Origin of the sequence: Xanthobacter albus (genome assembly GCF_043194895.2) — a bacterium.
Lineage (GTDB): Bacteria > Pseudomonadota > Alphaproteobacteria > Rhizobiales > Xanthobacteraceae > Xanthobacter.
Genome location: NZ_CM195532.1, coordinates 170149 through 282740, shown reverse-complemented (window position 1 = coordinate 282740; position 112592 = coordinate 170149). Strand labels below are relative to the sequence as shown.

Below are 112592 nucleotides of genomic sequence, written 5' to 3'. Positions count from 1 at the left end.
CCGGTGCTGCGCGCGCTCGCGGCCCGCTTCCGGCAGGCCGCGCTCGCCGCCTGAGGGCGCGCGTCCCGCCCTCGCCGCCCGTCCGCGCGGACTTTCTTCGCGCGGGCGGTGCTCCCGGCGCGCGAATATGCTCTAGCTTGGCGCGTGTCCAAACGGGAGGCCGCCGAACATGACGGGCAAAGACACCCCCGCCACCCTTCTCTCGCCGAGCACGAAGACGCTGCTCGCGCGCTACAGCGTCTTCATCGCCGTCAGCCTCGGCGCGGTGATCTGCGTGATCCTCTCCTTCACCTCGCACCAGGCGTGGCTGATCGGCTTCTGCGTGCTGTTCCCGCTGGTGCTGCTCGGCGTGTTCGACATCACCCAGCCGGACCATTCGCTGCTGCGCAACTATCCCGTCATCGGCTCCATGCGCTGGCTGTTCGAGGCCATCCGGCCCTACCTGCGCCAGTACCTGATGGAGGACGACCTCTCCGAGAAGCCCTACAACCGCGACGACCGCTCGCTGGTCTACGCCCGTTCCAAGAACGAGGAGGACCGCCAGCCCTTCGGCACCGAGCTCGACACCTACGCCGCCGAATACGAATGGATGACCCATTCCCTGGCGCCCACCCCGGTGAGCAAGGCGCCGTTCCGGGTGACGGTGGGCGGGCCGGCCTGCGCGCGGCCCTATTCGGCCTCGGTGCTCAATGTCTCGGCCATGAGCTTCGGCTCGCTGGGCGGCAACGCCATCGAGGCGCTGAACCTCGGCGCCCGGCGGGGCGGCTTTTACCACGATACGGGTGAGGGCAGCCTCTCCAAGTACCATCGCATCCATGGCGGCGACATCGTGTGGGAGATCGCCTCCGGCTATTTCGGCTGCCGCAACCCGGATGGAACCTTCTCGCCGGAGCGGTTCCGCGAGCGGGCGGCGGACGACCAGGTGAAGATGATCGAGGTCAAGCTCTCCCAGGGCGCCAAGCCCGGCCACGGCGGCATGCTGCCCGGCGCCAAGGTGACGCCGGAGATCGCCGAGGCGCGCGGCATTCCGGTGGGGGTGGACTGCATCTCGCCCGCCCGCCACTCGGCCTTCTCCACGCCGGTGGAGATGATGGAGTTCGTGGGCCGCCTGCGCGAGCTTTCCGGCGGCAAGCCGGTGGGGCTCAAGCTATGCGTCGGCCATCCTACCGAGGTGTTCGCCATGGCCAAGGCCATGCTGAAGACCGGCATCCGGCCCGACTTCATCGTCGTGGACGGATCGGAGGGCGGCACCGGCGCCGCGCCCCACGAGCTGGCCGACCACGTGGGCATGCCGCTGCGCGAGGGGCTGATGATCGTGCGCAATGCGCTGGTGGGCACGGGGCTGCGGCCCGAGGTGCGGCTCGCCGCCGCCGGCAAGGTCACCTCCGGCTTCTCCATGGCGGCCAACATGGCCATCGGCGCCGACTGGTGCAACGCCGCCCGCGCCTTCATGTTCTCGCTCGGCTGCGTGATGAGCATGCGCTGCCACACCGGCCAGTGCCCCACCGGCGTCACCACCTCCGATCCCCATCTCCAGCGCGGGCTGGTGGTGACGGAGAAGGCGGATCGGGTGGAGAGCTTCCACCGCCACACGGTGGCCGCGCTGGCGGAGCTGGTGGCGGCGGCGGGCCTGCACCATCCGAGCGAGCTGCTGCCCCACCACATATGGCACCGGGTGAGCCCTATCGAGGTGAAGGCGCTGGACCGCATCTATCCCTTCCTGCCCGCCGGCATCCTGCTCGATGCGCCCGACGACACCCATTACGCGGCCGACTGGGCGGCCGCCGATGCGGACAGCTTCGCGCCCCGCCAGGTGGTGGGCCCCCGGCGCGTCGCCTGAGCCGTCGCCGCGCTTCGGAGCGGCACCACGGGAGACAGGGCCCGGCGCCGCCACGACATCTTGCGGCGGCGCCGGGCCCTTCCCATATCCGCTGAGGCCGGGATGCCGCAGAGGGTCCCGGCGGGCGCGGCCGGATAGGCGCGCGCCCGGCAAGCCGGATCGCTTGACCAAGTCGCTTGATGAGGACTTGAGGCATGTCGCGAGTATCTTCGTTGTCGAGCCCTTTTCTCCTGGGGTTCGACGAGGTCGAGCGGGTGCTCGACCGGGTGACCAAGGGCGCCGACGGGTATCCTCCCTACAATGTGGAGAGGATCGAGGCGGCGGCGGGGGAGCCGCTCTGCCTGCGCATTACGCTGGCGGTGGCGGGTTTTTCTTCCGATGAGCTTGAGATCACCCTCGAAGAGCGGGAGCTGACCATCCGCGGACGGCAGGTGGACGACGGGCAGAACCGCGTCTTCCTGCATCGGGGCATCGCGGCGCGGCAGTTCCAGCGCACCTTCGTCCTCGCGGAAGGCATGAACGTGCTCGGCGCAGAGCTGCGCAACGGCCTGCTTTCCGTGGATCTGGTCCGCCCCGAGCCGGAGCGGCAGGTCAAGCGGATCGATATCGTCTCGCGGCCCTGAGGGCGTGGGCGGTGGCGCGCCGGAGTGAGGAGTAGAAATGATGATGACAGAGAATTCGACACACGAGATGACGCCCGAGGCGCTGGCGGGGCTGGGTGGCGGCGAGATCGCCTATGTCCGCACCATCCGCTCGGAGGACGTGAAGGCCCTGTTCCCGCAGGCGCCGCAGATCGCGCCGGGCATGACGCTGTTCACCCTTCATGCGGCCGATGGCACGCCCATCATGCTGACCGACAGCCGCGAGGCCGCGCTGGCCAACGCCATGGAGCACGAACTGGTGACGGTGAGCGTGCACTGATGCGCCGTAGCGAGGCGCGCCGCCCGGCGGGGGCGTGAGCCCCCGTGGGCCTATTTACCCTGGGCCTGTCTATCCGTGGCGCCACGATGGCCTGAGAGGCTGGTAGGTGCGGCCGCGGGGGCGCTGTGCTTGGGATTTTTCGCGGCTGGCAGCGGCGATGCATCGAGCCGTTTCCGACGATGCCACCGCGTTCAGGACGATTCGTCTCCGGAAAATGCGGCAGCGCCGTTCAGCGCATTGGCGCCATTGTGGGCCGCTTGCCGCGCGCGTGATGAATGAACAGCCTCGAGCCTTCCACCGCGAGGCCGAACGCGGCGGACCGGCACGGCCTGCGATACCTTTCACCCTTTCTGGCGAACATGGAGACTCGCAGTCCGCGAGTGTGGCGGCGCGGTCCAACCCGGCCGTCTCCGGCATCGCGCGGGCGAAGGCCCTCTTGCCCTTGATCGCCGCAGGCGGCTCCTCGCCGCCCGCCACTTGGCGCCTTGGCGGCCCCGCCTGCCGCCGTCAGGCGGCGTTGGAGGCCGTGGTGGCGGTGAGGAGGTTGTACATGAGGGTGGCGTCGCGGGTGGCGCGGAGCTTTTCCACCACATCCGGGTCGCGCAGCATGCGGGCCACGCGCGCCAGCGCCTTCAGATGATCGGCGCCCGCCGCTTCCGGGGCCAGCAGCAGGAACACGAGGTCCACCGGCTCGCCGTCCAGCGATTCGAAGTCGATGGGCTTCTCCAGCCGCGCGAACAGGCCCACCAGCTTGTCGAGGTTGGGCAGCTTGCCGTGGGGAATGGCGATGCCGTTGCCCACGCCGGTAGAGCCGAGACGCTCCCGCTGCAGGAGCGTCTCGAAGATTTCCCGCTGGTCCTTGTTCACCAGCAGGGCGGCCTGCTGGGACAGTTCCTGGAGAACCTGCTTCTTGCTGCTCGCCCGCAACATCGGGAAGACCGCGTTCGGAACGAGGAGGTCGGCAAGGGGCATAGGTCGGTTCCCTGCGGCGTACGGCCCGGCGATTGAGAAGGCGCGGACGCCTAGCTCATGCCGGGGCGAGGGTCAATGGACTTCCTCGGCGGACGGATCGATCCACCCGACGTGTCCATCCGGCCGACGGTATACCACGCTTACGCGCCCGTGGCCTCCATGGCGGAAGACGACCACCGGCGCGCCGGTGATGTCGAGCTCCACGACCGCATCGGCCACCGACATGGTGCGCAGGCGGGTCATCTGCTCCGCCACCACGGTGGGGCTCCAGCTGTCGAGCGCCTCGTCTCCGGCCTCGTCGGCGCCCGAATCGGGAATGCCGCTGAGGATGTAGCTCTGCGCCTTGAGGCTCTGGTCCGCCACCGAGGCCGCCGAGAGACGGTCCTTCAGCCGCTGCTTGCGGTGCTTGTAGCGACGCAGGCGCTTCTCGATCTTCTCCACGGCGGCATCGGCGCAGGCATTGGCTTCCTGCGCGTTGCCCTGGGCCTGGAGGTTCACGCCCGAATCAAGATGCAGCAAGCATTCCGAGCGATAACCGGAGCCTTCGCGGGACACGGTGACGTGCCCCGACCATCCGCCGTCGAAATATTTCGCGAGAACTTCGGAGACCCGCTCCGTGAGCCGAGCCCGGAGGGCTTCCCCGACGTCGATGTTCTTTCCCGACACGCGTAGGGCCATGCGATTTGATCCCCTTTGAGTGGGCCTTCTCGAGGCGGGCCCACTCTGTTTTGCAAACCGGCCGGCTTAACAGGAGTAGGAGTGGTTTGCCGGCGTGTCAACGGAGGGGAAGGCGGCGGGAACCGCCGCGCGCGCGCCGGCCGCGCCCCGTGCCCTTGTGCCGCGCCGTGCGCATCGCCATTTCTGAAGCGGGAACAAGAGTGTGGCCGGCCTGTGGATGTCTCGCGGCGGCCCGGCATGCGGGGTGTGGATCGTGTTCGCTGCGGATCAATTCGGCGTGGAGGGCGGCGGTGATGTCGCGGTTGCGCGGGCCATCGCCGAGCTGCGCGCCGGGCGGCCGGTGCGCCTGCTCGCGGATGGGGCCGGCGGGGCGGCGGCGCTGCTGGTGGGAGCCGAGGCGTTCGATGCGCGCCTCGCGGATGCGTTCGCGAGGGTGGGGCGCGCGCTGCGGCTGGTGCTGCCGGCGCCGAGGCTCGAGAAGCTCGGCCGTCCTTCGGACGTGGCGGGACACATCGCCCTCGCGTCGCCCGCCGCTAGCCGGGCAGGCGCCCTCGCGCTCGATCCGGAAGCGGTTCTGCCGCAGCGGGAGGAGGTGACGCCGGCGACCCCGCTCGACGGCGCCGCGCTCGACCTGCTCGGCCTCGCCCTGGTGCTGCCCGCCGCCGTGCTGGCGGATGTGGCGCCCGAGGCGGCGCCCGGCCTGCTGAAGGTGACGGCGGGCGACATCGCCGCCTATCGCCGGGCGCAGGTGGCCAGGCTCCATGTGGTGGGCCGCGCGCGGGTGCCGCTGGAGGGCGCGCCCGAGACCGAATTCGTGGTGTTCCGCGGCGGCGAGGGCCTGCGCGACCAGGTGGCGATCGTGGTGGGGCGGCCGGATCTTTCCGGCCCGGTGGCGGTGCGGCTGCATTCCGCCTGCCTCACCGGAGACCTCTTCGGCTCGCTCAAATGCGACTGCGGCGACCAGCTGCGCGACACCGCCCGCCTGATGGCGCAGGGCGAAGGCGGCATCCTGCTCTATCTGGACCAGGAGGGGCGCGGCAACGGCATCGCCAACAAGATGCGGGCCTATCACCTCCAGTCGGAGGGCTACGACACGTTCGACGCCGATGCGGCCCTGGGCTTCGGGCCGGACCAGCGGCGCTTCGACTTCGCGGCCGAGATGCTGCGCCAGCTCGGGGCGCGCCGGGTGCGGCTGCTCACCAACAATCCGCAGAAGATCGCGGCCCTGCGGACGGCGGGGCTCGATGTGGCCGGCGACGAGCGGGTGCTCGGCCGCCCCACGGCGCAGAATGCGGGCTACCTCGCCGCCAAGCGCGACCGCGCCGGCCACCTCATCGATATCGACGCCCTCGACGCGCTCGCGGTCCGCGCGCCCGAATGAGGGGCGGCTGTTCCAGGCGTCCTGTTTATCCACGCTCCGGCACTCGCGGTCCGCGCGCCCGAATGAGGGGCGGCCCTGGCCGTTCGCGCGCGAGCGGGGCGCAGTGAGGTTCCGCTCGCGAATCACCCCCTCGTCGCCCTTGCGCGGAGCGCCTCCGCGCGCCGATGCTGGGGCCTCGGGCGCATCACGCACCGCCACCGGAAGAACGGGCGGGCGCGACAACGGGAGGATGAAACCATGAGTCCCACGGCCAGCAGGAAGGTTGCCATCGTCACCGGCGCCGGTTCGGGCATCGGGCGGGCGGTGGCGGTGGCGCTCGCGGGCGCCGGCTACGGGGTCGCCATCGCCGGCCGGCGGGCCGACACGCTCGCGGAGACCGCCGACGCCATGGGCTCGCCCCACACCCTCGTCGTGCCCACGGACGTGAGCGACCCGGCCTCCGTCGCCGCCCTGTTCGCGGCGGTGGCGGACAAGTTCGGCCGCCTGGACCTGCTGTTCAACAATGCCGGCACCGGCGCCCCGCCCGTGCCGCTGGAGGACCTCACCTTCGGCCAGTGGCGGGCGGTGGTGGACACCAACCTCACCGGCCCCTTCCTGTGCACCCAGGAGGCGTTCCGCCTGATGAAGGCGCAGAACCCGCGCGGCGGGCGCATCATCAACAACGGCTCCATCTCCTCGGAGGTGCCGCGACCCTTCTCGGCGCCCTATACCGCCACCAAGCACGCCATCACCGGCCTCACCCGCGCCACCGCCCTCGACGGCCGCGCCTACGACATCGCCTGCGGGCAGATCGACATCGGCAATGCCGACACCGCCATGGCCGAGCGCATGAAGGCCGGCATCCTCCAGGCGGACGGATCGGTGAAGGCGGAGCCGGTGATGGATGTCGCCCATGTGGCGAGCGCGGTGCTCTACATGGCGAGCCTGCCGCTCGATGCCAACGTGCAGTTCATGACCGTGATGGCCACCAAGATGCCCTTCATCGGCCGGGGCTGAGGGCCGGCCTGTCACGGACGCCGCCGGTCAGCCCCACATGCCGCGCAGCCGGCCGCGCACGTCTACCATGGCGGGGGCGAGGGCGCCGGCCGCCGCCCGCGCCGCCGGCGGGGGCCAGGAATGGGCCTCGAACAGGTGCAGCATGGGCGAGGGGATGAAGCGGGTGCGGCTGGCATAGACGTGCCGGTCGCCCCGCGCATGCTGGCCGTGCACGAAGAAGCGCTGCGGCACCATCAGGTCGAGGTCGTCCTTCGCGCGCGTCATGGCCACATAGAGCAGGCGGCGCTCCTCCTCGATCTCCTCGCTCGATCCGGCCCCGAGATCGGACGGCAGGCAGCCGTCCACCACATTGAGCACGAACACCGATTTCCACTCCTGCCCCTTCGCGGAATGGATGGTGGAGAGGATGAGGTAATCCTCGTCCTTCAGCGGCGCGCCGGCCTCGGCGGAGGTAGCGTCGGGCGGGTCGAGGGTCAGCTCGGTGAGGAAGCGGGCGCGGCTGGGATAGGCGGCGGCGATGGCCTCCATTTGCACCAGGTCCGCCTTGCGCATGTCCGCGTCCTCGTGGATGCGCTCCAGGTGCGGCTCATACCAGCGGCGCGCGCGGCTGATTTCCGCCGGCCAGTGGGCATCCTCCGCGCGCAGGCTCCCCATGAGGATGGCGAAGGCGGCCCAGTCCGCTCCCGCGCGGGGCGGGGCCGGCATCCGCGCCAGTGCTTCGAGGGGCGCGGGGCTCGCGGCCATGGCGTCGAGCACCTTCTGCGCGGCGGCGGGGCCCACACCCGGCAGCAGGTTCAGCAGGCGGAAGCCGGCCACCCTGTCGCGCGGGTTCTGGGCGAAGCGCAGCACCGCCAGCAGGTCCTTCACATGGGCGCTGTCGAGGAACTTCAGCCCGCCGAATTTCACGAACGGGATGTTGCGGCGGGTCAGCTCCACCTCCAGCGTGCCGGAGTGGTGGGCGGCGCGGAACAGCACCGCCTGCTGCTTCAGCAGCGTTCCCCCCTCGCGCCGGGCGAGCACCTCGTCGGCCACGAAGCGCGCCTGGTCGGTCTCGTCGCGCACGGTGACGAGGCGCGGGCGGCGGGCGGAGGCGCGCTCCGACCACAGATTCTTGGTGAAGCGCTCCTTCGCCTCGCCGATCACGGCATTGGCGGCGGCGAGGATGGGCTGGGTGGAGCGGTAGTTGCGCTCCAGCGTCACTACCTGGGCCGGCGGGGTGAAGGCGCGGGGAAAGTCGAGGATGTTGCGCACGGTGGCGGCGCGGAAGGAATAGATGGACTGGGCATCGTCCCCCACCACCGTGAGGCCGCGCCCGTCGGGCTTGAGGGCCAGCAGGATGGCCGCCTGCAGGCGGTTGGTGTCCTGGTATTCGTCCACCATCACGTGATCGAAGCGCGCGCCCATGTGGGCGGCGAGCGCGGGCTCGCGCGCCGCCTCGGCCCAGTAGAGCAGGAGATCGTCGTAATCAAGCACGTTCTGGCGCTGCTTGGCCTCCACATAGGCGCCGAACAGCGCCTTCAGCTCGCCGGTCCAGGCCGCGCACCAGGGGAAGGCGCCGCGCAGCACCTCCGTGAGGTCGGCCTCGGCGTTGAGGGTGCGCGAATAGATGGCGAGGCAGGTGCCCTTGGCGGGAAAGCGCGATTTCGTGGCCGAGAAGCCGAGCTCGTGCCGCACCAGGTTCATCAGGTCGGCGGAATCCTCCCGGTCGTGGATGGTGAAGTCGGGCGTGATGCCCAGCTCACCCGCATATTCGCGCAGGAGCCGCGCGCCGATGGCGTGGAAGGTGCCGGCGAAGGTGAGCGCCTCCCCCACCGGGCCCGCCTTGGCGCCCAGCACCTTGGCGCAGATGCGCTCCACACGGCGCCGAAGCTCCTCCGCCGCGCGGCGGGAGAAGGTGAGCAGCAGGATGCGCGCGGGATCGGCGCCGTTGAGCACGAGGTGCGCCACCCGGTGGGCGAGGGTGTTGGTCTTGCCCGAGCCGGCGCCGGCGATCACCAGCAGCGGGCCGCCCGCGCCGCTCGCCGTGCCCTCGGCCGCGCCGTGCTCCACGGCCCGGCGCTGGCTGTCGTTCAGCGTGTCCAGATGCACCCGGCCGGCCTCCCATCATCCCCGCGCGAATCGTTCGGATGGGAACAAATATCGAACGGCGCGGCCCCGGCGGCAACCGTGCCGGGGTGGGCTCAGTCGGTCCGGCGGGATGCGAAATGGTACCAGGCCAGGGCCAGCATCATGGAGCCCAGCACCAGCGCCACCAGCGCCAGCACCAGCGCCGACTGGTCGAGCCACGCCACCGCCGGCACGCTCGCGCCCATCACCACCCCGTTGAGCGCCATGCGCCAGGAGGGGGCATGCACGCCCGCCACGAAGGTGCCGAGCGCGATGAGCAGCAGCACCACGAGATTGGTGGAATCCACATCGGCCACCGCCTGCACCGAGGGCGTGAACACCAGCCGCATGGCGATGAGGAAGGCGCCCCAGTGCAGGGCCTGGGTCCACACCAGCCGCCAGCGCTCGCGGTTGTTCTGCGCCCGCGGCCAGCCGCCGTGGATGGCGACGGCGGCGATGACCACCGCCACCACGTCCCAGTAATATTCCAGCGGCCGGCGCATCAGCGCGATGTAGGCCACGCCGCCGATGGTGAGGGCGAGGATGACGAGATGGGGAATCTCGCTGATCCAGAAGGTCTTCCAATAGCTTCCGGCCGAGGAGGGGGGGTCGAAAACGTTCGCCGGCGCCATGGAGGGTCCTTTCCCGGAGGGTGCGCGGCGCCGAAGCAGCCGCCGGGCGGCAGTTTTCCCGCGCGCGGCGGCATCCGGCAAGGGGCCTCTCGCCGCCGGCGGTGCTTTTTCGCGCGCCCGCCGGACTGGCCCTAGCGCCCCTCCCGCGTCCAGGTGGCGGTGAGCACGCCGAGCAGCAGCAGGAGCCCGGTGAGCCCGCCGAACACCGGGAACAGGCCGATGCCCCGCACCACCGAGACGTCGCGGGTCTTCAGCCCCATCCAGTCGTCGCCGGCCAGCCGGTCGCCGGAAGAGACCTGCACCACGCGCGGCACGTCGCCGTTGAGATCGGCGAGGCGCCACACCCGCCCGCCGGTGGCGGCGGCGATGGGGGCCAGCACCTCGCGGGTGCTGGTCACCTCGGCGAACTCCTTGGGGTTCAGCGGGCCGATGTTGGCGAGGGCGGTCAGCGTGCCGTTTGCGGCGCGCCACAGGCCCAGCTCGTCGGCGGGGGTGGAGGCGCGCCACAGGCCCGGTTCCGCCTCCTTCAGGGCGAGGGTGCGGGTGGCGCCGGACGGGGTGGTGACCACCGCCGGGGGCACGGCATCGCCCATGGTCTGGCGCTCCACGGTGAGCTCGCGCCCGGAGACGGAGAGCTTCAGGCGCTCCTCCTCCAGGTCCGGCTCCTTCATGAGCCAGTGGGAGAGGCGGCGGAGCAGGTCGATGTGGGGGCCGCCGCCCTCGTAGCCGCGCGCCCACAGCCAGATGTGGTCGGAAAGGAGCTGCGCCACGCGGCCCTCGCCCACCTTGTCCACCAGCAATATGGGCTTGTCGCCCGGCGCCGCCATCAGCTCGGTGCCGGAGCGGGCGGTGGTGTCGATCACGCGGAAGAAGCGGCTCCAGTGCGGCGGTTCCGCATTTGCGCCCGGCAGGCCGCGGGTCACGGGATGGCGCTTGCCCGGCGCGGTGAGGCGCGGGTGGAACGGCGCCTCGGTCACGTCGCCCGTGGGCATGGCGGGCAGGATCTCCTCCAGCGGCGTGTTGTAGAGCGAGCCGGGCTCCACGTAATCGAGGCCGGAGGCCACCAGCACCGCGCCGCCGCCGCGCACGTAGCGCACGATGTTGTCCAGATACACCTGCGGCAGCACGCCCTGCTGGGCGTAGCGGTCGAAGATGATGAGATCGAAATCCTTGATCTTGGTCTGGAACAGCTCGCGCGTGGGGAAGGCGATGAGCGAAAGTTCATTGATGGGCGTGCCATCCTGCTTCTCCGGCGGCCGCAGGATGGTGAAGTGCACGAGATCGACGTTGGCGTCGCTCTTCAGCAGGTTGCGCCAGGTGCGCTCGCCGGCGTTGGGCTCGCCGGAGACGAGCAGCACCTTCAGCTTGTCGCGCACGCCGTCGATGGCGACCGCGGTGCGGTTGTTGACCGTGGTCAGCTCGTCCGCGAGCGGCGGCACCTCGAATTCGACGATGTTAGGCCCGGCGTGGGTGATGTCCACGTCGATGGTCTCGGCCCGCCCGGCGGTGACGATGGGCCGGGCGATCTCCTCGCCGTCGCGGCGGATGGTCACCGGCACGCGCGCGCCCGGCGGCACCCCCTCGTCGGTGACGCGGAAGGTGACGGACTGCTTCTGCCCGACGATGCCGAAGCGGGGGGTCTTCTCCAGGGCGATGCGGCGGTCGCGCTCGCCCTCGTGGCCGGAGATCAGCGCGTGCACGGGCGCGGAGAAGCCCAGCGCCTGCGCGTTCTGCGGCACGTCGTGCACGCGCCCGTCGGTGATGAGCACGGCGCCGGCCACCCGTTCCGGCGGCACGTCCGCGAGGCCGGCGGACAGGGCCGAGAACAGGCGCGTGCCGTCGGTGTCGCCATTGGCGGCGTCGGCGGTGATGGTGCGCACCTCCACGCCGGGAAGCTGCGCGAGGCGCCCGGCGAGGGCGGCGCGGGCGGCTTCCGTCTGCGCGGCACGGTCGCCGAAGGACTGGCTGGCGCTCTTGTCCACCACCATCGCCACCACCGAGGGCAGGGGCTCGCGCTGCTCCTGGGTGAGGGAGGGGTTGGCGAGGGCGAGGAGGCCCACCGCCAGCGCCAGGGCGCGCAGCGGCGCGCCGCGCGTGCGGGTGGCGATGAGCAGCAGCGCCAGCACCGCGGCGGCGGCGGCGAGCGCCGCCAGCACCGGCCAGGAGACGAAGGGGGCGAAGGAGAGGCCGTAGCTCATGGCGTCAGGCACCCCCGTGGGCGGCGGCGGTCATTGGCCGAGCCTTTCCAGCAGCGCCGGCACGTGCACCTGGTCCGCCTTGTAGTTTCCGGTGAGCACGTACATGGCCATGTTGGCACCGGCGCGGAAGGCGAGCTCTCGCTGGCGCGGCTCGCCGGGGGTGAGCGGCAGCAGCGGCTCGCCCGAGGGGCTTACCGCCCAGGCGCCGGCGAGGTCGTTGGAGGTGATGATGACGGGCGAGACGCCGTCGCCCGCGCGGGCGGGGCGGTCGGCGTCGTCGGCGGGGGGCAGGGCCTCCACCCAGGTCGTGCCGCCGGTGAAGCGGCCGGGAAAATCCTTCAGCAGGTAGAACGCCTTGGTGAGCACATGGTCGCGCGGCACCGGGGCCAGCTCCGGAATGTCGAGGCCGGAGAGGATCTCCCTCAGCCGGGCGGCGGCCGGGGTCAGCGGCGCGCCCGCCACGCCCGAGGCGGCGAGCGCGTCGCGCGTGTCGAAGATCACGGTGCCGCCCTGCTTCATGTAGGCGTCGAGCCGCGCCAGCACGGCGGGCGGGGGCACCGGCGTATCCGGCAGGATGGGCCAGTAGATGAAGGGGAAGAACACCAGCTCGTCCTTGGCGAGGTCCACGCCCATGGCCTCCCCGGCCTGCAGGGCGGTGCGCTGGCCCACGAACTCGGCGAGCCCGCTCAGCCCGGCGCGGGAGATGTCGTCCACCTCCCGGTTGCCGGTGACCACATAGGCGAAGCGGGTCTGGCCGGCGGCCTGGAGGGCGAAGGCATCGTCGCTCGCGCGCGCCGGGCGCGGCGCGGCGGCGGCGCCGAGCACGGCGAGGCCCAGCAGCGCGGCCGCCGCCGCCCGCCGCCCGGTGAGCCGCGCGAGGCCGCCGGCGAGCAGGAACACCGCCAGCGCATCGAGCAGCATCAGCGCCACGGCGGCGATCAGCACCGGCCCGGTGAGGTCGCGCGGGGCGCTCTCCTGCAGGGGCTCGGCGCGGATGCCGAGGGCCGTGAAATCGATGGGCTTCGGCGCATCGGCCGGCAGCAGCACGTTCACGGCCACGAGGCCGTCCGGCGGGCCGTAGAAGCCGGGCGGATGGTCGGCGCCCGCGCGGCCGGCGAAATCGGCCGGAATGGCCCGCGCATTGGGGCCGGGCGGCCCGAAGGCGCCGAAGCCGTCCAGCACGCGGGAGGGGGCGAGGGCCGCCACATCGGGCCGGTCGGCGGCGTGGGCGCCGTCCGCCGGGGCGGTGTCGGGGGCGGGCGGGGTGTCGGAAAGCGCGATCACGCGGCGGAGCATGTCCACGAAGGTGCCCGAGAGCGGCAGGTTGGACCAGGAGGTGTCGGCCGTGACATGGAACAGCACCAGCGCGCCCTTGCCGATGCGGGTTCCGGTGACGAGAGGGGTGCCGTCCTTGAGCGCGGCCCAGGTGCGCTCGCCCAGGGCGCCGTCGGGCTCCGCCAGCACCTGGCGGTTCACGCTCACGTCGGAGGGCACCTTCATGTCGCGGAACGGCCCCTCGGGGGTGAGCGCGCCCAGCGGCTGAGGGGTCTCCCAGGAGAGGGAGCCGCCGAGCACGCGCCCGCCCCGCCGCAGCTTCACCGGCAGCAGGTCGTCCTGCGCATTGGCGAGGCGCGGGCCGGCGAAGCGCACGAGCACGCCGCCGTCCTCGACGAATTTCGCGAGCCGGGCGCGGGTGGCGGGGGGAATGGTGCCCACGTCCGGCAGCAGCAGCACCGGCACCCGCTGCTCCAGGAAGCGGTTGATGTTCTCGATGGCCGATCCGGTCTCCGCCACCCTGAGGTCGGCGAAGGGCGCGAGGGCGCGGGTGAGGTAGTAGGTGGGCGCCAGCAGCGGCTGCCCGGTATCGGTGGAGGTGCCGGAGACGATGCCCACGGTGCGCCGCCGCCAGCTGCGGTCGATGAGCTGGACCGCGCCCGCCGCGTGCTCGCCGGCGATGTCCAGCCGGGCGATCTCGTTGCGGATCTCCACCGGCAGCACGAAGCGCGCCTCGGTGGAGGCCGCGCCCTCGGGCAAAGTGAAGGGGGCCTCCGCCAGCGTGAGGCCGCGCATGTCCTTCGCCTCCACCCGCCCGGCGCGGGGGGCCCCGCCCGCCGGGCGCAGCACCTTCACGGTGAGGGCGTCGGCGCCGTTCTCGGGGCCGGCGAGGGCGAGGGGCGCGGCCGTGCCGCCGCTGACCACCAGGGCCCGACCCTGCCTGAGCGGCGCCAAAGCGGCGGCAAGGTCGCCGTCGGCGCCCATGTCCACGCCATCGGAGAGGAAGACGAGGCCGGCGCCGGGCGCCGCTTCCCGCATGCGGGAAGCGAGGGCGAAGGCGTCCGCCCGCGCCGGGGCGTAGGGCACCGGGCGCAGGGAGCGCAGCCGGTCGCGCGCGGCGGCGGGGGTGAGGAGGGTGGCGTCGCGCGGCACGTCGCCGGTGGGGATGAGGGCGACGCCGCGTCCGGTGGCGGCGGCATCGTCGATGAGGGCGCCGGCGGCGGCCATGCGCGCCTCCCACTGGCCGGCGGCGGGCCAGCCCTGGTCGATGACGAGCACCAGCGGCCCCTGCGCGGCCGGGGCTTCCGCCGGCGGGTTCCACACCGGCCCGGCGGCGGCGAGGATGACGAGGGCCGCGAGCAGCATGCGCAGCGCCATCAGCCACCAGGGGGTGCGCGCGGCGCTCTCCTCCTTCGGCTTGATGTCCAGCAGCAGGCGCGTGGGCGGGAAGGCCACGGCGCGCGGGCGCGGCGGCACCACGCGCAGCACGTACCACAGGAGCGGCAGCGCCAGGAACGCGGTGAGCAGCAGCGGCGCCGTGAAGGCGAGCGGAAGGCCGAGCATCAGGCGCGCCCTCCCGCAACGGGGCCGCCCGCGCCCATGCGCATGTGGAGGGCGAGCAGCAGCTCGCTCGCGGGCCGGTCGGTGCGATGGATGATGAAGCTCCAGCCGTGGCGTTCGGCGGCGGCGCGCAGCGCGGCGCGATGGGCGTCGAGCTTCAGGGCGTAATCCTGGCGCCAGCCTTCGGCCCGGCCCACGGTGAGCCTCTCGCCGCCCTCGGGGTCTGAAAACTCGATGCGGCCGGAGAAGGGGAAGGTCTCCTCCGCCGGGTCCACGATCTGCACCACATGGCCGCGCGCGCCGCCGGAGGCGAGGGTGGAGATGCGCTCCGCCACCTCGCCCGCCGGGCTCCAGAAGTCGCCGAGCAGCACCACCTCGGCGGTGGGGGCGGGCACGAAGGCCGGCGGCAGCCCCTGCGGCAGGGCGCCGGCCAGCACCACGCTCTCGGCGAGGCGCTCCACGATGCGCCGGCTGGCGGAGGGCGGCATCAGGCCGGGCACGCCCGCCCGCTCGCCGCCGCGCACCAGCAGCTCGGCCAGGGCGAAGGCGACCACCAGCGCGCGTTCGCGCTTGGGCGCCCGCGCGCCGGTGGCGTAATCCATGGAGGCGGAGAGGTCGGGCCAGATCCACACCGTGTGGGCGGCCTCCCATTCCCGCTCGCGCACATACAGATGGTCGTCGCGCGCGGAGCGGCGCCAGTCCACCCGCTGGGCCGGTTCGCCGCCGAGGAAGCGGCGGTATTGCCAGAAATTCTCGCCGGCGCCCGCGCGCCGACGCCCGTGCAGGCCGTGGGCGACGCTGGACGCCGCGCGCCGCGCCTCCAGCACCAGCCGCGGCATGGCCGAAACCAGGCTCGCCGCCTGGAGGGCGGCCTCCGCCACGGAGCGCGGGGCGGCGACGGGGGACGTTTCAGCCACCATGTTCGATCCAGCCGGCGGTCAGCCGAGCCGCTCCACCAGCCGGCGGATGATGTGGGGCACGCTCTCGCCCTCGGCGCGGGCGGCGAAGGTGAGGGCCATGCGGTGCTTCAGCACCGGCTCCGCCAGGGCGGCCACGTCGTCGAGGGAGGGCGCGAAGCGGCCGTCCAGCAGGGCGCGGGCGCGGGTGGCCAGCATCAGGGATTGCGAGGCGCGCGGGCCGGGTCCCCAGGCGATGAAGCGCTGCTCGGGGCCCTCGGCGCCGGGGCGCGCGGAGCGCACCAGGGTGAGGATGGCCTCCACCACCGATTCGCCTACCGGCAGGCGCCGCACCAGCCGCTGGGCGGCGATGAGGTCGTCCACGCTCATGGCGGCGCGGGGCTTCTGCTCCTCCGCGCCGGTGGTCTCGAACAGGATGCGCCGCTCGGCTTCGCGGTCGGGATAATCCACGTCGATCTGCATCAGGAAGCGGTCGAGCTGGGCCTCGGGCAGGGGGTAGGTGCCCTCCTGCTCCAGCGGGTTCTGGGTGGCGAGCACGTGGAAGGGCTTGGGCAGGTCGTGGCGCTCGCCGGCCACGGTCACGTGGTATTCCTGCATGGCCTGCAGCAGCGCCGACTGGGTGCGCGGGGAGGCGCGGTTGATCTCGTCCGCCATCAGCAGCTGGGCGAAGACGGGGCCGCGGATGAAGCGGAAGGCGCGCTGGCCGCCGGGCGTTTCCTCCAGCACCTCGGCGCCCAGGATGTCGGAGGGCATGAGATCCGGCGTGAACTGCACGCGGCGCGCGTCGAGGCCGAGCACGGTGCCGAGGGTCTCCACCAGCTTGGTCTTGGCGAGGCCCGGCACGCCCACCAGCAGCGCGTGGCCGCCGGACAGGATGGTGACGAGCGCCTGCTCCACCACCGTCTCCTGGCCGAAGATGACGCCGGAGATGGCGGTCTTCGCGGCCTTCACGTGGCCGGCGGCGGTTTCCGCGTTGCGGACGATCATCTGGTCGAGGTCGAAGGTCTCGCCGGCAGCCGACATTACGCAAGGTCTCCGTGCACCAGTGCCATCGGGGCGTATCGCCCGAGGCTCGCCGCAAAAACTTGCCGCAAAAAACGGCGATAAAACGCCCCCGCGCGAACCGGCCGGTCGATCCGGCTCCCGATCCGCCCCGAGGGTTTGGCCTTCTACCGGATTTCGCCGTGCAAAGGTCGCGCCACCCGGATAGAGAGCTTACGATAAGATTGCGTTCCGTCTAATCCCCGTCGCGCGCGCCGCGGCGGGATCATCTCACGTCACCGCGAGGACGAGACCATGGTGGGCCGGGAAGGTGGACAAACCCTTCCGCTGACCGAGGCGCCGGAACGGCCGGCGGCCGCGCCCGGCGGCCGGCTGGAGGCGCTGATGGCGGCCGCGCGCGCCGTCGGCGGCGGCGGGCCGGCGCCGGTGGACAAGTGGAACCCGCCCGACTGCGGCGACATGGACATGCGAATCGCCGCCGACGGCACCTGGTTCTACATGGGCACCCCCATCGGCCGTCCGGCCCTGGTGCGCCTGTTCGCCTCGGTGCTCACCCGCGAAGGCGCGCGCTTCGTGCTCAAGACGCCGGTGGAGAAGATCGGCATCCGCGTGGACGATGCGCCCTTCCTGGCCGTGGAGATGGCGCAGGAGGAGGGCGCGCAGGGCCGCACGCTGGTGTTCCGCACCAATCTCGACGACCTGGTGCGCTGCGGCCCCGGCCATGCCCTGCGGTTCGCGCCCGGCGCCGGGCCGGGGGTGTTCGTGCCCTACCTCCATGTGCGCAATGGGCTGGAGGCGCGCCTGACCCGCTCCGCTTTTCTCGATCTCGTCGCCGCCGGGGAGGTGCGCATGGCGGAGGGGCGCGAGATGTTCGGCGTCGCCTCGGCCGGGCTGTTCTTCCCGGTCATGCCGGCCGCGGAGCTGGACCGCCTCGCCTCATGAACGCGCACCCCTTCCCCGATGCCCCGGTGGGCTCCGGCCTCGCCGATTTCCTCGCCCGCGCGGCGCGCGGCCTCTCGCATGAGCCGCCGCCCTCCTATGCGGAGGGGGCGCTGGCGCGCGTCAACGGCGACCACGCTTTGCAGCCGAGCCTGGAGGGCCTCGCGCCCCTGAAGCCGCCGCGCCACGCGGCGGTGCTGGTGCCCATCATCGCCCGGCCCGAGCCCGGCGTGCTGCTTACCCAGCGCTCGGCGCAGCTCTCCAGCCATGCCGGCCAGATCGCCTTTCCCGGCGGGCGGGTGGACCCGGAGGATGCCGATGAAAAGGCCGCCGCCTTGCGCGAGGCGCGCGAGGAAGTGGGGCTCGATGCCGCTTTGGTGCGGCACCTGGGCTATCTCGACGGCTATCTCTCCGGCACCGGCTTCTGGATCGTGCCCGTGGTGGGGCTGGTGGACCCCGCCTATGCGCTCACCCTCAACCCGGCCGAGGTGGACGAGGCCTTCGAGGTGCCGCTCGGCTTCCTCATGACACCGGCCAACCACCAGCGCCAGTCCCGCAAATGGCAGGGCACCCTGCGCCACTATTATGCCATGCCCTACGAGGGCCGCTTCATCTGGGGCGCCACCGCGGGCATGCTGCGCAACCTTTATGAACGGGTCTACGCCTGATGCTGCGCACCGTGCTGGTGGAACTCGCCCTGTTCCTCACCCCGTTCGTGCTCTATGGGGCGCTGCTCATCGCCACCAAGGGCTCGCTGGTGCCGGAGCACTGGTCGCCGCGCGCCCTTGCCGCGCTGGCTGTGGCGGCGCTGGCGCTGGTGGCGCTGGGCCTGCTCCTGTTCGAGGGCGGCCGCAGCGCCCCGCCCGGCAGCCGCTACGTGCCGGCCGAAACCCGCGACGGGCGGTTCGTGCCGGGGCACTACGAATGAGCGCTGCCTCCATCGCCGGGGCCGCCTTCTGGGGCCGGCACGGGCTCCGGGCGCTGCTCGACGTGCTGAACGGCGACGGCGAGGAGGCGCGCGTGGTGGGCGGCGCCGTGCGCAACACCCTGCTCGGTGTGCCGGTGACCGACGTGGACATCGCCACCACGGCCCTGCCGCAGGTGGTGGCCGAGCGGGCGCGGCAGGCCGGCATGAAGGCGGTGCCCACCGGCATCGAGCACGGCACCGTCACGGTGGTGGTGGACCACGAGGCCTATGAGGTCACCACCCTGCGCGAGGACATGGAGACCGACGGGCGCCGCGCCGTGGTGCGTTTCGGCCGGGTGTGGGCGCACGATGCCGCCCGGCGGGATTTCACCTTCAACGCGCTCTATGCCACCTCCGGCGGCGCCGTGATCGACCTCGTGGGCGGGCTTGACGATCTCGCCGCCCGCCGCGTGCGCTTCATCGGCGATGCGCAGGCGCGCATCCGGGAAGATTATCTGCGCATCCTGCGCCTGTTCCGTTTCCACGCCACCTATGGGCAGGGAAGCGTGGATGCGGAGGCGCTCCAGGCCGCGATCCGCTGCCGGGAGGGCCTGCGCGGCCTTTCCCACGAGCGGGTGCGGGCGGAGCTTATGAAGCTGCTGCCGGCCGGGCGGGCGGCGCCGACGCTGGAGGTGATGAGCGACTGCGGGCTCATCCAGCCGCTGCTGGCGGGCCTCGCCGATGCCGGGGCCTTCGCGCGCCTCGCCGCCCGCGAGGCGGCTCTCGGCGTGCCGCCCGATGCCCTGCGCCGGCTCGCGGCCCTGGCGCTGCGGGTGGCGGACGACGTGCCGCGCCTGCGCGACAAGCTGCGCCTCTCCAACGGCGAGACGCGCCGTCTCTCCGCCTTGGCCGCCTCCGCGCCGCCGCTGCCGGCGCCGGGCGCGCCGGAGCGGGAGCTGCGCGCCTTCGTCTACCGCGCCGGGCGCGAGGCCGCCCTGGACCGCGCCCTGCTGGCGGCGGCCCATGGCGCTTCCGGCATGGCGACGCTCGTGGCCACGGCCCAGGGCTGGGCGGCGCCCCGCCCGCCGGTGGTCGCCGGCGACCTGCTAGCGCGGGGCGCGCGGCCCGGCCCGGCGCTGGGGCGGGCGCTGGCCGCCGCCGAGGACGCCTGGGTGGCGGCCGACTTCCCCGTGGACGATGCCGCGCGGGATGCCCTCACCGGCGTCGCGCTCGCGGCCCTTGCGGCGGCGGGGTGAGGGGTCCTCCTGCCGCGCGAATGATGTTTCTGGACCGGGCGGGACCTTCGGCACATCCCTGAGGGGGGTGGCCTGGGGCAGGATGCCGGGGCCGCCCGATCGCGGGGCGATCGCCGCAGGGGGGCGAGCCGATGCCCGGTTCAGTCGCCGGTATCGGGGAGAGCGGGGAGCCTATGGACGAGAGGCGCGGACCCGATGCCATGGGCTCCGGTCCTTGACCCTGCCGGGCCGGCATCGCTCTCACATGCCGCGCGGGCTCGATCGAACGCCGGCGCGCCCAGCGCATTGGTCCGGTGTGACGCCACGTGCCGCCAGGCGGTCGGGGTGCCTCCACCTCGAAATGGATTTCCGCGCATGGGGATATCGCATCGAGATGGTGGCCAGGGGGGCCGGGCTTCGGCGTCGCGCGGAACCGGGGCATCACCCTGGATAAAGCCTGCGACCTCAATGGTGCTGCCGGATTATCCGCACCAGTTGTGCCGACCCGCCGCTCGCGGCGTTCGGCTTCCACGACGGGCGGAATATTCCCGCCCGCGCGCAGAACCGTATCCTGGGAGACGCGGCTTGGAGTGGCCGGTGGAGCGGATGATCCGCGCCTGCGTGAAACATCGCGCTGGTCCGGCGAAAAGGCCCATCGGGCGCGCGGCGAACCGAGCCGGCGCAGCCTCCGGGAACGCACACAGGGAACGTGCGTCGAGAGCGCCCGTCGAGAGCGCCCTCACGGCGCCGGCTTCTCACCGGCGCCGGTGGCGGAGGCTCAGTCCTCGTCCTCTTCCGACTCTTCTTCTTCCTCGATCTCGAACTCGGTCAGGTCGAGGGTCTCCAGGGACACCGCAGGCAGGGTCTGGGAGCGGAACTCGCCCACTTCCTCGGCGTACCAGACCACCTTGACGTCCTGCTCCAGCACCTCGACCACGGTCAAGGCCGGGCTACCCGACTTGAGCTGAACGATCTCTCCCGGCTCGAACGCCATGGTTCTCTCCCCCATCACGGCGCAACGCGCGCCGCCTGCATGAGTATCGAGCCTTCATGACAGGGCCATCACGGCCACTTCACCACCGGCGGCATGGAGGAGAGGATGGAATCCACGTTGCCACCCGTCCTCAGGCCGAAGATGGTGCCGCGGTCGTAGAGCAGGTTGAACTCCACATAGCGTCCGCGCCGCACCAGCTGTTCCTCGCGCTCCTCCGCGCTCCAGGCGTTGGCCATGTTGGCCCGCACCAGCTTCGGGTAGATGTCGAGGAAGGCGAGGCCCACGTCGCGGGTGAAGGCGAAGTCGTCCTCGAAGCTGCCCGCCTCCTTCGCCGCGCTGTCCAGATAATCGTAGAAAATGCCGCCGATGCCGCGCATCTCGCCCCGATGCTTCAGGAAGAAGTATTCGTCGCACCACGCCTTGTAGCGGTCGTAGTCGGCCACCTTGTGGGGCGCGCAGGCGGCGGCCATGGCGGCGTGGAAGGCACGGGTGTCGGGGTCCTCCTGGCTGCGGCGGCGCTCCAGCACGGGCGTAAGGTCCGCCCCGCCGCCGAACCACGCCTTCGTGGTCACCACGAAGCGCGTGTTCATGTGCACCGCCGGCACGTGGGGGCTCGCCATGTGGGCGATGAGCGAGATGCCCGAGGCCCAGAAGCGCGGGTCCTCCGCCGCGCCGGGGATCTGGGCGCGGAACTCGGGGGCGAATTCGCCGAACACCGTGGAGGTGTGCACCCCCACCTTCTCGAACAGCCGCCCGCGCATGAGCGCCATGGTGCCGCCGCCCCCCGGCGCGCCGGTGTGGTCGGTGCGCGCCCAGGGGGTGCGGACGAAACGGCCGGCGGCGGGGCCGTACAGCCCGGCCGGCGCCTCGTCCTCCAGCGCCTCGAAGGCGGCGATGATGCGGCCCTGCAATTCCTCGAACCAGGCGCGGGCGCGCGCCTGGCGCTGGGGCAGCGCGGCATCGGCGCGCGCGGGAGAGGGGGGCGAAGAAGGCTCGGTGGTCATGCGGGGTCCGTCGGTGTCGGCGCGCTCGGGCGGGGGCGCACCATGGCGCGCCGTCACGGCCTTGGAAAGCCCGAGGTCTGCCGCAGCGCCTCGGCAAGGCCGATCCCCGCGCTCACCGCCACGTTGAGCGAGCGCAGCCCCGGCCGCATGGGAATGATGACGCGGGCATCCGCCGCCGCATGGACCGCCTCCGGCACGCCGGCCGATTCCCGGCCGAGCAGCAAAGCGTCGCCGGGCATGAAGCGGAAGTCCATGAGCGTGTGCTCGGCGCGGGTGGTGAACAGCACCAGCCGCCGCCCTTCGGCCCGCACCATCTCCCGGAAGGCGTCGAAATGGGCGTGGCGATGCCACTCCACCGCGTCGATATAGTCCATGCCCGCGCGGCGGAACGCGGCCGAGCCCACCGGGAAGCCCGCGGGCTCGATGATGTGCACGGGAACGCCCAGGCACGCGCCCGTGCGCAGGCAGGTGCCGGCGTTCTGCGCGATGTCCGGGCAGTAGAGGGCGAGGATGAGGGAGGCGGTGGTCATCGCGTGGGGGAAGTGGCACGGCGGGCGTCCCCGCCGCAAGCCCCTTCCACGCCCCCCTCCCGTCGCCGCGCGCGCCGCGCACCTAGCCGAAGGAAGGGGGTGGTGAGGCGTGATGTCGCCTCCGTTGGGTCAGGTCTGTGCCGCGCGATGACGTTTCTTTGACTTTTCCGTGGCTCGCCGCGAATTGCATGCAGCCGGCGACCTCCTGAAGGTGTCCGCATCCCGCGCCCGAATCGCGCGCAGGCCCCCGCGGGCCCAGGAATGACCGCGTGCCGCATCGCCACGATCTGGACAAGATGAGGCGAGGGTGCAATTAGAGGCCCTCGAAGGTGGACAACTGTGACTTCACAGCGCCGCCACATTCGTGCGCATGGGCCTCGCCCTCAGGGCCGAGCTGCCCGGCGCGGATGACCGGCGGACGACAGGACGGGGATCAGCGCCGTGGCACATACGGAGACGTCGCAGAAGGCGACGCGTCGGGACTTCCTCTACATCGCGACCGGGGCGGTGGGCGCGGCGGGTGTCGCCGGCATGGTGTGGCCCTTCATTTCGCAGCTCCAGCCAGACGCCTCGGTGCTGGCGCTTTCCACCACCGAGGTGGACCTTTCCCCCATCGCCGAAGGGCAGATCGTGACCGTGCAGTGGCGCGGCAAGCCGATCTTCATCTCCCACCGTTCCAAGAAGGAGATCGAGGAGGCCCAGAAGGCCGATCTCGCCTCCATGCGCGATCCGCAGCCCGACGCCGACCGCGTGAAGCCCGGCAAGGACGAGTGGCTGGTGGTGATCGGCATCTGCACGCACCTCGGCTGCGTGCCGCTCGGCCACCAGGGCGCCTATGACGGCTGGTTCTGCCCCTGCCACGGCTCGGTCTACGACACCTCCGGCCGCATCCGGCAGGGACCCGCGCCGCTCAATCTCGCGCTGCCGCCCTACACCTTCACATCCGATACGAAGATCGTGATCGGCTGACGCTCGACCGTCGTCGACGCAATAAAGGTTGGACCCCATGGAAGGACATTCCACCTACCAGCCCAAGAGCAAGGTGGCGCAGTGGTTTGAAAGCCGGCTGCCGCTCGTCGGGTTGATCCATTCTTCGGCCGTCGCCTATCCGGTGCCGAAGAACCTCAACTATTTCTGGACCTTCGGCGCCATCCTGAGCTTCATGCTGGTGGTGCAGATCGTCTCGGGCATCGTGCTCGCCATGCACTACGTGGCGTATGCGCCGGTGGCCTTCGCCCGCGTCGAGCACATCATGCGCGATGTGAGCTACGGCTGGCTCGTGCGCTATATCCACGCCAACGGCGCGTCGATGTTCTTCATCGCCGTCTACATCCACATCTTCCGCGGCCTCTACTACGGGTCCTACAAGGCCCCGCGCGAGGTGCTGTGGATCCTCGGCGTCATCATCTACCTGCTGATGATGGCCGCCGGCTTCATGGGCTACGTGTTGCCCTGGGGACAGATGTCGTTCTGGGGCGCCACCGTCATCACCAACCTGTTCTCCGCCATCCCGGTGGTGGGCGAGGTGATCGTGCAGTGGCTGTGGGGCGGCTACTCGGTGGGTGACCCCACCCTCAACCGCTTCTTCGCGCTGCACTATCTGCTGCCGTTCATGATCGCCGGCGTGGTCGGCCTGCACGTGTGGGCCCTCCACCACGTGGGCCAGAACAACCCCGACGGCATCGACGTGAAGAACGTGAGCAAGGACACGGTGCCCTTCACCCCCTATGCGACGCTGAAGGACACCTTCGCTGTGGTGGTGTTCCTCATCTTCTTCTCGTGGTTCATCTTCTACATCCCGAACTACCTCGGGCACGCGGACAACTATATCCCGGCCAATCCCATGTCGACGCCGGCGCATATCGTGCCCGAGTGGTACTTCCTGCCCTTCTACGCCATCCTGCGCTCCATCCCGGACAAGCTCGGCGGCGTGCTCGCCATGTTCGCGGCCATTGCGGTGCTGGCGTTCCTGCCCTGGCTCGACACCTCCAAGGTGCGCTCGGCGCGCTACCGTCCGCTGTTCCGGATCTTCTTCTGGATCTTCGCGGTGGTGGCGGTGGGCCTCGGCTATCTCGGCTCGCAGCCGGCCGAAGGGTGGTTCGTGATCGTGTCGCGCATCTTCACGGTCTACTACTTCGCCCACTTCCTCATCATCCTGCCCCTGCTCGGCTTCATCGAGAAGCCGAAGCCGATGCCGGCCTCCATCGCGGACGCCGTGCTCGCCAAGCATGCCAAGGGTGGCGCGACGGTGGTGGCCGGTGTGGCTGCCCCCGAGACCAAGTGACCGGGGCGCGGAGAGAACAGCATGACCATCCGTAGCATTCTCTTCGGCGCCGCCGCGGCGGCGCTCCTGCTGGCGGCGCCCGCCTCGGCGGCGGAGGGCGGGCACGACGACCGCCCGCACCGCCTCAGCTGGTCGTTCGCGGGGCCGTTCGGCACCTACGACACCGCCCAGCTCCAGCGCGGCTTCAAGGTGTTCAAGGAAGTGTGCGCCTCCTGCCACTCCGCGAACTTCCTGCACTTCCGCAATCTCGCCCAGCCGGGCGGCCCGAGCTTCACCGAGGCCCAGGTCAAGCAGATCGCGAGCGAGTACCAGATCACCGACGGGCCGAACGACGCGGGCGACATGTTCCAGCGCCCCGGCCGCCCGTCGGATGCCTGGCCCGCGCCGTTCCCCAACGACCAGGCGGCCCGCGCCTCCAACGGCGGCGCCCTACCGCCGGACATGTCGGTGCTGGCCAAGGCCCGCTCCTACCACGTGGGCTTCCCCGGCTTCATCACCGACGCCTTCATCCAGTACCAGGAGCATGGCGTGGACTACATCCACGCCGTCCTCACCGGCTATGCGGAGCCGCCCGAGGGCGTGACGGTGCAGTCGGGCCTGCACTACAACAAGTATTTCCCCGGCAACCAGATCGCCATGCCGAAGCCGCTGAGCGACGGGCAGGTGGAATACACCGACGGCGCGCCGCAGACCGTGGACCAGTATGCGACCGACGTGGCGGCCTTCCTGATGTGGGTGGCCGAGCCCCATCTCGACACCCGCAAGCGCATCGGCTTCCAGGTCATCATCTTCCTCATCGTGCTGAGCGGCCTGCTCTACTTCACGAAGAAGAAGGTGTGGAAGAACGTGGCGCACTGAGCGCTGCCCGATCCACGAAAAAGGGTCCTCGCGGACCCTTTTTCTTTTTTGCGCCGGCCCGTGCATGCCGGATCTGGCCGCGTCGCGGGCGAGGGGCGGGCCGAGGCGTTTTCTCCGCCCGCTTCGGATGCCTGTCATGACCCTCAACGAGTTCGCCGCGACCATCCGCACCATCCCCGACTACCCGAAGCCGGGGATCCTGTTCCGCGACATCACCACCCTGCTCGGCAACCCGCGGGCGTTCCGCCGCGCGGTGGACGAGCTGGTCCAGCCCTATGCGGGCGGCAAGGTGGCGAAGGTGGCGGGGATCGAGGCGCGCGGCTTCATCCTCGGCGGAGCGGTGGCCCACCAGCTTTCCGCCGGCTTCGTTCCGATCCGCAAGAAGGGCAAGCTGCCGCACCAGACGGTGCGCATGGCCTATGCCCTCGAGTACGGCCAGGACGAGATCGAGATGCATGTGGACGCCGTGGCGGAAGGCGAGCAGGTGCTGCTGGTGGACGACCTGATCGCCACCGGCGGCACGGCGGTGGGCGCTGTCCATCTGCTGCGCGAATGCGGGGCGCAGGTGGTCGCCGCCTGCTTCGTGGTCGACCTGCCTGATCTCGGCGGCGTGCGGAAGCTGGAAGCTCTCGGCGTGCCGGTGCGCACGCTGGTCTCCTTCGCGGGCCATTGAGGCGTTTCCAGGCGGAGCGGTACCGCTTCGCGTGGGGCGCGCGCTTCGGCAACCCGTTGGCGCGTTTCGGGGAGCTGGCGCGAACGGAGAGCGCCTTCGCCCTTCCCGCGAGGTCTGGGTGAGGCGGGGTGGCGGTCATGCTGGAGGCACGGCTCCGCGCGGTCTCCGGCGCGAGCGAACCTTGCAATGCCGCGATCCGTCGCGCGCCGGGGGGCGCGGCTTTCGCTGCAATTCCGGTTTCCGCCGGCCCGCGGCGTGACTCAGGGCCCGTGAACGCGCCGGACGGCCTTGGGGTTAAAACTGCGCCGTTTTCCAGCGCGGTGCCGGGGGAACACGCGCGCTGGCTCCGTCGTGCCATCAACCGAGGCGGTCGACCGATGCCAGTCTATTTCGCTGGAACGATCGGGCGTGGCCAAGGCCGGCAAGTCATGCTCCCGCGCCTGCGGTGTCTTCCGGGGCGGAGCGAATACCCCGGCTGTCCCTGTCAGACGATGAGGTTCCGCGCCTGCTGCGGGCCGACCTCGAACACGCGCCGGTAGCGTTCCACCTCGGCGGCCGGGCCCATGGCCTTGGTGGGGTTGTCGGAGAGCTTCACCGCCGGGCGCCCGTTGGCCGACACCACCTTGCAGACGATGGAGATCGGGTCGAGCGCGCCATCCGCCACCAGCCCGCGGAAGTCGTTGGTGAGCAGGGTGCCCCAGCCGAAGCCCATGCGCAGGCGGTCGCAGAAGGCGTCGCGGATGCGCGCGACCTCGTGCACGTCGAGGGCATCGGAGAAGATGGCGAGCTTCTCGCGCGGGTCCTGGCCGCGCTCGATCCACCAGCGGATGGCCTCCTCGCCCCCTTCCACCGGGTCCTTGCTGTCGATGCGGATGCCGGTCCAGCGGGCCACCCAGTCGGGGGCGTGGGCGAGGAAGCCGGAGGTGCCGTAGGTGTCGGGTAGCAGGATGCGCAGGTTGCCCTCGTAATCCTCCTGCCAGTCGGCGAGCACCTGGTAGGGCGCCCAGGCCAGCGCCTTGTCGTCGTCGCCGGCGAGGGCGGCGTAGACCATGGGCAGCTCGTGGGCGTTGGTTCCGGTGGCCTCCACCTCGCGGCGCATGGCGATGAGGCAGTTGGAGGTGCCGAGGAAGCCCTCCCCCAGCCCCTCGATGAGCGCCTGCACGCACCAGTCCTGCCACAGGAAGCCGTGGCGGCGGCGGGTGCCGAAATCGGCGATGTTGATGGGCCCGAGGGTGCGCAGGAACTCCACCTTCTCCCACACGCGCGCCATGGCGCGGGCATAGAGGATCTGCAGCTCGAACTTGCCCATGTCCTTCAGCACGGCGCGCGAGCGCAGCTCGTTGATGATGGCGAGGGCGGGGATCTCCCACATGGTGGTTTCCACCCACGGCCCCTCGAAGGTGAGCTCATATTGCCCGTCCCACTTCTCCAGGTGGTAGGCGGGAAAGCGGAAGCCCTCGAGCCAGGAGACATAGTCCGGCGAGAACATCTGCCGCTTGCCGTAGAACATGTTGCCGCGCAGCCAGGTGCTCTCGCCGCGGGTGAGGGAGAGCGAGCGCACATGGTCGAGCTGCTCGCGCAGGGCGCCGATGTCGATGATGTCGGCGATGCGCACGCGGGCGGAGCGGTTGTGGATGCCGAAGGTGACGCGCGTGTCCCGGTGGCGGTGGAAAATGGTCTGCCCCATCAGCAGCTTGTAGAAATCGGTGTCGAGCACCGACCGGACGATGGGGTCGATCTTCCAGGTGTGGTTGTAGACGCGCGTTGCGATGTCGGTCATGGCGGCCCCGGTGGCGGATCGGCGGCGCGGGGCCGCGCTGCGCGAGCCGCCATTTATAGCATCGATTGCGGGCAAGGTATCCCCATCCCCCGCGCCGGCCGGCGGCGCGGGGGTCTGCGGGCCCTTGGAACTCAGGGTCAGGCGACCGGAGCGGCCGTGGCACCGGAGGCGATGGCGGCCTTCAGCTTGGCCTCGTCCTCATTGGAAAGGGAGGTCTTCAGCACGCGCGGGGCGTAGGGCTCGATCTCCGGCAGCACCTTGTCGAAGGTCACGCTCTTGACCAGCACGAACAGCGCGGAGGAGCTGGCGGGGATGGTCTCGCCGAGCTGCTTCACGAAGTCGTCGTTGATGCCGTAGTCGGAGAGCGAGCCGGAGAGCGCGCCCGCGCCGGCGCCAGCCGCCGCGCCCAGCGCCATGCCGGCGAGCGGGTTCAGGAACAGCAGGCCGACGAGGCCGCCCCACAGCGCGCCCATGGTGCCGCCCTGCGCCGCGCCGAGGGCGGTGAGGTTCACGGCCTGCTTCACATGCACCTTGCCGTCGGCCTCGCGCTCCACCACGCAGGCGTCCTCGAGGTCGATCAGGTGGGCCTTCTGCAGGGAGCGGAGCTTGTTGAGCACTTCGTCCGCCTGGTGGAGACCGCTGAAGCCGAAAACGACGAGATCGCTCATTGGGACGCCTCTCTGACTTGGATGGCCCGTGGGGGGCCTGCTTGGGTTGGCCTGCCGGCGCGGGTCGCCGGAAGCCGGAAGCCGGGCGGACCTTCCTCTGAATCCGCGACGCTGGCAAGACGCGGCCTTGGCCGCGCTTTGTCCCACGGGCGGCCGTGGACGGGCGTGTTGCGGCGGCTGGAGCGTGACGGTAAACAGGTGAGCCTCCCCCGCCGCTTGTCGTGCGTCCCGGCGGGTCTCGGCGCGCCACCGCGCGCGCATTCCGGAATGGCGGCGGCCTTAAGGGCGGCGGCCTTGGCGTGTTGTCCACGGCGGCGCGCGCCGCCGCGCCAGCCCCGGCTCAAGTCGGGCTGGCCGTCGCGTTCGGGATGTGCTGGGAATGGAGCGGGGTGGAAGACCGTATTGCGCTGCCGGCGGTGCCCGCATCGGCCGGCGGCGGACCCGAGGGACACGCGAGCCATCATGAGTGCGTTCTCCATGGCCCATCCTGAACCGCGCCGCCGCGCGGGCGGGCGCGCCGCATGAGCATGGCGCCGGCCGACGAGGCATGGAATGCCCCCTGCCCGCCGACGCGGGTGCAGCGCGCCCTGCGCAGCCTCTGGTTTTTCCTCGCCTGGATCGCCCTCGGACGGGTGGGCGTCTTCGATCTTCTCGCCGGAGCGGCGGCAAGCGTGCTCGCAGGGCAGCTCAGCCTGCGGCTCATTCCCCCCGCCGCCCACCGGCCGGATCTGCTGGCGATTGGCCGCTTCCTTCTCCATTTCCTGCGCCGCTCGGTCGCCGCCGGCCTCGACATGGCGTGGCGCGTGCTTCACCCCGCGCTGCCCCTGGCGCCGGGGGTGGTGGCGGTGGAATGCGGCCTGCCCCGCGGCCTCGCGCGGCAGGCCTTCGCCGCCGTGACCAGCCTCCAGCCCGGCGCCCTGCCGGCGGGCGAGGAGGAGGACGCGCTGCTGCTCCATGTCCTCGATCTCGACGGGCCGGTGCTGGAGGAGCTGGAGGGAGACCTCTGCGTGTTCCTCGATGCCCTGGGGCGGGCCGAGGCGCCCGCCAGCGAAGACGTGGAGGAGCGCCATGGCTGATTTCCTGGTCGCCGCCGCGGGCCTGCTGGTGCTCATCGCCGCCACCGGCCTGCTCGGCGTGTGGCGCAGCGGCGCCGTGGGGCGGATGATGGCCCTTCAGCTGCTCGGCACCTGCGGCATCACGGTGCTGCTGCTGCTGTCGGTGGCGCAGGAGGACGCGGCGGCGCTCGACGTGGCGCTGCTGCTGGCGCTGCTCGGCGCCTGCGCGGTGGCGGCGTTTCGCGCGGTGGCGCTGCGCGGGCGCTCGCAGGGGAGGCGCGCGCCGTGAGCCTCGCCCGCGACATCTTCACCCTGCTGCTGGTGGCGGCGGGGCTTCTGTTCTTCATCGCCGGCACGGTGGGGCTGCTGCGCCTGCCCGATCCGTTGGCGCGCCTGCACGCTCTTTCCAAGGCGGACAACATCGGCCTCGGCCTCATCGTCCTGGGCCTGCTGCCTCAGGCGGTGGCGCAGGGGGGCGTGCTGGACGCGGCCAAGATGCTGGGCATCTGGCTGCTGCTGCAGGTTTCCTCCGGCGCCGTCGCGCAATTGATGGCGGACGTCGCCTTTCGCGCCGGGCCGGAGCGCGACGCCCCGGATGAACGCGGGGAGGGTTCCGCGCCGTGAACCTGCTGCTCGACGTTCCGCTCGCGCTCCTCGCCCTCGCCGCCGCGCTGCGGGCCGCCGGCGGCGGCGACGGCTTCGCGCGGGTGGTCGCCTTCATGGCCTACGGCCTGGTGCTGGGGCTCGCCTGGGTGCGCCTCGCCGCGCCGGATGTCGCCCTCACCGAGGTGGCGGTGGGCAGCGGCATCACCGGGCTGGTTCTGCTGCAGGCGGCGGGCGACGCGCCGGCGAGCCGTGAGCGCAACGTGGGCCCGCTCTATCACCTGGGGGCGGGCGTGGTGGCGCTGGCGGTGTTCGCCGCCCTCGCTCTGGTGGTGGTGCTGCTGCCGGAGCCCGCGCCCACCCTCGCGCCCGAGGTGGCGCAGGCGCTGCCCGCCACCGACCTCGGCAATCCGGTGACCGGCGTGCTCATCGTATTCCGCGCCCTCGACACGCTGCTGGAGACGGTGGTGCTGCTGATCGCGCTGGTGGGGGTGTGGTCGCTCTCCGCGGACCCCGGCTGGCGCGGGGCGCCGGCGCCCCTGTGGCCGGCGCCGCCTTCCGGCGCGCTCGGTTTCCTGGCGCGGGTGGTGCTGCCGGTGGGGGGGCTCGTCGGCTTCCACATGTTCTGGGCGGGGGCGGATGTGCCCGGCGGCGCCTTCCAGGGCGGGGCGGTGCTGGCGGCCATGGGGTTGCTCGCCCTCATGGCCGGCCTCAAGCCCGCGCCGGTGCTCGGCGGCCGCCCGCTGCGGCTCGCGGTGCTGGCGGGGCCGTTCGCCTTCCTCGCCGTGGGCATCGCCGGCTGGGTGGTGGCCGATGCCTTCCTCGATTATCCCGACGGCATCGAGAAGCCGGTCATCATCGCGGTGGAGGCGGCCATCACGCTCTCCATCGCCGTCACCCTGGCGCTCCTGGTGCTCGGGCCGCCGGAAGGGAGGCGGGCATGAGCACGCCCGCTTTCTTCGGCCTCGTCGGCGCGGCGCTCTCGGCCATCGGCGTCTACGGCCTCATGGTGGGGCGGGACGCGCTGGCGCGCATCCTCGCCTTCAACCTGCTGGGCGGCGGCGTGTTCCTGGTATTCGGCGTGGTGGCGCGGCGCGGCGCGGCGGCGGGGTTCGGCGCCGATCCGGTGCCGCAGGCGCTGGTCATCACCGGCATCGTGGTGGCGTTCTCGGCCACGGCGCTCGCGGTGGCGCTGCTGCGCCGCCTCGCCGCCCTGCGCGCGGGGGCCGTTTCCGCCCGCCCCGCGCCGGAGGACGAGGCGTGAGCGGCATCCTCGGCTCCGGCGGCGCGCTGCTGGTGGTGGCGGTCATCCTGCCGCTTCTCGCCCTTCCGCCCCTGCTGCTGATGCCGGCCCGCGCCGCGGAGCGGGCGACGTTGGCGGTGCTGGGGCTCGGGCTGCTGGTGGCGCTCGCGCTCGCGGGCGCCGTGGCGCAGGGGGGCCAGGCGCTCGTCACCTTCATCGGCGGCTGGCGCCCGCCCCTTGGCGTGGGGCTGCGGGCGGACGGGCTTTCCGCCTTCATGCTGGTGATGACGGCGGTGGTGCTGCTCGCCACCGGCCTGTTCGCCATGACCGCCCCCGGCCGGCCGCGGGCGGCGGGCGAGCGCATGCCGCCCGCCTTCTGGATGCTGCTGGTGAGCGTGTTCAGCGCGCTGAACCTCGTGTTCCTGGCGGAGGATCTCTTCACCCTCTACGTGGCGCTGGAGATGCTCACCTTCGCCGCCGTGCCGCTGGTGTGCCTCGACGGCAAGCCGGCCCAGCTTGAGGCGGCGCTGCGCTACCTGCTGTTCGCGCTGTTCGGCTCGCTGCTCTACCTGCTCGGTGTCGTCATCATCTACGGCCTCTACGGCACGCTCGACATCATCCTCCTCGCGCGCGCCGCCAAGGCGAGCCCGGGCTTCGTGCTGGCGCTCGCGGCCATGAGCGCGGGCATGATGGCGAAGGCGGCGCTCTTTCCGCTGCACCTGTGGCTGCCGCCGGCCCATTCCGGCGCCCCGCCCGCGGCGAGCGCCATGCTCTCGGCTGTGGTCATCAAGGCGCCCATCTTCCTCCTGGTGCGCTTCTGGCTCGATCTCGCGCCCGCCGACCTTGCGGCGGCGGTGGCGCCGGTGCTCGCGGGCCTCGGCGCGGCGGCCATCCTGGTGGGAAGCCTCGTCGCCCTGGCGCAGCCGCGGCTGAAGCTGCTCATCGCCTATTCCACCGCCGCGCAGATCGGCTACCTCTTCCTCATGTTCCCCCTGGCGGCGCTGGCCAGCCCCTGGAGCGCGCTGGCCTGGACCGGCGGGGCGCTGCACCTCGCCTCCCACGCCTTCTCCAAGGCCGCCATGTTCATGGCCGCCGGCCTCATCGCCGAGGCCCTGGGGCATGATCGCATCGCCGGCCTTTCCGGCGCCGGGCGGGTGGTGCCGGTGGCGCTGGTGGCGTTCGGGCTTGGCGGGCTCTCGCTCATGGGCCTGCCGCCGGCGGGCGGCTTCGTGGCCAAGGTGATGCTGCTGAGCGCCGCCGTGCATCTCCAGGCCTGGTGGATCGCGGGCGTGATCCTGGTGGGCGGGCTGCTCGCGGGCGGCTATGTGCTGAAGGTGGTGGTGCTCGCGCTCCAGCGCCCGGCCGCGCCGCCGGCCGTCCGGCCGGTGGAGCGCTGGCGCGAATGGGTGGCGCTCGCCCTCGCCCTGGTGGCGGTAGGCTTTGGCTTCGTGCCGCTGGAGCCCGCGCCCTTCCTGTTCATCGGCCGGCCGGCGAGCTGGGCGGGGATGGTGCCGTGATGGGCGACATGCGCACGAGCGATCTTCTTCTCCTGGCCGCGGTGCTGGTGCCGCTCGCCCTCGCGCTGGCCTCGGTGAAGCCCTGGGTGCGGCGGCGGGCGGATGTGCTGCTGCTGCTGGCGCCGCTGCCGGGGCTCGCCGCGGCGCTGCTGGTGCCGGTGGGGCAATCGGTGCTGGTGGTGCCGCCGCCGTTCCGCCTCACCTTCGCGCTCGACCTGCCGGGCGCGGTGCTGCTGGGCGGCGCCGCGCTGCTGTGGCTGGCGGCCGGGCTCTACGCCGTCTCCTATCTGCGGGCCGACCCCGCCCGCGGCACCTTCTCCGTGTGGTGGCTCCTGACCCTCGCGGGGTCGTTCGCGGTGTTCCTGGTGGCGGACGTGGCGAGCTTCTACCTCGCCTATGCGCTGGTGAGCTTCTCCGCCTTCGGCCTCGCCACCCACGACGACACCGCCGAGGCGCGCCGCGCCGGCAAGGTGTATCTCGCGCTCACGGTGCTGGGCGAGGCGCTGCTGATCGCCGCCTTCGTGATGCTCGCCTCCTCGGCCACCGAGGCCAATCCCCTGATCCGCGACGCGGTGGCGGGCCTTTCCGCTTCGCCCTGGAAGGAGACGATCCTGGCGCTGCTGCTGGTGGGCTTCACCATGAAGATGGGCCTGTTCCCGCTCCACGTGTGGATGCCGCTGGCCCATGCGGTGGCGCCGGTGCCGGGCTCGGCGGTGCTGTCGGGCATCGTGGTGAAGGCGGGGGTGATCGGCCTCATCCGCTTCCTGCCGGGCGGGGAGGCGTGGCTCGACTGGGGCACGGGGCTGATGGCGGCGGGCCTGTTCACCGCCTATTACGGCGTCGCCATCGGCCTCACCCAGCGCCACCCCAAGCGGGTGCTCGCCTATTCCACCGTCAGCCAGATGGGGGTGCTGGCCGCCGTGCTCGGCGCCGGGCTGGAGAGAGGGGATGCGGCCGTGCCCGCCCTGGCCGCCTTCTATGCCCTCAGCCACATGCTGCTGAAGGGGGCCATGTTCCTCACCGTGGGCGTCGCGGCGGCCACCCCGCGGGCGCGGCTGGCGCCGGTGCTGCTGGTGGCGGCGCTGCTCGGCCTCAGCCTCGCGGGGCTGCCCTTCACCGGCGGGGCGCTCGCCAAATATGCGGTGAAGGACCCGGTGGGAGAGGGGCTCGCCGGCGTGCTGCTGGCCCTTTCCGCTGTGGGTACCACGGTGCTGATGGCGCGCTACGTGCTGCTGCTGCTCGATGTGGCCGGGGCCAAGGGAGAGGGGGCCAAGGGAGAGGGGGCCAAGGGAGAGACGGAGGCCGCCGCTGGAACGGGCTTCGCCGGACTTCCGGTGGCGCCGGGCGAGGGGCTGCCCTGGGCGGTGCTGAGCGGCCTCGCGGTGCTGCTGCCGTTCGCCCTGTTCACGCCGGTGACGGGCGGGAGCCTCGCCATCCTGCTCAGCCTGTCCACCCTCATCAAGGGGCTGTGGCCGGTGGCGCTCGGGCTCGGGGTGGCGGCGCTGATCTACCAGAAGCCGCCGCGCTTCGTGGAGCTGCCGCCAGGCGACATCATCGTCGCGGCCGCGCCCCTGGCGGCGGCCTACCGCGCCCTGCGGGACGGGGCGGTGGCGCTCGACACGGTGCTGCGGCGCTGGTCCACAGCCGCCCTCGCCCTGGTGATGCTGGTGCTCGTGCTCGCCTATGTGATGGCCGAGGCCGTCTTTCCGCCCGGCCTCGTGCCCTGAGCCCGCCGGGCGGCGCCCCTCAGAACGACAGGCCGCCGAGCCACGCCCCGAAGAAGCCGGCGTAAAGCTCCGGCGCCTCCACGTTCATGGAATGGCCGACGCCCGGAACCGCGACGAAGCGGCAATCGGGCATCGCGTCGGCCATCAGCTTCAGGTCCGCCTCGCGGATCACCATGTCCCGGGTGCCCCAGGCCACGAGGTGGGGATGGCGGATGGTGCCCATGAGCGCCTTCAGCTCGCCGCTGCGCGCCTCCTGCGTCAGGGTCTCGGGCGTGCCGTGCCAGATGCCGTCGGAGACGGCGAACGCCTGCTCCACGATGCGCTCGAACAGGACGCCGCGCGGGCCGACGTCGGCCCGCAGGCGCGGCGGCCCCTTGGCGAGGCTCTCCGGCTCGAACAGGCTCGGGCAGGTGAGGGCCATGACCTGCCGGGTGAGCGGCCGGCTCTTCTTCATCTCGCCGAACACGGCCGCCTTGTCCTTGGGGAACTCGAAGCTCTGTGGCGCCACCGGGGAGAGCGAGAACACGCGCCCGAACCGGTCCGGCTGCTTCAGCAGCATGCGGGTGGAGATGATGCCCCCGGTGGAATGGGTGGCAAGGTGGCAGAAGGAGACATCGAGCGCGTCGAGGGCGGCCAGCATGTCGTCCGCATGCCGGGCAATGGAATAGTTGGTGAAGTCCGCGAGGGGCGCGGGCTTGTCGCTGTCGCCGCAGCCGCGCCAGTCCACGGCGATGGTGCGCACCCCGCGCGGGAAATGCGGCGCGGCAAGCGCGATCCAGTCCTTGCTGGCGAGGTTGCCGTGGATGAACAGCACGGTGACCTCGCCCGCGCCCCACTCGCGCCAGGCGAGGGAAATGTCCCCCGCCTCGATCCGGCCCTCGCCCATGCCGCCGCTCCTTGACCGCCCGCGCGCCGGATGCGGCGCGACTCAAGCTCCCGGCCGATCTTAGCCGCCAGCGCCCCGCCGTGTTGAGGGCGGCAGGCGGCCGTTCTTGCCGCAGGCGCGCGCATGTGTTCGGCGCGGGCGCAAGCGGAGCATTACATCGACGGCGCGGAGGAGGGGAGGCTCTCTTCTTGAGCGGGTTGTAGAAGGGACGGGAATATACATGGCCCGGCCTTCCCGCGCCTCCTTCGGATGCGCCCCGCTTCACTGTAGTCTTGCGTGCTCTGTGGCTCTTGCGGTTTGATGGTGCCGGTCATTTCAAGGTTACAATCCGGCTGTTTTTGCCTATTCTACGAGTATTCGACCTTTGGATGATATATTGTAGCTCGATACGGGTCGATATGCGCGCTCGCATTGTGCTTTTTGATTGGCCTCATCTCGCCTTCGGCCTCGTCCATCTCTTGCTGCGGTGCGGGAACGAGGGTATTGGTGGTCCGACTTTCTGTAATGCTACACCCGGTGCGGGTCCCTTTTGAAGACGGATGGCGTGCATTGATCCCGTGACAGGTTTCGGCATTCGCGGCGCCGGGGGCATGGCCCCGCGTGCGCCGGTCCGGAACGGGCCTCGGCGATCCGCGCGCAGGGAAAGGAAACGTTCGTGGCTGCGCTGATGACGAGACGGGACATGGCGGACGAGACCGGCCTGCGGGCGGGCCGGTGGGCGGGACGGCTCGCGGCGCTGTCGCTCGTGGCCTTCGCCCTGGCCGGCTGCGGCGAGGAGAAGAAGGAGGCGGCGCCCGAGATCCGCCCCGTGCGCACCATCGTCACCGCCAACCGCATCGCCGGCGACGCTCTGTCCCTCACCGGCCATGTGGAGGCGGAGAACGAGGCTTCCTACGGCTTCCGCATCGGCGGGCGCATCGTCGAGCGCCTCGTGAACGTGGGCGACCAGGTGAAGCCCGGCCAGGTGCTGGCGCGGCTCGATCCGCAGAACGAGCAGAACGCGGTGCGCTCGGCCCAGGCCGCGGTCTCCGCCGCCAACGCCAATCTCACCCAGACCCGCAACCAGTATGAGCGCCAGCGCCAGCTCCTCGCCCGCGGCTTCACGCCCCGCGCGCAGTACGAGCAGGCCGAGCAGGCGTTCCTGAACGCCCGCTCCCAGGTGGAGGACGCGGAAGCCCAGCTCAAGATCGCCGAGGACCGTCTGGGCTATACCGAACTGAAGGCCGACACGTCCGGCGTCGTCACCCAGCGCCGGGCCGAGCCCGGCGAGGTGGTGCAGGCCGGGCAGACCGTGATCCAGGTGGCGCGCCAGGACGGGCGCGATGCCGTGTTCGAGGTGCCGGCCCAGGTGCTCGGCTCCACCTCCGGCGATCCCGACGTGCAGGTGAGCCTCACCGCCGACCCGGCCGTGACCGCCATGGGCCGCGTGCGCGAGGTCTCGCCCCAGGCCGACCCGGTGACCCGCACCTTCCGGGTGCGCGTCGGCCTCATCGATCCGCCCGCCGCCATGCGCCTCGGCACCACCGTGACCGGCCGCGTGATGATGGACACCGGCCCCGTGATCGAGGTGCCGGCGAGCGCCCTCACGCGCCTCAACGACAAGCCCGCGGTGTGGGTGGTGGACCCCAAGGCCCTCACGGTCAGCCTGCGCAACGTGGAAGTGCTGCGCTTCACGCCCGCCGCCGTCTCTGTGGCCGAGGGGCTGAAGCCGGGCGAAGTCGTGGTCACCGCCGGCGTGCAGGCGCTGCATCCCGGGCAGAAGGTGCGCCTTCTCGGCGGCGCGGGGGCCGGGCTGTGAAGGGCTTCAATCTCTCCGCCTGGGCGCTGAGGCACCGCTCGGTCATCATCTATCTCATGGCGATCGCGGTGGTGGCGGGCGCCATGGCCTTCCGGAACCTCGGCCGCGCCGAGGACCCCACCTTCGTCATCAAGACCATGGTGGTGCAGGCGAACTGGCCCGGCGCCACCATCGAGGAGACCTTCAAGCAGGTGGCCGAGCGGCTGGAGCGCAAGCTGCAGGAGGTGCCCAAGCTCGACTACCTGGAAAGCTACACCAAGGCCGGCACCACCACCATCTTCGTGCACCTGAAGGGCTCGGCCACCGCCGCCGAGGTGCCGGACATCTGGTACCACGTGCGCAAGAGCGTGGGCGACATCCGCCACACCCTGCCCCAGGGCATCGTCGGCCCCTTCTTCAACGACGAGTTCGGCGACACCTTCGGCATCATCTACGGCTTCACGGCGGACGGCTTCACCCAGCGCGAGCTGCGCGACCATGTGGAGGACATCCGCTCCGAGCTGCTGCACGTGCAGGACGTCTCCAAGATCGAGCTCCTGGGCGCGCAGGACGAGCGCATCTTCCTCGAATTCTCCATGCGGGAGCTGGCGAGCCTCGGCATCGACCGCGCGGCGGTGCTCGCCGCCCTCCAGCGGCAGAACATCGTGCAGCCGGCGGGCGAGATCCGCACCAATGCGGAGAACATGTCGGTGCGCGTCTCCGGCGCGTTCGAATCGGAAGCCGACATCGCCAACGTGAACTTCGTGGTGAACGGCCGGCTCATCCGCCTTGCCGACATCGCCACCATCCACCGCGCCTATGCCGATCCGCCCCAGCCCATGTTCCGGGTGAACGGCAAGCCGGCCATCGGCCTCGCCATCGCCATGCAGGACGGTGGCGACATCCTGGCCATGGGCAAGGCCATCGACGCCACCATGAACCGGGCCATCGCCAACCTGCCCATCGGCATCGAGGCTCATCTGGTCGCCGACCAGGCGGTGACCGTGAACACCGCCATCGCCGAGTTCATGGAGAGCCTGTGGCAGGCCATCGCCATCATCCTGGTGGTATCGTTCATCGCGCTCGGGGTGCGGGCGGGCGCCATCGTCGCGCTCGCCATCCCGCTCACGCTGGCGGTGGTGTTCGCGCTCATGCAGATCGCGCACATCGACATGCAGCGCATCTCGCTCGGCGCGCTCATCATCGCCCTGGCGCTGATGGTTGACGACGCCATGACCACCACCGATGCCACGCTGACGCGCCTCGCGGCCGGCGACGACAAGGTGACCGCCGCGTCCTTCGCCTTCAAGGCCTACGCGGCCGCCATGCTGGCGGGCACGCTGGTGACGGTGGCGGGCTTCGTGCCGGTGGGCTTCGCGGCGTCCTCCGCGGGCGAATACACCTTCACCCTGTTCGCGGTGGTCACCATCGCGCTGCTGGTGTCGTGGATCGTCGCGGTGCTGTTCACGCCGCTGCTGCAGGTGGTGATCCTGAAGGCGCCGCCGAAGGAGAGCATCCCTGACCCGGACGCCCCGCCCAGGGGCGTGCTGGGCATGTACCACGCCTTCTTGGTGCTGTGCCTGAGGATGCGCTGGGTGACGGTGGCCGTCACCCTCGGCCTGTTCGTGCTCTCGGTGCTGGCGCTGCCGCTCATCCCGCGCCAGTTCTTCCCCTCTTCGGACCGGCCCGAGCTGCTGGTGGACCTCGCCTCGCCGCAGAACGCCTCCATCTACGCGAGCGAGACGGTGGCCGAGACCTTCGACAGGGTGCTCCAGGGCGACCCGGACGTGGCGCGCTGGTCCACCTATGTGGGCCGCGGCGCCATCCGCTTCTACCTGCCGCTCGACGTGCAGCTGCCGAACGACTTCTTCGCCCAGACCGTGATCGTGGCGCAGGACGTGGCGGCGCGCGACCGGCTGCGCAAGAAGCTGGAGAAGGTGCTGGCGGAGGACTTCCCCCAGCTCGTCTCCCGCATCTCGCCGCTGGAGCTGGGGCCCCCCGTGGGCTGGCCGGTGCAATACCGCGTCTCGGGCCCCGACATCGAGAAGGTGCGCGCCATCGCCTTCGACCTCGCGGCCACGGTGGCCTCCGACCCCGACGCGGTGAAGGTCAATTACGACTGGATCGAGCCGGCCCGGCAGGTGCGCATCGAGGTGAACCAGGACGAGGCGCGCCTGCTCGGCCTCTCCACCGCCCAGCTCGCCGGGGTGATGAACACCGTGCTCTCCGGCGCGCCGGTGACCCAGGTGCGCGATGACATCTACCTCGTCAACGTGGTGGCCCGCGCCACCGACGAGGAGCGCGTCTCCCTCGACACGCTGGCGAGCCTGCAGGTGCCGCTGCCCAACGGCCGCACCGTGCCGCTGAGCCAGATCGCCACCTTCCGCTTCGACCAGGAATATCCGGTGATCTGGCGGCGCGACCGCGTGCCCACCCTCACCGTCCAGGCGGACGTGAAGCCGGGCGTGCTGCCGGAAACGGTGGTGGAGGCGCTGGGGCCGAAGATCGACGCCCTGCGCAAGACCCTGCCGCCCGGCTACGACATCGCGGTGGGCGGCACGGTGGAGGAGAGCGCGGCGTCCCTCGCCTCGGTCATGGCGGTGGTGCCGGTGATGCTGCTCATCATGTTCACCGTGCTCATGTTCGAGCTCAAGAGCTTCCAGCGCATGGTGATCGTGCTGTCGGTGGCGCCGCTCGGGCTCATCGGCGTGGTGGGGGCGCTGCTCGCGTCCGGCCGGCCGCTGGGCTTCGTGGCCATCCTGGGCGTGCTCGCGCTCATCGGCATGATCACCAAGAACGCGGTCATCCTCATCGGCCAGATCGAGGCGGACCGGGCCGCGGGCAAGAAGGTGTGGGATGCGGTCATCGCGGCATCCTCGGCGCGCTTCCGGCCCATCATGCTCACGGCGGTGTCCACGGTGCTGGGCATGATCCCCATCGCGCCGACGGTGTTCTGGGGACCGATGGCGTTCGCCATCATGGGCGGCCTCCTGGTGGGCACGCTGCTCACGCTCATCTTCCTGCCGGCGCTCTACGTGGCGTGGTTCGGGCCTGACACGCCGCCCGAGCACGCGCCGGCCGCGGCCGGGCAGGCGCAGGCGGCCTGAGCGACGCCTCCGGGCGGCACGGTGAGACGCCCGCGCGCCGGTGCGGTCGCGGGGGCAGGGGAACGGAGCCGGCCCGCCGGCCGCTCGGACGGGGCCGCGGCGTCGCGGCCCATGCCGGCGCGGCGACGGGCGGGCGAGGAATGCGAGAAGGGGATCGCGAATGGAACGGGAACCTGTGCTGGTGGACTTCGCCCTGCAGGGCGGAGGTTCCCACGGCGCCTTCACCTGGGGCGTGCTGGACCGGCTCCTCGAAGAGAGCTGGCTCGAGGTCGAGGGCGTTTCCGGGACGTCGGCGGGCGCCATGAACGCCGCCGTGCTGGCGGACGGCTTCGCGGCCGGCGGCCGCGAGGGTGCGAAGGCGGCGCTGGAGAACTACTGGCGCCACGTGTCCGAAGAGGCGCGCTTCAGTCCGTTCCAGCGCACCTTATGGGACAAGATGCTGGGCCGCTGGTCGCTGGACCAGGCGCCGGGCTTCCTGTTCATGGACCTGATGACGCGGGTATTCTCGCCCTACCAGTACAATCCCCTGGGCCGCAACGCGCTGGCGCCGATCCTGGAGAAGCAGATCGACTTCGAGCGGCTGCGCAATTCGCCGATCCAGGTGTTCATCACCGCCACCAACGTGCGCACGGGCCGGCCGCGGGTGTTCCGCAACGCCGAGATCACCCCCGATGTGCTGATGGCTTCCGCCTGCCTGCCCACCCTGTTCCAGGCGGTGGAGATCGACGGCGAGGCCTATTGGGACGGCGGCTATTCCGGCAATCCCACCCTGGCGCCGCTGGTGAACCAGCTGAAGAGCGACGACACCATCCTCGTCCCCATCAATCCGCTGGAGCGCCCCGGCACGCCGCGGACCCCCACCGAGATCCTCAACCGCCTGAACGAGGTTTCGTTCAACGCGGTGGCGATCAAGGAGCTTTACATGATGGCGCTCCTGCAGCGCCACGCGAGCCAGCTCTCCAGCGACAGCGAGGCCTGCGACTGGGCGCGCATGCGCGTGCATGTGGTGCGCAACCCGGTCATGAACGACCTCGGCTTCTCCTCGAAGCTCAATGCCGAGTGGGAGTTCCTGAGCTGGCTGAAGGACGAGGGCCGCAAGGCGGCCGAGGTCTTCATCGCCGAGCACGGGAACGATATCGGCAAGGCATCCACCGTGGACTTCGAGCAGCTCCTGTCCGAGCTGTGAAACTGGCGGAGCTGTGAGCATGGGCCTCCTCGGAATCCTGGTCGGCCTCGCCGTCCTCATCTATTTCGCCTTCAAGGGCTCCTCGATCCTCATCATCGCGCCGGTGGCGGGATTGATCGTGGCGGCGTTCGCGGGCGAGCCCCTGCTCGCGAGCTGGACCCAGACCTTCATGCCGAACGCGGCGCAGTTCGTGGCGCAGTTCTTCCCGCTGTTCCTGCTCGGCGCGGTGTTCGGCAAGCTGATGGAGGATTCCGGCTCGGTCACCTCCATCGCCCAGTACATGACGCAGAAGCTCGGGGCCGAGCGGGCGGTGCTGGCGGTGGTGCTGGCGGGCGCCATCGTCACCTACGGCGGCGTCAGCCTGTTCGTGGCCTTCTTCGTGCTGGTGCCCATGGCGGTGGAGCTGTTCCGCACCGCCCAGCTGCCGCGACGGCTGATGCCGGCGGCGGTGGCGCTCGGCACCACCACCTTCACCATGTCGGCCATGCCTGGCACGCCCTCCATCAACAACGCCATCCCCATGCCCTTCTTCGGCACCACGCCGTTCGCGGCGCCGGGCCTCGGCCTCATCGCCTCGGCGGTGATGCTCGGCTTCGGCCTGTGGTGGCTGAAGCGCGCGGAGGCCAAGGCCCGCGCGCGGGGCGAGGGCTTCGGCGGGCTGGTGCTGGACCCCGCGGCCAGCGTGGAGAAGGCGGCCGAAGACCCCATCGTGCGCGAGCGCGCCACCACCTCCGGCGCCTTCGACCCGGCGGAGATCGAGCACAGCAAGGGGAGCACGAAGGGCCCCTCCATCCTCCTCGCGGCCCTGCCCATCATCGTGGTGGTGGCGGTGAACCTCTTGATGTCGTTCGCCATCCTGCCCCGGCTCGACGTGTCGTTCCTGGCCGAGGAACGCTGGGGCGGGGTGACGCTGGCGGCGGTGGGCGGCGTGTGGTCGGTCATCACGGCGCTGATCGCGGCCATCATCACGGTGGTTGCCATCAACTTCCGCTCGGTGCCGGTGCTGCGCGCCACCATGGCGGCGGGCGCCAACGCCTCGGTGCTGCCCATCCTCTCGGTGGCCAGCCTAGTGGGCTTCGGCGCCATCGTGGCCGCCACCCCCGCCTTCGAGGACGTGCGCAACTGGGTGCTGGGCATCGAGGGCGGGCCGCTGGTGTCGCTGGCGGTGGCCACCAACATCCTGGCCGCGCTCACGGGCTCCGCTTCGGGCGGGCTCACCATCGCCCTCGACGCGCTCGGGCCCACCTACATGAAGATCGCCCAGGAGATCGGCATGGACCCGGCGCTGATGCACCGCGTGGCGGTGATCGGCTCCGGCACCCTCGACAGCCTGCCCCACAACGGCGCGGTGGTGACCCTGCTTTCCGTGTGCGGCGTGACCCACAAGGAAGGCTATCTCGACATCGTCATGGCCGCCATCGTCAGCGCGCTGCTGGCGCTCGTGGTGGTGATCGCGCTGGGCACCATGGTGGGCAGCTTCTGACGGCTCGGCGCGGGTGCCGGCCTTGCCCGGCGCCCGCCTGAAGGAGGGCGCATGACCGCGCTGATTTCGCGCCTCGTGGTGCTGTGCCGCTATGCGCTGGTGCCGCTGTTCGTGGGGCTCGCCCTGGCGCTGGCGCTGGTGGTGGCCGCCTTCTTCATGCAGCTTTGGTCCTTCCTCCGGGGCCTGCCCTCGGCCAGCGATGCGGAGGTGCTGATGGGCCTCCTCTCGCTCATCGACCTGACGCTGGTGGGCGGGCTCGTGGTCATCGTCATCTGCTCGGGCTACGAGAATTTCGTCGGCCGCATCGACCGCCGCCATGCCGAGGGCTGGCCGGACTGGATGCGGCGGGTGAGTTTCTCCGGCCTCAAGCAGAAGCTGTTCGCCTCCATGATGGCCATCGCCGGCATCACCCTGCTCAAGGCGCTCATGAAGCTGGAGACCAGCGTCAGCGAGGCGCAGGTGAAGTGGCTCGCCGTCGCCAACATCATTTTCGTGTGCGGCTATGCGGTGCTCGCGGTGACCGACCATTTCACCCACCACCGCGACACGGACTGACGCCGCCCGCCCCGGCGGAAAATCGCGGCCGAGAGGCCCTGGCGGGGTGAGAAGTCCGCCCGTTTGTGCTTTTGTCGCGGAACAGCGGGACCCAGAACCATCGGGAGAACCATGCCGGCGACCTACGAGGCCCAGGGCCTGCTCACCTTCACCACCGCCATCCTGGTCTATTTCGTCGGCGTGGGCCTCAACTCCGTGATCGCGCCGCTGCGCCGCTGGAACATTCCCGAGGCGGTGACGGGCGGCCTGCTGGCGGCCATCTGCACCCTCGTGGCCTACCGCGTGTTCGGGCTCGCCATCTCGTTCGACCTCGAGGCGCGGGATATGCTGCTGCTCTATTTCTTCACCGGCATCGGCCTCAATGCGCGCCTGGCGGACCTCGTCACCGGTGGCCGGCCGCTCGCCATCCTGCTGGTGCTCACGGTGGTCTATCTCGCCGTGCAGAATCTGGTGGCGCTGGGCGGGGTGGCCGCGCTCGGCCTGCCGGAGGGGCTCGCGCCGCTGCTCGGCTCGGTTTCCCTCATCGGCGGCCACGGCACCACAATCGCCTGGGCGCCCCTCATCTCCGAGCGATTCGGCCTCTCCAACGCGCTGGAAGTGGGCATCGCCAGCGCCACCCTGGGCCTCGTCATCGCCAGCGTGGTGGGCGGGCCGGTGGCCGGCATCCTCATCAACCGCTACAAGCTGCGCTCCGACGAGATCCTGCCGCCCATGGTGGGCCTGCCGGAGCACGATGTGGGCCCCGACGCCGGCAAGGTGACCTACGACAACATCCTGAGCGCGCTGCTGGTGCTCAACATCGTCATCCTCATCGCCTATGCGCTGGAGGACGTGGTGGAGATGACGGGCATCAAGCTGCCCATGTTCGTGGTGTGCCTGCTGGTGGCCATCGTCATCACCAATGCCGCGCCGGTGCTGCTGGGGCGCACGCCCTGGGCGAGCGCCTGGCCCGCCCGCACGCCGGCGCTGGCGCTGATTTCGGACCTGTCGCTCAAGATCTTCCTCGCCATGTCGCTCATGAGCATGCAGCTCTGGACGCTCGGCGGCCTGGGGCCGGCCCTGGCCGTGGTGCTGGGGCTGCAGACCCTGGTGGCGGTGGCCTACATCCTGTTCGTGGTGTTCCCGGCCATGGGGCGGAACTACCAGGCGGCGGTGATCGCGGCCGGCTTCACCGGCATCAGCCTGGGCGCGACCCCCACCGCCATCGCCAACATGACGGCGGTGACCAAGACCCACGGGCCCGCGCCCACCGCCTTCATCATCCTGCCCCTGGTGTCGGCCTTCTTCATCGACATCGCCAATGCCATCGCCATCGGCTTCATGATCCGGTGACGGGGGGAGGCGGGCCCCTGCGAAACGCGCCTGCCTTCGGAACGCGCTTGCCTTGGCGCGGCATCCGTGGCGATTTCCGCGCACAGGCGGGCGCGCGCGGCCCGCGAGATGTCCGAAGGAATGACCATGGCAGACGCCGCCCCCCGCACCCTCACCCTCCGCCGGCCCGACGACTGGCACCTCCACTTGCGTGACGGCGCGGTGCTGCAGGCGGTGGTGGGGGAAACCGCGCGCCACTTCGCCCGCGCCATCGTGATGCCGAACCTCGTGCCCCCCGTGGTCACGGGCGCGGAGGCTGCCGCCTATCGCGATCGCATCCGCGCCGCCGTGCCCGAGGGCATGGACTTCACCCCGCTCATGACCGTCTACCTCACCGAGGAGACAGACCCGGCCGACCTGAAGGCCGCCAAGGCGGACGGCATCATCCACGCGGTGAAGCTCTATCCCGCCGGCGCCACCACAAACTCGGCCTCCGGCGTGCGGGATTTCTCCAAGGTGCAGAAGGTGTTCGACACCATGGCCGAGATCGGCCTGCCCCTGTGCGTGCACGGGGAGGTGACGGACCCGGCGGTGGATATCTTCGACCGCGAGGCAGTGTTCATCGAGCGGGTGCTGGAGCCCCTGCGCCGCCGCACGCCGGGCCTCAGGGTGGTGCTGGAGCACATCACCACCCGCGACGGCGCGGACTATGTGCGCCAGGGCGGGGACGATATCGGCGCCACCATCACTGTGCAGCACCTCATCATCAACCGGAACCACATCCTGGTGGGGGGCATCAAGCCGCACTATTACTGCCTGCCCGTGGCCAAGCGCGAGGAGCACCGCCTCGCGGTGCGCGCCGCCGCCACCTCGGGCGACAGCCATTTCTTCCTGGGCACCGACAGCGCGCCCCATCTGGACCCCGCCAAGGAGAGCGCCTGCGGCTGCGCCGGCTGCTACACCGCCACCAACGCCCTCTCGGCCGTGACGGAAGTGTTCGACCAGGATGGCGCGCTCGACCGCCTGGAGGCCTTCATTTCCCTCAACGGACCGGCCTTCTACCGCCTGCCGCCGAACGCGGCGCGCGTCACCCTCGCCAAGGATGAGGCGGCGGTGGAGTATCCGCGTAAGATCGAGACCGGGGCGGGGCCGCTCACGGTGTTCGACCCCACCTTCCCCCTGCACTGGCGCGTGGTGGGCTGAGCCGACAATGCCCCGGTTGAGGCCGGGGCATCAGCCCGAGCGTTTCCGCGCGCATTGGCGCTCGGAAATCGCCCTGGAGCGTTGAGAATGCCCTCAATGGGCGAAGACGCTTTCGAAATCCTTGAAGCCCTTGATCTCGATGGGGTTTCCCGAAGGGTCGAAGAAGAACATGGTGCGCTGCTCGCCCGGTTCGCCCTCGAACCGGATCACCGGCGGGATGTCGAAGGCGACGCCCGCCTTCTGCAGGCGCTCCGCCAGCGCGAACCACTCGTCGAGCGGCAGCACGGCGCCGAGATGGGGCATCATCACCATGTGCTCGCCCACCTTGCCGGTGCGCGTCACCGGGAAGGGCGTGCCCAGGTGCAGCGAGATCTGGTGGCCGAAGAAGTCGAAATCCACCCAGGTGTCGGTGGAGCGCCCCTCCGCGCAGCCGAGCACGCCGCCGTAGAAGCGGCGGGCGGCGTCGAGGTCGGTCACGTGGAAGGCGAGGTGGAACAGGGACCTGGGGGCGCTCATGGGCGGGCTCCGGATGCGGGAGGTTTGACCGCTGATTAGCCCATGCCCTACGATGCAAAAACTATATAATTGCGTCTCTCAGGCCAAGGTTTTCTTTTGGATCTGCGCTTCCTCCAGAGCCTCGTCGCAGTGGCCGAGACCGGTTCCATCGCCGCCGCCGCGCGACGGGAGAAGCTGACCGCCGCCGCCGTGAGCCAGCGGGTGCAGGCGCTGGAGCGCGAGCTGGATTGCGCGCTGCTGGCCCGCAGCGCCCATGCCGCGCGCCCCACCCAGGCGTGCCTCGCGCTCCTGCCGCGGGCGCGGCGGCTCATCCGCGAGGCGGCGCTGCTGAAGGATGACATCGCCGGCGGCGCGCTCTCGGGCGAGCTGGCGGTGGGCGCCATCTCCACCATGCTCACGGGGCTGATGCCGGGCGCGCTCGATGCGCTCACCCGCACCGCGCCGGGGCTGAAGCTGCAGCTGGTGCCGGGCAGCTCGCTCCAGCTCTACGAGCAGCTCGCCCACGGCGCGCTCGACGCGGCGGTTCTGGTGGCGCCGCCCTTCGCCTTGCCCAAGGGGCTGGCGGCGCGCCTCCTGCGCACGGAGCCGCTGGCGCTGCTGAGCCGGGAGCCGGTGGCGCCGGGGGAGGTGGAGGCGGCCATCAGGGCAGGCCCGTTCATCCGCTACGATCCGGCCTCCTGGGGCGGGCGGCTGGCGGCGGACTACATGAAGGCGCGCGGCCTGTTCCCCGAGGTGCGGTGCGATCTCGACGCGCTGGAAACCATCGCCCTGCTGGTGGCGCGCGGCATGGGCCATGCGCTGGTGCCCCTGTGGCCGGGGCTGGAGGCGAGCGGCCTCCACATTTGCCCGGTGCCGGATGCGCAGGATTTCGCGCGGCGCATCGTCTGCCTCCATCCGGCGCTGCCGACGCGGGCTGAGGCGCTGGGCGCGCTCATCGCCGCCCTCGATGGCGCCTGATCGCGGCTCCGCTCGGGAGATAAGGAGCGCGTGCGGGCTCTCGGGCCCGACACCAGATCGTTTCAGGGTTTCATGGAAACGCCGAAACGATCTGTCCTATTGCAATGACGCGTTTCCTTCACGCGAACCGGTTTCCACTTCGCTCGGAAACGCTCTGTCGGCCCTGGTCTTCGACCGGCTCCGCGCGGGCCTGACGAAACACCCATGGGACCGGCGCGCGGGCCTTCGGCCTCAGGCCTTGCGCACCCAGCGGCCGTTCTCGTCCTGCTGCCAGTAGGTGAGGGCGTGGCCCTGGGCCTTGGCCTCGCGCCAGCGCTCGCGCGCGGCGGCCACCTGGTCGGCGTCGCGCCCGTCGAACAGATGCACCACGCGGGTATAGGGCGCGGCATCGGAAAGCGGCACCGCATCCAGCAGGAAGCGGATCTGCGCGCCGTTGGGATTGGCCTCGGTGGTGGCGATCAGCACCGGCTGGCGCTCGGGCTGGGGCTGGGCCTCGGTGCCGTGGGGCATGAAGGAGGCCTCGTTGTAGGTCCACAGGTGGGCGTCGAGCGCATCGCGCCGCTCGGGGGAGCCGCATTGCACCACGCACCGCCAGCCGCGCTCCAGGGATTTCTCCAGCAGCGTGGGCAGCACCTGCTCCAGGGGGCGGCGCTCGAGGTGGTAGAAGAGGACTTCGGTCATGGCGGCCGGCGCGGAGCTTCAGGTGCGCCTTTCTCCCGCGCCGGGAGGCGCGGCGCAAGGGCCGATGCGCGCCGTGGGGGCGCCTCCGCCCCTCCGCGGGAAAAGCGAAAGGCGGCGAGGGAGTCTCGCCGCCTTGAGCCGTGCGGTAAAGCGGGGCCTCAGCCCTCGTAATGGTCCTTCACGAGCTGGTTGAGCAGGCGCACGCCCCAGCCCGAGCCCCAGCTCTTGTTGATGTCGGAGGCGGGGGAGGCCATGGCGGTGCCGGCCACGTCCAGGTGCGCCCACGGCGTCTTCTCCACGAAGCGCTGGAGGAACTGGGCGGCGGTGATGGAGCCGGCGTTGCGGCCGCCGGTGTTCTTCATGTCGGCGAACTTGCTGTCGATCAGCTTGTCGTATTCCGGGCCCAGCGGCAGGCGCCACACCCGCTCGCCGGTTTCGGTGCCGGCCTTGGCGAGGTTCTCGGCCAGCGCGTCGTCATTGGAGAACAGGCCCGCATATTCCTGCCCCAGGGCCACCAGGATGGCGCCGGTGAGGGTGGCGAGGTCGATCATGAACCGGGGCTTGAAACGGTCCTTCGCGTACCAGAGTACGTCGGAGAGGACGAGCCGGCCCTCGGCATCGGTGTTGATGACCTCGATGGTCTGGCCGGAGAGGGAGGTGACGATGTCGCCGGGGCGCTGGGCGGCGCCGTCGGGCATGTTCTCCACGAGGCCGATGACGCCCACCGCGTTCACCTTCGCCTTGCGGGCGGCGAGCGCGTAGAGAAGGCCGGTGACGCAAGCGGCGCCGCCCATGTCGCCCTTCATGTCCTCCATGCCGGCGGCGGGCTTGATGGAGATGCCGCCGGTGTCGAAGGTGACGCCCTTGCCGATGAAGGCCACCGGGGCCTCGTCCTTGGCGCCGCCGTTCCAGCGCATCACCACCACGCGGCTCTCCTTGATGGAGCCCTGGCCGACGCCCAGCAGCGCGCGCATGCCGATCTCGTGGAGCTGGGCATCGCCCAGCACCTCCACCTCCACGCCCACGCCGGAGAGGTGCTCCTCGGCGCGGCGGGCGAACTCGGCGGGATCGAGCACGTTGGCGGGCTCGTTCACCAGGTCGCGGGCGAGCAGCACGCCGTCGGCCACGCCCTCGCGCGCGGCCCAGGCGCGCCTGGCGCCCGCCTCGTCGGAGACCAGCAGGCTGAGGGTGAGGGCGCCGCGCTCGGCCTCGTCCTTCTTCTTGGTCTTGTAGCGGTCGAACTCATAGGTCCTGAGGCTGGCGCCCAGGGCGATCTCGGCCACGGATTCCGGGGCGATCTTGGTGCCGGGCAGCTCCACCAGCACGCTCGCCTCGCGGGCGCTCGCGGGGATCCTGCCGGCGATGACGCCGCCGAGCTTCAGGAAATCGGTGGCCTTCAGCTCGGCCGCCTTGCCCACCGAAAGCACGATGAGGCGCGGCGCGTCGAGCCCGGCGGGAGCGAGCAGATCGACCGCCGAAAAGGCCTTGCCCTTGAAGCGCTCGGCGTCGAAGGCACGGGTCAGGGCGGCGTCGGCGCCCTTCAGCAGCTTCTGGGTGGCGGTGCCGAACGCCAGCGTCTCGTCGGTGAGCACGATCACCACGCCCTTGGGGGCCGAGGCGAGTTTGGCGAACGAGAGGGTCAGGGGCTCGGACATGCAACGCTCCAGGGAGTTGGAGGTGAAGGAATGGGGCGCGGAGGCGCCTTTGTCCAGATGGGGGTGAAAGCGCCGGCGGAAGGGCGGCGGGTCGTGCGGGGCACGGCTTAGATAGGAAGCGTCGAGGCGGCTGGAAAGTCCCGGCGGCGCGGGGCGCGCGGAAGAAAGGCGGGATCAGGCCTCGCGGTTCCGGATCGAGCCGGCGCGGCGCGCAGGGTGGCCCGGGAAATGCGGAGGCGCGCCGAGGGCGCTTCCGGGCCGTGCGAGGCCGGCGTCGTGGAAAAGTCGCGCGCTTTCGCGCGAAGGGGACGGACCGCGATGCGATCCGTCCGGAAACATCATCGCCCGTCGAGGGGCGATGCCGGCGGCCGGTTTGGCCGCCGGAGCGCGGGGCGGCATGCGCCGCCCGCGCCGGATCACTCGGCCGGGGCGTCCTCGGCGGGGGCAGCGGCGGCGGCGGCCTTCTCGGCCTTCTCCTTGGCGCGCTCCTTGGCCTTCTCGCCGGGCTCGGCCTTCTTGGGGTTGTTGCGGGCATCGCGCTTCAGCAGGCCGGCGGCGTCCAGGAAGCGGGCGACGCGGTCGGTGGGCTGGGCGCCCTTCTCGAGCCACGCCTTGGCCTTCTCGGTGTCGAGCACCACGCGCTCGGCGGCATCCTTGGCCAGGAGCGGGTTGAAGGTGCCGATCTTCTCGATGAAGCGGCCATCGCGCGGGGAGCGGCTGTCGGCGATGACGATGCGGTAATAGGGACGCTTCTTGGCGCCGCCGCGGGCGAGACGGATCTTGAGGGACATTGTTCTTCCTTTCGTCAGCTCTTCTTCTTGATCTCAGCGGACGCGCGGTCCCACTCTGACTTCAAGATTCTGGATGTGGTGTCGGATATGGTCTTCAGGTCCTGGTCAATCTGCCGGCCCAGGCCCGCGTCCCTGCTCTGCGCGAAGAGAGAAAGGGAGCTGCGGGTCTGTTCCAGTTCGTCCTTGAGGATCCTGTGCTCGGCCTCGTTCGGGTTCAGCATCAGAAGGATGTAGCTCTCGATCCGCATGATGTCGGTATGCAGATCGTCGATCTCGTCCTTGATGCCTTCCGATGCCTTCTTCTTCAGGATGTGCGCGGCCCCGATGAATTTCGAGACCTCGGTCCTCAAATTCTCTATCCAGCTCACCCGGAAGGAGGCGATGCGATGGTTCGCTTCCATCCGGATGTTGGCCATGGTCGTGCGCAGCGTGACCATGGCGATGAAGATCGTGGCAATGCCGACCACCAGGTTCCCGAGGTCGATCTGGATATTTTCCAATATCCATGCCGTGATCGGGCTCATTTCTTCTTAGGCTTCCCCAGGCCGGGAAGTCCCGGAGGAAGACCCTTGGGCAGGCCCGGCAGGCCGCCGGGGAACTGCGCCGGAAGCCCGCCGCCGGGCAGGCCGGGGAAGCTGGGCGGCAGGCCGCCGCCGGCCGCGCCGGGGCCGCCGGCGCCCATCTTCTCCGCCATCTCCTGGAGCATCTCGGGGGAGGGGCCGCCGCCCCCGAAGCCCATCATGTTGGCGAGGCCGGCGAGCGGGCCGCGCTTGCCGGCGGGGCCGCCCATGGCCTTCATCACGTCCGCCATCTGCCGGTGCATCTTCAGGAGGCGGTTGATCTCCTCCACCTTGGTGCCGGAGCCGGCGGCGATGCGGCGCTTCCTGGAGGCGTCGAGCAGCTTGGGGTGCGCGCGCTCCTTGGCGGTCATGGAGCCGATGATGGCCACCTGCCGCTTGAACACCTTGTCGTCGAGGTTGGCGGAGGCGATCTGGTTCTTCACCTTGGCGACGCCCGGCAGCATGCCCATGAGGCCGCCGAGCCCGCCCATCTTCTGCATCTGCATGAGCTGGCTGCGCAGGTCCTCGAGGTCGAAGGTGCCCTTGCGCATGCGCTCGGCGGTCACCCTCGCCTTCTCGATGTCGATGGCCTCGGCGGCCTTCTCCACCAGGGCCACCACGTCGCCCATGCCGAGGATGCGGCCCGCCACGCGGTGGGGATCGAAATCCTCCAGCGCGTCCATCTTCTCGCCGGTGCCGAGCAGCTTGATGGGCTTGCCGGTGACGGCCCGCATGGAGAGCGCGGCGCCGCCGCGCCCGTCGCCGTCGGCGCGGGTCAGCACGATGCCGGTGAGGCCCACGCGCGCGTCGAACGCCTTGGCGGTGTTCACCGCGTCCTGGCCGGTGAGGCTGTCGGCCACCAGCAGCACTTCGTGCGGGCCGGTGGCGGCCTTCACCTCCGCCACCTCGGCCATCAGCGCCTCGTCGAGGGTGACGCGGCCGGCGGTGTCGAGCATCACCACGTCGTAGCCGCCGAGGCGGGCGGCATCGAGCGCGCGCTTGGCGATCTGCACCGCGCTCTGGCCGGCGACGATGGGCAGGGTCGCCACCTCCACCTGGGTGCCGAGGGTGGCGAGCTGCTCCATGGCCGCCGGGCGGCGGGTGTCGAGCGAGGCCATCAGCACCTTGCGCTTGTTGCGCTCGGTGAGCCGCCTGGCGATCTTGGCGGTGGAGGTGGTCTTGCCCGAGCCCTGGAGGCCCACCATCAGGATGGGCAGCGGGGCCGGGGCGTTGAGATCGATGGGGTCGGCGTCGGAGCCGAGGGTGGCGACAAGCTCGTCATGGACGATCTTCACCACCATCTGGCCGGGGGTCACCGACTTGATGACCTCCACGCCCACGGCCCGGTTGCGCACCCGGTCGGTGAAGGAGCGCACCACGTCGAGGGCGACGTCGGCCTCGATGAGCGCGCGGCGCACCTCGCGCATGGCCTCGCCGACGTCGGCCTCGGTCAGCGCGCCGCGTCGCTTCAGCTTGTCGAGTATGCCGCCGAGGCGGTCGGAGAGGTTGTCGAACATGGGCGTCCGTCTGGTTCGTTCTCACAAGCGACAAGACAACGCCGAACGCGCCCGAGGGCGCAACGCGCTGTCGGGCGGTGACCTCCTGGCACGGGGCCGGGTCGGCGGATCGGCGTGGCCGTCCTTGTGAAGGGGCGGTGCTTAGCAGGTTTGCCCGCCGCTGGCAAATGGGCGCGCCGCCCGCGCCTCAGGCGGAAAGGGCGGCTCCGGCGAGCGCCACGGCCAGCACCGCCAGCCAGCAGGCGGCGGCGCGGCGGAAGAGAAGGGGCGTGGCGCCGGCCGCGCCCCGGCGCAGGAGTGCGCCCGCCCCGGCCCAGATGGCCGCCACGGCCAGCACCGATAAGGCGAAAAGGCCGGCATGGAGGGCGAAGTCCGGCGCGCCGCCGCGCGGCAGCAGAACGAGGCCGATGACGAGCGCCTTGGGGTTCAGGAGCGTGGTCACGAACACGCGGCCGGCCGTGACCTCCCCCGCCATGCCGTGGGCGGCGCCCGGCCGCCACAGCCTCACCGCCAGCACGGCCACCCATGCGGCGGCGGCGAGCTTCACCAGCCGCGCGGCATCGGGCCATTGGGCAAGGGCCTCGGCGCCGAAGGCCGCGAGCGGCAGCGTCACCAGCAAATAGGCGGCGAGCTCCGCCGGCATGAGGCGCGCGGCGCGGGCGAGGCCGCCGCCGGTGCCCGCCAGCGCCAGCAGGGTGTTGGTGGGGCCCGGGGTGAGCAGCAGGGCCCACACGGCGAAGAGAAATTCAGCGGTTCCCAATCCTGCGCTCCTCAGGTTCCCTGTGCCATGTGCCCGCGGCTTCCGGGACGGGCGGAGGCAGGTGGCCCCGCCGGCGGCCCTTCTCCCTGCGCCTTCTCCCCCGCCGGTCTCAGCGGACGCTGCCCGGCAGCGGGGCCGGCGCGTCCATGGTCTCGGCCAATGCCGCGTCGAGGGCGGCGGCGTTGGCCGCCTCCCTGTAGCTGCCGCCGGTGTTGCGGGCGATGCAGGCCACCTGCGCGCCCTCCTCGCGCGAGAGGCCGAAGCCGATGACGTGGGCGGTGAAGCCCGGCGCCGCCCGCTTGATCTCGGCCGCCACGGCGCAGGGATCGCCCTCGCAGGTCTCGACGCCATCGGTGACGAGCACGACGGTGGCGGGCGCCTCGGCGGGCCGCAGGGCCTCGGCGGCCTTGCGCAGCGATGCCGCCAGCGGTGTCATGCCCAGGAAGTGCATGGTTTTCACCGCCCCCCGCACCGCCGGGCCGGAACCCGGCGCGGGCGGGACGAGCAGCTCGATGTCGGCGCAGTCGCCCTTGCGGCGGTGACCGTAGGCCATCAGCCCCACCGCGCGGTCCGCCGGCAGGCGGAGGGCGGCCTTGTCGATCGCCTCCCGCGCGGCGGCGAGCTTGCGCTGCCCGCCGGCCACGCCCCACATGGAGCCCGAGCCGTCGAGGATGATGAGGGTGCGCGGTGCCTCGGCGGCCGTGGCCGGGGCCGCGCAAAGCAGCCCCAGCAGGGCGAAAACGGTCCGGGTGAGCCTCATCGGGGCGAACCTCCTTCGGATCTGTCTCCTCGCGGGCCAGCATGTCGCCGCCGGCCTGCGTGCATGTGACCGGAGAAACCCGCGGGCGGCGCCTTTTCGCCGCAGAAGGCGGGGCCGCCGCCAAGCCGTACCGCCGCGGGCGCGGCTTGTCGAGCCGCCGGGGCGAGTCCTCTTCCCGCCGGCGGCATGCTAAACGAGGCGACGCACAGGAGGCCGCCATGTCCGACAACAATGAGATCGCCCGCTTCTTCGGCGGCTCGCCGGCCTGGGTGCTGGTGCGCCTCGTGGTGCTCTCCATCGTGGTGGGGGTGATCCTGGCGGCGCTGGGGCTCGACCCCATGAACATCTTCCAGAGCCTGGAGCGCCTGGTGCGCAGCCTGTTCTCCTTCGGCTTCGAGGCGGTGGAGCGGATCTGGCGCTATTTCCTGCTGGGGGCGGTCATCGTGGTGCCGCTCTGGCTCATCGTGCGCATCGCCGGCACCCGGCGCTGAGGCGGCGCCATGAGCGTCGGCACCGGGCCGGTCACCCACCGAAGGGTGCTCGCCATCGCGCTGCCCATGACGGTGGCGCACCTCACCACCCCCATGCTGGGCGTGGTGGACGCGGCCGTGGTGGGGCGGCTGGGGGATGCGGCCCTGCTCGGCGGCGTGGCGCTGGCCGCCGTCATCTTCGACATGCTGTTCTGGGGCTTCGGCTTCCTGCGCATGGGCACGGTGGGGCTGGCGGCGCAGGCGGTGGGCCGGCGCGATGCGGTGGAGCAGCGCGCGGTGCTCGCCCGCGCCCTGCTCATCGCCCTTGCCTGCGGCCTGGCGCTGGTGGCGCTCCAGGTGCCCATCCTCGCGGTGGCGCTGCGGCTCGCGGGGGCGAGCGCCGAGGTGAACGGGGCGGTGGCGGACTATTACAACGTGCGCATCTTCGCGGCGCCCTTCAGCCTCGCCAACTATGCGGTGCTGGGCTGGCTCACGGGGCTCGGCCGCACCGGGCGGGCGCTGGCGCTGCAGGTGGGGATGAACCTCCTCAACATGGCGCTGACCGCTTTCCTGGTGCTGAACCTCGGCCTCGGCATCGCCGGGGCGGCGGCGGGCACGCTGGCGGCGGAGGTGGCGGGCGCGATGGCGGGCCTCCTCCTGTGCGCGCGGCTCGGGGGCACGGGCGTGGCCGGCCTGTTCGCCAGGGTGCCGCGTGCGGTGCTGCTCGACGGCGCCCGCCTGCGGGAGGCCCTGCTGCTCAACGGCGACATCATGATCCGCACGGCGGCGCTGATGTTCGCCTTCTTCTTCTTCGCGGCCCAGGGGGCGCGCGCGGGCGACGTGACCCTCGCGGCCAATGCGGTGCTGCAGAACCTCGGCCTTCTGGCCGCCTACTTCCTGGACGGCTTCGCCACCGCGGCCGAGCAGATCTGCGGCGCCGCCGTGGGCGCGCGGCGGCTGGAGGCGTTCGGCCGCGGGGTGATGCTGGTGCTGGTGTGGGGGTTCGGCTTCGCCCTGGCGGCGGCCCTCATCTACCTCGTGGCCGGGCCCGGGCTGATCGACCTGATGACCGCGAGCCCCGCGGTGCGGGAGGAGGCGCGGCGCTACCTGCTCTATGCGGCCGCGCTGCCGGTGGCGGGGGTGAGCGCCTTCGCCTTCGACGGGGTGTTCATCGGCGCCCTGTGGTCACGCGACATGCGCAACCTGATGCTGCTGGCGGTGGGGGTCTATGTGGCCGCGTGGTGGCTGCTGCGGCCGTTCGGCAACGACGGCCTGTGGGGGGCGATGATGGTGTTCCTGCTGGCGCGCGGCGTGCTGCAGGGCGCGCGCCTGCCGGCGCTGGTGCGGCGCACCTTCCGCCCCGCCTGAGCGCACGGCTGGCCTCAGGCGTCCTCGTCCAGCGGCGGGAAGGCGTGGGCGCCGTCGGTGCCGAGCGGCAGGTCCCTCACCCACAGCACGGTGGAGAGGGGCAGCGGCCCATAGAGATGGGGAAACAGCGCGCCCCCGCGCGAGGGCTCCCACCGCAGCGCCGCGCCGAGGGCGGCGGCATCCACCGCCACGAGCCTGAGCCCGTTGGCGCCGGCGAAGTGCCGCGCCGCCGTCTCGCGCACCTGCGCGGCGGTGGAGAAGTGGATGAAGCCGTCGGCCACGTCCACCGGCGCCCCGGTGAAGACGCCTTCCACCTCGGCCGCGGCCCAGGGCTCGGCCGGGGTGATCTTGTAGACGACGGACGGCATGGCATGGCTCTCGGCTGAAGGCGCTCTTAGAGCATTTCCGGTGAAATCCAGTTCACCGGAAATGCTCTAAATCCTTGAGTTATCGTAATTCCCGGCGCGAAACCGCTGCGCACTTTCGCTGGAATTGCTCTAGAGCGTTTTCCAGCGAAGTGGAACCCGGTTCGCGTGAAGAAAGCGCGTCGACGCCGGAATCCGGAGCAGAGGCGCGGCGCTGCCGCCAAGCCCCGCAAAGCGGTTCATTCGTGTGAGGATTTGATTCCTGGACACGTGAGGAACAAATTCTTATGCTGGGCGCGGCTGGCAAGGATTTTGAGATCACCATGCTCACCCACGGGCAGATATGGAAGGCTGTGGACCAGCTCGCCGAGCGGCACGGGCTCTCCACCTCGGGCCTCGCGCGGCGGGCGGGGCTCGATCCCACCACCTTCAACCGCTCGAAGCGCATCACCGCCGACGGGCGGCCGCGCTGGCCCTCCACGGAAAGCATCTCCAAGGTGCTGGAAGCCACCGGCACCGGCCTCGGCCATTTCCTCGCCCTGCTGGAGCCGGGGGGCGCCGCCGGCGCCGCGCCGGGGGGTGCGGTCCATTCCATTCCGCAGATCGGCTTCGCCCAGGCGGGCAACGGCGGCTTCTTCGGCGACGCCGGCTTTCCCGTGGGCGCCGGCTGGGACGAGATCGCCTTTCCCGAGGTGAGCGACCCCCACGCCTACGCTCTGGAGATCGCCGGTGATTCCATGGAGCCGGTGTATCGGGCCGGGGACATCGTGGTGGTCTCGCCCCAGGCGGACGTCCGCCGCGGTGACCGGGTGGTGGTGAAGACCCGCGAGGGGGAGGTGCTGGCCAAGGAGCTGGTGCGCAAGACCGCCCGCCAGATCGAGCTGCGCTCCCTCAACCCCGCGCACGAGGATCGCCAGATCCCCCTCGACCAGGTGGAGTGGATCGCGCGCATCGTGTGGGCGAGCCAGTAGGTTTATTTCAGCAGGGCTTCCAGGCTTTCCAGGCGGTCCGCCTCGCCCGGCGGCTTGTCCCACCTGAGGCGCGCGATGCGCGGGAAGCGCATGGCGAGGCCGGAGCGGTGGCGCGGCGAGCGGGCGAGGCCCTCGAACGCCACCTCCAGCACCAGCCCGGCGTCTTTCTCGTGCACCACCTCCCGCACCGGGCCGAAGCGGTTGACCGTGAACTTGCGCACGAACGCGTCGATGGCCTTCAGCTCCTCGTCGGTGAAGCCGAAATAGGCCTTGCCCACGGGCACCAGCGTGTCGCCCTCCGGCCCCTGCGTCCAGACCCCGAAGGTGTAGTCGGAATAATAGGACGAGCGCTTGCCGTGGCCGCGCTGGGCATACATGAGCACCGCGTCCACCGTGCGCGGGTCGCGCTTCCATTTCCACCACGGGCCCTTGGGGCGGCCGGGCAGGTAGGGGCTGTCGGCGCGCTTCATCATCACGCCTTCCACCGCCTCCGCGTCGGCGCCGGCGGCGGCCGGGTCGCTGCGGGCGGCGGCGAGGTCGTCCCATCCCGCGAACGGCACGAGGGGCGAAAGATCGAGCCGGGGCGAGGCGATGTGCGCCACCAGCGCCGCGAGGCGGGCCCGCCGCGCGGTGAAGGGCTGCGCGCGCAGGTCTTCCGCCCCCTCGGCCAGGAGGTCATAGGCGCGGATGTGGGCGGGGAACTCGGACAGGAGCTTGTGGGTGACGCTCTTGCGGTTGAGCCGCTGCTGGAGAACGTTGAACGGCTGCACCCTGCCGTCGCGGACGATCAGCAGCTCGCCGTCCAGCGCGCCCTCGAAGTCGAGCGCCTCCACGAGGTCCGGGAAGGCGGCGGAGATGTCCTCTCCGGTGCGCGAATAAAGGCGCGTCACGCGCGCGCCGTCCGGCCCGGTGCCGGCGGCCGCCTGCACGCGGATGCCGTCCCATTTCCATTCGGCGCGGAAGTCTTCCGGCGCCAGGGTGGAGAAGTCCGCTTCCTCGATGGCGTGGGCCAGCATCACCGGGCGGAAGGGGGCGGGGTTCGAGGTCTCGGGGCGCGGGCCCTTGCCCTCCACCCAGGCGAACAGGGGCGCGTAGGGCGCTTCCAGCCCCGGCCACACCAGCTCCACGTCGTCCGCCGTCACCGGGCCGAGGCTCGCCACCGCCGTCTTGGCGAGCCGGGCCGAGGCCCCCACCCGGAGCGCGCCGGTGATGAGCTTCAGCAGGGCCCAGCGGCCGGTCTCGTCGAGCCCGTCGAGCCACGCGGCGAGGGCGCGCGGCAACCCGGTCTTCGACAGGGTGGAGAGATCGTGGACGATCTGCGAGAGGAGGGGCGCGTGGGCCGCCGCGCCCTCCGGCCGCGGCCACATGAGGGCCACCGTCTCGGCGAGGTCGCCCACGTAGTCGTAGGAAAGCTCGAACAGCACCGGGTCCGCCCGCTCCATGATGAGGGCGCGGACGAGGCCGGGCTTGGCATTGGCGAAGGAGAAGGCGCCGGTGAGCGCCGCCAGGGCGTAGCCGCGCTCGGGATCGGGCGTGGAGCGGAAGTAGTCCGCCATCAGGCGGATCTTGGCGTTGCGCCCCGGCTCGAAGCCGAGCCGGTCGATGAGGGCGGCGAAGCGGTTCATGGCCGCCCGATCCATGACACCGGCCCGTGGCGCGCGCAAGGCGCGGGACAAGGGGCAGCGGAAGGGATTGCCGGACGGCGGCGGAGCCCCCGCCCGCAGGCCGCCGTCCGGCGGGTGTTCCGGCGCGGGCCGTCACACCTTTCCGATGAGATCCTTGATGCGGGCCATCACGGCCTCTGTGTCGGCACCGAGGCGCGGGCTGGCGGTGGCGGCCATCTGCCGCTCACCGTCGAGCACGATGGGGCTCGCCACGGCGGGCACGGTGCCGCCGCCGGCCTCCGGCAGGTCGGCGCGCAGGCCGCGATGGATCACCTGCGGGTCGTCGAACACCTGCGGCACGGTGTTGATGGGGCCGGCGGGCACGCCCTGCTTTTCCAGGGCGGCGAGCAGGTCGTCGCGCTTGAAGGCGGCGGTGAGGGCGGAGAGCTGGGGCACCAGTGCGGCGCGGTGGGCGACGCGGGCCGGGTTGGTGCCATAATCGGCGTCCGCCGCCAGTTCCGGCGCGCCGAGCACGGCGCAGAAGCGGGCGAACTGGCCGTCATTGCCCACGGCGGCGATGAAATAGCCGTCCGCGCAGGGGAAGACCTGATAGGGCACGATGTTGGGATGGGCATTGCCCATGCGCTTGGGCGCCTTGCCGGAGGCGAGGTAGTTCATGGCCTGGTTGGCGAGCACGCTCACCTGGGTGTCGAGCAGGGCCATGTCCACATGGCCGCCCTCGCCGGTGGTCTCGCGCCGGCGCAGGGCGGCGAGAATGCCGATGGTGGCATAGAGGCCGGTGAAGATATCGGCGAAGGCGACGCCCACCTTCTGCGGCTCGCCGTCCGGGTCGCCGGTCAGGTCCATGATGCCGCCCATGCCCTGCACCAGGAAGTCGTAGCCGGCGCGCGGCGCATAGGGGCCGTCCTGGCCGAAGCCGGTGACCGAGCAGTAGACGAGGCGGGGATTGACCGCCTTCAGGCTCTCGTAGTCGAGCCCGTATTTCTTCAGGCCGCCGAGCTTGAAGTTCTCGATGAGCACGTCGCTCCGGGCGGCCAGCGCGCGGATGGCGGCCTGCCCTTCGGCGGTCTCGAAATCGATGGCCACCGAGCGCTTGCCGCGGTTGGTGGCGTGGAAATAGGCGGCGCCGAGATCTGCCCCGTCGGCGCCCTTCAGGAAGGGCGGGCCCCAGGTGCGGGTGTCGTCGCCGGCGCCGGGGCGCTCCACCTTCACCACCTCGGCGCCGAGGTCGGCCAGCATCTGGCCGCACCAGGGGCCGGCGAGGATGCGGGCAAGCTCGAGGACGCGGAGACCGGCGAGGGGGGCGGGCTTTTCGGCGGACATGTCATCTTCCCAGGCGGAACAAGGGCCCCCTCCCCGCGGGGAGGGGGGAAGGCGGGGCGGGCCGCTCCGGTCGGCGCCTTCGCTGGGAAGGCGGGGCGGAGGGCCGCGCCCGAACCTCTCCCGAACCGGGAGAGGGCACAAGGGCGCTCGGGAGAGCGCCGAAGGATGCGCTCAGAAGAACGCCTGCAGGCCGGTGATGGCGCGGCCGATGATGAGGGCGTGGATGTCGTGGGTGCCCTCGTAGGTGTTCACGGTCTCCAGGTTCGCCGCATGGCGGATCACGTGGAACTCGGCCGAGATGCCGTTGCCGCCGTGCATGTCGCGGGCGACGCGGGCGATATCGAGGGCCTTGCCGCAATTGTTGCGCTTCAGGAAGGAGATGCTCTCCACCGGCAGCTTGCCCGCGTCGAGCATGTGGCCGGCGCGCAGGGCGAGCTGGAGGCCGAGGGCGATCTCGGTCGCCATGTTGGCGAGCTTCAGCTGCACCAGCTGGGTGTTGGCCAGCGGCCGGCCGAACTGCTTGCGGTCCAGCGTGTACTGGCGGGCCTGGGCGAAGCAGGCTTCCGCCGCGCCGATGGCGCCCCAGCCGATGCCGTAGCGCGCGCGGTTGAGGCAGCCGAAGGGGCCGGCGAGGCCGGACACGCCCGGCAGGAGGTTCTCCTCGGGGATCTCCACGTCGTCGAGCACGATCTCGCCGGTGATGGAGGCGCGCAGCGAGAGCTTGCCCTCGATCTTGGGGGTGGTGAAGCCCTTGGTCCCGCGTTCCACCACGAAGCCCTTGATGGCGCCGTCATGGGCCGCCGACTTCGCCCACACCACCGCCAGCTCGGCGATGGGCGAGTTGGTGATCCACATCTTGGCGCCCTTGAGGCGGTAGCCGCCGTCGATCTTCTCGGCGCGGGTGCGCATGCCGGCCGGGTCGGAGCCGGCGTCGGGCTCGGTGAGGCCGAAGCAGCCCACCCACTCGCCGGTGGCGAGCTTGGGCAGGTACTTCTTCTTCTGCGCCTCGGAGCCGTAGGCATAGATGGGGTGCATGACCAGTGAGGACTGCACGCTCATGGCCGAGCGGTAGCCGGAATCCACCCGCTCCACCTCACGCGCGGCGAGGCCGTAGGAGACGTAGTTGAGGCCGGCGCCGCCGTATTCGGCGGGGATGGTGGGGCCGAGCAGGCCCAGTTCGCCCATCTCGTTCATGATCTCGCGGTCGAACCGCTCGTCCAGATAGGCGGAGGTGACGCGCGGCAGCAGCTTCTCCTGCGCATAGTCGCGCGCGGTGTCGCGCACCAGCCGCTCTTCCTCGGTGAGCTGGCTCTCGAAATCGAACGGATCGGCCCAGTCGAACTGCGGCTTGGCGGATGATGCGGCCATGGACGTGCCTCCTGCGATGCGTGGTCGCTGTGATTTACTTTCCGACCAGTCGGTATATAATTCACGCAGTCCGGTCAAGAGCCTTCTTTCGGGCTCCCGCCCGCCGAGGCGGCGGTGCGGGTTCCGTCCGCGGGCGGCGGGCTCTAAGAGCGGGGAAGGGCGGGGCGAATCGAAACGGCGCGCGGATGCGCCAGGGGCTGGCGCGCCAGGGCATTTTCAAGCGAAGCGGACACCGGTTCGCGTGAAGAAAATGCGTAAAATCAATAGTCTGGAGCGTTATTTGTGAGCCGGTGCGAACGGAAAATGCTCTAGGGGAGGGCCGGGTGAGCGAGACGGAAAAGAAGCCGGCGGCCGGTCGCCCCCGGCGCCGCGCCGTGCAGGCGGGAGGAGCGGCGCAGCCGCCGGACGGGCGCGCGAAAGGCGCAGGCGTGACGTCCGTGCATCCGCCCGCGCCAGAGGCTCCGGCGCCTGAGCGGTCCGGCCCGGCCAAGGCGGCGGCCGCGTCCCGCCCGCTCGGCCGCCCGCCGCTGAAGGACGATCCGCGCGCACAGATCCTCCAACAGGCGGCCCGCCTGTTCGCGGAAAAGGGCTTCGCCTCCGGCTCCCTGGCCGAGCTGGCGCGCGCCATGGGTTATTCCAAGGGCGCCATCTACAATTATTTCTCCTCGAAGCAGGAGATCTACGACGCCATCATCATCTTCACCCTCACCGGCCTCTATGAGGCTTCGGCGAAGGCGGTGAACCGGCAGGACCCGCCGGTGGAGCAACTGCGCCAATACATGATCGCGCACGCGCGCTTCCTGGCCGACAATTACGATTGCTTCGTCACCATGCTGGTGGGCTTCTCCGGCATGGCGAACACGGAGCTGAAGGACGACGCGCTCGCCCTGCGCGATGCCCACGAGGGGCTGCTGCGCCAGATCCTCGCCGATGGCGTGGCCGACGGTTCCTTTCGCCCGGTGGGGGAGGCGATGGCGGGCCGCGCGGTGCTGTCGCTGCTGAGCTGGATGGTGCGCTGGTTCAAGCCGGGGCGCGGCAAGTCCGCCGAGGACGTGGCGAGCGAGTATCACGACCTGCTGGTGCGCGGCCTGCTGCCGGGCTGAGCGCGCAGGCGGCGCGTGCATTTCCGGATGAAGCGGATGCCGGCTCGCGCGAAAAACAGGAGTCAGCCCGACCGGCGGAGCGTCGTCCACGAACCGGCGCGGATGGACGCCCGCAGGGCCGGGGCAGCGCCCGGTGTCGCCCCGGGGAAGGGGCGCGGCGCCCTGCGGCGCCGCGCCGGTCGTCCAGTCTGGCCGGGCGCGAGCGCCCCTTGCCGCCGGCCCCGGTCTTCGACCGGGCCCGGTTCTCCTTCGCTTAAGCCGCGCGGGCCCGTGAGGCCGGCTCACGGGCCCCTGGCCTCAGTAGGGCGGCGGCGAAACCACCTCGTAGACCACGTGGCTGCCGGTGAATTGCGGCAGGTACCAGTTGTTGCCGCACTGCTGGTACGTCACGGCATTGATGGAGATCTGCTGGCAGTCCGGCGGCAGCGAATAGACGGTGGAGCCGATGACCGCCGCCGTGGCAGCGCCCGCCACTGCCCCCGCCACCAGCGGCGCGCCCCAGCCCCAGCCGCCGGGATAATAGGGGCCGGGCCAGTAGCCGGGGTGGTAGGGCGGGTAGGGATAGGGCCCTGGCCCCGGAGGGGGCGGCATGGGGCCGGGAGGCACCGGGCCGGGACCCGGCGGATAGGGATGGGGACCCGGCCCCGGCGGATAGGGGCCCGGTCCCGGTCCGGGTGGAGGCAGGGGGTGCGGCCCCGGCGGCGGCACGAAGGCATGCCCCGGCGAGATCGGCCGGTTGAAGGCGGGGTTGGCGTTGAAATTGGGCGCCGCGTTGAAGTGCGGCGCGGCCATGTCGAACCCGCCGTGGCCGAAGCCGCCGCCGAACCCGCCCCCGCCAAACCCGCCGTGGAAGCCCACGCCGGCGGCCATGGCCGGCTGCATCGCCGTGGCGGCGAGGAGGAAGAGGCCGGCGCTCGCGACGCGGCGCGGCACGGGGTTGCGCATATGCTGGCTCATCACTGGCCTTTCTTCTGCGCGTTCGCCGGGGTGCCGGCGACCGGCTTCGCATCGGCGGGCTTCGCGTCGGCAGGCTGGGCCGGCGCGGGCTTGGCGAACGGGATGCGCGCCACGCCCTTGGCCGGAACGAAGGCGAAGACGGTATCGGGGATGGCCGCGTCCGGCGCCCAGGCGAGCACGGCGGAGAAGCGCGGGCTGCCGGGCACGCGCCGGTCCACCAGCGCCATCTTCAACGGCAGCGGCACGTCGCCCTGCTGGATCCAGACCTCGAGGTCGAGATCCTTCCCGATTAGCGCGTAATGCTCGGTTGCGGTGCCGTCGATCTTGGCGGTGCCCACGTAGAAGCCGCGCTCGAACTGCTTCAGCGGCGACTGCGGGGTGCCCCACGCGAACAGGTCCGCCAGCGGCACCTCGATGTTCAGCGTCTCGGCGGCGTGGCCGAGGGTGTCGCCGATGGAGCCCTTGCCCTCGGTCTGGGCGAAGAAGCCGCGATCCGGCGCCACCACGGTGAAGGTCTTGCCGTCGAAGAAATACTGGCGCGAGAGGGTGTCGGTCTCGCTGTCGATGCGGATGTGGTCCGGCCGCTTCACCCAATAATGGACGAGGCCGCCGATCTCCACCTGGTGGCCCTCGCGCAGGGCCACCTCGATGGTGGTCCTGGCGGTGAGCTCGAAGCTCTTGAGGCCGGCGAGGTATTCGCCCATGCGGGTCAGGGCCGCGGTGGCGCCGGGATCGATGGCGGCGGCGGCGCGGTCCTCGGTCTGCTCGGGCGGGGCCGCCCAAGCGAGGGGAACGCCGGCGCCCGCGACCAGCCCTGCCACGGCGAGGGCCGCCGCGGCTCGGATCAGGCCCTTGGGATGCAGCATGAACATGCCTTTCCTGCTGGAAGAGATGCCTTTGGGGCCGCCGCCGCCCGTTCCGCTCCCGCGCCCGCCCGCGGGAGGGGCCGGCCTTGGGGTTGGGTGCATGATTGGCATGGAGCGGCCCTTCGAGCACATCACGATGACGCGCCGGCTCCCTTGAGGGCCCGCCGCCGCCACACAGGCCGAAAGACCCGCGATGGCGGCGACCATGCCCCTCGGCCACCCGGCCGATTCGCCCGATCCGCCGACGCAACCGCACGTTAGAGCAGATTTCGCCACGGTTGAACCACGCCCCTGCCGCTGCGTCGCCGTGTCCGCTCCGCCTCAGCCGATGTCGAAGGAAACGCCCTGCGCCAGCGGCAGGGCGCGGCCGTAGTTGATGGTGTTGGTGGCCCGGCGCATGTAGCCCTTCCAGGCGTCGGAACCCGCCTCGCGGCCGCCGCCGGTCTCCTTCTCGCCGCCGAACGCGCCGCCGATCTCGGCGCCCGAGGGGCCGATGTTCACGTTGGCGATGCCGCAGTCGGAGCCCGTGGCGGAGAGGAAGCGCTCGGCCTCCCCCAGGTCGGTGGTGAAGATGGAGGAGGCGAGGCCCTGGCCCACCGCATTGTTGAGCGCGATGGCCGCCTCCAGGTCGCTCTCCCGCAGCACGTAGAGGATGGGGGCGAAGGTCTCGGCGGCGACGGTGCCGGTCTGCGCCGGCATCTCCACCAGGGCGGGGCGGACATAATAAGCGTCGGGCAGGGCCTCCGCGCCCAGCCGCGCGCCGCCGGTGACACGCCCGCCGTCCGTCCGCGCCGCGTCCAGCGCCACCTGCATGGCGTCGAAGGCCGCGCCGTCGATGAGGGGGCCGACCAGCGTGCCCGTCGCCAGCGGATCGCCCACCGGCACCGAGGCGAACGCCCGTTCCAGGCGCGCCATCAGCGGGGCATGGACCTCGTCGTGCACGATCAGCCGGCGCAGGGTGGTGCAGCGCTGGCCGGCGGTGCCCATGGCCGCGAACGCCACCGCCCGCACGGTCAGGTCGAGGTCGGCCGAGGGGCGCACGATGGCGGCGTTGTTGCCGCCCAGCTCCAGGATGGCGCGCGCGAAGCGCTGGGCGAGGCGCGGCGCCACCTCCCGGCCCATGGCGGTGGAGCCGGTGGCCGAGACCAGCGGCAGGCGCGGGTCGTCCACCAATGCCTCGCCCACCTCCGCGCCGCCGGTGAGCACCGTGAGCAGCCCTTCCGGCGCATCGCCGAAGCGCGCCGCCGCGCGGGCGAACAGCGCCTCCACCGCCAGCGCGGTGAGGGGGGTCTTCTCCGAGGGCTTCCACACCACGGGATCACCGCACACCAGCGCCAGCGCCGCGTTCCAGGCCCACACCGCGACCGGGAAGTTGAAGGCGGTGATGACCCCCGCCGGGCCCAGCGGATGCCATGTCTCCATCATGCGGTGCTCAGCCCGCTCGGTGGCGATGGTGAGACCGTGGAGCTGGCGGGAGAGGCCGGTCGCGAAGTCGCAGATGTCGATCATCTCCTGCACCTCGCCGGCGCCCTCGGAAGCGATCTTGCCCGCCTCGATGCTGACCAGCCGGGCGAGGTCCCCCTTGGCGGCGCGCAGTTCCTCGCCCAGCAGGCGCACCAGCTCGCCCCGGCGCGGCGCCGGCACCGTCCGCCAGGCGCGGAACGCCGTCTCGGCCCGTGCCACGGCGGCCTCCACCTGGTCCGGCGCGCTGTCCGGCACCTGGGCGAGGGTCTCGCCCGTCAGCGGCGTGCGGGCGGCGCGCGGGCCGCTGAGCCGTGCCGGCGGCACGCCGAGGCGCGAGAGGATCTCCCCCGCGAGCCGGGGGAGCGTGTCGAGGGAGGGAAGATTGGCCGCCGGCATGGTCCGTCTCCTGTGCCTTCGCCCACGCATAGAGCGTTTTCAAGCGAAGTGGAAACCGGCTCGCGCGAAGAAAACGCATCAACGCAAGCGGGGCGGGAACCCGCGGGCCCGCCGGTCGTTCCGCCTCATGTGAGGGCGCGCATCGAAGACCGCTCCCGCCCCCGGCGCGGTGCTCGCCCGCCGGGACAGACGGAAGGAGGACCCCATGAGCCACGAGCCCAAGGTCACGAAAGGCACCGCCACGAAGGGTGCTGCCCCGAAAAGTACCGCCTCCGTGAGCGTCGCCGTCGCGAGCGCCGCCGGGAAGGGCGCCGCCGTGAAGATCCACGCCGAGACGACGCCGGCCTCCGCGCCCGCGGCGACGGATGGCCTTTCTCCCTTCGAGCGCGACCAGATCCGCCGCCGCGCGCGGGCCATCTGGCGCGAGGAGGGGTGCCCCTCCGGCCGTGATCGCGAGCATTGGGCGCTCGCCGAGCTGCAGGTGCTGAAATCCGGCGTGCGCCCGTAGGGGGCGGGCGGCCCCCGCGCCCGGAGGTTCGCCCGCCCGGTTTTGCCAAGGGCCGGATGGCCCCGCGCGCATGGCCACAGCCGCGGCTGCGCGGGGCTGCTGGCGCGAGGCCGGCGGTCGTCCTCGGGCGTGGGCGGTGGTGCCGGCCGAGCTGCAAGGGGCTGAAATCAGGCCCGCGCCCACAAACTCAGGGACGGGCGCAAGGGACCGGCACCCCTGGGGCACATGCGGTGCGGCTCCGCCGTTGGCGGAATGACCCGGCGCGCATGTGCCGGACCTGCCGCCGCGTGCGGCATCCGGCGCGCGGCGGATCGCCCGTCCGAGGGCGGATGCCAGTCAAGCTGGAAGGGTCGGGCCGGCCCCGCAGTCGCCGAGGTGGGCCCTTGCCGCCCGTCCCTGAGTTTGTGGGCGCGGGGCGGTTTGCCCTCATCCTTCTGCCGGCGCTGCCGGACCTCCGTGCGCGAGCTGTCCGGGGCAAGGGCGGTTTCTTGAGGGGACGAGGCCGGGCGGGTCGCGGAGCGGCGGGCATCAAGGCGGAGGCTGCGCCTGGAGCATGGCGAATGGGGGCCGCGCGGCGGGAGAGGGCTTCAGGCGAAGCCGCGCCCGGCACCTTGTCTTCCATTTCCCTGGATCTCCCGCGCAGGGAGGAGCGCGGCGCTTCGCCCAGGCACGATCCGCGGGCGCGTGGCGCGGCGTCGCTTCGGCGCGCCGCCGTGATGCCGCGCCTCCATTCTGTGCCCGTTTCCTCCCGTTCGCCGGCGGTCGCGCCCAGGCGAGGCCGGCGCCCGTGGGCGTGGCCTGGAGATGGTTTTTCCGGGAGATGGTGGCGGTTGTGAAGCGCGCGGGTTTCGTGCGCGGACCCCTGTGTCGCACTCATGAACTTGACGCGCCATTCCATGTATAAGATGACTGCATGGGCGCCAATGCGCGGCAAAACAATTTCAGTTTGCCTTGATGAGGCCTGATCTGGCGTTTTTGCACGAGGTATATGGCTTGTTTTTATTCATTCTAAATTCAATGTACGAGAATTCTCCGATCTATTCCACTCGCCTCCCATTGCGTCATGTCGGGCCGGCATGGCCGCCCGGCAGGCCGAAAGACGCCCCCGCTCCCCGCTTCCCGATGCATCGAGGATGATCGCCATGAACCCCTCCGCGGGCCCTTCCGCGCATGCTGCCATCACCCGCCGGTGCGTGGCGGCGCTGGCCCTTCTCGCCCTCTTCGCCGCTGCGCCTTCGTTTTCGCCGGCCTCCGCCGAGCCGGTGAGCGTGAAGCACGCGCGCGGCGAGGCCGTGCTGCCCGCGCGGCCGGCGCGGGTGGTGGTGTTCGATGCCGGCGCCCTCGATACCCTCGATGCCCTGGGCGTGGAGGTGGCGGGCGTGCCGGGCTCCAACCTGCCGCAGTCGCTCGCGAAGTATCGCGACGACCGCTACGCGAAGGTGGGCACCCTGTTCGAGCCCGACTATGAGGCCGTGGCCGCCCTGGCGCCGGACCTCATCATCATCGGCGGCCGCTCGGCGCCCAAATATGCCGAGCTCGCGAAGATCGCGCCCACCATCGACCTCACGGTCGATCCCAAGCACTTCGTGGCCGGCGTGCGCGCCAATGCGCAGACCCTCGGCCGCCTCTTCGGCAAGGAGCAGGAGGCCGCCGCCCTCGACGCGCGCATCGATGCCGGCATCGCCGCCGTGCGGGCAGAGGCGCCGAAGGCGGGCCGCGTGCTCATGATCATGGTCAACGGCGGCAAGCTTTCCGCCTACGGGGCGGGCTCGCGCTTCGGCTGGATCCACGGCGACCTCGGCCTCACCCCCCTCGCCACCGGCAAGGAGGCGGACACCCACGGCGACGTGATCTCCTTCGAATACCTGCTGAAGGCCAATCCGGACTGGCTGCTGGTGCTCGACCGCGACGTCGCCATCGGCCAGGCGGCGGCCGCCGCCCGCAGCGCGCTCGACAACGACATCGTCGCCGCCACCACCGCCGCGAAGGAGGGGCACATCGTCTATCTCGACGCGCCGCGCTGGTATGTCACCGCCGGCGGCGCGCGGGCGCTCGCGCTTTCGGTGGAGGAGCTGGCCGCCGCCCTCCGGGGCGCACCGAAGGCCGGGCCGAAGCCGTGAGCGCGGCCGCCGCGCCGGGGCAGGGGACGGGGCAGGGGGCGGGGCCGGCGGCGCCGGCCGCCTTCGCGGCGGCGCTCGCGGCCTTGCTGGCGCTGGTGGCCGCGAGCCTCCTCGTCGGCGCTGGAGACATGACCCTTTCCGGCCTCTGGTCGGGGCAGGACGGGGAGGCGCTGCTGGTGCTGGCGGCGAGCCGGGTGCCGCGCACGCTGGCGCTGGTCTTCGCCGGCCTTTCCATGGGCGTGGCGGCGGTCATCATGCAGATGCTGTTCCGCAACCGCTTCGTGGAGCCCACCACCGCCGGCACCGCCGAGGCGGCGCGCCTCGGCCTCGTGAGCGTGATGCTCGCGGCGCCGGAGCTGCCCATGCTGGGCAAGATGCTGGTGGCGGCGGCCTTCGCTTTGGCCGGCACCTTCCTGTTCCTGCGCATCGTCGAGCGGCTGAGCCTGCGCACCACCCTCGTGGTGCCGCTGGTGGGGCTGATCCTGGGCGGGGTGATCGATTCCGTCTCCGTCTTCCTCGCCTATCGCTTCGACCTGCTGCAGGCGCTGGCGGCCTGGACCACCGGGGACTTCTCCGGCGTGCTGCGCGGGCGCTACGAGCTGTTGTGGATCGCCGTGCCCCTGGCCGTCCTCGCCTATCTCGCCGCCGACCGCTTCACCGTGGCGGGGATGGGCGATGCCTTCGCCACCAACCTCGGGCTCGACTACCGCAAGGTGGTGTCGTTCGGGCTCGTCATCGTCTCGCTGGTGACGGCGGCCTGCGTGGTGACGGCCGGCACCGTGCCTTTCCTGGGCCTCATCGTCGCCAACGTGGTGGCCCTGGTGCTGGGCGACAACCTGCGCCGCACCCTGCCGTGGGTGGCGCTGTGCGGGGCCATCTTCCTGCTCGCCTGCGACATCATCGGCCGGCTCATCCGCTTTCCCTACGAGATCCCGGTGGGCACGGTGGCCGGGGTCGCGGGCAGCGCGGTGTTCCTCTATCTGCTGCTCGGGCGGCGCTACCGCCTTGGATAACCTTCCGATCCGGCGGCCGGGGCGGGTGCTGCTCGTGCTCTCCATCCTCGCGCTCCTCTCCATGCTGGCCTTCCTCACGGTGGGCGCGCGCGGCAGCTGGAGCTTCGTGCTCGCCTTCCGCGGCACCAAGCTCGCCGGGCTGGTGGCGGTGGGCGCGGCGGTGGCGGTCTCCACCGTGGTGTTCCAGACCCTCACGCGAAACCGCATCCTGACCCCGGCGGTGATGGGCTTCGATGCCCTGTTCGTGGTGTTCCGCACCCTTCTCGTCTTCGTGCTGGGCGCCCAGGCGGTGCTGGCCATCGACCCCCGCGCGCGCTTCCTCGCCGAGGCGGCGGTGATGGTGGTGGCGGCGCTGGCCCTGTTCCGCCTGCTGTTCTCGGACGGGCGCAACAGCCTGCACCTGCTGCTGCTCGCGGGCGTGGTGTTCGGGGTGCTGTGCCGGAGCCTCTCGGCCATGCTCCAGCGCATCCTCGATCCCAACGCCTTCTCCGTGCTCCAGGGCATGCTGTTCGCCCAGTTCAATGCGGTGGACACGACCCTGCTGCCGCTCGCCGGCGTGGCCATCGCGGCGGCGGGCGCGCTCGCCTTCCGCCTCGCGCCCACGCTGGATGTGCTCTCTCTCGGGCGGGAGAACGCCATCAACCTGGGGGTGGATTATCCGCGCACGGTGGCGCTGCTGATGGCGGTGGTGGCGGTGCTGGTTTCCGTCTCCACGGCGCTGGTGGGGCCGGTGCTGTTCTTCGGCCTGCTGGTGGCGAACCTCGCCTACCATCTCGTCGGCACCGACCGGCACCGCTACACCCTGCCGGCGGCGGTGCTGGTGGCGGTGATCTGCCTGGCCGGCGGGCAGATGGTGCTGGAGCGCCTCTTGAACCTCGGCACCACCCTGAGCGTCGTCATCGAGTTCGTGGGCGGGGTCTTCTTCATCCTGCTGCTGCTGCGGAAGGACCGGCCGTGATCGAGATCCGCAATCTCTCCAAGTCCTACGGCGCCGCGCGGGTGCTGGACGATGTGAGCCTCGACCTGCCGCCGGGCGGCCTCACCGCCCTCATCGGGCCGAACGGGGCGGGGAAATCCACCCTGCTCTCCATCGTCGCCCGGCTGATGCCGGCGAGCGCCGGCCGCGTCACCCTCGACGGGCGGGACGTGGCGGCGACGCCGGGCGCGGAGCTCGCCCGCCGGCTCGCCATCCTGCGGCAGGACAATGCGGTCACGCCCCGCCTCACGGTGGAGGAGCTGGTGGCGTTCGGGCGCTTTCCCCACTCGCGCGGGCGCCTCACCGCCGAGGACCGCGAGAAGGTGGCCGCCGCCATCGGCTACGTGGACCTTGCGCCCCTCGGCGGCCGCTTCCTCGATGAGCTGTCCGGCGGCCAGCGCCAGCGCGCCTTCATCGCCATGGTGCTGGCGCAGGACACGGACTACCTGCTGCTCGACGAGCCCCTGAACAATCTCGACATGAAGCACGCCGCCGCCACCATGCGCCTGCTGCGCCGCGCCGCCGACGAGCTGGGCAAGACCGTGGTGGTGGTGCTCCACGACATCAATTTCGCCTCCTGCCACGCCGATCGCATCGTCGCCATGAAGGACGGGCGCCTCGCGTTCCAGGGCCCGCCGGACGCGCTGATGCGCCACGAGGTGCTGCGCGCCATCTACGACATGGACATCGCGGTGATGGAGGTGGACGGCGCGCGGGTGGGGCTGTTCTACCGCTGAGCTGCGGCGCCGGCCGTGCGAGGCGGGGAGGCGCCCTGCGCCGGGGGGCGCCATCGCGGCGCCGGGCGGGCTATGCTGCGGCCTTTCCTTTCTCGCGGGCGCGGGGTGCGGGCATGGATCGGGTGGAATGCATCGTCGTCGGCGCCGGCGTGGTGGGCCTCGCGGTGGCGCGGGCGCTGGCACGCGCGGGCCGCGAGGTGATCGTGCTGGAGGCGGAGGCCGCCATCGGCACCGTCACCAGCGCCCGCAATTCCGAGGTGGTCCACGCCGGCATCTACTATGCCCCCGGCACCCTCAAGGCGCGGCTGTGCGTCGAGGGCCGCCGCCGCCTCGTCGATTATTGCGCCACCCACGGCGTGGGCATCGCCCGGCCGGGCAAGCTGATCGTGGCAGGGGCGCCGGGCGAGGTGGCCTATCTGGAGCGGCTGAAGGCCACCGGCGAGGCCAATGGGGTGGAGGGTCTCATGATGCTGGATGCCGCCGGGGCGCTGGCGCTGGAGCCGGCCCTGCGCGTCCATGCGGCGCTCCTGTCCCCCGCCACCGGCATCGTGGATGCCCACGGGCTGATGCTGGCGCTGCAAGGAGACCTGGAGGATGCGGGCGGCATGGTCGCGCTCCGCACGCCGGTCGCGCGGGCCGAGGCGGGCGCGGGTGGATTCATCGTCACCACGGGCGGCGAGAGCCCGCTCACCCTGGGCTGCCGGCTGCTGGTGAACAGCGCCGGGCTCGATGCGCCCATGGTGGCATCGCGCATCGGCGGGCTCGACGCGCGCTTCGTGCCGAAGCCGAGGCTGGCCAAGGGCAACTACTTCACCTGCGCCCGCAAGGTGCCGTTCCGCCACCTCATCTATCCGGTGCCGGAGCCCGGCGGGCTCGGCACCCACCTCACTCTCGATCTCGGCGGGCAGGCCCGCTTCGGGCCCGACGTGGAGTGGGTGGAGCGGCGCGACTATGCGGTGGACCCGGCGCGCCGCGCGCCCTTCCTCGCCTCCATCCGCCGCTATTGGCCGGATGTGCGGGAGGACGACCTCCAGCCCGGCTACGCCGGCATCCGCCCCAAGCTGGAGTGGCCGGAGGGGACGACCCCCGATTTCGTGCTGCAGGGGGAGGCGGCGCACGGCCTGCCGGGGCTGGTGAACCTGTTCGGCATCGAATCACCTGGCCTCACCAGCGCCCTCGCCATCGGCGCCATGGTGGCCGGGATGGTGGAGGAGGAGGCGTCAGCCTAGGGCATTTCCGGTGAAATCCAGTTCACAGGAAATGCTCTAAATCATTGCTATGTCGCAATCTTCTACGCGAAACCGCTGCGCATTTTCGCTGGAATTGCTCCAGGTTCCGCCAGGGCGCCTTGCGAGATTCACGGGGCGGCGGCTCAACGATCCGAGCCGATGCTCCGGAAGACGCAGGCCGCATGGTGGCGCCACGGCATCGGCCGGCTCACGCGCAAGGGGAACCGGTCGCGCCGCTGATCCCGGCAGCATGCGCCTGGATCTTCGCAGACCATCGCCTCGCCCGCGGCGACGAGCAGATATCCACCGTCGCCGCGCCCTTGTCGCGGTCACCGCTTCAGCGGCGCTCGTCCCAGGATGCTCCGGAGCCCCGCCACTGCTCGAACGGGCCCTGGAGGCCGGGCATGAAAAACCCCTCGTGCCGCGCGGCGCGAGGGGCGTTTTCCATGGCGCGGCGCCGAAAGGGCGCCGCGGCCGGTTCCGTGGACCGCCGGCTCAGGCCGCCTTCTTCTTGGGCTGCACCTCGGCCGTGTAGGCGTCCATGAGCTGGTGGGTGAGGCTCGCGGGCGTGAAGTGCCAGTCGGCGATGGAGCCCACCGGGGTCACCTCGGCGGCGGTGCCGGTGACGAAGCATTCGGAGAAGCCGGCCAGCTCCTCGGGCTTGATGTGGCGCTCCTGCACCTCGATGCCGTTGCGGTGGGCGAGCTCGATCACCGTCTTGCGGGTGATGCCGTCCAGGAAGCAGTCGGCGAGGGGGGTGTGGATCACGCCATCCTTCACGAAGAAGATGTTGGCGCCGGTGCACTCGGCCACGTAGCCGCGATAGTCGAGCATCATCGCGTCCGCGAAGCCGCGCCGCTCGGCCCGGTGCTTGGAGATGGTGCAGATCATGTAGAGGCCGGCGGCCTTGGCCTTGCAGGGGATGGTGGCCGGATCGGGGCGGCGGAACTCGGCGAGGTCGAGCCTCAGGCCCTTGGTGCGCTGCTCGGGGTCGAAATAGCTCGGCCACTCCCAGACGGCGACGGCGAGATGGATCTTGTTGTGCTGGGCGGCGACGCCCATGGTCTCGCTGCCGCGCCAGGCCACCGGGCGGATGTAGGCATCCGTGAGGTTGTTCTTCTCCAGGGTCGCCTTCTTGGCCGCGACGATCTCGGCCATGGAATAGGGAATGGTGAAGTCCAGGAACTCGGCGGAGCGACGCAGGCGCTCGGCGTGCTCGGCGGATTTGAAGATCTCGCCGCCATAGGCGCGCTCGCCCTCGAACACGGTGCTGGCATAGTGCAGGCCGTGGGAGAGCACGTGCAGCTTGGCGTCCGCCCACGGCACGAACGCGCCGTCGTACCAGATCCAGCCGTCGCGCTGATCGAAGGGGACACCGGGTGCACTCATTTTCTTCGCTCCTGTTCCGGCCGCGTCGTCCGCGCGGCTTTCTCCCGGGACTTCCGCCGAAGGCTGCGTGTGGGGCGCTTGGGTCCCCGGCGCAGAGCCTTTGCAGCGGTCGTCCATGGGAATATCTTTACGCCGGCTCCAGGGGGTGGCAACCGGCATGCCTGCTCGCGTAATGTTCGATCACGTTTTTGCTCGACGGCGACCGATCGTTTCGCGAAACTGCTCTCTTAAGTAACGATCGCACCGAAAAAGTCAATATGGCTGACATAAACACCGCTCTCGCGCCGGCCGATCCCCCCGCGCGCACCGCGACGGAGGACATCCGCGAGGGTGTGCCGCTGGTGGACCTGATCGAGCTTTTGTTCTTCGCATACAGGGACTTCGTGGGAGACCCGGATGAAATCCTGGCGCCCATCGGCTTCGGGCGCGCCCACCACCGTGTGATCCACTTCGTGAATCGCAACCCCGGTATGCGCGTGGCGGACCTGCTCGACATCCTCCAGATCACCAAGCAGAGCCTCGGCCGCGTGCTCCGCGAGCTGGTGGACGGGGGGTTCGTGGAAAGCCGGGCCGGCGCCGCCGACCGGCGCCAGCGCCTGCTCTATCCCACCCACAAGGCCGAGCAGCTCGCGCGGGACTTCGTGGGCATCCAGAGCCGCCGCATCGCCCGCGCCCTCGACGCGGCGGGGCCGGGCTCCGAGGAGACGGTGCACCGGTTCCTCCTCGCCATGATCGACCCGGAGGACCGCGCGGCCGTCGAGCGCCTGATCCAGCGCGCCGACCGCGCCCGCCGCGCCCGTGGGGCGTGAGCCCCTCCCGGCGCCACAAGCCCGGGCGGCGCCTGAGCGCGGAAGCACCCCGCAGCCCGCGCGGCGGCGCGCCGCAGGCGCGAGGACCCGCCGGCCGGGCTTGACGCGGGCCGCGTCCGCCGTGCAAGCCGGAGGACGAGCGCGGCCGGCGCCGGGCCGGTCCATCAGCGCCGGCCCGCGGGAACCGGTCCACAAGGGAGCTGCGTGATGCCTGATCCGACGGAGACGAGCGCCGAGGGCCGCCCCGCGGCGCCGCTGCCGGACGACGTGCCCCACCTGCTGGTGGTGGACGACGACAACCGCATCCGCACCCTGCTGTCGCGCCTTCTGGTGGAGAACGGCTACCGCGTCACCACCGCCGCCTCCGCCGCCGAGGCGCGCAGCCGGCTGGAGGGCCTCACCTTCGACCTCCTGGTGCTCGACGTGATGATGCCCGGCGAGAGCGGGCTCGATCTCGCCCGCGCGCTGCGGCAGACCTCCGCCGTGCCGATCCTGATGCTCACCGCCCGCGCCGAGACCGAGGACCGCATCACCGGCCTGGAGGCGGGGGTGGACGATTATCTCGCCAAGCCGTTCGAGCCGCGCGAGCTGCTGCTGCGCATCGGCTCCATCCTGAAGCGGGCGCTGCCGCCGCCGCAGAAGGCCATCGAAAGCGTGCGCTTCGGCGATTTCACCTTCCACCTGGAACGCGGCGAGCTGACCCGCGAGGGGGAGATCGTGCGCCTTACCGAGCGCGAGCGCGACATGCTGCGCACCCTGGCCGAGGAGCCCGGCGAGACGGTGCCGCGCCTTGCCCTCGCCGGCGGCGGGGCCACCAGCGAGCGGGCGGTGGACGTGCAGGTGAACCGCCTGCGCCGCAAGCTGGAACGCGACCCGGCCAATCCGATCTACCTGCAGACGGTGCGCGGCATCGGCTACCGGCTGGTGGTCACGCCTTGAGCCTCGCGCACGGCACCCTCTCCGGCCTCGATCGCGCCGTCCGCGTGCTGAGGGAGGCGAACCACCGCTTCGGCCACTGGTTCAACCGGGTGACGCCGAAGGGGCTCTATCCGCGCTCGCTGCTCATCATCGTCACGCCCATGGTGCTCCTGCAGTCGGTGGTGGCGTTCGTGTTCATGGAGCGCCACTACAACACGGTGACGCGCCGGCTCTCCGCCGCCGTCAGCCAGGACATCTCGGCGGTGGTGGCGCTCTATGGCGAGCTGCCGCCGGCGGACGACCACGCGGCGCTGCGGCGCATCGCCTGGCGCAACCTTCAGCTCAATGTCGCGGTGCTGCCGCCGGACCCGCTGCCGCCGCCGGGGCCCAAGCCCTTCTTCTCCGTGCTCGACAGCGCCCTCTCGCGGGAGATCGGCCAGCGCGTCGCCCAGCCGTTCTGGATCGATACGGTGGGCCGCTCCAACCTCATCGAGGTGCGGGTGAAACTGCCGGACGCGGTGCTGCGCATCTTCGCGCAGCGCAATACCGCCTACGCCTCCAACTCCCACATCTTCCTCCTGTGGATGGTGGGCACCTCGCTGGTGCTGCTCACGGTCGCCATCCTGTTCCTGCGCAACCAGATCCGCCCCATCGAGGATCTCGCGGACGCCGCCGAGGCGTTCGGCAAGGGGCGCGACGTGGAGAGCTTCCGCCCCCGCGGCGCGCGCGAGGTGCGGCGGGCGGCGGTGGCCTTCCTGGAGATGAAGCGGCGCATCGAGCGGCAGATCGAGCAGCGCACCGCCATGCTCGCGGGCGTCTCCCACGACATGCGCACCATCCTCACCCGCTTCAAGCTGGAGCTGGCCTTCCTGCCGGACAATGCCGACACCGCCGCCCTGAAGAAGGACGTGGACGAGCTGCAGGGCATGCTGGAGGCCTATCTCGCCTTCGCCCGCGGCGACACGGGCGAGCCCACCGCCCTCACCGACATGGGCGCCATCATCGAGGACCTGCGCCAGAATGCCGAGCGCGACGGCGCCGCCGCCAGCGCGAGCTTCATGGGCCCGCCGCTGGTGGAGGTGAAGGGCGAGCAGATCAAGCGCTGCATCGGCAACCTCGTGAACAATGCGGTGCGCCACGCCGGCACGGTGGACATTTCCGGCACCCGCGACGCCCGCTGGCTGATCGTGAACGTGGACGACGACGGCCCCGGCATCCCCGAGGAGAAGCGCGACGAGGTGTTCCGCCCCTTCCTGCGGCTCGACGACGCGCGCAACCAGGACGAGGGCGGCTCCGGCCTGGGCCTGTCCATCGCGCGGGACGTGGCGCGGGCGCACGGCGGCGACATCGTGCTCGCCGACAGCCCGCTCGGGGGCCTGCGCGCCACGGTGCGCATCCCGGTCTGAGGCTCGCCGGCCCCGCGACCGGGCGGGCGGGGCGCCGCACGCAGTATGCAGCGGTACGCCCCCGCCGCCGGCCTGCGTCCGGTGCGACCGAAGTTCACAAATGCACGTTCAGGCGACTTTCGGAGGGGGTGAGGCGCCTCCAGAGCCTAGACGCGGGGCTCAAAAGCGCTAAGTTCTCGCCCGCCCGCGGATCAGCGCGCCGCGGGCGAAGAATCCGCCGAGCCGAGCTTTCCACTCCGGTTTCCCGCTATTTGCCCATTCTCCGCTGAAGGACGCCGAGATCGTGAACGACAGCAATTCTCATACGCCGCACCTGTCGCTGGCCAAGGACAAGATCAAGGTGCTGCTGCTCGAAGGCGTGAACGACAGCGCTGTGCAGATGATGACGGCGGCCGGCTACAGCAATCTCACGCGCCTCACCAAGGCGCTGGAGGGCGACGCGCTGCTGGAGGCGGTGAAGGGCGTGCACCTGCTGGGCATCCGCTCGCGCACCCACATCACCGCCAAGGTGCTGGAGGCCGCCGACCGGCTGATCGCCGTGGGCTGCTTCAGCGTGGGCACCAACCAGGTGGATCTCGACGCCTGCCGCGTCCACGGCATCCCGGTGTTCAACGCCCCCTTCTCCAACACCCGCTCGGTGGCGGAGCTGGTGATCGGCGAGATCGTGATGCTGCTGCGCCGCATCCCCTCGCGCTCGGCCGCCGCCCACAAGGGGGAATGGGACAAGTCTGCCACCAACAGCTATGAGGTGCGCGGCAAGACCCTCGGCATCATCGGCTACGGCAACATCGGCTCGCAGCTCTCGAACCTGGCCGAGGCCATGGGCATGCGGGTCATCTTCTACGACATCATGGACAAGCTGCGCCTCGGCAACACCGAGCCGACCGCCACCCTCGCCGAGCTGCTCGCGCAGAGCGACGTGGTGAGCCTGCACGTGCCCGAGAACCCGAGCACCCACAACATGATCGGCCGCGCCGAGTTCGCGCTGATGAAGCCGGGCTCGTACTTCATCAACAACAGCCGCGGCACGGTGGTGGACCTCGACGCCCTCGCCGAGGTGCTGCGCGAAGGCCGCCTTCTGGGTGCCGCCGTGGACGTGTTCCCGGTGGAGCCCCGCGCCAACGGCGAGCGCTTCAACTCGCCGCTCCAGGGGCTCGAGAACGTCATCATCACCCCGCACATCGGCGGCTCCACCCTGGAGGCGCAGGAGCGCATCGGTTCCGAGGTGGCGCGCAAGCTGCTCGACTACAGCGACACCGGCTCCACCGTGGGCGCGGTGAACTTTCCCCAGGTGCAGCTTCCGGCCCGCCCCCTCGGCACCCGCTTCATCCAGGTGCAGCGCAACCTGCCGGGCATGCTCGGCCGGCTGAACGAGGTGCTGGCCCGCCACGCCGTGAACATCGCCGCGCAATATTACGAGACCTACGCCGACGTCGGCTACGTGGTGCTCGACGCCGATGCCTCCGCCGCCGACAGCCAGCGCGTGCTGGAGGACATCCGCGCGCTGGAGGGCACCATCCGCGCCCGCCTGCTGTACGAATACAAGATCTGAGCGGTTTTCCCCCGCCTGTGCGGCCGGATGCCCCTGGGGCGTCCGGCCGCTGCCGTTTCAGGGTCCGCGACCGGTTGGCGCCGAACCTGCATGGCGGCGTGCATTCCTGCCGCCGCGCGCCTTTCCGCACAAAACGAAGGGCCGCCGCGCCGGCTTTTGTACGGAAGCGCGCGCTGCCATGGCGGACAACGAGCAATGGGTCATCTGGAACGGCTCGCTGGGCATCCTCGACATGGTGAGCATCGGCCGGGTCGAGGCGGGTGAGGCGGGGCGGCTCGGCTTCCTCGATCCGCCCTACGGCATCGTCGGCCCGTTCAGCCTCGACGAGCTGGAAGCGGAGGGTCGGATCGCGTTCGGCGCCTGCCTCGTCATGTCGCGCGCGCGGTGGCGGCGGGACCAGGTGGAGCTGCGGGCCGAGGCGTTGAGGGCGCGCCGGGCCTTCATGTCGGCGCCAGCGCCGGGCGACGGCGGGCGGGTCCACCGGGAGGCCCTCGACCTGCCGCTAGAGGGGCTGCTGGAGGCCGCGCAGATCAATGCCGCCTTCCGGCGCCTCGCCAAGTCCGCCCATCCCGATGCCGGCGGCAGCGATGCCCGTTATCGCCGCATCGCCGAGGCCCGCGACGCCCTGCTGGCTCTGCACGCGGTGGCGTCCTAGGGCGCTTTCCGCTCGCCCCGCTCGCTGAAGTCGCCTCGGGTTATCGAGACAACGCATTTTCTTTCGCGCCGGTATCCATCCCGCTTGAAGGTGCTCCGGGGCGCGCTCGGCTCCTGCCCGACGGACACGGGCGTGCCGCGTCCCGCCCGTGGAGGAGATGCGCGGCCCGAGAAGGCCGGCCGGCCCGGAGGCTTGCGCGGCGCGCCTCTGGCTTTGCCGCGCGCCGGGCGTGTCTCGTGTCCGCTGCGCGGCTCAGGCGTCTTACGGCTGTAAAGATCCCTCCTTAAGCAGCGAGGTCCCCCGCGTTTCATCCTTCGCGGAAGCCTCGATGCCCGTGATCATCAAGCCGCGTACGCTCGGACTGCTCCACAAGGTGGAGCGCAGGCGCGACGGCGGCCGGTTCATCGTCACCGTCCTCGCGGCGTTCGACCTTGAGGATTCCGCGCGCATCGACGGCGAGCAGGGGCTGTGGACCATGGCGGCGGCGGCCCTGCCGCCCGGCACGCCCCTCGACATGGGCATGCCGAAGCCGCGGGCCGAGGTGCTCATTGCCGGCCGCGTCCAGGCGCCCGATGCCGGGGCGCTGCTGCTGGAGGCGCAGATCGGCGGCCTCCACAAGCGCCTCGCGGTGTTCGGAGACCGCTGGTGGGCCACGCAGCCGGGCGGCGGCTATGCGCCCACCGCGCCGCGCGCCATTACCGACCTGCTGCTGTCCCGCGCGCGGGCGTTCGGCGGCGCCGGTCACCCCGCGAACAAGGAGGGCCTCGGCTCTGGCGCGCTCGACCGAGTGGGCCGGGGGGAGGCGGTGGCCCTGCCCAACATCGAGGACCCCGACGCGCTTATCCATTCCATCCTCGACCAGCCGGCGCCCGCCGCCTTCGGCCCGGTGGACCTGCTCGACCCCGCGCGGCAGGCGCTCGCGGGAACCTACGACGCCGCTTGGACGCGGGACCTGGCGCCGGGCCTGCCCGACGACATCCACCCCGATTTCTTCATGACCGCGCCGCGCGACCAGTGGCTCGCCGCCCATCTGCGCGGGGACGAGCCCTATCGCCTGCACAATTTCAGCGCCGGCGCCCCCTTCATCGAGGGGCGGCTGCCGGGCATCGCCCCGCGCGCCTTCGTGGGGCGCGGCCCGGCGGCGTGGAACGAGATCGCCCTCGCCCTCGACACGGTATGGCTGGTGGCCGGGGCCCGGCGGGGCGTGCTGGTGTGGCACGGGGTGATGCCGGTGGCCGACATCGAGGGGCGCGACGTTACCGACGTGATGATCGCCTATGAGCGCATGGGCGCGCCGCCGCGTTCCCTCGCCCATTATGCGCAGGTGCGGCAGGTGCGTTGCGATCCCGCCACCGCCGCGCGCTTCGCCTTTTCCGAATGGCAGCTCGCCCCCGCGCGCGATCCGGACGAGACGGCGCGGCGCAAGGCGGCGCGCATGGCGCGGGCGCGCGAGCAGGCGGCGCTGAGGGCACAGGCCATGGCCTTCCTCGCCGGCCGCGCCATGGATGCTGCGGGCGTGCCGCAGGCGCTGCGGCCGGCGCCCATGGCCGCGCCGGAGCCCATGCCCCTGCCCACTCCGGAGGAGATCGCGGAGGGGGATTTCGACCTCGGGGAGGTGCTCGACCTCCTGGACGCGCAGACCGCCCGCGCGCAGGCGGAGCTGGAGGCGCTCCAGGCCCGCGGGCGACCGGTCCTCGATGCCATGCGGTCCCTCGAAGCGCCCGGCGCCGGCCCGGCCGAGGTGGATGCCCTGCTCGATGCCATGGCGCCGCTGACCGGGGAGGACGTGGCCGCCGGCCTCGACGAGGGGCTCGCCGGGGCCGGACAGGCGGCGCCCGGCGCCATCGAGGATATCGATATCCGCGGCAGCCTCGATGCCGCTTTGGGCGCGGCGGCGCACGCCGCCGACTGGCGCAGCCGTTTCGTGGAGGGGCTGAAGGGCGGCGGAGACGACGAGAGCCTGCTCGCCGAGGCCCTGGCGCGCTTCCTCCAGCGGCCCGAGGCGCGACCGCTCGCGCAGGCCCGCGACCGGCTCCGCGAGGCGGCGGAGCAGGGGCTGCCGCCGCTGCCCGCGCTGCCGGAGGTTGCCGCGCCGGCGCCGCGCAGCCCCTCGGTGCGCAGCCTCCTGGACGAGCTGGCGGCCGATCCGCAGGCGCCGCGGGAGCGGCTGGACGCGGCGAGGGACCGGCTCTGCGATGCCGGCGGCCAGATCGCGGCGGCGCTGCCGGGGCTCGGCATTCGCGACAGTGCCGATGCCGTCGATGCGCTGCTGGCCGAGATCGCGGCCTCCGCCCCGGCCGGGCCCGCGCCCGACCTGCAGGAGGCCATGGCGCGCAGGAACGCGGGCATCACCGAGGCGCGGAGCCAGGTGGAGGAGGCGGAAGCCCGCCTCTCCGCGGGCGTGGCCACCATGCGCCGGATGGCGGCGAAGGCGGCCTATCCCGAGCGGCCGCTGCCGCCGCGCGTGGCCCGGCGCTTCGGCGACAGCGTGCTGGAGCATGTCCGCGCCGGGCTTTCCCTGGCCGGCCGCGATCTGGCCGGCGTGGACCTCGCCGGGGCCGACCTGTCGGGCCTCGACCTTTCCGGGGCGTTCCTGGAGCGGGCGAACCTCGCCAACACGCGGCTGCGCGGCGCCAACCTTGCCCGCGCGGCGCTGACGCAGGCGCGGCTCGACCATGCCGACCTCTCCGATGCCGATCTCGCTGGCGCCAACCTCAGCGGCGCGAGCGGCCGCAACCTCAGGCTCGACGGCGCGCGGCTCTCCGGCGCCATGATGCTGGAAACCTGCCTCGCGGGCGCCAGCGCACGGCGCGCGGTGCTCTCCGGCATGCGCCTCATATCGGTCGATCTCACCGGCGCGGATCTCGAAGGCGCGCGGATCGAGGACGGGGTGCTCATCCGCGTGACGGCGGCCGGCGCCCGCCTCGCGGGGGCGACCCTGCGCCAGTGCCAGGTGCTGGAGAGCGACTTTTCCGGCGCCTGCCTCGATGGCGCCTTCCTGGACCGCTGCGCCCTGCTCAGCCTCACGGCGCCGGGCGTGTCGGCGGTGCGGGCGGATGTGCGCGGCAGCGCCTTCATCGGCGAGGCGCGGCTCGCCGGGCTCGATCTCTCCGAAGGGCTCTGCAACGAGGCGAGCTTCCACGGCGCGGACCTCACCGGCGCCTCCTTCCGGCGGGCGGTGTGCGAGCGGGCGATGTTCAACGCGGCGCGCCTGTCCGGCGCCGATTTCCGCCTCGCGACCCTGCGTTCCGCCATGCTCGACGGGGCGGACCTCACCGAGGCCGACTGCGCCGGCGCCCAGATGATGGAGGCGCAGCTCCACCGCGCCACCCTGGCGCGGGCGAGCTTCCGGCGCGCCAACCTGTTCGGGGCCGACCTCTCCGACGCCGTGCTCGATGGCGCCGACCTCACCGGCGCCAACCTCGCCAATTCCCCGCTCGCGCTGGAGACCATCCATGGCTGAGGCGCACCGCGACCCCACGGCGGCGCGCGAGGCGCTTCTCGCCTTCGTGCGCTTCGGCCTGCTGCATGAGGGCGGGGATTTCGCGCTGACGGACTGGAGCGAAAGCACGGACCTCACGGGGGGCGTGCTCCACAAGGCGTCCTTCCGCGGGGCCCGCTTCGACCGGGCGCGGCTCGGGGCTGTGAGCTTCCTGGAGTGCGATTTCTCGGGCGCGGTGTTCAGCGCGGCCGCGCTGGGCGGCACCAGCTTCACGCAGTGCGACCTCACGGGCGCGCGCTTCATCGGCGCCGGCCTCGACAAGGTGAACTTCATCGCGTGCGCCATGGCCGGCGCGCGCTTCACCCAGGCCGCCGTCACCGATTGCGGCTTCCTGCGGTGCGATCTCGCGGACGCCGGCTTTTCCGGTGCGCGGCTGGACGGGCTGGCCATGCTGGACTGCGGCATCGCGCGGATCGACCTCTCCGGCACCACGGCCACGCGCCTGTTCGTCTCGAAGGCCGACCTGCGCGCGGCGCGGCTCGACGGCTTCGCCTGCGACACGGCGCTGCTCGCGGACGCGGATCTCTCGGGGCGCGACCTCACCCGCGTGCGCCTCTCGCGGACCAACCTGATGGGCGCGAACCTCGCCCAGGCGGTGCTCGCGGGCATGGATCTCAGCGGCAGCTTCCTCATGCAATGCACGGCGCCGGGCGCGGATTTCTCGGGCGTCACGGCGGAGAACGCGCATTTCTCGAAGTCCGATCTCACGGGCGCGCGCTTTGCCGGGGCACGGCTCGCGGGCGCCAATTTCGAGGAGGCGCGCCTTAGCGGCGCGGACTTCGCGGACGCGGACCTCCAGACGGCGGTGATGACGGCGGCGCAGGCGCCGGGCGCGCGCTTCGCCGGGGCCGACATGTCCTACACGCAGCTGGCGCGGGCGCGGCTCGACGGGGCGGATGCCTCCCGCGCGCGGTTCCTGCGGACCAATCTTCATCGCGCATCGGCCGAAGGGCTGCTGGCGCTGGGCGCCTCGGGCGGGGTGCTGGGGACGGAGCCGGCGCGGGCGGTGGCCGAGCTCTACGCGCCCCAGAAGGTGCGCCCCTGGCAGGATGGGGAGGGCTAGATGCCGGCCGCGCCGCGACACCCGCCCTTCGCCATGGAACCCGGATTTCCCGCCATGGGCGCGCCGCCGCCGGCCCCGCTCCGCAGGGCCGGTCCACGCATCGCCGCGCCCATGGCGCGCCTTTTTCCCTTGGGGCGCGCCGACGCACCCATGAAGCCCGGCGCGGCGCAGCCTTCCGGGGCGGGGCCGGGCGCGCCGGAAGGCGTCTTCCGCGAACCCCGCGCCGTGGACGTCGCCCGCGCGAGCCGATGTAGGTGCCAGCCATGATCGCCAACGATACCGACCGCGCCGGTGGCGCCGCTCACCTCTACCGCCCGGAGGCCGCCGCCGAGGCGCCTCCCGGCCTCCTGCTGGCGCGCGTGCTGGCGGTCGAGCCGGAAGGCCGGATCGGCCTCGCCATCGGCGACGAAAGGGTGTGGGCGCGGCGCGCCCTGAGCTGCCTGCTCGCGCCGGAGGCGGGCGACCGGGTGCTGGCGGCGCAGGCGGATGGCGAGACATTCGTGCTCGCGGTTCTGGATCGCCTGCTGCCCGATGTCGCCACCCTCGGCGTGCCGGAGGCCCGGCGCGTGGTGCTGGCCGCGCCCGATCTCGCGGTCCAGGGCGAGGGGCGGCTCGCCCTGCAGGCGCGGGAGACGACGGTGGAGGGCGAGAACGTGCGCATCCTCGCCAAGTCGTTCAGCCTGGTGGGGCGGCTCGCCACCTTCGTCGCCGACCTCCTGCGCGTGAGCGCCCGCCGCAGCGAGAGCGTGACGGACGAGATGGCGGTGCAAGCCGGCGCGCGCACCACGCGCATCACCGGCACCGATGTGAGCGAGGTGGGCACCCTGGTGCGGAACGTGGAGCAGGTTTCGGTGGAAACCGCCCAAAGCGCCGTCATGACGGCGAAGGAAGACCTGAGGTTCGACGGCAAGCGCGTGACGGTCGGGTGAGCATGGAGCCCGTGGAGACCAGCCCCGAGGACGCCCTCGCGGCCGCGCGGCGCTTCATGGCGGCGGGGCGTTTCGAGGCGGCCGACCTGCTGATCGACGACCTGCTGGCGGCCGAGCCCGGCCATGTGGATGCGCTCGTGCTGCGCGCCGGCGCCCTGCTCGCGCGCGGGAATGTGGAGCGCGCGTTCGAGCTGCTCGGCGCGCTCGCCAGCCGCCAGCCCGGCCGGGCGGACATCGTGGCCAACCTGGGGGTGGTGCACCGGCTCGCGGGGCGCGTCGAGGAGGCCGGCTTCTGCTTCGAGCGGGCGGTGGCGCTCGATCCCGAGGCCGGGGCGCACCGCGCCGCCTTCGCCACCTTCCTCCTCGCCGCCGGCGATCTCGACGGCGCGCAGGCGCACGTCGAGGCGCTCCTCGACATCGGGCGCCGCCGCGGGGAGCCGGAGCTTCTGGCGCGGGGCCATGGCCTGGCGGCGCGCATCGCGCTGCCGAAGCAGGGCCCACTCGCGGCCGAGCGCCTCCTGCGCCAAGCGCTCGCCCTGCGCCCGGACGATGCCGCGGACCTCGCCCTCCTGTCCGATCTGCTGGCGGGGCTCGGCCGGCGGGCGGAGGCGCTCGACCGCGCGCGGGAGGTCTATCTGAAGGCGCCGACGGACCCGGATGCGGCGCTCCTGCTGGCGCGGCGGCTGGCCGAGATGAACCTGTGGGAGGAGGCCGAGCGCCACCTGCGCCGCATCGTGGCGACCGCGCCCCACCATGTGGAGGCCGGCCACCTCCTGGCCTCGCGCATGGTGCTGAAGGGGGAGGGCGCCCGCGCGGTCGCCGCCTTCGGCGACCTGGTGCGCCGCGCGCCGGAGGATGTGGAGCTGCTGGCGCGGATGGCGCTGCTGCTGCGGCTTTCCGGCGCGCTGGAAAAGGCCCTCTCCTTCGCGCAGATCGTCGCGCGGCAGGCGCCGGAGGCGCCGCGTGTGCAGGCGCTCCGCGAGGAGCTGCTGCTGGCGCTCGGCCGGGTGGATGAGGTCTGGCCGGTGCCGCGGGAGCCTTCGTCGCCGGTGGCGGTGACCGTGCCGCTCGGCACGCCGGCGGCGGATGTGGTGCTGCTGGCGCGCTTCGCCGCGCGGCTCGCCCCGCCCGGCGGGCGCATCCCCTGCCATGCGGAACCGGAGCTCCAGCCGCTGCTCGCGGGCATGGTGGGCCTGGCCCCCACCATCGAGCCGGCCCCGCCCGGCGCGGCGCCGCTCACGGACCTGCCGGCGCTGCTGGGCGCGGCGGAGGCGCTTCCCGCCGCGCCCTATCTCGCCGTGGAGGCCGGGCGCGACGGGCGCTGGCGCGCGGCGCTGGAGGCGTTTCCCCGCCCCCTGGTCGGGCTGGCGTGGGAGGAGGATGCGCCGGGTCTCACCCTCGATGCCGTGCTGGCGGCGCTGGGGCCCCGTCCGGCGGGCACCGGCACCTGGATCTCCCTCGCCTTCGATGGCAGCCGCCGGCAGCTCGCGGCCCATCCCGCCGTCGTGGACGCGGGCGCCCGTTTCGCCGATTTCCGGGACATGGCGGCGGCCATCGCCCAGCTCGATCTGGTCGTTGGCGCGGATGGCCTCGCGCTCCACGCCGCCGGGGCCATGGGGCGGGAGGGGGTGGTCGCGATCCCCGCCCACCAGCCCTGGGCCTGGGCGCCGCGGGAGGGCCGGGCGCTGTGGTATCCGACCATCCGCGTGGCCCGGCAGGCGGCGGCCGGGCGCTGGGAGGACGTGCTCGACGCGCTGCGATCCGCCATCGCGGCCGGCGCGGCGGAAAACCGTGGCAGGGAGGAGATGGCATGACGTGGCAGCCGCCCGCGCGGGACATGGACCCGCGCGAGATGATCCTCTCCGCCGCCGTGCAGGCGGCCATCGCCCGCCATCCCGACGGCTGCCGCGCGGACGCCTGGCAGGAGCTGGCGAGCGGCGGGGTGCGGCTGACCCTGCGCCTCGCCCACGCGCCGCAGCAGCGGATCGCCTATAAGGGCCGCGCCGCGCTGATGTATGCGGTCTCGGGCGAGGTGCTCGAGGGCGGGCAGGGGCACAGCTGCGAGGGGAGCGCCGTGCTCGACCTGAAGACCCGCGCCTTCCTGAACGTGGACTGCCGCCTCGTGCCCACGGGCCGCGTCGTGCCGGAGGGGTGGACGCCCTGAGCGGAGCGGTGCGCAATCGCGCGTGCTGCGCGGAATTCTGCGCAGTCGAGCCGGGTGTGGCGAAGTCGTTCAGCGTTGATGAATGCGGGAGCGTTCTTCTGGAAAGACAAGGTGCTGTCTCCCGTTTTCGGTGTGACGTATTTCTGAGACAATACTGGCACATCGGTTGCGTAGGTGGGGGCGCCGGGACTTGTCCGGCAGTGATCGATAGAGGACGAGATGCCGCAACCCGCCTATATCTCCATCAAGGGCACGAAGCAGGGCGATATCAGCAAGGGCGCCTTCACCAACGACAGCGTCGGCAACCTCTGGCAGGAAGGCCATGAGGACGAGTGCATCGTCCAGGCGTTCTCCTCCAACGTCGTCATCCCCCGCGATCCGCAGTCGGGCCAGCCCACGGGCTCGCGCGTGCACCAGCCCGCGACGATCACCAAGTACATGGACAAGGCCTCGCCCCTGCTGTGGCAGGCGCTGGCCACCGGCGAGGTGCTGAACGAGGTCACCCTCTCCTTCTGGCGCACCTCCACCGCCGGCCAGCAGGAAAAGTACTTCACCATCAAGTGGGAAGACGCCGTGCTGGTGGACGGCAAGGGCCTCATCCCGAATGCCCTGCTGCCGGAGAACGACAAGCTCCAGCACATGGAGGAGTGGTCCTTCACCTATCGCAAGGTGACCTGGACGCACGAGAAGGCCGGCACCTCCGGTTCCGACGACTGGCGCAAGCCCAACACCTGATATCGCCGGCTCCGGTCTTCGCTCCTGCGCCGGGTCGGCCTTGTCTTCAGCGAAGATGAGGCCGGCGCGACGGGTGAGCCCGGATGCCCGCGGCGCAGACCAAGGGTCCGTGAGCGACGCTCACGGGCCCTTGGGGTCAGAGGCCGGCGCCGCCGCCGAGCGCGCGCTTCAGCTTGAACGGCGCCATGCCCTCGCGGGCCAGCTCGTCGGCGCGCTCGTTCTCGGGGTGGCCGGCGTGGCCCTTCACCCAGTGCCACTGCACCTCGTGGCGCTTCAGCGCCGCGTCGAGCCGTTCCCACAGGTCCTGGTTCTTCACCGGCTTCTTGTCGGCGGTGCGCCAGCCGTTGCGCTTCCAGCCGTGCACCCACTTGGTGATGCCGTCCTTCAGGTACTGGCTGTCGGTGTGCAGCTCCACCGCGCAGGATTCCTTCAGCGCCTCCAGGGCGCTGATGGCCGCCGTCATTTCCATGCGGTTGTTGGTGGTCTGCGCCTCGCCGCCGTTCAGCGTCTTCTCGTGGGCGCCGAAGCGCAGCAGGGCGCCCCAGCCGCCGGGGCCGGGATTTCCCGAGCAGGCCCCGTCGGTGAAGATCTCGACGCTTTTCTTCATGGCAGGAGGCCGTAATCCTCGGCGCCGGCCACCTGCTGGTGGAAGCGCAGCTTCTTCAGGTATTCCATGGGGTCCTTGGGCTTCACCAGGGCCCCCGCGGGCACGTTCAGCCAGTCCACCAGGCGGGTGAGCAGGAAGCGCAGCGCCGCCCCGCGCGCGAGGCGCGGCAGGGCCGCCACTTCCACCGCGCTCAAGGGCCGCGCGGCCCCGTAGGCCGAGAGCAGCGCCCGGCCCTTGGTGACATTGTAGGAGCCGTCCGGCTCGAAGCACCAGGCATTGAGGCAGATGGCGACGTCATAGGCGAAGGCGTCGGTGCAGGCGAAATAGAAGTCGATGATGCCGGAGAGCGCCTCGTCGAGGAAGAAGGCGTTGTCCGGGAACAGATCGGCGTGGATGATGCCGGAGGGCAGGCCCTTGGGCCAGTCGCCCTCCAGGGCCGCGAGCTCGTCGTCTATGGTGGCGGCGAGGCCCGGCGCCACGGTGTCCGCCCCCGCGCCGGCGATCTGCGCCAGCGGGCGCCAGCCGGCCACCGAGAGCGTGTTCGCCCGTTCCATGGTGAAGTCCGCCCCCGCGAGGTGCAGCCGGGCGAGGCCGGCGCCCAGCGCGGCGCAATGGTGGGCGGTGGGCCGGCGCACCGACACGCCCGGCAGGAAGGTGACCATGGCCGCCGGCCGCCCGGCCAGCTCGCCCAGCACCGTGCCGTCGCGCCGCGCCACCGGCTGCGGGCAGGAGAGGCCGCGCGCGGCCAGATGCTGCATGAGGCCGACGAAGAAGGGCAGGTCGCCCCGCGCCACCCGCTTCTCGTAGAGAGTGAGGATGAAGGTGCCGGCCGTGGTCTGCACCAGGAAGTTGGAATTCTCCACGCCCTCGGCGATGCCGTGGAAGGAGGTGAGGGTGCCGATGTCGTAACGGGCGATGAAGTCGGCCATCTCGGCGGCCGAAACGTCGGTATAGACGGCCACGAATTACTCCGCCGCATCCGGCCGCAGGGCGCGCGGCAGGGGAAAGAACACATCCTCCTCGGAGGCGGTCACCGTGTCCACGGTCACCGTGAAGCGCTCCGCGAAGGCGTCGATGATCTCCTCCACCAGCACCTCGGGGGCCGAGGCGCCGGCCGTGAGGCCGAGCCGCGCGATGGGGCCGAGGGCCGCCCAGTCGATGTCCGCGGCCCGCTGCACCAGCAGCGCGCGCGCGCAGCCGGCGCGTTCCGCCGCCTCGCGCAGGCGCTGGGAATTGGAGGAATTGGGCGCGCCCACCACGATCATCGCGTCCACCCTGGGCGCCACCTGCTTCACCGCCTCCTGGCGGTTGGTGGTGGCGTAGCAGATGTCCTCCTTGTGCGGCTCCGCGAGATCGGGGAAGCGCGCGCGCAGGATGGCGACCATGGCGGCGGTGTCGTCCACGGAAAGGGTGGTCTGCGTCACGTAGGCGAGGGGCAGGCCGGCGGGCGGCAGGACGGCGCGGGCGTCGTCCGGCGTCTCCACCAGGGTGATGGCGCCCTCGGGAAGCTGGCCCATGGTGCCCACCACCTCCGGGTGGCCCCGGTGGCCGATGAGCAGGATGTGCCGGCCCTTGCGGTGGTGCACCTCCGCCTCGCGGTGCACCTTGGTGACCAGGGGGCAGGTGGCGTCGATGGCGAACAGCCTGCGGCCCGCCGCCTGCGCCGGCACGCTCTTGGGCACGCCGTGGGCGGAGAAGATGACGGGCTGGGTGGTGTCCGGCACGTGGTCGAGCTCTTCCACGAAGACGGCGCCTTTGCGCCGCAGCGCCTCCACCACATATTTATTGTGCACGATCTCGTGGCGCACGTAGACCGGCGCGCCGTGGCGCCGCAACGCCTCCTCCACCGCCTCGATGGCCCGCACCACGCCGGCGCAGAAGCCGCGCGGCGCGCAGAGCAGGATCTGGAGCGGAGGCTTGGGGTTCGTCTGCGGGGCGGAAGGCGTCGAGGCGGCGTCCATGGCCGGATGATCCGTTTGCGGCATTCGGCCAGAAGGGATCGGCCCGCGCCGGCTGTCAAGCGCCGCGTGCCTCCGGCGCGGCCGGCGCCTCTTTTCCGGGCAGGACATTTGCAAGTCGCGGCCGGGGCGACTATGTTGTGGCGATCCTGGACATTGCGATGTGCTTCGCGGTCAGCCCTCCCGGGAAAGGGGGCGCGCCAGCGAACCCGCACATGTCCATCCGCGCGCCCGCCGCGGCGCCGGGCGCGCCGCACAGATGACGCGGACGTGCAGAACCTTAGACGCCACGAACCCAAGCCTCAGAGGCCGCCATGTCGACGAATACCCCATTGATGCCCAAGGCCACCGCCGTCTGGCTCGTGGACAACACGGCGCTGTCGTTCGAGCAGATCGGCGATTTCTGCAAGCTCCACCCGCTGGAGGTGAAGGGCATCGCCGACGGCGAGGTGGCGCAGGGCATCAAGGGTCTCGATCCCATCTCCACCGGCCAGCTCGCCCGCGACGAGATCGCCCTCGCCGAGCGCGACCCCAACCGCCGCCTGAAGCTCCTCGAATCCAAGGTGCGCCTGCCCGAGCAGAAGAAGCGCCGCGGCCCGCGCTATACCCCCGTCTCCCGCCGCCACGACCGGCCGAACGCCATCCTGTGGCTGCTGCGCAACCATCCCGAGCTGAAGGATGCGCAGGTCATCCGCCTCGTGGGCACCACCAAGTCCACCATCCAGTCCATCAAGGACCGCACCCACTGGAACGCGGCCCAGCTCTCGCCCATGGACCCGGTGACGCTGGGCCTGTGCAGCCAGATCGACCTCGACCTCGAGGTGCAGCGCGCCGCCAAGGACCGCCCCGCCGCCCTGGCGGCCGAGGACCGCGGCGCCACCCTGCTGCCGGCCGATGTCACCACCGGGCACGAGGAGCAGGAGGAGCCCCGCGGTCGCGGCCGCGAGTCCCTGGACCTGGAGACTGTGTTCGCCAAGCTCGGCGGCTCCAAGAAGAGCGAAGAGCAGGACGAAGACGAGGAGTGAGCCCAAAGGCCCGCGAGTTTCTCTCGCTGGCCCTGTGGCCGCGCCCGGCGTCCTCAGGCGCCGGCGAATTCAGAGAAGATCAGGTCCGGCGCGCTCAGCGCCGGGCGCGCCGGGGCGAGGCGCCCCGCCCACAACAGGGTCACGTCCGAGGCGTCGTCGAAGCTCATCACCGGCGCCTCGCCGAACGGCTGGCCCGAGGCCGTGCGCCACGCCACGCGCGTGATGTCCGCCTCGCTCTCGGTCGTGTACATGGCCCGCAGGGCGGCAAATGGCGCTGCCATGGCGTCCGTGAACTCCGCATCCAGCGAGAGGCCTTCCGCGTCGAGCCCGTCGAGCCGCACCCGCGCCGCTCCGCCATCGGCGAAGCGCAGGGTGAAGGCCTTGGCCTGGGGCGCGAACCCCACTTCCTTCAGCTTCACCAGCGCCCGCTCCTCCTGCGCCACGGGGCCGATGAGCACCGAGGCGCCGAAGGCGGTGGCGGACAAGGGCTGGGGCGGCAGCGGGCGCAGGCGCCAGGAGCCATCCGCCAGGAACAGCTCGATCACCGTGGCGCCGCGGTCCGCCGGCTTCAGCCACAGCTCCACCTTGTCCAGCCCCTGGGTCGCCGCCTCGCCCACGCGGAAGGGCACGCTGGCGCGGCGCCAATAATCCGGCAGCGCATAGCCGACGACTGCCATCTCCGGGGTCTCGAAAAGGGTGGTGCGCCGCGCTGCGGGGGCGGCTTCCGGCGCGGGGGCGGGAACCGCCGCCGACGTCGGGCAGCCGAGATAGGCGGGCACGGGCCGGTCGGCCACCATGGTGTAGACATAAGCGGGGTGGCGGGCCGAGACCCGGAACCGGCGCACATCGGGCGAGACCAGGGTGAGGGCCACGTTCTGCGGCGCGTTGCAGCTCGGCGCCGTGCTCTGGTTCCGCACCGCGACGCCGAGGGCGCGCCCCGCCTGCGGGCGGGCTTCGGGCGCCTTCGCCTGCTGTGGGGGCCCTTCCTGCGCGGCGGCGGGGCTGGCGAGGGCGCGCAGGGCGGGGGCGAAGGCGCAGGTGGCGGCCGCAGCGGCGGCGCGCAAGGCGCCGCGACGCGACACGGGCAGGTTCCGGAGCGGCATGGGCGATCCGTGGTGGAGGGCGAGGCCCCCTTCATAGACCAAATCCGCGCTTTCAGAACCTCCACCCCTCGCAATCGCGGGTCCGTGACCCCATATGACGCACATTCCGCTGCGGAATGGCGCGCCCGCGCCGCGCGCGGGGGTACGGCGAGGGAGGATTGTTCGTGGGTATCAGGCCGGTTCTGGCAATGGCGGCGGTGGTCGCGGCCTTGAGCATGATGGTGACCGACACGGCCGAGGCCCGCCGCGGCATGTCCGCCGGCAGCCGCGGCACGCGCACCTATTCGGCGCCGCCACCCACCACCACAGCCCCCAATCCCGCGCCGCTCCAGCGCTCCACGACGCCCCAGGCGGCGCCGTCCGCCAACCCCGGCGCAACCGCCGCGCGGCCGCAGCCGCGCTCCTCCTTCTTCGGTTCCGGCCTCGCCGGCGGGCTCATGCGCGGCCTGCTCATCGGCGGCCTCGTGGGCCTTCTGCTCGGCCAGGGGCTGGGCGGGCTCGCGGGCATCCTGGGGCTGCTGCTCCAGGGCGCGCTGCTGGCCCTGGTGGTGATGCTGGCGCTGCGCTTCTTCCGCAGCCGGCAGCAGCCGGTGCCGGCCGGCGCCCACGCCCGCGCGGGCGCGCCGGGCGCCGGGCTGGGTGGCCTCGGTGCCGGGCTGGGCGCTGGCCTCGGCGGCGGCGCGGGCGCGCCGCCGGCCCAGCGCCGGACGGGACCGGTGGACGAGCTGGGCATCACGGCGGGCGACCTCGATACCTTCGAGCGCATGCTGGGCGAGATCGAGACCGCCTTCGGCCGCGAGGACGAGGATGCCCTGAGGGCGCGCGTGACCCCCGAGGTGCTCGAGGCCATGTCCGCCGAAATCCGGGCCAATGCCGCGCGCGGCGTGCGCAACACCGTCTCCGACGTGAAGCTGCTGCAGGGCGACATCGCCGAATCCTGGCGCGAGGGCGCGCAGGAATTCGCCACCGTGGCCATGCGCTACCAGAGCCGCGACGTGGTGGTGGATCGCGCCAGCGGCCGCTTCCTTTCCGGCGACCGCGACCGGCCGGGCGAGAGCACGGAGCTTTGGACCTTCGTGCGCGCGCCCGGCGCGCCCTGGCGCCTCTCGGCCATGCAACCGGCCTGATCTTTGCTGCCCTGCGGCGCCGCCCCTTTGTGGGCGGCGCCTTTTTTCAGCGTACCTTCCGGCCGCGCCGCCTCAGGCGCCGATGACGATCTTCGCGCCGGGCCGCAGGCGCGCGAGGAGGCGTCGCATCTCCCCCCGCGCCAGCGCCACGCACCCCTCGGTGGCGCGAAATCCCGGCCGCGCCAGATGCACGAACACCGCCGAGCCGCGCCCCATCACCCGCGGGCGCGTGTTGTGGTCCAGCACCAGCACCAGGTCGTAGACGTCGTCATCCCGCCACAGGCGCTCGTGGGAGGCGGGAAAGGGCAGGCGCACCGGCCGGTTGTAGAGCCTGTGGCCGCGCGCGTCGCACCAGCCGTCATCGCGGGCGATGGCGCGGCAGGGCAGGCGTGTCGCCGGGCGGGGCCCGGCATCCGGGCGGTAGAGCAGGGCGAGGATGCGCCAGCGGCCGGCGGGGGTGCGCCCGTCCCCTTCGCGCTTGTCGGGGCTGATTCCCGAGCGCCCGATGGCCACCCGGAACGTCCGCCCGCCGGCGGTGAGCAGCCCCTGGTGGCGGTGGCCCGGCCGGCGGCGGACGCTCAAACGGGAGATGCCCACAGGATGTTCCACGTCGAGCCCCATTATGCTACCGCTTGGAATTGATTTGACGCCTGGAAAATTTGCACCGGGCCTGAGCCGTGCTGTACTTGCACGAACGGCGTGCCCGCAAGGGCACAGGAGGATTCGATGGCCAATGCGTGGAAGATCCTGGTGGTGGAGGACGACCCGGAGCTGCGCGACGCCCTGATCGAGCAGCTCGCCCTCCAGGAAGAATTCGAGCCCGTCCCGGCGGACACCGCCGCCGCCGCCATCGAGGGCGCGAAGAACGGCGTGGTGGACCTCGTCATCATGGACGTGGGCCTGCCCGACATGGACGGCCGCGACGCGGTGCGCCAGATCCGCAACAACGGCTTCAAGGCCCCCATCATCATGCTCACGGGGCATGACAGCGACAGCGACACCATCATGGGGCTGGACGCCGGCGCCAATGATTACGTGACCAAGCCGTTCCGCTTCTCCGTGCTGCTGGCGCGCCTGCGCGCGCAGATGCGCTCCCACGAGGCGAGCGAGGACGCGGTGTTCGCCATCGGGCCCTATTCCTTCCGGCCGGGCGCCAAGCTGCTGCTCACCGAGCGCGGCTCGAAGATCCGCCTCACCGAGAAGGAAACCGCCATCCTGCGCTATCTCTACCGCGCCGGGAAGACGCCCGTGCCGCGCGAGACCCTGCTGCAGGAAGTGTGGGGCTACAATTCCGGCGTCACCACCCACACGCTGGAAACGCACATCTACCGCCTCCGGCAGAAGATCGAGCCCGATCCGGCCAACCCCACCCTGCTCGCCACCCAGGCGGGCGGCTACAAGCTGGTGCCCTGAGCCGCCCGCCGGAGCGGCGGGCGGACGCGGGAAACGGGTGCGCCCCGGCGGCTTCCGTGCGAGGCTGGTGCGACGGCCCAGGGGCTTCGCCTGGGGTAAGCCCGCGCGGTGTTTGAGCGAAACCCACTTGGGGCCGGTCAACGACCGGGGCCGAAGGTCTGAGCGGCTCCGGGCCGCACGCCGGCCGCGAGGAGGACAATGCCCGTGGATCGGGAAAACGAGCTGGAAGGCGGGGCCGTCGGGCCGCAGGAGGAACTGCTGGCGCCGTTGCGCGCCCTCGCCACCTTCGCCGCGTTCGACGAGGCGGCGCTGGCCCGGCTCGCGGCGCGCGCGGTGCGGTTGACCCTCGATGAAGGGGAGACGCTGTTCGAGGCCGGCGCGGTGGCCGATTGCGGCTATGTGCTTCTTTCCGGCCGCATCTCCCTTTCCGACAACCGGCGCGACGGCGTGCGGCACGGCGCCATGGAGGTGGGACCGGGCGCGCTCATCGGCGAGATCGCCCTCATCGCCCCCACCCCGCGCCCGGCGACGGCGGTGGCCCTCGAAGCCTGCGCGCTTCTGCGCATCGACCGGGCGGAGATGCTGCCGCTGCTGGCGGCCAACCCGCGCGCCGCGGCGAAGCTGCGCCGCGCCTTCGCCATCCGCCTGGAGCAGCTCATGAAAGCCCTGGACGGCGTGCGCCTGGAGCTGGAGCGCTCCCGCTCGGTGCCGCGCAGGCGCTGAGGGCCGTCGCGGTTCAGGTTGAGCACCTATGGCTCCAGTTCTTGGCCGGTGCCGCGCGGGTGCCGCTCAAATGCCTGCACGGGTCCAGCCAGCCATGGAGCGGCCTGGGGCGTTTTTCGTGCGCCCTGGCTCAAGGCAGTCATACCATCGGCCCCGGACTCTGACCGGTGCCGATTGGGTACGCTCAAACGCCGCGTGGGCTTGATCCGCGGCTCATGAGTTAAGCTCAGGGCCGCTGGTCTCACCCCGGATTCTTGAGACCACGGCATTTTCTTCAAGCGAGCCGGTATCCGCGTCGCCCGGAAAGACTCCAACGGAACACCGCACCCCGCCGCGGGCGCTCAGGCGAAGGTGAGGGCCACGGGCACGTGGTCCGAGGGCTTCTCCCAGCCACGGGCATCCTTCAGCACGTTCATGGCCTTGGCATGGGGTGCCAAAGAGGGGCTGGCCCACACGTGGTCCAGCCGGCGGCCGCGGTCGTTCACCGTGTAGTCGGGCGAGCGGTAGCTCCACCACGTGAACAGCTTCTGCTCCGGCGGCACGAAGGCGCGCATGGTGTCCACCCAGCGGCCGGCGGCCTGCCAGCGCGCCATGCGCTCCACCTCCACCGGCGTGTGGCTCACCACGGAGAGGAGCTGGCGGTGGTTCCACACGTCGGCTTCAAGGGGAGCGATGTTGAGGTCGCCCACCAGCACGGCGTGGCGGTCCGGCGCGGCGGCGTCTTCCAGGAGGCGCGGCCAGGCCGTCACCTCGTCCAGGAAGGCGAGCTTGTGGGCGAACTTGGGGTTCAGCTCCGGGTCCGGCACGTCGCCGCCGGCGGGCACGTAGAAATTATGGATGGTGAGCGGCTTGCCGAGCCCGTCGCCGGCCGCGAGCGTCACCGCCACGTGGCGGGCATCGCCCTTGCCGCAGAACTCGCCCTTGGTGACATCCGCGAACGGCCGGCGCGAGAAGGTGGCGACCCCGTGCCAGCCCTTCTGCCCGTGGAGGGCGATGTGGGGAAAGCCCATGTCGCGGATGGCGGCGAGGGGAAACTTGTCGTCCTGGCACTTGGTTTCCTGCAGGCACAGGACATCCGGCTTCAACGCGGCGACGGCCTCGCGCACGATATCGAGCCGGATGCGGACGGAATTGATGTTCCAGGTGGCGATGGTGAGGGACAAGGCGGCAACGGCATGAAAAATGGCAGGGAGCCTAGCCGTAGAGCAGGCCGCGCGGGGGCGCAAGGGCAGGACGGTTCAGGGCTGCGTGCGCATCGGCCTGAGGACGGGCTTGCGCGGCATGGCCGGAGCGGCTCGGTGATGACCTGTCGTCACCGAGATTTCTATTCTACCCGTGTGAGGGCGCGCGCGCCTACTGAAGCATCCGCTCGAAGTTGATCACGAACAGCGCCGGGTCCGGGCGCTTGTTCACCTGGGTGTTGCTGAGCGTCACCTGGGTGTCGTAGCCCTGGGGGTCGGTGACCACCCATTGCTTCAGGGCCGAGGTCTTGGCATCGAACAGGATCAGCAGGCGGTAGGTGCCCATCATGGGCACCTGATGCTGCATGGTCACCGTGATGAAGCGGTCGTCCTGGAAGATGCCGGTCACGGCCGGGTCGCCGGCGAGGTCCACCCGCTCCGCCAGCAGGAAGCGCAGCGGCGTCTGGTTCAGGGGCGTGATGTCCTGGGTGTTCAGGCTGCGGTCGCGCACCGCCACCGACTGGCCGTTGGCGATCAGCTCCACCGGGCTCGGCGGGTCGTACTGGAAGCGCACGCGGCCGGGCTTCTGCATGTAGAAGTCGCCGGTGCGGCGGCTTCCGTCCGGATCCACCTGCGTGAAGTTGCCGGTCATGGACTGCACGGAGTTGTAGTAGTCGGTCACACGCGCCACGGTGGCGGGACTCGCCCTTCCGTCGGGCAGCGCCGGAGTGGGGGCGGCGGCCGGCGCGCGCGCCTCGGCCGTGGGCTTGAAGGGCGCGCCCGGCCGGCGCGGCGGCAGCGGGGCGGCGGGCAGGGCCGAGGAGCCCGAGCCGGATGAGCCCGCAGCGGAGGAACCGCCGGACGAGGATTTGGAGCCGCCATCCAGCGGTCCGCCCCAGAGCGAGCCGGGCGGCAGAGCCCCCTGCGCCCGCGCGGCGGAACCGGCCAGCAGCAGGGCGAGGCAGAGGCTCACGGCCATCGCACGCGGGGCAGAAGAACGGCTCGGCATCATTCAAGGTCTCTGAAACGAGGACGGGGCCCGGACAGGCATCCGCTCACACAGCTTTGCGCATGCTCCGCCGAATCCCGCAAGGGCGCGGCGGGGCACCACAGCCCCTAGCGGCAGCCTATGGCGATCCTGTGGCCCTCCGGTCACGGAATGGGGAGGCCGCCCGGCGCCCGGAGCGGTGACCCTGGGGCAGGTCGCGCGCCTTCACTCGGCGGCCTCTTCCGGCAGCAGGATCTCGCGCTTGCCGGCATGGTTGGGCGCGCCCACGAGGCCCTCGTTCTCCATCCGCTCCACCAGCGAGGCGGCGCGGTTGTAGCCGATCTGGAGACGGCGCTGGATATAGGAGGTGGAGCACTTGCGGTCGCGCATCACCACGTTGACGGCCTGGGTGTAGAGATCGTGGCCCTCGTCGCCGAAGCCACCCTTGTCGAACACGGCGCCGTCCTCGTCGTCATCCTCGGCGGTGACGGCCTCGATGTAGGCGGGCACGCCCTGGGCCTTGAGGTGCTTCACCACCTCCTCCACCTCCTCGTCGGAGACGAACGGCCCGTGCACGCGGCGGATGCGCCCGCCGCCGGCCATGTAGAGCATGTCGCCCTGGCCCAGCAGCTGCTCGGCGCCCTGCTCGCCCAGGATGGTGCGGCTGTCGATCTTGGAAGTGACCTGGAACGAGATGCGGGTGGGGAAATTGGCCTTGATGGTGCCGGTGATGACATCCACCGAGGGGCGCTGGGTGGCCATGACGAGATGGATGCCGGCGGCGCGGGCCATCTGGGCGAGGCGCTGGATGGCGCCCTCGATCTCCTTGCCGGCGACGAGCATCAGGTCGGCCATCTCGTCCACCACCACCACGATATAGGGCAGGGCCTCGAGATTCATCTCCTCGCGCTCGTAGACGGCCTCGCCGGTCTCGTGGTCGAAGCCGGTCTGCACGGTGCGCGCCACCGTCTCGCCCTTCTCCGCCGCCTCGCGCACGCGAGCGTTGAAGCCGTCGATGTTGCGCACGCCGAGCTTGGACATCTTCTTGTAGCGGTCCTCCATCTCCTTCACCGCCCACTTGAGCGCCACCACCGCCTTCTTCGGATCGGTGACCACCGGGCACAGCAGGTGCGGGATGCCGTCATAGACGGACAGCTCCAGCATCTTGGGGTCCACCATGATGAGGCGGCACTGCTCCGGCTTCAGCCGGTAGAGCAGGGAGAGGATCATGGTGTTGATGGCCACCGACTTGCCCGAGCCGGTGGTGCCCGCCACCAGCAGATGGGGCATACGGGCGAGATCCGCGATCACCGGATCGCCGCCGATGGTCTTGCCGAGGCCGATGGCCAGCTTGTGGCCGGAATCGCCGAAATCCTTGGTGGCGAGCAGGTCGCGCAGCAGCACCTTGTCGCGCCGGGCGTTGGGCAGCTCGATGCCGATGGCGTTGCGCCCCGGCACCACCGCCACGCGGGCCGAGACCGCGCTCATGGAGCGGGCGATGTCGTCGGCGAGGCCGATCACGCGCGAGGACTTGATGCCGGGCGCCGGCTCCAGCTCATAGAGGGTCACCACCGGGCCGGGGCGCACGTCCACGATCTCGCCGCGCACGCCGAAGTCCTTGAGGGTGGCTTCGAGCAGGAGGGCGGTCTCCTTCAGCGCCTCGGGCGAGAGGGCCGGAGCCTTGCTGGCCTGGGGCGCCGCCAGCAGGTCGAGCGGCGGGAACTGGTAATGTCCCTTGCGGCCGGCCGGCTTGCGGGTGCCGTGGCGGCGCCGGCCGCGGGTGTTCTCCGCGATCAGCTCGCTCTCTTCCAGCTCCGCCTCCTCGCCGGCGCCGGGGGCCTCGGCGGCCGCGTGGGCGCTCATCCGCGGCTCCACCCGCCCGCCGAGATCGGAATCGGAAGCCTCCCCGCCGAGCCGCTCGCGCGCGAGGCCGGCAAGGCCGGAAGGGGTCAGCGACGGCAGGCTGCGGCCGCCCAGCAGCCGCGCCTTGAGCGAGAGCATGGTGTGGGTGATGGCGCCGAGCGAGACGGACGTGCCGTCATCTTCCTCTTCATCGTCATCGTCTTCCGTGTCGTCGTCCATGGCCAGCGCGGGCTTGAGCGGGGTGCGCCGGCCGCCGGCGAAGGCGAGGAACAGGGCGGCCGCCGCCACCGTTCCGCCGATGGCCGCCACCAGCATCTGGCCGAGCGGCGCGGCGGCGCCGCTGGCGAACAGCCCGGCGATGCGCACGAACAGGTCGCCGATGACCCCGCCGAGCCCGGTGGTGGTGGGCCAGGTGCCCACCCGCGGCATGGCGCTGAGGAAGGCGCAGGCCCCCACCACCCCCACCGCCCAGGCGGTGATGCGCAGCCGTGCCCGGCCGAACGGCCGGTGGGTCACGAGCCGCCAGCCCCAATAGACGAGCGGCAGCACCACCGCGAGGCAGGCGAGGCCGAACAATTGCATCAGCAGGTCGGCCAGGATGGCGCCGGGCCGCCCCAGGATGTTGTGCACCGCCGAATCGGTGGCATTGGAAAAGCTCGGGTCCGCCGCCGACCAGGTGATGAGCGCGGCCACCGCCACGGCGCCGCCCAAGGCGATGCCAGCGCCCACGATCTCCCGGCTGCGGCGTCGCGCGCCCTGGCGCAGCGCCTCGGGGATGAAATCGAAGCGGGGCGCCTGGGGCTGCATGCGGGTATGCATCACCGCATCATCGGAGCGGCGGGCGGCGGCGGAGGTCGCAGGCATGGGGCGCAGCTCTCCTTCAGTCCAGCGCGGGCGCGAGGCCGGCGACGAGGCGCTTCAGCACCTCTTCCGATGTGGGAATGTCATGCACCAGGGCGACGCGCAGCCAGCCCTCGGCCGGATTGGTGCCGGTGATGTCGCGGCGGGCGAGATAGCCGCCCGGCACGGTGCGCAGGCCCTGCTCGCGCCACAGCCGCAGCGCCGCTGCCTCGCCGCCCGTGCGCCCTTCGCGCGCGAGGTGCGACACGTCGAGCCACAGGAAGAAGCCGCCGCCGGGGCGCCGGTAGCCGAAGCGCGCGCCGATGATAGTGTCGGCGAGGTCGAACTTGGCGCGATAGAGATCGCGCGAGTGGACCACGTGGGCCTCGTCCTCCAGCGCCGCCACCGCCACCGCCTGGAGCGGCTCCGGCACCTGCGGCGCCGCCACCCAGCGGAACGCCAGGAACTCCTTGAGGAAGGCCGCGTCGCCGGCGCAGAAGCCGCAGCGCAGTCCCGGCAGCGAGGAGCGCTTGGACAGCGAGTTGAAGGCCACGGCGCCGGTGAAGTCCCCTTCCGCCACCTCCAGGATGCCGGCCGGCTTCTCGGTGCCGAGGTAGATCTCCGAATAGCATTCGTCGGAGAACAGGAAGGCGCCGTGCCGGCGCGCCAGCTCCAGCGCGCGGCGCAGGTAGGCGGGGGAGGCGACCGCGCCTTGCGGATTGGCGGGGGAGGCGATGTAGATGGCCACCGTGCGGTCGAGCAGCGCGGGGTCGAGGGCGTCGAGGTCCGGCAGCCATCCGGTCTCGGCGCTGGTGGGCAGCACCACGGCCTCGCAGCCGGCGGCCTCGGCACCTGCGGCATAGGCGGCGTAGAAGGGGTTAGGCAGCAGCATGGCCGGCTTCTGCCCGGCCGCGAGCCTGCGCGGCCCCACGAGGCGCCGTGCCACGATGGCGGCCGAGAACAGCCCCTCGCGCGAGCCATTGAGCGCCAGCACCTCGCGGTCTGCATCGAGCGGGCGGGCGAGGGCGTAGCGGCGCTCCAGCCAGTGGGCGGCGGCAGCACGGAAGGTGGGCGTGCCCTCCGCGCGCGGATAGCGGCCGAAGCCGGCGAGGTTGCCGGCCAGCACCGGGCCCACGAAATCGGGCATGGCATGCTGCGGCTCGCCCACGGCGGCGCTGAGCGCCGGGCGGCCGGCCTCGATGCCGGCCAGGAGCTCGGCGAGGCGGATGAAGGGCGAGCGGCGGTCCTCCGTGGAGGCCGGCGCGGGAATGGTGGCGGGCAAGATGGGCAGCCTCGGCGCGCGAAAAATCGATTTGCGCCACTGTGCGCCAGGCGCGGTTAAAGTGTGGTAAATAAAAATAACCAATTACATCACATATATCATATGAAATCACCAAAACAATGCCCAATGCAAATAAGTATATAATTAAATTTAAATGAAATAAATACAATAAAAATATCACTTAAACTCTCGAAGGCGAGATGGGCAAGGGATTTTGCGTTGCCGCCGTTACGTCGGCAGCCTTCGCGTGCCGCGTCGAGGATCAACCGCCTTCCCAAGCGAGGCTTTCGGTGGAGCCTACCTCAGCAAGGCTCCGTGCGCGAACGTCGCCTTGAGGTGAACAACTTCTGATTGACAAAAAATATGATTGCAACCATCGTGCTGCCACTAAGAGCGTACCATAGGTACCTAATGGCTGGTCGCATGGTGGGGGCGTGGGGTGAAGGGTTCTCAATCGGCGAGCCGAGGGCTTCGTTTATTCAGTCAAAAAAAAGGTGTCCCCGAAGCTGGCGAAAAGACCTTCGGCGGTTCCGGTGCGATTCGTGATGGGCGGGGGGCGGGGGCAGCTCCTGGACTCAAAGAGCGCGTCGCAAATTATTTCGATGAAACCTTTTATCTTTCTCAAAACCCGGATGTCGCATCCGCCCGGGTGGAGCCTCTGTGGCATTACCTCAAACACGGCTGGCGTGAGGGGAGAGATCCGAGTCCCGCGTTCAACACGAGGTTTTATCAGCAGAAATACGCTGCTCTCCTGGGAGATCGCTGTCCTCTGCTCCACTACGTGGAGGAAGGGCGAGACGCAGGATTTTTAACGAGCCCGATCGAGGAGTTCGAATATTTCATATCTCAATATTCTGGAGACATAGAGCGCTTCATCGGCCGCATTTCTCTGGAGCCAAATGTACTGCAGGGGCGTGTGCTTCGAGATGTCGTCACTCCAATGTTTTCGGCGGACGAGGTGCGGCAGCGCCATGGCTTGCCGGAAACGGTGTCCGATTCAGAGTGCTTCATCCGCTATTTGGTCTTTGACTTCGGCCGCGGTCTGCGTCCCGGTCCTTTGTTTGATGGAGGGTTCTATTGTAGTCAGGCGCGCGCTCGCAACCTCTGTCCGCCTGCGGATCCCGATGCCTCATTCCTGCATTGGCTGAAATTCGGAATTCCAAATCGCATCAGTCCAGTAAGCTGGTATAATGACGAATCTTATCAGGATCTAAATCCGGATCTTCTCGCCTATGCCGAGTGGCCATTTCTTCACTTCATTCAGCACGGTTTGAACGAGGGTCGTAGCTTTCTTCCTACGGTTGCCATCACCGCAGTCGTGCATCCCCAAAATCAAACTGCCCTGGCTCGTGATTTCATCGTTCGGATGGCGAAGAGGCCAGACGTTGGCTCAATCCTGCAGGCAAATCTCGATTTCTGGCGGTCGCCGGAAATGGCGGAGATCATGGCTCGCGCCATTTTGCTGGAGCCCGAGATTCAGGCGCCGAAGGTGGGGGATCTTTCCCTTATGGCGCCTTGGCACGATGACAACTACCGCCTGTATGAACTGATACGGCGGCAAGTGCCCGGCACTTATGCGAATGTGATTTTCACGCCGTTCTGCAAGCTTGGTGGAGCGGATTTCGTCGGCGGTGTGCTCGCGCGCAGTCTCGTCAAACGTGGCGATACCATTCTCATCCGCACTGAGCAGTCCGATTGGGCGCGTCCGGACTGGTTTCCCGCGGAAATGGACACGGTTGATCTGTCCAAATGGCTGCAGCCCCTCAGTGACGCCGTCAAAAAACGCGTGCTCTACGAGCTCATCCGCGCATTGGAGCCAAAAAACGTCTTCAACGTGAATAGCCGGATAGCGTTCGAAACATTCGTCGATTACGGCGCTAGACTGCAGCTGCAGACGAACCTGTTCTGCTATTATTTCTGTGCTGATCGGACGCCCGCCGGGCAGGAGGCTGGCTATCCCGTCAGCTTCTTTGCCAATATTCTACCATTTCTAAAGGCGGCGCTGCTAGATACAGAGTATTTGAAGGATATCCTCTCTAGCCGATTGTGCCTGCCGGACGAGTTGCGCAAGAAGCTCGTCGTACTTCGCACGCCGCGCGTCTCGCAGGCTGAGGACGAACCTCTGGTCGACGCTCAACTGGCTCGCCGCGGTCGGCGCGCGCGTCCTGTCCTGCTATGGACCGGACGGCTTGATCGTCAGAAGCGCTTTGATCTGGTTGTCGAGATCGCGCGGGCTATGCCGGATGTTTCTTTCCAGTGTTGGGGGAAAGCGGTTCTGGATGCGGAGCCATCTCGCGACAACTTCCCATCCAATCTTATCTTGAATGCACCATTCAAGAATTATGAAGAGCTTCCACTGCGGGATTGCGATGGACTGCTCTATACCTCCGCGTGGGATGGCATGCCAACGATCCTGATCGAATTCGCGGGGCTCGGCATGCCCATTGTCGCGAGTTCGGTGGGCGGCGTGCCGGAACTGATCGATGAGACGACGGGCTGGCCGGTGCCGGAGTGTGCCGGAACTGAAGAATACGTTGCAATCATCAGACGCTTTTTGGCGAGCACGGAGCAGAGGGCTGCCCGAGTGCGAAGACTTCAAGAGCGCGTGCGCGCGAATTATACGCGGGAAGCCTACGACCAAGCCCTGGGCGCCTTTCTGCAGCAGGATGGACGAAATGACTGAGGCTGGCGGCAAGGGCGCACCCGACATTTCAGTCGCCATTACCGCTCACAGGGAGGGCGTGATCTCCGCCGCCACGGCGCGAAGTGCTTTGCAGGCGATTGATCATGTCGTGCAGTGTGAGCGGGTGAGGGTCGAGGTTATTCTCGTTCTCGATCGGGCGGATGCGACCACATCGGCAGTCTTGTCGAATGCGTTGGCGAACGTTGCCAAAATCTACGAGACGCAGGAGGGTGATCCCGGCCAGGCTCGAAATCGGGCCGCCGAGTTCGCGTCTGGGGAATACATAGCCTTTCTCGATGCAGACGACTTGTGGTCATTCAACTGGCTCACGGAGGCATTGCGCCTCGTGCGGGAGCGGCCCGATGCCGTTGCGCACTCGGCATGTAATGTCATCTTCGGCGGCGAGAAAAATATCTGGTGGCATATCGATTCAGAGGGGCCGTTCTTCGATAACGCCTATCTTGAGTGGGCAAATTACTGGGATGCAATGGCCTTCGCGAAGACGTCCGTCTATCGTCGGTTTCCGTTCAGAAGAAACGATCTTCAGATCGGATTCGGCCACGAGGACTGGCATTGGAACTGTCTGACCCTTGCCGCAGGTATCGCACATAAGCCCGCGCCCAATACGGTGCATTTCAAGCGTCGGCGCAAGGGATCCCAGTCTGCATTGGTCAATGAGAAAGGCGGCACGGTTTGGCCGCTTGGCGTGTGAGATGCAGCGCAAGAGCATCAATGATGCTGCCAGCTTGTCACTGAATGTCGGCTGAAGCGCGTCATGTAAATATCGGAGTTCCACAGATGAGCGGTTGGGAAAATTTCATTTCAGTGAACTCCGATGTGGAGCAAAAGTTCCATGTCCTGCGTCCCGCATCCGAATATTTTGAATTAGATGCACACATGGCAGAGTGGGGAGAACTTGATTTTCAGGAGGCCATAAAAAATGATGTTTACTCGCTTCCGGAGATAAAGGATAGAGAGGGATATTACGGTCCAGATCATTTCAGCTATTGGGCAAGTGGGCTGCGCGATGCCGAAATGTTGCTTGAGGCCGCACGCACTTACGGGGTCGCTGTGCGTTCGTATCTGGATCTCGGCTGTGCGTCGGGTCGAGCCATTCGGCATTTCGGGGTACAGTATCCTCACGTTCGCACGCTGGGCTGTGACATCAACAGGCTGCATGTGGAATGGTGTAACGCATTTCTGCAAAGTAATTGTATGGTTTTCCAAAACAATTCGATTCCCAGCATTCCGTTGCCGGATGAGAGCCTGGACCTGGTTACTGCTTTTCCCGTCTTCACTCACATCGAGACACTCGAGACGACGTGGCTGATGGAGTTGATGCGCTTGTTGCGTCCCGGCGGGCTCGCGTGGATCACCGTGCATACGGAGAAGACGCTCGTGGATATGGCGGAGGGTTGGCCGCTGTTTGAGGCAACGCGCGCGCATCCTGAAGGCGCCAAGGTGCTTTCCGAGGGGCGGAGTTTCTCAGGAAATCGGTTGGTTCTGCGTTGGAAAGCGGATGCTTCATATTCAAGCAACGTCTTCTATAAAGAGGAATATATTCGATCAACATGGGGTCGACTTGTGAACATTTTAGATATTCGGCGCAGATGCCCAGATTTTCAGGATGTAGTGCTCATTCAAAAGCGAAAATAAGCGTAGGTAGAGCTCTGGACGAGCGTCTTTTCGGCATGGTGATGTAACGTGTCTGAACGCTTGCTAGCGCGTTATCTAAAATGGCGGATGTATCTATGTTGATACTCGGCGGCACCGGCTTCATCGGGAAGCACCTATGTGAAGCTGTGTCGAAGCGCGGCACGCGGGCGGTGGTGGCTTCCCGAGGCCCTGACCTTTCATTTCTCGCGGAATACGCGCCGGGCGTGGCTGCAATGTCCTTGGCGGATCTTTCCGAGCGTGGAGACAGCGTGTTCGCCGAGTACAATACTCTTGTCTATCTTGCCTCCACGTCTGTGCCAGCAACATTCGAGCAGCAGCCCGCTCGAGAGCTTTCGGCCAACGTCGCGCCAGCGTTCGAGATCTTTGACCGGGCGCAGCGCGCCAATCCGTATCTCAGGATCATTTTTGTGTCCTCCGGCGGGACGGTCTATGGGGCCGGCCACGCGGCTCCGATTCGCGAATCCGCGCCGGCGCGTCCCATTTCCGCTTATGGCTATGGAAAGCTCGCGACCGAGGAGGCGCTGCGTTTTCTGGGGCGCACACGCGGATTGAGCCATGCGATCTTACGAGTATCCAACCCGGTTGGGCGGTGGCAATCGAACCCCGCCCACGGCATCGTGACGGTTGCATTGCGGGCTGCCCTGCGTGGCGAAGGGATCAAATTATTCAATGGTGGAGTGCAGGTTCGGGATTTTATCGATGCGGACGATGTCGCCGACGCCATTTTGAGTGTTGCGGGCAGTCGGGATTACACGCAGAGCACTTGGAACATCGGCTCCGGCGTCGGCCGGCGTATTCTCGAGGTCGTCGATCTGGTGGAGGCGATGACGGGCCTGCCCATTGCGCGTACGAACCTTTCCGGGCGCGCGGTCGATGTTCCCTATTCCGTGCTCGACTGCGGCAAAGCCCAGCGGGAATTGAACTGGACCGCGCGAACGCCTCTGGAGGCAACAATCTCGTCCATTCAGCGAGCCTGGGAGATGGCTCGAGAGGAAAGCTTGTCATGATGTCGGCAACGTGGCCGCTGGACATATCGCCCGAGTTCCGGCGCGTTTGGGAGCTGGTCTCGCCGTTTACGATGACGTCGCCGGAACGCGGGTATGCGCTTTGGTCGGCGGTGAATCACGTCGTCGACAACGACATTCCCGGCGTGTTCGTGGAATGCGGGGTGTGGAAGGGGGGGTCGGCCATGCTCATGGCCCTGGCTCTTTTGGAACGGCGCGTGAGCAGGGATATATTTCTGTTCGATACTTTCGAGGGCATGACGGAGCCCTCCGACGCAGATCGTGATTTGAATGGCGTTGCGGCCCGCGAGCTGATGGAGGGGGGGTATGGGGAGCGCATCTCCGAGCTCGTAGTGGCTCGCGCCGGGCTGGAGGAGGTCGAGCGGGCACTCGCCTCCACGGGGTATGATCCGCGTCTGCTGCACTACGTACGCGGAGATGTCCGGGAAACGTTGCCGCGGACGCAGACGCTGTCCATCGCGCTTCTGCGGCTTGATACGGACTTCTATGACAGCACGCTGGCTGAGCTTGAGCATCTCTATCCGCGTGTGAATGCGGGGGCGCCGGTCATCATCGATGATTTTGGCCATTGGCAGGGCGCATGCAAGGCGGTGGAAACCTATTTCTCCGATCCGGCGCGGAGGGGGCGGAGGCCGCTGTTGTGGGCGGTGGATTACACCGGCCGTGCGTTCGTGAAGACTGAACCGGCGACGAATGTCGAGGTGGAGCGCTATGACTATGTGCCTCCGGACATGGAGGACCCAGGGCTTCAGCATCTATTTCCCGCCGCTGAACCGGTGAACCCGTGGGCCATTAACTGGCCTCACCTGCGCCCTTCCGCCCCGCACGTCTTCCGTAGTGATCGGCGTAACACGAGCTCCATTCCGACGGGCAACGCCTCCTATGAGGAGGCGACCTGCCTCTACAATGTGGCCAAGCAATTCTGCGGAAGGCGCGGGCTGGAAATTGGCACTCATTTTGCTTGGACGGCCGCGCACCTGCGTGCCGCAGGGCTGGAGCTTGACCTGATCGATCCGGCTTTCGCGGAACCGGAGCGCGACCGGCTGGTGCGCGTGACTCTTGATGCGGTTCAGTCGCCGGCCTCCTATCACCTCTGGCCGCTTTTTTCTCCGGCTGCGGTTGAGGTGGCCCGTGCGCGTGCCAACGAACCCTGGTCCTTCGCTTTCATCGACGGCAATCACGACGGTGATGCTCCGGAGGACGATGCCCGTGCGGTTCTGGAGCATTCTGCCGCGGATGCCGCGGTGATGTTTCACGACATGACGTCGCCGCATGTGGCGCGCGGGCTGGCCGTGTTTCAGGATGCGGGCTGGAATGTCGCCGTCTGGAATACCATGCAGGTGATGGGGGTTGCTTGGCGCGGTGAGGTAGTGGTGCCGCGGCACGTCGCAGACCCGAATGTGCCGCGCCTGTTCTATTCTCACCTGGAGCGCTTTCTTCGGCCGTAGAATGCGTTCGCGTCGGTGAGGCCGCCGCGTGGGGAAGCGTGTCTTCCAGAGGCGCGGAGACCTCCGCGTGAGCGGGCGCGGCGAGGCGCGAGAATTCCTTGAAATTGACGCCGCGCGCAGAAGCGGGGTGCTTGAGGGGCCGGGCGCAGCGGAGCGCGAGGCGCAAGCCGGCGGACAGAGAAATGAGGGTGCAGTTGAACGTGTATATTGCAGATGTTGCCAAATGTCTATTTGTGCATTCTGGTAAATGGGCATTTGAAGAGCGCCAAAAAATAGGGGCCGGGGCCACATTTTTTCTGCATATACCCAAATCCGCCGGAACAGCCTTTAACAGTGCGCTGGCGGCTGCCTTAAATGCGTCGAGCATTGTATCTGGATTCGACCATTGCGTCTTCGGCTCATTTTCTGAATTCGCCACGATCCAGCCTGACATAAGAGCATCGATCTATGCTCCTTCAGAGCCCTTGCCGAAGGAGGTGGATTTTATCGGCGGCCATTTTGCCCTATCGACGGTCCGTCGTTATTATCCGAATGCCAATACATGCGTTGTTTTGCGAGAGCCGATATCCAGAATACTCTCGCATTGGCTCTATTGGCGACAGTTCAGCGATGATGAGCTGACGGGCTGGGGGCCGGCGTGGTCCCGGCGCGTGCTTCGGGCACGAGGCGCCCTGGTGGACTTCTTGCGGGATCCGGAGATCGCATGCCAGATCGACAATGTCGCGACGCGTATGGTCTTGTGGCCCGATGTTCGTGTCCCGGACGGGGCCTTCATCGAGCGGCGTAACGATCAGGCGATCCTACTGGACGTGGAGGCGGAGGTCCGCCGCTTCGATTTCATCGATTACCTGGAGAATCCTGACTTCGTCGCCAATGTCGAGAAGTGGATCGGCGTTCCGTTCGTGTTGCCACGGATGAATGAGACGCGTCCGGCATGCGAGCTGTTCCCAGTCGATCTTGATCGGGAGCTGACGCCGGAGGCCTTTGCCTTGCTCGAGGAAAGATCGCGCCTTGATCAATCCCTCTGGCAGACGGTTGCGGTGAGAAGAGGGGCGGGGGATACCGCGAGGCTGAAGCAGGAGCTCATTCGGGATTTCCTCCGAAGGCAGAACCGGATCCAGGCGCGGCGCGGGCGCTGACCTGTCGTCGCCAGCGTCTGCGGTGTGTCGTGCGGCAGCCGTCGCCAGCGTCCGGGAGACGTCAGGCCTTCTTCAGCACGGCGCGGGCGCGGCGGGCGTCTTCGGCGATCTGGGCCACCAGGGCGTCGATGCCGTCGAACTTCAGCTCCGGCCGCAGGTAGGCGTGGAACTCCACCTCGATGCGCTGGCCGTAGAGGTCGCCGGTGAAGTCGAAGATGTGGACCTCCAGCAGCGGCGCGCCGTTGTCGAAGGTGGGGCGGCGGCCGAAATTGGCGACCCCGTCATGGTGCTGCCCGTCCGGCGTCACCGCCCGCACCGCGTAGATGCCGAAGGCCAGCTCGAGATCCGCCGGCAGGGCGAGATTGGCGGTGGGAAAGCCGATGGTGCGGCCGCGCTTGTCGCCGTGGCGCACCTCGGCGCTCACGGAGAAGGGCCGGCCCAGCATGTGGGCGGCATGGCCCACCTGGCCCGCGGCCAGCGCCTTGCGGATGGCGGTGGAGGAGATGGGGTCGTCTTCGTCGCGCATGGGATCCACCACGGTGACGGCGAAGCCGTGGCGCCGCCCCGCCCCTTCCAGGAAGGCGGGCGAGCCGGCGCGGGCCCGGCCGAAATGGAAATCAAAGCCCACCGCGATGCCGCTGACCCCGTAGCGCCCCACCAGGATGTCGCGCACGAAGGCTTCCGCCTCCATGGTGGCGAGCGCGTGGTCGAACGGCAGCACGATGGCGCCGGCAAGGCCCGCGGCCTCGATCTGCCGCAGCTTGGTGGCTTCGGGCGTGAGGCGGAAGGGCGCGGTCTGAGGGTTGAAGAAGGTGCGCGGATGCGGCTCGAAGGTCAGCGCCAGTGTCGCCACGCCCTTCTCCCTCGCCATGTCGCGCGCGGTGTCGAATACCGCGCGATGGCCCCGGTGGACGCCGTCGAAATTGCCGATGGCGAGCACCGGCCGGGCCATGTCCGCCGGAAGCGGCTGCGGCCCGCGCAGGACGACGAAGGCGGGGGAAGGGGAATCTGGCATCGGCGGCGTGCGAATCCTGTGTGGACGGAGCCCTCTTCGGCGCGGGCGGGTGCCGCCGTGGCGCACCAGCCTTGATGGCGAAAGGCTCTAGGCGCAGGCGCGCCGGTGCGTCAAGGGAGGCGTGCGTGCCTCACCACGCAAGGCGCGGCATCACCCCGCGCGGGTGGGCATGGCCCTCGAACAGGGCGGCGAGGGAGGCGCTGTCGGGCACCGCCCCATCCACCGCCTTCAGTTCGACGGCGTGGATGCCCCCGGCGATGAACAGGCTGTCGAAGCCGGCGGCTTCCGCGCCGGCGATGTCCGTGCGCAGCGCATCGCCGATGCCGAGCACGCGCGCGCGGTCCACCGGTCCGCCACGCACCGCGTCGGCCTGGGCGAGGGCGGTCTCGTAGATGGGCAGGTAGGGCTTGCCGCAATAGACGGTGCCGCCGCCGATGTCCTCATAGGCCTTGGCGATGGCGCCGGCGCAGTAGACGAGGCTCGCGCCCCGCTCCACTACCAGGTCCGGATTGGCGCAGATGAAGGACAGGTCGCGCGCCTTCATCTGCGCGAGCATGTCGGCGTAGTCGTCCGGGGTTTCCGTGTCGTCGTCGAACAGGCCGGTGCACACCACGAGGTCGGCCTCGTCGAGCGGGGAGAGCACCACGTCCAGCCCCTCGTAGGTGCCGAGGTCGCGCTCCGGCCCCAGGTGGAACACGCGGGCCCCGGCGCGGGCCGCCAGCAGGGCGCGGGTGACGTCGCCGGAGGTGACCACCGCGTCGTAGCTGCTGCGCGGCACGCCGAAGCCGTCGAGCATGGCGATGATGGCGGGGTGGGGGCGCGGGGCGTTCGAGACCAGCACCACGCTGGCGCCCCGGGCCCGCGCCCGGCCGAGGGCGGCGCAGGCGGCCGGGAAGGCATGGACCCCGTTGTGCACCACGCCCCACACGTCGCACAGGATCAGGTCGTAATCGCCGGCGAACGCCGAAAGCCCGGAGATGAGCGGGGGCGCGCCGATCTGGGTTGCCGCCGGGGTGCCTTCAGCCATGCCATCGTCTCCCTTGTGTGCGGCGCACAGGTGCCACGGGCGCGGGCGGACCACAAGAGCGCCCTGCGCAAGGCTGGCGCCGCCACGGCGGGGACCGGAAGGCAGGCGGGGAGCGCATCTGCCGGCGGACCTGGGGCGCTCGGGCGTCGCTGCAAGGCCGTAGGAGAACGCGGGCGCCGCAGGGGGCGGAACGGGGGCCAACTCCCCGCCGCCCCATTCGGCCGCTCGCTCCGCGGGGCAGGGATCGTGTCTCGCGTGTGGGCAAATGCGGCTTGCCTCTTGCTGCG

101 protein-coding genes (1 of these 101 running past the window's edge) are annotated in these 112592 nt (G+C 70.6%); 60 read left to right on the top strand and 41 right to left on the bottom strand.

The annotated features are described in order from the left end of the window. From V5F75_RS01275 to V5F75_RS01260, 4 genes are all read left to right on the top strand, one after another. Positions 1 to 54, top strand: the 3' portion of a protein-coding gene (locus V5F75_RS01275; RefSeq protein ID WP_394034375.1) for a sugar phosphate isomerase/epimerase family protein. The gene continues 867 nt to the left of window position 1, outside the view; only the last 54 of its 921 coding nucleotides appear in the window; its start codon lies beyond the left edge, outside the window; its stop codon occupies positions 52 to 54. A gap of 115 nt (positions 55 to 169) precedes the next feature. Further along, positions 170 to 1840 carry an FMN-binding glutamate synthase family protein gene (locus tag V5F75_RS01270; protein ID WP_394034374.1) on the top strand — a complete coding sequence of 557 codons (1671 nt, stop codon included), beginning with the start codon at positions 170 to 172 and terminating at the stop codon, positions 1838 to 1840. A gap of 194 nt (positions 1841 to 2034) precedes the next feature. Next, a complete protein-coding gene (locus V5F75_RS01265) occupies positions 2035 to 2463 on the top strand; it encodes an Hsp20 family protein (protein ID WP_394034373.1) in 429 nt (142 codons plus the stop codon). A gap of 43 nt (positions 2464 to 2506) precedes the next feature. After that, positions 2507 to 2761 (top strand): BQ00720 family protein, encoded by a 255-nt coding sequence (locus V5F75_RS01260; protein ID WP_394034416.1) that lies wholly within the window; start codon positions 2507 to 2509, stop codon positions 2759 to 2761. A 507-nt stretch (positions 2762 to 3268) separates the two neighbouring features. On the opposite strand, the gene ptsN is transcribed toward V5F75_RS01260, so the two are convergent. Both ptsN and hpf read right to left on the bottom strand, forming a co-directional pair. After that, positions 3269 to 3733, bottom strand: a complete 465-nt coding sequence (gene ptsN, locus V5F75_RS01255; RefSeq protein ID WP_394034372.1) for a PTS IIA-like nitrogen regulatory protein PtsN — start codon at positions 3731 to 3733, stop codon at positions 3269 to 3271. Between the two features lie 72 nt (positions 3734 to 3805). Beyond that, the gene (gene hpf / locus V5F75_RS01250) at positions 3806 to 4411 is read right to left on the bottom strand and encodes a ribosome hibernation-promoting factor, HPF/YfiA family (protein ID WP_393987997.1); all 606 of its coding nucleotides are present in this window, start codon (positions 4409 to 4411) and stop codon (positions 3806 to 3808) included. A gap of 253 nt (positions 4412 to 4664) precedes the next feature. Between hpf and ribA the strand changes: the two genes are divergently transcribed. Further along, positions 4665 to 5792, top strand: coding sequence for a GTP cyclohydrolase II RibA (gene ribA, locus V5F75_RS01245; RefSeq protein WP_394034371.1), 1128 nt, complete (start codon positions 4665 to 4667; stop codon positions 5790 to 5792). 237 nt (positions 5793 to 6029) lie between these two features. Further along, positions 6030 to 6788, top strand: a complete 759-nt coding sequence (locus tag V5F75_RS01240; protein WP_394034370.1) for an SDR family oxidoreductase — start codon at positions 6030 to 6032, stop codon at positions 6786 to 6788. Positions 6789 to 6815: 27 nt separating this feature from the next. Here V5F75_RS01240 and V5F75_RS01235 read toward each other — a convergent pair whose 3' ends face one another. The 6 genes from V5F75_RS01235 to V5F75_RS01210 form a co-directional block, all read right to left on the bottom strand. Continuing rightward, a complete protein-coding gene (locus tag V5F75_RS01235) occupies positions 6816 to 8876 on the bottom strand; it encodes an ATP-dependent helicase (protein WP_394034369.1) in 2061 nt (686 codons plus the stop codon). A gap of 92 nt (positions 8877 to 8968) precedes the next feature. Further along, positions 8969 to 9526, bottom strand: coding sequence for a hypothetical protein (locus V5F75_RS01230; RefSeq protein WP_394034368.1), 558 nt, complete (start codon positions 9524 to 9526; stop codon positions 8969 to 8971). A 131-nt stretch (positions 9527 to 9657) separates the two neighbouring features. Further along, entirely contained in the window at positions 9658 to 11724 is a 2067-nt protein-coding gene (locus V5F75_RS01225) for a hypothetical protein (RefSeq protein WP_394034367.1), read from the bottom strand. 30 nt (positions 11725 to 11754) lie between these two features. After that, positions 11755 to 14562, bottom strand: coding sequence for a DUF4159 domain-containing protein (locus tag V5F75_RS01220; protein ID WP_394034366.1), 2808 nt, complete (start codon positions 14560 to 14562; stop codon positions 11755 to 11757). Then, positions 14562 to 15479, bottom strand: a complete 918-nt coding sequence (locus V5F75_RS01215; protein ID WP_394034365.1) for a DUF58 domain-containing protein — start codon at positions 15477 to 15479, stop codon at positions 14562 to 14564. Before V5F75_RS01215 ends, V5F75_RS01220 begins: the two co-directional genes overlap by 1 nt. 18 nt (positions 15480 to 15497) lie before the next feature. Further along, positions 15498 to 16499: an AAA family ATPase gene (locus V5F75_RS01210; protein WP_394034364.1), complete on the bottom strand. Its 1002-nt coding sequence runs from the start codon at positions 16497 to 16499 to the stop codon at positions 15498 to 15500. 273 nt (positions 16500 to 16772) lie between these two features. On the opposite strand from V5F75_RS01210, the gene V5F75_RS01205 reads away from it, so the two are divergent. Genes V5F75_RS01205 through V5F75_RS01190 form a run of 4 tightly spaced genes read left to right on the top strand, consistent with a single transcriptional unit; the run spans position 16773 to position 19580 of the window. Continuing rightward, positions 16773 to 17420 (top strand): DUF1285 domain-containing protein, encoded by a 648-nt coding sequence (locus V5F75_RS01205; protein ID WP_394034363.1) that lies wholly within the window; start codon positions 16773 to 16775, stop codon positions 17418 to 17420. Continuing rightward, complete coding sequence (locus tag V5F75_RS01200) at positions 17417 to 18085, top strand: CoA pyrophosphatase (protein WP_394034362.1); 669 nt, start codon at positions 17417 to 17419, stop codon at positions 18083 to 18085. The genes V5F75_RS01205 and V5F75_RS01200 overlap by 4 nt, the downstream gene beginning before the upstream one ends. Further along, positions 18085 to 18345, top strand: coding sequence for a DUF6111 family protein (locus V5F75_RS01195; protein ID WP_394034361.1), 261 nt, complete (start codon positions 18085 to 18087; stop codon positions 18343 to 18345). The genes V5F75_RS01200 and V5F75_RS01195 overlap by 1 nt, the downstream gene beginning before the upstream one ends. Further along, positions 18342 to 19580 carry a CCA tRNA nucleotidyltransferase gene (locus V5F75_RS01190; protein ID WP_394034360.1) on the top strand — a complete coding sequence of 413 codons (1239 nt, stop codon included), beginning with the start codon at positions 18342 to 18344 and terminating at the stop codon, positions 19578 to 19580. Before V5F75_RS01195 ends, V5F75_RS01190 begins: the two co-directional genes overlap by 4 nt. A gap of 757 nt (positions 19581 to 20337) precedes the next feature. On the opposite strand, the gene V5F75_RS01185 is transcribed toward V5F75_RS01190, so the two are convergent. Genes V5F75_RS01185 through V5F75_RS01175 form a run of 3 tightly spaced genes read right to left on the bottom strand, consistent with a single transcriptional unit; the run spans position 20338 to position 22087 of the window. Then, positions 20338 to 20568: a YodC family protein gene (locus V5F75_RS01185; RefSeq protein ID WP_394034415.1), complete on the bottom strand. Its 231-nt coding sequence runs from the start codon at positions 20566 to 20568 to the stop codon at positions 20338 to 20340. A gap of 53 nt (positions 20569 to 20621) precedes the next feature. Continuing rightward, positions 20622 to 21557: an oxygen-dependent coproporphyrinogen oxidase gene (gene hemF / locus V5F75_RS01180; RefSeq protein ID WP_394034359.1), complete on the bottom strand. Its 936-nt coding sequence runs from the start codon at positions 21555 to 21557 to the stop codon at positions 20622 to 20624. 53 nt (positions 21558 to 21610) lie between these two features. Beyond that, positions 21611 to 22087, bottom strand: coding sequence for a tRNA (cytidine(34)-2'-O)-methyltransferase (locus V5F75_RS01175; RefSeq protein ID WP_394034358.1), 477 nt, complete (start codon positions 22085 to 22087; stop codon positions 21611 to 21613). A 441-nt stretch (positions 22088 to 22528) separates the two neighbouring features. On the opposite strand from V5F75_RS01175, the gene petA reads away from it, so the two are divergent. The 4 genes from petA (at position 22529) to V5F75_RS01155 (ending at position 25902) form a co-directional block, all read left to right on the top strand. After that, positions 22529 to 23056 (top strand): ubiquinol-cytochrome c reductase iron-sulfur subunit, encoded by a 528-nt coding sequence (gene petA / locus V5F75_RS01170; RefSeq protein WP_394034357.1) that lies wholly within the window; start codon positions 22529 to 22531, stop codon positions 23054 to 23056. 37 nt (positions 23057 to 23093) lie between these two features. Beyond that, the gene (locus tag V5F75_RS01165; RefSeq protein WP_394034356.1) at positions 23094 to 24371 is read left to right on the top strand and encodes a cytochrome b; all 1278 of its coding nucleotides are present in this window, start codon (positions 23094 to 23096) and stop codon (positions 24369 to 24371) included. Positions 24372 to 24392: 21 nt separating this feature from the next. Beyond that, the gene (locus V5F75_RS01160) at positions 24393 to 25229 is read left to right on the top strand and encodes a cytochrome c1 (protein WP_394034355.1); all 837 of its coding nucleotides are present in this window, start codon (positions 24393 to 24395) and stop codon (positions 25227 to 25229) included. Between the two features lie 136 nt (positions 25230 to 25365). Further along, positions 25366 to 25902 (top strand): adenine phosphoribosyltransferase, encoded by a 537-nt coding sequence (locus tag V5F75_RS01155; RefSeq protein WP_394034354.1) that lies wholly within the window; start codon positions 25366 to 25368, stop codon positions 25900 to 25902. A 484-nt stretch (positions 25903 to 26386) separates the two neighbouring features. On the opposite strand, the gene pncB is transcribed toward V5F75_RS01155, so the two are convergent. Then, positions 26387 to 27682, bottom strand: a complete 1296-nt coding sequence (gene pncB, locus V5F75_RS01150) for a nicotinate phosphoribosyltransferase (protein WP_394034353.1) — start codon at positions 27680 to 27682, stop codon at positions 26387 to 26389. Positions 27683 to 27819: 137 nt separating this feature from the next. Then, entirely contained in the window at positions 27820 to 28350 is a 531-nt protein-coding gene (locus V5F75_RS01145) for a DUF1269 domain-containing protein (RefSeq protein ID WP_394034352.1), read from the bottom strand. Positions 28351 to 28871: 521 nt separating this feature from the next. Here V5F75_RS01145 and V5F75_RS01140 point away from each other — a divergent pair. From V5F75_RS01140 to V5F75_RS01110, 7 genes are read left to right on the top strand one after another with little or no spacing between them, the layout of a single operon-like run. Continuing rightward, on the top strand, positions 28872 to 29426 hold the full coding sequence (locus tag V5F75_RS01140; protein WP_394034351.1) for a Na+/H+ antiporter subunit E: 555 nt from the start codon (positions 28872 to 28874) through the stop codon (positions 29424 to 29426). Then, a complete protein-coding gene (locus tag V5F75_RS01135; protein WP_394034350.1) occupies positions 29419 to 29694 on the top strand; it encodes a monovalent cation/H+ antiporter complex subunit F in 276 nt (91 codons plus the stop codon). The genes V5F75_RS01140 and V5F75_RS01135 overlap by 8 nt, the downstream gene beginning before the upstream one ends. Next, entirely contained in the window at positions 29691 to 30029 is a 339-nt protein-coding gene (locus tag V5F75_RS01130) for a cation:proton antiporter (protein ID WP_394034349.1), read from the top strand. The genes V5F75_RS01135 and V5F75_RS01130 overlap by 4 nt, the downstream gene beginning before the upstream one ends. Next, positions 30026 to 30952, top strand: coding sequence for a hydrogenase subunit MbhD domain-containing protein (locus tag V5F75_RS01125; RefSeq protein WP_394034348.1), 927 nt, complete (start codon positions 30026 to 30028; stop codon positions 30950 to 30952). The genes V5F75_RS01130 and V5F75_RS01125 overlap by 4 nt, the downstream gene beginning before the upstream one ends. Next, positions 30949 to 31272 (top strand): NADH-quinone oxidoreductase subunit K, encoded by a 324-nt coding sequence (locus tag V5F75_RS01120; RefSeq protein WP_394034347.1) that lies wholly within the window; start codon positions 30949 to 30951, stop codon positions 31270 to 31272. The genes V5F75_RS01125 and V5F75_RS01120 overlap by 4 nt, the downstream gene beginning before the upstream one ends. After that, positions 31269 to 32768 (top strand): complex I subunit 5 family protein, encoded by a 1500-nt coding sequence (locus V5F75_RS01115; RefSeq protein WP_394034346.1) that lies wholly within the window; start codon positions 31269 to 31271, stop codon positions 32766 to 32768. Before V5F75_RS01120 ends, V5F75_RS01115 begins: the two co-directional genes overlap by 4 nt. Beyond that, positions 32768 to 34495: a complex I subunit 5 family protein gene (locus tag V5F75_RS01110; protein WP_394034414.1), complete on the top strand. Its 1728-nt coding sequence runs from the start codon at positions 32768 to 32770 to the stop codon at positions 34493 to 34495. Before V5F75_RS01115 ends, V5F75_RS01110 begins: the two co-directional genes overlap by 1 nt. Positions 34496 to 34514: 19 nt before the next feature. On the opposite strand, the gene V5F75_RS01105 is transcribed toward V5F75_RS01110, so the two are convergent. Further along, a complete protein-coding gene (locus V5F75_RS01105) occupies positions 34515 to 35381 on the bottom strand; it encodes an alpha/beta fold hydrolase (protein ID WP_394034345.1) in 867 nt (288 codons plus the stop codon). Positions 35382 to 36063: 682 nt separating this feature from the next. Between V5F75_RS01105 and V5F75_RS01100 the strand changes: the two genes are divergently transcribed. The 7 genes from V5F75_RS01100 to pyrC all read left to right on the top strand — a co-directional run bounded on the left by V5F75_RS01100 (position 36064) and on the right by pyrC (position 46003). Next, positions 36064 to 37179 (top strand): efflux RND transporter periplasmic adaptor subunit, encoded by a 1116-nt coding sequence (locus V5F75_RS01100; protein WP_509212131.1) that lies wholly within the window; start codon positions 36064 to 36066, stop codon positions 37177 to 37179. Further along, positions 37176 to 40265 carry an efflux RND transporter permease subunit gene (locus V5F75_RS01095; protein WP_394034343.1) on the top strand — a complete coding sequence of 1030 codons (3090 nt, stop codon included), beginning with the start codon at positions 37176 to 37178 and terminating at the stop codon, positions 40263 to 40265. The genes V5F75_RS01100 and V5F75_RS01095 overlap by 4 nt, the downstream gene beginning before the upstream one ends. Before the next feature lie 160 nt (positions 40266 to 40425). Next, entirely contained in the window at positions 40426 to 41451 is a 1026-nt protein-coding gene (locus tag V5F75_RS01090; protein ID WP_394034342.1) for a patatin-like phospholipase family protein, read from the top strand. A gap of 19 nt (positions 41452 to 41470) precedes the next feature. Further along, entirely contained in the window at positions 41471 to 42934 is a 1464-nt protein-coding gene (locus tag V5F75_RS01085) for a GntP family permease (RefSeq protein WP_394034341.1), read from the top strand. Between the two features lie 51 nt (positions 42935 to 42985). Beyond that, positions 42986 to 43489, top strand: a complete 504-nt coding sequence (locus tag V5F75_RS01080; RefSeq protein ID WP_394034340.1) for a YqhA family protein — start codon at positions 42986 to 42988, stop codon at positions 43487 to 43489. 111 nt (positions 43490 to 43600) lie between these two features. Next, on the top strand, positions 43601 to 44821 hold the full coding sequence (gene gltS / locus V5F75_RS01075; RefSeq protein WP_394034339.1) for a sodium/glutamate symporter: 1221 nt from the start codon (positions 43601 to 43603) through the stop codon (positions 44819 to 44821). Between the two features lie 126 nt (positions 44822 to 44947). Continuing rightward, positions 44948 to 46003, top strand: a complete 1056-nt coding sequence (gene pyrC, locus V5F75_RS01070) for a dihydroorotase (RefSeq protein ID WP_394034338.1) — start codon at positions 44948 to 44950, stop codon at positions 46001 to 46003. A 93-nt stretch (positions 46004 to 46096) separates the two neighbouring features. On the opposite strand, the gene V5F75_RS01065 is transcribed toward pyrC, so the two are convergent. Then, entirely contained in the window at positions 46097 to 46519 is a 423-nt protein-coding gene (locus V5F75_RS01065; protein WP_394034337.1) for a VOC family protein, read from the bottom strand. A 96-nt stretch (positions 46520 to 46615) separates the two neighbouring features. On the opposite strand from V5F75_RS01065, the gene V5F75_RS01060 reads away from it, so the two are divergent. Next, on the top strand, positions 46616 to 47476 hold the full coding sequence (locus V5F75_RS01060) for a LysR substrate-binding domain-containing protein (protein ID WP_394034336.1): 861 nt from the start codon (positions 46616 to 46618) through the stop codon (positions 47474 to 47476). Between the two features lie 231 nt (positions 47477 to 47707). Here the strand turns inward: V5F75_RS01060 and V5F75_RS01055 are convergent, their stop codons facing one another. From V5F75_RS01055 to V5F75_RS01025, 7 genes are all read right to left on the bottom strand, one after another. Further along, a complete protein-coding gene (locus V5F75_RS01055; RefSeq protein ID WP_394034335.1) occupies positions 47708 to 48157 on the bottom strand; it encodes a DNA polymerase III subunit chi in 450 nt (149 codons plus the stop codon). Positions 48158 to 48315: 158 nt separating this feature from the next. Next, positions 48316 to 49812, bottom strand: a complete 1497-nt coding sequence (locus V5F75_RS01050; protein ID WP_394034334.1) for a leucyl aminopeptidase — start codon at positions 49810 to 49812, stop codon at positions 48316 to 48318. A gap of 416 nt (positions 49813 to 50228) precedes the next feature. Further along, on the bottom strand, positions 50229 to 50603 hold the full coding sequence (gene rpsP / locus V5F75_RS01045; protein ID WP_394034333.1) for a 30S ribosomal protein S16: 375 nt from the start codon (positions 50601 to 50603) through the stop codon (positions 50229 to 50231). A gap of 14 nt (positions 50604 to 50617) precedes the next feature. Further along, positions 50618 to 51127, bottom strand: coding sequence for a hypothetical protein (locus V5F75_RS01040; protein ID WP_394034332.1), 510 nt, complete (start codon positions 51125 to 51127; stop codon positions 50618 to 50620). Continuing rightward, positions 51124 to 52680, bottom strand: coding sequence for a signal recognition particle protein (gene ffh, locus V5F75_RS01035; protein WP_394034331.1), 1557 nt, complete (start codon positions 52678 to 52680; stop codon positions 51124 to 51126). The genes V5F75_RS01040 and ffh overlap by 4 nt, the downstream gene beginning before the upstream one ends. Before the next feature lie 187 nt (positions 52681 to 52867). Beyond that, the gene (locus V5F75_RS01030; protein WP_394034330.1) at positions 52868 to 53440 is read right to left on the bottom strand and encodes a hypothetical protein; all 573 of its coding nucleotides are present in this window, start codon (positions 53438 to 53440) and stop codon (positions 52868 to 52870) included. Between the two features lie 109 nt (positions 53441 to 53549). Beyond that, positions 53550 to 54200, bottom strand: a complete 651-nt coding sequence (locus tag V5F75_RS01025; RefSeq protein WP_394034329.1) for a vWA domain-containing protein — start codon at positions 54198 to 54200, stop codon at positions 53550 to 53552. Between the two features lie 218 nt (positions 54201 to 54418). On the opposite strand from V5F75_RS01025, the gene V5F75_RS01020 reads away from it, so the two are divergent. Together V5F75_RS01020 and V5F75_RS01015 are read left to right on the top strand one after the other, a co-directional pair. Then, positions 54419 to 54691 carry a DUF6460 domain-containing protein gene (locus V5F75_RS01020; protein WP_394034328.1) on the top strand — a complete coding sequence of 91 codons (273 nt, stop codon included), beginning with the start codon at positions 54419 to 54421 and terminating at the stop codon, positions 54689 to 54691. Between the two features lie 9 nt (positions 54692 to 54700). After that, positions 54701 to 56038: an MATE family efflux transporter gene (locus V5F75_RS01015; protein WP_394034327.1), complete on the top strand. Its 1338-nt coding sequence runs from the start codon at positions 54701 to 54703 to the stop codon at positions 56036 to 56038. A gap of 14 nt (positions 56039 to 56052) precedes the next feature. Here V5F75_RS01015 and V5F75_RS01010 read toward each other — a convergent pair whose 3' ends face one another. Then, positions 56053 to 56406, bottom strand: a complete 354-nt coding sequence (locus V5F75_RS01010; RefSeq protein ID WP_394034326.1) for a DUF952 domain-containing protein — start codon at positions 56404 to 56406, stop codon at positions 56053 to 56055. Between the two features lie 320 nt (positions 56407 to 56726). Here V5F75_RS01010 and V5F75_RS01005 point away from each other — a divergent pair, with 320 nt between their 5' ends. Beyond that, entirely contained in the window at positions 56727 to 57374 is a 648-nt protein-coding gene (locus V5F75_RS01005) for a S24 family peptidase (protein WP_394034413.1), read from the top strand. Between the two features lie 2 nt (positions 57375 to 57376). Here V5F75_RS01005 and V5F75_RS01000 read toward each other — a convergent pair whose 3' ends face one another. The 3 genes from V5F75_RS01000 to V5F75_RS00990 all read right to left on the bottom strand — a co-directional run bounded on the left by V5F75_RS01000 (position 57377) and on the right by V5F75_RS00990 (position 61690). Further along, positions 57377 to 58999 (bottom strand): cisplatin damage response ATP-dependent DNA ligase, encoded by a 1623-nt coding sequence (locus V5F75_RS01000; protein WP_394034325.1) that lies wholly within the window; start codon positions 58997 to 58999, stop codon positions 57377 to 57379. Positions 59000 to 59131: 132 nt separating this feature from the next. Further along, the gene (locus V5F75_RS00995) at positions 59132 to 60322 is read right to left on the bottom strand and encodes a CaiB/BaiF CoA transferase family protein (RefSeq protein ID WP_394034324.1); all 1191 of its coding nucleotides are present in this window, start codon (positions 60320 to 60322) and stop codon (positions 59132 to 59134) included. 171 nt (positions 60323 to 60493) lie between these two features. Further along, entirely contained in the window at positions 60494 to 61690 is a 1197-nt protein-coding gene (locus V5F75_RS00990) for an acyl-CoA dehydrogenase (RefSeq protein WP_394034323.1), read from the bottom strand. Positions 61691 to 62013: 323 nt separating this feature from the next. Between V5F75_RS00990 and V5F75_RS00985 the strand changes: the two genes are divergently transcribed. Next, the gene (locus tag V5F75_RS00985; protein WP_394034322.1) at positions 62014 to 62793 is read left to right on the top strand and encodes a TetR/AcrR family transcriptional regulator; all 780 of its coding nucleotides are present in this window, start codon (positions 62014 to 62016) and stop codon (positions 62791 to 62793) included. A gap of 297 nt (positions 62794 to 63090) precedes the next feature. On the opposite strand, the gene V5F75_RS00980 is transcribed toward V5F75_RS00985, so the two are convergent. The 3 genes from V5F75_RS00980 to amaB form a co-directional block, all read right to left on the bottom strand. Then, a complete protein-coding gene (locus V5F75_RS00980) occupies positions 63091 to 63750 on the bottom strand; it encodes a hypothetical protein (protein WP_394034321.1) in 660 nt (219 codons plus the stop codon). After that, positions 63750 to 64616 carry a DUF2092 domain-containing protein gene (locus V5F75_RS00975; protein WP_394034320.1) on the bottom strand — a complete coding sequence of 289 codons (867 nt, stop codon included), beginning with the start codon at positions 64614 to 64616 and terminating at the stop codon, positions 63750 to 63752. The genes V5F75_RS00980 and V5F75_RS00975 overlap by 1 nt, the downstream gene beginning before the upstream one ends. A gap of 321 nt (positions 64617 to 64937) precedes the next feature. Beyond that, a complete protein-coding gene (gene amaB / locus V5F75_RS00970; protein WP_394034319.1) occupies positions 64938 to 66476 on the bottom strand; it encodes an L-piperidine-6-carboxylate dehydrogenase in 1539 nt (512 codons plus the stop codon). Positions 66477 to 66681: 205 nt separating this feature from the next. Between amaB and V5F75_RS00965 the strand changes: the two genes are divergently transcribed. From V5F75_RS00965 to V5F75_RS00940, 6 genes are all read left to right on the top strand, one after another. Further along, a complete protein-coding gene (locus V5F75_RS00965) occupies positions 66682 to 66984 on the top strand; it encodes a DUF2934 domain-containing protein (RefSeq protein ID WP_394034318.1) in 303 nt (100 codons plus the stop codon). Positions 66985 to 68126: 1142 nt separating this feature from the next. Continuing rightward, positions 68127 to 69104: a siderophore ABC transporter substrate-binding protein gene (locus tag V5F75_RS00960; RefSeq protein ID WP_394034317.1), complete on the top strand. Its 978-nt coding sequence runs from the start codon at positions 68127 to 68129 to the stop codon at positions 69102 to 69104. Positions 69105 to 69187: 83 nt separating this feature from the next. Beyond that, positions 69188 to 70117, top strand: a complete 930-nt coding sequence (locus V5F75_RS00955) for an ABC transporter permease (RefSeq protein WP_394034412.1) — start codon at positions 69188 to 69190, stop codon at positions 70115 to 70117. 61 nt (positions 70118 to 70178) lie between these two features. Further along, positions 70179 to 71075, top strand: coding sequence for an iron chelate uptake ABC transporter family permease subunit (locus V5F75_RS00950; protein ID WP_394034411.1), 897 nt, complete (start codon positions 70179 to 70181; stop codon positions 71073 to 71075). Next, the gene (locus V5F75_RS00945; protein ID WP_394034316.1) at positions 71072 to 71830 is read left to right on the top strand and encodes an iron ABC transporter ATP-binding protein; all 759 of its coding nucleotides are present in this window, start codon (positions 71072 to 71074) and stop codon (positions 71828 to 71830) included. The genes V5F75_RS00950 and V5F75_RS00945 overlap by 4 nt, the downstream gene beginning before the upstream one ends. 113 nt (positions 71831 to 71943) lie before the next feature. Further along, positions 71944 to 73059 (top strand): NAD(P)/FAD-dependent oxidoreductase, encoded by a 1116-nt coding sequence (locus V5F75_RS00940; RefSeq protein WP_394034315.1) that lies wholly within the window; start codon positions 71944 to 71946, stop codon positions 73057 to 73059. Positions 73060 to 73554: 495 nt separating this feature from the next. Here V5F75_RS00940 and V5F75_RS00935 read toward each other — a convergent pair whose 3' ends face one another. After that, the gene (locus tag V5F75_RS00935) at positions 73555 to 74448 is read right to left on the bottom strand and encodes a branched-chain amino acid aminotransferase (protein ID WP_394034314.1); all 894 of its coding nucleotides are present in this window, start codon (positions 74446 to 74448) and stop codon (positions 73555 to 73557) included. A 257-nt stretch (positions 74449 to 74705) separates the two neighbouring features. On the opposite strand from V5F75_RS00935, the gene V5F75_RS00930 reads away from it, so the two are divergent. The 11 genes from V5F75_RS00930 (at position 74706) to V5F75_RS00880 (ending at position 88181) form a co-directional block, all read left to right on the top strand. Beyond that, a complete protein-coding gene (locus V5F75_RS00930; protein WP_394034313.1) occupies positions 74706 to 75257 on the top strand; it encodes a MarR family winged helix-turn-helix transcriptional regulator in 552 nt (183 codons plus the stop codon). A gap of 207 nt (positions 75258 to 75464) precedes the next feature. Continuing rightward, the gene (locus V5F75_RS00925) at positions 75465 to 76196 is read left to right on the top strand and encodes a response regulator (protein WP_394034312.1); all 732 of its coding nucleotides are present in this window, start codon (positions 75465 to 75467) and stop codon (positions 76194 to 76196) included. Next, complete coding sequence (locus V5F75_RS00920; protein WP_394034311.1) at positions 76193 to 77581, top strand: ATP-binding protein; 1389 nt, start codon at positions 76193 to 76195, stop codon at positions 77579 to 77581. The genes V5F75_RS00925 and V5F75_RS00920 overlap by 4 nt, the downstream gene beginning before the upstream one ends. Before the next feature lie 283 nt (positions 77582 to 77864). Continuing rightward, positions 77865 to 79133 carry a phosphoglycerate dehydrogenase gene (serA, locus tag V5F75_RS00915; protein WP_394034310.1) on the top strand — a complete coding sequence of 423 codons (1269 nt, stop codon included), beginning with the start codon at positions 77865 to 77867 and terminating at the stop codon, positions 79131 to 79133. 178 nt (positions 79134 to 79311) lie between these two features. Further along, positions 79312 to 79788, top strand: a complete 477-nt coding sequence (locus V5F75_RS00910; RefSeq protein ID WP_394034309.1) for a J domain-containing protein — start codon at positions 79312 to 79314, stop codon at positions 79786 to 79788. A 328-nt stretch (positions 79789 to 80116) separates the two neighbouring features. Continuing rightward, positions 80117 to 83251 carry a DUF2169 family type VI secretion system accessory protein gene (locus tag V5F75_RS00905; protein WP_394034308.1) on the top strand — a complete coding sequence of 1045 codons (3135 nt, stop codon included), beginning with the start codon at positions 80117 to 80119 and terminating at the stop codon, positions 83249 to 83251. Then, the gene (locus V5F75_RS00900) at positions 83244 to 84353 is read left to right on the top strand and encodes a pentapeptide repeat-containing protein (RefSeq protein ID WP_394034307.1); all 1110 of its coding nucleotides are present in this window, start codon (positions 83244 to 83246) and stop codon (positions 84351 to 84353) included. Before V5F75_RS00905 ends, V5F75_RS00900 begins: the two co-directional genes overlap by 8 nt. A gap of 263 nt (positions 84354 to 84616) precedes the next feature. Then, a complete protein-coding gene (locus tag V5F75_RS00895; RefSeq protein ID WP_394034306.1) occupies positions 84617 to 85282 on the top strand; it encodes a DUF3540 domain-containing protein in 666 nt (221 codons plus the stop codon). Between the two features lie 2 nt (positions 85283 to 85284). Further along, entirely contained in the window at positions 85285 to 87096 is a 1812-nt protein-coding gene (locus V5F75_RS00890) for a tetratricopeptide repeat protein (protein WP_394034409.1), read from the top strand. Continuing rightward, entirely contained in the window at positions 87093 to 87446 is a 354-nt protein-coding gene (locus V5F75_RS00885; RefSeq protein ID WP_394034305.1) for a hypothetical protein, read from the top strand. The genes V5F75_RS00890 and V5F75_RS00885 overlap by 4 nt, the downstream gene beginning before the upstream one ends. 219 nt (positions 87447 to 87665) lie before the next feature. After that, positions 87666 to 88181, top strand: a complete 516-nt coding sequence (locus V5F75_RS00880; protein ID WP_394034304.1) for an Hcp family type VI secretion system effector — start codon at positions 87666 to 87668, stop codon at positions 88179 to 88181. Between the two features lie 136 nt (positions 88182 to 88317). Here the strand turns inward: V5F75_RS00880 and rnhA are convergent, their stop codons facing one another. Genes rnhA through ispH form a run of 3 tightly spaced genes read right to left on the bottom strand, consistent with a single transcriptional unit; the run spans position 88318 to position 90749 of the window. Further along, positions 88318 to 88788, bottom strand: a complete 471-nt coding sequence (rnhA, locus tag V5F75_RS00875) for a ribonuclease HI (RefSeq protein WP_394034303.1) — start codon at positions 88786 to 88788, stop codon at positions 88318 to 88320. Next, positions 88785 to 89750 carry a homoserine kinase gene (locus V5F75_RS00870; RefSeq protein ID WP_394034302.1) on the bottom strand — a complete coding sequence of 322 codons (966 nt, stop codon included), beginning with the start codon at positions 89748 to 89750 and terminating at the stop codon, positions 88785 to 88787. The genes rnhA and V5F75_RS00870 overlap by 4 nt, the downstream gene beginning before the upstream one ends. A gap of 3 nt (positions 89751 to 89753) precedes the next feature. Continuing rightward, the gene (gene ispH, locus V5F75_RS00865; RefSeq protein WP_394034301.1) at positions 89754 to 90749 is read right to left on the bottom strand and encodes a 4-hydroxy-3-methylbut-2-enyl diphosphate reductase; all 996 of its coding nucleotides are present in this window, start codon (positions 90747 to 90749) and stop codon (positions 89754 to 89756) included. Positions 90750 to 91060: 311 nt separating this feature from the next. On the opposite strand from ispH, the gene V5F75_RS00860 reads away from it, so the two are divergent. Then, on the top strand, positions 91061 to 91771 hold the full coding sequence (locus tag V5F75_RS00860) for a DUF1013 domain-containing protein (protein WP_394034300.1): 711 nt from the start codon (positions 91061 to 91063) through the stop codon (positions 91769 to 91771). A 53-nt stretch (positions 91772 to 91824) separates the two neighbouring features. Here V5F75_RS00860 and V5F75_RS00855 read toward each other — a convergent pair whose 3' ends face one another. Beyond that, positions 91825 to 92874, bottom strand: coding sequence for a hypothetical protein (locus tag V5F75_RS00855; protein ID WP_394034299.1), 1050 nt, complete (start codon positions 92872 to 92874; stop codon positions 91825 to 91827). Positions 92875 to 93038: 164 nt separating this feature from the next. Between V5F75_RS00855 and V5F75_RS00850 the strand changes: the two genes are divergently transcribed. Further along, entirely contained in the window at positions 93039 to 94001 is a 963-nt protein-coding gene (locus V5F75_RS00850; protein WP_394034298.1) for a TIM44-like domain-containing protein, read from the top strand. A gap of 72 nt (positions 94002 to 94073) precedes the next feature. Here the strand turns inward: V5F75_RS00850 and V5F75_RS00845 are convergent, their stop codons facing one another. After that, entirely contained in the window at positions 94074 to 94610 is a 537-nt protein-coding gene (locus V5F75_RS00845; RefSeq protein ID WP_394034297.1) for a L,D-transpeptidase family protein, read from the bottom strand. Positions 94611 to 94727: 117 nt separating this feature from the next. On the opposite strand from V5F75_RS00845, the gene V5F75_RS00840 reads away from it, so the two are divergent. Both V5F75_RS00840 and V5F75_RS00835 read left to right on the top strand, forming a co-directional pair. Beyond that, complete coding sequence (locus V5F75_RS00840) at positions 94728 to 95414, top strand: response regulator transcription factor (protein ID WP_393988127.1); 687 nt, start codon at positions 94728 to 94730, stop codon at positions 95412 to 95414. 204 nt (positions 95415 to 95618) lie between these two features. After that, positions 95619 to 96137 (top strand): Crp/Fnr family transcriptional regulator, encoded by a 519-nt coding sequence (locus V5F75_RS00835; protein WP_394034296.1) that lies wholly within the window; start codon positions 95619 to 95621, stop codon positions 96135 to 96137. Between the two features lie 341 nt (positions 96138 to 96478). Here V5F75_RS00835 and V5F75_RS00830 read toward each other — a convergent pair whose 3' ends face one another. The 4 genes from V5F75_RS00830 to V5F75_RS00815 all read right to left on the bottom strand — a co-directional run bounded on the left by V5F75_RS00830 (position 96479) and on the right by V5F75_RS00815 (position 102291). Further along, positions 96479 to 97300, bottom strand: coding sequence for an exodeoxyribonuclease III (locus V5F75_RS00830; RefSeq protein WP_394034295.1), 822 nt, complete (start codon positions 97298 to 97300; stop codon positions 96479 to 96481). Positions 97301 to 97490: 190 nt separating this feature from the next. Next, on the bottom strand, positions 97491 to 98291 hold the full coding sequence (locus V5F75_RS00825) for an outer-membrane lipoprotein carrier protein LolA (protein WP_394034294.1): 801 nt from the start codon (positions 98289 to 98291) through the stop codon (positions 97491 to 97493). A 240-nt stretch (positions 98292 to 98531) separates the two neighbouring features. Continuing rightward, a complete protein-coding gene (locus V5F75_RS00820) occupies positions 98532 to 100988 on the bottom strand; it encodes a DNA translocase FtsK (protein ID WP_445329411.1) in 2457 nt (818 codons plus the stop codon). 61 nt (positions 100989 to 101049) lie between these two features. Continuing rightward, positions 101050 to 102291, bottom strand: a complete 1242-nt coding sequence (locus tag V5F75_RS00815) for an aminotransferase class I/II-fold pyridoxal phosphate-dependent enzyme (RefSeq protein ID WP_394034293.1) — start codon at positions 102289 to 102291, stop codon at positions 101050 to 101052. Positions 102292 to 102730: 439 nt separating this feature from the next. Between V5F75_RS00815 and V5F75_RS00810 the strand changes: the two genes are divergently transcribed. The 6 genes from V5F75_RS00810 (at position 102731) to V5F75_RS00785 (ending at position 110263) form a co-directional block, all read left to right on the top strand. Continuing rightward, positions 102731 to 104974, top strand: coding sequence for a glycosyltransferase family 4 protein (locus V5F75_RS00810; RefSeq protein ID WP_394034292.1), 2244 nt, complete (start codon positions 102731 to 102733; stop codon positions 104972 to 104974). Beyond that, positions 104967 to 105686 (top strand): glycosyltransferase family 2 protein, encoded by a 720-nt coding sequence (locus V5F75_RS00805; protein WP_394034291.1) that lies wholly within the window; start codon positions 104967 to 104969, stop codon positions 105684 to 105686. Before V5F75_RS00810 ends, V5F75_RS00805 begins: the two co-directional genes overlap by 8 nt. Before the next feature lie 86 nt (positions 105687 to 105772). Beyond that, complete coding sequence (locus V5F75_RS00800) at positions 105773 to 106630, top strand: class I SAM-dependent methyltransferase (RefSeq protein WP_394034290.1); 858 nt, start codon at positions 105773 to 105775, stop codon at positions 106628 to 106630. 95 nt (positions 106631 to 106725) lie between these two features. Continuing rightward, positions 106726 to 107658 carry an NAD-dependent epimerase/dehydratase family protein gene (locus V5F75_RS00795; protein WP_394034289.1) on the top strand — a complete coding sequence of 311 codons (933 nt, stop codon included), beginning with the start codon at positions 106726 to 106728 and terminating at the stop codon, positions 107656 to 107658. Further along, positions 107655 to 109124 carry a class I SAM-dependent methyltransferase gene (locus V5F75_RS00790; protein ID WP_394034288.1) on the top strand — a complete coding sequence of 490 codons (1470 nt, stop codon included), beginning with the start codon at positions 107655 to 107657 and terminating at the stop codon, positions 109122 to 109124. Before V5F75_RS00795 ends, V5F75_RS00790 begins: the two co-directional genes overlap by 4 nt. Before the next feature lie 188 nt (positions 109125 to 109312). Next, positions 109313 to 110263, top strand: coding sequence for a hypothetical protein (locus V5F75_RS00785; protein WP_509212130.1), 951 nt, complete (start codon positions 109313 to 109315; stop codon positions 110261 to 110263). Between the two features lie 61 nt (positions 110264 to 110324). Here V5F75_RS00785 and V5F75_RS00780 read toward each other — a convergent pair whose 3' ends face one another. Beyond that, positions 110325 to 111278, bottom strand: coding sequence for a bifunctional riboflavin kinase/FAD synthetase (locus V5F75_RS00780; RefSeq protein WP_394034286.1), 954 nt, complete (start codon positions 111276 to 111278; stop codon positions 110325 to 110327). Positions 111279 to 111408: 130 nt separating this feature from the next. Then, positions 111409 to 112305, bottom strand: a complete 897-nt coding sequence (locus V5F75_RS00775) for a TIGR01459 family HAD-type hydrolase (RefSeq protein WP_394034285.1) — start codon at positions 112303 to 112305, stop codon at positions 111409 to 111411. Positions 112306 to 112592 lie beyond the last annotated feature (287 nt).

Excerpts from the sequence above, each read along its gene's own strand:
- V5F75_RS00950 (WP_394034411.1), top strand. The coding sequence starts at position 70,179 with ATGCTGGCCTTCCTCACGGTGGGCGCGCGCGGCAGCTGGAGCTTCGTG.
- V5F75_RS00800 (WP_394034290.1), top strand. The coding sequence starts at position 105,773 with ATGAGCGGTTGGGAAAATTTCATTTCAGTGAACTCCGATGTGGAGCAA.
- V5F75_RS01205 (WP_394034363.1), top strand. The coding sequence starts at position 16,773 with ATGGTGGGCCGGGAAGGTGGACAAACCCTTCCGCTGACCGAGGCGCCG.
- V5F75_RS00930 (WP_394034313.1), top strand. The coding sequence starts at position 74,706 with ATGGCTGACATAAACACCGCTCTCGCGCCGGCCGATCCCCCCGCGCGC.
- V5F75_RS00935 (WP_394034314.1), bottom strand. The coding sequence starts at position 74,448 with ATGAGTGCACCCGGTGTCCCCTTCGATCAGCGCGACGGCTGGATCTGG.
- V5F75_RS00860 (WP_394034300.1), top strand. The coding sequence starts at position 91,061 with ATGTCGACGAATACCCCATTGATGCCCAAGGCCACCGCCGTCTGGCTC.
- V5F75_RS00940 (WP_394034315.1), top strand. The coding sequence starts at position 71,944 with ATGGATCGGGTGGAATGCATCGTCGTCGGCGCCGGCGTGGTGGGCCTC.
- V5F75_RS01195 (WP_394034361.1), top strand. The coding sequence starts at position 18,085 with ATGCTGCGCACCGTGCTGGTGGAACTCGCCCTGTTCCTCACCCCGTTC.
- V5F75_RS00990 (WP_394034323.1), bottom strand. The coding sequence starts at position 61,690 with ATGGCCGCATCATCCGCCAAGCCGCAGTTCGACTGGGCCGATCCGTTC.
- V5F75_RS00975 (WP_394034320.1), bottom strand. The coding sequence starts at position 64,616 with ATGCTGCATCCCAAGGGCCTGATCCGAGCCGCGGCGGCCCTCGCCGTG.
- amaB (WP_394034319.1), bottom strand. The coding sequence starts at position 66,476 with ATGCCGGCGGCCAATCTTCCCTCCCTCGACACGCTCCCCCGGCTCGCG.
- ffh (WP_394034331.1), bottom strand. The coding sequence starts at position 52,680 with ATGTTCGACAACCTCTCCGACCGCCTCGGCGGCATACTCGACAAGCTG.
- rnhA (WP_394034303.1), bottom strand. The coding sequence starts at position 88,788 with ATGAAGAAAAGCGTCGAGATCTTCACCGACGGGGCCTGCTCGGGAAAT.
- V5F75_RS01145 (WP_394034352.1), bottom strand. The coding sequence starts at position 28,350 with ATGAGCGATCTCGTCGTTTTCGGCTTCAGCGGTCTCCACCAGGCGGAC.
- V5F75_RS01110 (WP_394034414.1), top strand. The coding sequence starts at position 32,768 with ATGGGCGACATGCGCACGAGCGATCTTCTTCTCCTGGCCGCGGTGCTG.
- V5F75_RS01210 (WP_394034364.1), bottom strand. The coding sequence starts at position 16,499 with ATGTCGGCTGCCGGCGAGACCTTCGACCTCGACCAGATGATCGTCCGC.
- V5F75_RS00890 (WP_394034409.1), top strand. The coding sequence starts at position 85,285 with ATGGAGCCCGTGGAGACCAGCCCCGAGGACGCCCTCGCGGCCGCGCGG.
- V5F75_RS00995 (WP_394034324.1), bottom strand. The coding sequence starts at position 60,322 with ATGTCCGCCGAAAAGCCCGCCCCCCTCGCCGGTCTCCGCGTCCTCGAG.
- V5F75_RS00820 (WP_445329411.1), bottom strand. The coding sequence starts at position 100,988 with ATGCATACCCGCATGCAGCCCCAGGCGCCCCGCTTCGATTTCATCCCC.
- V5F75_RS01160 (WP_394034355.1), top strand. The coding sequence starts at position 24,393 with ATGACCATCCGTAGCATTCTCTTCGGCGCCGCCGCGGCGGCGCTCCTG.
- pyrC (WP_394034338.1), top strand. The coding sequence starts at position 44,948 with ATGGCAGACGCCGCCCCCCGCACCCTCACCCTCCGCCGGCCCGACGAC.
- V5F75_RS00790 (WP_394034288.1), top strand. The coding sequence starts at position 107,655 with ATGATGTCGGCAACGTGGCCGCTGGACATATCGCCCGAGTTCCGGCGC.
- V5F75_RS01225 (WP_394034367.1), bottom strand. The coding sequence starts at position 11,724 with ATGAGCTACGGCCTCTCCTTCGCCCCCTTCGTCTCCTGGCCGGTGCTG.
- V5F75_RS01080 (WP_394034340.1), top strand. The coding sequence starts at position 42,986 with ATGACCGCGCTGATTTCGCGCCTCGTGGTGCTGTGCCGCTATGCGCTG.
- V5F75_RS01265 (WP_394034373.1), top strand. The coding sequence starts at position 2,035 with ATGTCGCGAGTATCTTCGTTGTCGAGCCCTTTTCTCCTGGGGTTCGAC.
- V5F75_RS00805 (WP_394034291.1), top strand. The coding sequence starts at position 104,967 with ATGACTGAGGCTGGCGGCAAGGGCGCACCCGACATTTCAGTCGCCATT.
- V5F75_RS00795 (WP_394034289.1), top strand. The coding sequence starts at position 106,726 with ATGTTGATACTCGGCGGCACCGGCTTCATCGGGAAGCACCTATGTGAA.
- V5F75_RS01135 (WP_394034350.1), top strand. The coding sequence starts at position 29,419 with ATGGCTGATTTCCTGGTCGCCGCCGCGGGCCTGCTGGTGCTCATCGCC.
- V5F75_RS01015 (WP_394034327.1), top strand. The coding sequence starts at position 54,701 with ATGAGCGTCGGCACCGGGCCGGTCACCCACCGAAGGGTGCTCGCCATC.
- V5F75_RS00960 (WP_394034317.1), top strand. The coding sequence starts at position 68,127 with ATGAACCCCTCCGCGGGCCCTTCCGCGCATGCTGCCATCACCCGCCGG.
- hpf (WP_393987997.1), bottom strand. The coding sequence starts at position 4,411 with ATGGCCCTACGCGTGTCGGGAAAGAACATCGACGTCGGGGAAGCCCTC.
- V5F75_RS01220 (WP_394034366.1), bottom strand. The coding sequence starts at position 14,562 with ATGCTCGGCCTTCCGCTCGCCTTCACGGCGCCGCTGCTGCTCACCGCG.
- V5F75_RS00965 (WP_394034318.1), top strand. The coding sequence starts at position 66,682 with ATGAGCCACGAGCCCAAGGTCACGAAAGGCACCGCCACGAAGGGTGCT.
- V5F75_RS00855 (WP_394034299.1), bottom strand. The coding sequence starts at position 92,874 with ATGCCGCTCCGGAACCTGCCCGTGTCGCGTCGCGGCGCCTTGCGCGCC.
- V5F75_RS00925 (WP_394034312.1), top strand. The coding sequence starts at position 75,465 with ATGCCTGATCCGACGGAGACGAGCGCCGAGGGCCGCCCCGCGGCGCCG.
- V5F75_RS00885 (WP_394034305.1), top strand. The coding sequence starts at position 87,093 with ATGACGTGGCAGCCGCCCGCGCGGGACATGGACCCGCGCGAGATGATC.
- V5F75_RS01090 (WP_394034342.1), top strand. The coding sequence starts at position 40,426 with ATGGAACGGGAACCTGTGCTGGTGGACTTCGCCCTGCAGGGCGGAGGT.
- rpsP (WP_394034333.1), bottom strand. The coding sequence starts at position 50,603 with ATGTCCCTCAAGATCCGTCTCGCCCGCGGCGGCGCCAAGAAGCGTCCC.
- V5F75_RS01260 (WP_394034416.1), top strand. The coding sequence starts at position 2,507 with ATGACAGAGAATTCGACACACGAGATGACGCCCGAGGCGCTGGCGGGG.
- V5F75_RS00980 (WP_394034321.1), bottom strand. The coding sequence starts at position 63,750 with ATGAGCCAGCATATGCGCAACCCCGTGCCGCGCCGCGTCGCGAGCGCC.
- V5F75_RS00910 (WP_394034309.1), top strand. The coding sequence starts at position 79,312 with ATGGCGGACAACGAGCAATGGGTCATCTGGAACGGCTCGCTGGGCATC.
- V5F75_RS01040 (WP_394034332.1), bottom strand. The coding sequence starts at position 51,127 with ATGAGCCCGATCACGGCATGGATATTGGAAAATATCCAGATCGACCTC.
- V5F75_RS01085 (WP_394034341.1), top strand. The coding sequence starts at position 41,471 with ATGGGCCTCCTCGGAATCCTGGTCGGCCTCGCCGTCCTCATCTATTTC.
- V5F75_RS00900 (WP_394034307.1), top strand. The coding sequence starts at position 83,244 with ATGGCTGAGGCGCACCGCGACCCCACGGCGGCGCGCGAGGCGCTTCTC.
- V5F75_RS01100 (WP_509212131.1), top strand. The coding sequence starts at position 36,064 with ATGGCGGACGAGACCGGCCTGCGGGCGGGCCGGTGGGCGGGACGGCTC.
- V5F75_RS01165 (WP_394034356.1), top strand. The coding sequence starts at position 23,094 with ATGGAAGGACATTCCACCTACCAGCCCAAGAGCAAGGTGGCGCAGTGG.
- ispH (WP_394034301.1), bottom strand. The coding sequence starts at position 90,749 with ATGGACGCCGCCTCGACGCCTTCCGCCCCGCAGACGAACCCCAAGCCT.
- V5F75_RS01190 (WP_394034360.1), top strand. The coding sequence starts at position 18,342 with ATGAGCGCTGCCTCCATCGCCGGGGCCGCCTTCTGGGGCCGGCACGGG.
- V5F75_RS01175 (WP_394034358.1), bottom strand. The coding sequence starts at position 22,087 with ATGACCACCGCCTCCCTCATCCTCGCCCTCTACTGCCCGGACATCGCG.
- V5F75_RS00840 (WP_393988127.1), top strand. The coding sequence starts at position 94,728 with ATGGCCAATGCGTGGAAGATCCTGGTGGTGGAGGACGACCCGGAGCTG.
- V5F75_RS01215 (WP_394034365.1), bottom strand. The coding sequence starts at position 15,479 with ATGGTGGCTGAAACGTCCCCCGTCGCCGCCCCGCGCTCCGTGGCGGAG.
- V5F75_RS01200 (WP_394034362.1), top strand. The coding sequence starts at position 17,417 with ATGAACGCGCACCCCTTCCCCGATGCCCCGGTGGGCTCCGGCCTCGCC.
- V5F75_RS01005 (WP_394034413.1), top strand. The coding sequence starts at position 56,727 with ATGCTCACCCACGGGCAGATATGGAAGGCTGTGGACCAGCTCGCCGAG.
- V5F75_RS00775 (WP_394034285.1), bottom strand. The coding sequence starts at position 112,305 with ATGGCTGAAGGCACCCCGGCGGCAACCCAGATCGGCGCGCCCCCGCTC.
- V5F75_RS01050 (WP_394034334.1), bottom strand. The coding sequence starts at position 49,812 with ATGTCCGAGCCCCTGACCCTCTCGTTCGCCAAACTCGCCTCGGCCCCC.
- V5F75_RS01025 (WP_394034329.1), bottom strand. The coding sequence starts at position 54,200 with ATGAGGCTCACCCGGACCGTTTTCGCCCTGCTGGGGCTGCTTTGCGCG.
- V5F75_RS01020 (WP_394034328.1), top strand. The coding sequence starts at position 54,419 with ATGTCCGACAACAATGAGATCGCCCGCTTCTTCGGCGGCTCGCCGGCC.
- V5F75_RS01185 (WP_394034415.1), bottom strand. The coding sequence starts at position 20,568 with ATGGGGGAGAGAACCATGGCGTTCGAGCCGGGAGAGATCGTTCAGCTC.
- V5F75_RS01065 (WP_394034337.1), bottom strand. The coding sequence starts at position 46,519 with ATGAGCGCCCCCAGGTCCCTGTTCCACCTCGCCTTCCACGTGACCGAC.
- hemF (WP_394034359.1), bottom strand. The coding sequence starts at position 21,557 with ATGACCACCGAGCCTTCTTCGCCCCCCTCTCCCGCGCGCGCCGATGCC.
- V5F75_RS00895 (WP_394034306.1), top strand. The coding sequence starts at position 84,617 with ATGATCGCCAACGATACCGACCGCGCCGGTGGCGCCGCTCACCTCTAC.
- gltS (WP_394034339.1), top strand. The coding sequence starts at position 43,601 with ATGCCGGCGACCTACGAGGCCCAGGGCCTGCTCACCTTCACCACCGCC.
- V5F75_RS01155 (WP_394034354.1), top strand. The coding sequence starts at position 25,366 with ATGACCCTCAACGAGTTCGCCGCGACCATCCGCACCATCCCCGACTAC.
- V5F75_RS01120 (WP_394034347.1), top strand. The coding sequence starts at position 30,949 with ATGAGCACGCCCGCTTTCTTCGGCCTCGTCGGCGCGGCGCTCTCGGCC.
- V5F75_RS00780 (WP_394034286.1), bottom strand. The coding sequence starts at position 111,278 with ATGCCAGATTCCCCTTCCCCCGCCTTCGTCGTCCTGCGCGGGCCGCAG.
- V5F75_RS00880 (WP_394034304.1), top strand. The coding sequence starts at position 87,666 with ATGCCGCAACCCGCCTATATCTCCATCAAGGGCACGAAGCAGGGCGAT.
- V5F75_RS01270 (WP_394034374.1), top strand. The coding sequence starts at position 170 with ATGACGGGCAAAGACACCCCCGCCACCCTTCTCTCGCCGAGCACGAAG.
- V5F75_RS01240 (WP_394034370.1), top strand. The coding sequence starts at position 6,030 with ATGAGTCCCACGGCCAGCAGGAAGGTTGCCATCGTCACCGGCGCCGGT.
- V5F75_RS01000 (WP_394034325.1), bottom strand. The coding sequence starts at position 58,999 with ATGAACCGCTTCGCCGCCCTCATCGACCGGCTCGGCTTCGAGCCGGGG.
- V5F75_RS01230 (WP_394034368.1), bottom strand. The coding sequence starts at position 9,526 with ATGGCGCCGGCGAACGTTTTCGACCCCCCCTCCTCGGCCGGAAGCTAT.
- ptsN (WP_394034372.1), bottom strand. The coding sequence starts at position 3,733 with ATGCCCCTTGCCGACCTCCTCGTTCCGAACGCGGTCTTCCCGATGTTG.
- pncB (WP_394034353.1), bottom strand. The coding sequence starts at position 27,682 with ATGACCGACATCGCAACGCGCGTCTACAACCACACCTGGAAGATCGAC.
- V5F75_RS01055 (WP_394034335.1), bottom strand. The coding sequence starts at position 48,157 with ATGACCGAAGTCCTCTTCTACCACCTCGAGCGCCGCCCCCTGGAGCAG.
- V5F75_RS01010 (WP_394034326.1), bottom strand. The coding sequence starts at position 56,406 with ATGCCGTCCGTCGTCTACAAGATCACCCCGGCCGAGCCCTGGGCCGCG.
- V5F75_RS00905 (WP_394034308.1), top strand. The coding sequence starts at position 80,117 with ATGCCCGTGATCATCAAGCCGCGTACGCTCGGACTGCTCCACAAGGTG.
- V5F75_RS01140 (WP_394034351.1), top strand. The coding sequence starts at position 28,872 with ATGAGCATGGCGCCGGCCGACGAGGCATGGAATGCCCCCTGCCCGCCG.
- V5F75_RS01105 (WP_394034345.1), bottom strand. The coding sequence starts at position 35,381 with ATGGGCGAGGGCCGGATCGAGGCGGGGGACATTTCCCTCGCCTGGCGC.